This is a genomic window from Streptomyces sp. NPDC057694 (assembly GCF_042799415.1).
GTDB lineage: Bacteria > Actinomycetota > Actinomycetes > Streptomycetales > Streptomycetaceae > Streptomyces.
Genome location: NZ_JBHVIX010000001.1, coordinates 1,239,228 through 1,353,820, shown reverse-complemented (window position 1 = coordinate 1,353,820; position 114,593 = coordinate 1,239,228). Strand labels below are relative to the sequence as shown.

Here is a 114,593-nt window from a genome sequence, read left to right as displayed (position 1 = left end):
CAGCCCCGCGACCCGCGCCGTGAGCCCGGGCGCCGGCAGCGGAATGGGACTGATCGGAATGCGGGAACGGGTCGCGCTGCTGCGTGGGACGATCACCGCGGGCCCGGTCACCGACGGACCGGACCAGGGCGGCTGGCAGGTGGAGGCAGTGATCCCGGATGAGTGACGCGACACAGGCGACACAGGAGCAGAACCCGCAGGCGGCGCTCAAGGTCGTCGTCGCCGACGACCAGGCAGCCGTCCGCGAGCCGCTGGCCGCGGTCCTCGGACTGGCCCAGGACATCGACGTCGTCGCGGCCGCCGCCGACGGCACCGAGGTGCTCACCGCGGTCGCCGCCGGACCGGTGGACGTGGTCCTGATGGATCTGCGGATGCCCGTGATGGACGGCATCGAGACGACCCGGCGGCTGGCCGAGGAGCACCCGGAGGTGGCCGTCGTCGTGCTGACCACCTTCGCCGACGACGAATCCATCCTGGCCGCGCTGAGCGCCGGCGCCCGCGGCTACCTCACCAAGAACGCGGGGCGCCAGGACATCACCCGCGCCATCCGCGCCGCCGCCGCGGGACAGTCCGTCCTCGACCGCGAGGTCCAGGACCGGCTCCTCGCCACGGTCCGCACCAAAGCACCTGCGCCCGGGCAGCACCTGCCCGACGACATCACGCCCCGCGAGCGCGAGGTGCTCACCCTCATCGGCCAGGGCCTGCCGAACCGGGCCATCGCCGAGAAGCTCTTCATCAGCGAGGCCACGGTCAAGACCCACATCAACAACCTGTTCGCCAAGGCGGGCATCAGGGACCGCGCCGACGCCGTACGCCGCGCCATCGCGGCCGGACTCGCCTGACCCACGCGTCGCATACTGGATCACAAGGCCCGGCGGGCACCGTACGACGTCCAGGAAGCGGCATGAAGCAGCACGACCCCGATCCGCCGCCGCCCCCGCGGGACGGCATCCTCTGGGACACCGCGGGCGACGTCCGCTCGCTGCTCGCGCTGCCCGCCGCGTTCGTCCTCCAGGTCGCGCACCCCGCCGTCGGCGCGGGCGTCGACGACCACTCGGTGTTCCGCACCGACCCCTGGGGCCGCGGCACCCGCTCCCTGACCTCGGTCCTTCTCTGGGTCTACGGGGGAGAGGCCGCCGCCGAAGAGGGCCGCAGGCTGCGCCGCGTGCACCGCGACATCCGGGGCACGGACCCGCACGGGCGCCGCTACCACGCGCTGACCCCCGCGTACTACGCCTGGGTGCATGCCACCGGCTACCCCGTCGCCCGCTACGCCCGGCGCTATTTCGCCCGCCCCTTCACCGCCGAGCAGGACGCGCGCTTCTACGCGGAGTGGCTGATGGTCGGCCGGATCCTCGGGATCCATGACCGGGACATGCCGCAGACGGTCGACGAGTTCTGGCCGTACTACGAGAAGGTGCTCGCGCAGGAGATCGGGCCGAACCCGGTGGTCGCCGAGCTCACGGACGCCCGCCGCGCCATTCCGGCGCCGCCGGGGTTCCAGGGGCTGCGGTTGCTCTGGCCGTTGATCCGCCCGGTGCTCGCCCGTACGCTCCGCTTCCTGTCGATCGGGCTGCTGCCGCCCGAGGCGCGTGCCGCTGTCGGATTGCCGTGGACCGCGCGGCAGGAGCGACGGTTGCGGCGCTGGGCCGTACCGGTCCGCTGGCTCGTCCCCCGCCTCCCCGAACGCCTCCGGTACCTCCCCCTGGCCCGCCACGCGAGAACGGCTCCGCGCCTGCCGTGAACGATGCGTCGCCGAGTGCGGCTCTCGTCGTGGCTGATCGCGCAGTTCCCCGCGCCCCTAGGTATTTCGTCATCTGCGGGCCCGGTGGCCGCTTCTCGCGCAGTTCCCCGCGCCCCTGGAGATGCGCACTTCGTGCGCGACCTCCATCGGGGAGGGGCGCCACCCACCCACGGTGGAGGCGCGCCCCAGCCCCTCATCAGAGGCGCGCGGAGCGCAGCCTCAAGGAGAGGCGGCGCGAAGCGCCTGCCTCAGGGGCGCGGGGAACTGCGCGAGAAGCGGCCACCGGGCCGCAGGTCGCGATGAGAGCCTCGTGGGGCAGACGCGGGTCTTTCAGGGGCGCGGGGAACTGCGCGACCAGCCACGACGCAACCCGTGCTCACCCGGCGGCAGACGGTCAGTGCTCCCCGTGGATACCGTCGGTCGCCGCGATCGACTTCCACGAGCGCGGCTGCGCAGGCACACCGGCGGACCGAAGCGACGAGGCCACAGCGGGCCGAGTCGGCTGGTACAGCCACGTGTCGAACAACGAAGCGAGCGGCTTGCCGGAGACCTTCTCGGCGTAGGACACGAAGTCGGAGACCGTGGCGTTGCCGTACGCGTGCGCCTGCGGCCACCCCTTGAGGATCTTGAAGAACTTCTTGTCGCCGACAGCGTTCCGCAGCGCCTGAATGGCCATGGCCCCCCGGTCGTAAACGGCGGCGTCGAACTGGTTCTCGGCCCCGGGATCCCCCGGCTTCACCGTCCAGAAGGCATCGTCCGCCGGGTGCTGCGCGTACGTGTAGTCGGAGAGTTCCTGGGCCGTGCCCTCGCCCTCCTTCTCGGACCACAGCCACTGGCTGTAGCGGGCGAAGCCCTCGTTGATCCAGATGTCCTTCCAGCCGCGTACGGAGACACTGTCGCCGTACCACTGGTGCGCCAGCTCGTGCACGACGACGGACACGTTGGAGCCGTTCGCGAACTGCTTCGGGGAGTAGAACGGCCGCGTCTGCGTCTCCAGGGCGAACGACGACGGCACGTTCGGGACGTAGCCGCCCAGCGCCTCGAAGGGGTACTTCCCGTACACCGACTCCAGCCACTCGGCGACCTCGGCGGTACGCTCCACGCTCGCCTTCGCGGCGCCCTCGTTGGCGCCGAGGTCCTTGCTGTAGGCGTTGATGACGGGCAGCCCGTCGGCGGTCGTGTCGGTGGTGATGTCGAACTTGCCGATGGCCAGCGTCGACAGGTAGGTGGCCTGCGGATGACTGGAGCGCCAGTTGAAGCGGGTCCAGCCGAGCTTCGAACTCTGCGACTGAAGCGTCCCGTTGGAGATCGCCTGGGTACCGTCGGGAACGGCCACCGACACGTCGTACGTGGCCTTGTCGAGCGGGTGGTCGTTCGACGGGAACCACCACGCGGCGGCCTCCGGCTCATTGGCGCCGATGCCGCCGTCCGGGGTGCGCTGCCAGGACGTGAAGCCCCACAGCTGCACCTCGGACGGCTTGCCCGCGTACTTCACCACGACCGTGAAGGGCGTGCCCTTCGGGAGCCCGGCCGCGGGCGTCACCTCCAGCTCCTGCTCACCGGACTTGGCGAACGCCGCCTTCTTCCCGTTCACCCGGACCTCGCTCGCGGTGAGCCCGAAGTCGAGGTCGAAGCGCGACAGGTCCTGGGTGGACGAGGCGAGGATCGTCGCCGTGCCCTCCAGCAGGTCCGTCTTCGGCTGGTACTTCAGACGCAGGTCGTAGTGGGAGACGTCGTAGCCGCCGTTCCCGTACGTCGGGTAGTAGGGATCGCCGATGCCCGGGGCCCCCGGCTGGAAGTCGGCCGCCGATGCCGGGATCGCCAGCAGCAGGGCGGCCGTGAGCGCGCCGGGAGCGATGAGTCTGCGGTACACGGAAAACTCCAAGTCGTCAGGAACAGACCGGGGACCGACCGCACACGACCGGAGGGAACCGGCCCCGTGTGATCGTGTTCGCGACCCTATTCAGCACCCGGCACCCCGGTCATGTCCATGGCCCCTCCTGTCACACGATCGCCATTCGGCCGACATGTGTCTTTACGTCCCACGCGCCTGTCGTGCCTCGCTGTTGCCCTCTGTCGCACGGGAGTTGACCCGTGTACCTTCCGGCCATGCCGATACCTCCCGGACGCCTCCGACGTCTCTGGACCCTCCTCGTGGGCGCGGCCGCCGCGGCCCTGCTCGCCGTGCTCGTCGCCCCGGCCGGCGCCGAGGCCCGCACGGCCGCGCCGACCGAGTCGCGGCCCGTCTACTCGTACGAGAACGCCGTCCGCGAGTCCGTCTGGGTCGACACCCGGCTCGACGGCGACGGCGACGGCAGGACCGACCGGGTCGCCGTCGACATCGTCCGCCCCCGCGAAGCGGCGGCGCAGGGCCGCAAAGTGCCCGTGATCATGGACGCCAGCCCGTACTACTCCTGCTGCGGGCGCGGCAACGAGAGCCAGCTCAAGACGTACGACGCGAACGGCGACATCGTCCAGATGCCGCTCTACTACGACAACTACTTCGTGCCCCGCGGCTACGCGTTCGTCGGCGTCGACCTCGCCGGAACCAACCGCTCCGACGGCTGCGTCGACGTCGGCGGCCGCTCCGACATCCAGTCCGCCAAGGCCGTCGTCGACTGGCTGAACGGACGCGCCAAGGGCTACACCAGCCGCACCGGCGCCGACCGCGCGAAGGCGACCTGGACCAACGGCCGCACCGGCATGATCGGCAAGAGCTACGACGCCACCGTCGCCAACGGCGTCGCCGCGACCGGCGTCGAGGGCCTGGAGACCATCGTCCCGATCGGCGGCATCTCCTCCTGGTACGACTACTACTTCCAGCAGGGCGCCCCGCTCTACGACTCAGGACCCGACTGGCTGTCGGACTACGTGGAGAGCCCGGCCGCCCGCGCCCGCTGCGCCGCCGTCCAGCAGCGGCTGGTCGACGAGGCACCGCGCAGCGGCGACCTGACCTCCCTGTGGCAGGAGCGCGACTACGTCAAGGACGCCGCCAAGGTGAAGGCCAGCGTCTTCGTCGTGCACGGCATGCAGGACCTCAACGTCCGCGCCAAGCACTTCGGCCAGTGGTGGGACGCCCTCGCGAAGAACGGCGTCGAGCGGAAGATCTGGCTGTCGCAGACCGGGCACGTCGACCCGTTCGACTACCGCCGCGCCGACTGGGTCGACACCCTGCACCGCTGGTTCGACCACGAACTCCTGGGCCTGCGCAACGGCGTCGACCGCGAACCGATGGCCGACATCGAGCGCGCCCCCGACCACTGGACCACCGACACGGCCTGGCCGCCGCGCACCACACGGGCCACCGCCCTGCGGCCCGGCCAGGGTTCCGCGCCCGGCGTCGGCACCCTGAGTCTGAAGTCCGGCTCCGGCACCGAGCGGTTCACCGACGACCCGTCCCTCGGCGAGACCGACTGGGCCGACCAGGTCGACACCTCGACCCCCGGCAAGACCGGCTTCGTCAGCCGCCCGCTCGGCAAGGACCTGCGGCTCTCCGGCTCCTCGACGGTGACGGTCACCGCGACCCCGACGACGGCCACCGCCCACCTGTCCGCCGTCCTGGTGGACCTCGGCCCCGCCACCATCCGCGACTACGGCGCGTCCGGCGAAGGCATCACCACGCTCACCGACCGCAGCTGCTGGGGCCCGAGCGCGACCGGCGACAGCTCCTGCTACAAGAACACCAAGACCGTCACGGCCGACGTCAACTCGACCGTGTTCAGCCGGGGATGGGCCGATCTCGGCACCTACGCCGACCCCGGCCGGGGCCGCCCGCTCACCCCCGGCAAGGCCTACACCCTCACGATCTCCCTGGCCGCCAGCGACCACGTCGTCCCCGCGGGCCACCGGCTCGCCCTGATCGTCGCGGGCACCGACAAGGACCTCATCGACCCTCCGTCCACCCGGCCGAGCCTCACCCTCGACCTGTCCCGCACCGTGGCCCGCGTCCCCGTCGTCGGCGGCGCCGACGCCTTCGCGGCCGCCACCGCCCGGGGCGCGGCCGCCGCACCCCGCTCGACCGTCACCGACGACGTGCGCACGAAGCGCCCGCACCGCCCCGTCCCGGAAGGGGAGTAGCCGATGAACCCCCGCAGACGTGCCCTCGCGGTCACCGTAGCCGCCGCGGCGCTCGCCGCACCCCTGGTGACGGTGGCCCCGGCCAGAGCAACCGCCACCTTCCCCACCACCGGCTTCGAGCGGACGAACGGCGCCCGCTGGACCAGCCAGAGCGAGGAACAGAAACTACTCACCGCCGTCGACCGGGCCTCCGACCGCGTCTCCGTCTCCCGTATCGGCACCACCGTGCAGGGCCGCCCGCTCCAACTGGTCCGCGTCGGCGCGCACCGCGCCGCCACCACCGTGCTGCTCATCTGCAGCCAGCACGGCGACGAACCCTCCGGACGCGAGGCCTGCCTCACCAGGATCCGGGATCTCGCCTACGCCAAGGACCGGGCGACCGAACGCTTCCTGGCCCGCACCACCCTCCTCGTCGTCCCCACCGCCAACCCCGACGGGCGCGCCGCCGACACCCGCGGCAACTCCGACGGCATCGACATCAACCGCGACCACCTCGCCCTGAAGACGGCGGAGGCCCGCGCCATGGCGGCCGTCATCCGCGACAAGCGGCCCGACGTCATCTACGACCTGCACGAGTACGGCGCCACCCCCGAGTACTACGACAAGGACCTCTTCGACCTCTGGCCGCGCAACCTCAACACCGCGACCGCCGTGCACGACGAGGCCGAAACCCTGTCCGAGCGCTACGTCCGCCCCGCCGCCAACGGCGCCGGATACTCCACGGGCACGTACGGCATCTGGACCGATCCGGTCACCGGCGACCCGGTCAAGCAGACCGCGGGCGACGGCCAGGAACGCATCCTGCGCAACATGTCCGGCCTCAAGCACGCCCTCGGCCTGCTCATCGAGAGCCGCGTCGACCCCGGCACCCCGGCGGAGGAGGCCGACGACGCACTGAACAACCGGCGCCGCCGCGACTCCCAACTCGCTTCTCTGAAAGGTCTGTTCACCTTCACCCGGCAGCACGCCGACCGGATCGGGGCCGCCACGAAGGCCGCCCGCGCCGCGGGCCTGAGCGACACCGGCCCGGTCTACGTCGGCGGCGCCGACAACGACCCGGCGGAGCCCGCCGAGATCATCCAGGACCCGCCCTGCGGCTACCGCCTCACCGCCGCCCAATATGCCGAGTACGCGGACGAGTTGGCGCTGCACGGGATCCGCGTGCGGAAGTCGGGCGACGGGGCCTACGTTCCGCTGCGGCAGTCCGAACGCGCACTCGTGGCGCTGCTCCTCGACGCCCGCGCGCCGTACCACCTGACGGAAGGGGAGCCCGACACCAGCTGCTGAACGGGCGGCCGGGAACGTCCGGTGTGGTAGGTCCTGAAGGGTGACAAACCCTCAGCAACCACCCACCGGCGCGCCCGGCCCCGACGAGGACGCGCCGGGCGGCCGGCGCCCCGCCACCGACCGGATCGTGTTCGGTGTGACGGCCTTGCTCACCCTGGCCTTCGTGGTCTGGGGCTCGGTCGCCACCGACAACCTCGAAAGCGTCTCCACGCGCGCCCTCAACGGGCTCATCCACAACGGCGGTTGGGCGTTCATGCTCGCCGCCTCCGCCTTCGTGGTCTTCGCGCTCTGGCTCGCGATCAGCCGCTACGGGAAGATCACCCTGGGCGAGGAGGGTGAGGAGCCCGAGTTCCGTACGGTCTCCTGGGTGGCCATGATGTTCAGCGCGGGCATGGGCATCGGCCTCATGTTCTACGGAGTGAGCGAACCCCTCGCGCACTTCACGACGCCACCCCCGGGCACCGACCCGGCGGACGCCGCCGAGGCCATGACGACCGCCATGGCGACCACCCTCTTCCACTGGACGCTGCACCCCTGGGCGATCTACGCGGTGGTCGGCCTCGCCATCGCCTACTCCACCTTCCGCAGGCGCCGCCGCCAGACCATCTCCTCCGTCTTCGTCCCGCTCATCGGCGAGGAGCGCGCGCACGGCGCCTGGGGGCGGGTCATCGACATCATCGCGATCTTCGCGACGCTGTTCGGCTCGGCGGCCTCCCTCGGGCTGGGCGCGCTGCAGATCGGCTCCGGCTTCGAGGTCCTGGACTGGATGGACAAGGCGAGCACCGGCCTCCTCGTGGTGATCATCGCGGTCCTGACGGTCGCGTTCGTCGCGTCCGCCGTCTCAGGTGTCGAGAAGGGCATCCAGTGGCTGTCGAACACCAACATGGTGCTCGCGCTGATCCTCGCGGTGTTCGTCTTCGTCGCCGGCCCCACCATCATCGTCCTGGACCTCCTGCCCACCTCGCTCGGCGCCTACTTCGACGCCCTGCCCCAACTCGTGGGCCGCACCGAGGCGTCCAGCGGCAAGGGCGTCGCCGACTGGCTCGGCAGCTGGACGGTCTTCTACTGGGCCTGGTGGATCTCGTGGACGCCTTTCGTCGGCATGTTCATCGCGCGCATCAGCCGCGGCCGCACCATCCGCCAGTTCGTCGGCGGCGTGATCCTGGTCCCCTCCACGGTCAGCCTGATCTGGTTCGCGATCTTCGGCGGTACGGCGATGAAGATGCAGGAGCACGGGCAGCTGGGCGGCGCCGACACCCAGGAGGCCCAGCTCTTCGGTGTCCTGCACGAGTTCCCCGTAGCCACGGCGTCCAGCATCCTGGTGATGATCCTGGTGGGCATCTTCTTCGTGTCGGGCGCGGACGCCGCCTCGATCGTCATGGGCACGCTGTCCCAGAAGGGCGCCCTCGAACCCGGCCGGTTCGTCGTCATCTTCTGGGGCGTGGTGACCGGCGCGGTGGCGGCGGTGATGCTGCTCATCGGCGACGGCTCCGGCAACGCGCTCACCGGGCTGCAGAACCTCACGATCCTCGTCGCCGCTCCCTTCACCCTGGTCATGATCGGCATGTGCGTCGCCCTCATGCGTGATCTGCGCCAGGACCCGCTCATCGTCCGCGGCGACATGGGCATCGAGGCCGTCGAGGCGGCGGTCGTCGCCGGGCACGAGAAGTACGGCGGCGATTTCGAGATCCGGATCGGCCCCGGCGACGGCCCGGAGACCGCGGGCGACCCCATCGGGGACCACGGAAACCCATGAGGCGGCGGGCCGGTGTCGTGGTCTACTCCGGACCATGCCGCTGCTGCTTCTGGACCTCGACAACACGCTGATCGACCGGGACGCCGCCTTCCGCTCCGCGATGGCGGCGTTCCTGGCCGAACACGGTCTGCCGGCCGACGAGTTGGCGTGGATCATGGCGGTGGACGACGACGGTTACGCGCCGCGCGCGACCGTCGCGTCGGCCCTCACGCACCGCTATCGGGACCGGGTGTCACCAGCCGCCGTCCAGGACGTCCTCGACCGGGGCGCGGCGGACCGCGTCACCCTCGCCGACCCGGTCCGCACCGCACTCGTCGAGGCGACCCGGGCCGGCTGGACCCCGGTCGTCGTCACCAACGGCCGCACGGCCCAGCAGACCCGGAAGATCCGCCGCACCGGCCTGGACACCCTGGTCGACGGCTGGACGGTCTCCGAGGCCGTGGGCCACAAGAAACCGTCCCCCGAGATCTTCCACGCGGCGGCCGCGGGCCGCCCTCTGCGGCAGGCCTGGATGGTGGGGGACGCGGCCCGCACCGACATCGCGGGCGCGGCCGCCCTCGGGCTGCGGTCGGTGTGGCTGGCGCGCGGCCGCGCCTGGCAGGAGCAGGAGTACGCGCCGACCCACATCGCGGAGGGTGTCGTGGCGGCGATCGGCCATGTGGTGGGCGTCGGGTGGTGAGGGCCGCTCCGGTCCAGGGCGCACCGCCCTCAGGTCAGCCCCCGACCAGCCGCGCCGCTTCCTCCGCGCACCCCCACGCGACCGTCACCCCGGCCCCGCCGTGCCCGTAGTTGTGCACCAACAGCCGCCCCTCGGCGTCGACTTCACGCTCGATGCGCACCGCGGGCCGTGCCGGACGCAGTCCCACCCGGTGCTCGACCACCCGCGCGCCCGCGATCTCCGGGCGCAGCGCCGCGCACCGCCGCACGATCGCCTCCGCGACCGCGGGATCCGGCTCCAGGGACCAGTCGTCCTCCTGCGCGGTGCCGCCGAGCAGCAGTCGCCCGTCCGGCTGGGGGAAGAAGTACGTCGTGGTGTCCGACCCCTCGTCGGCGGAGGTGAACCAGGTGCGCACGCCCGGGTTCTCCACGACCACCAGCTGCCCGCGCACCGGCCGCACCGACGCGTCCGGCACCAGCTCCCGCGCGCCGAGCCCCGTGCAGTTCACGACCACCCCGGCCGCCCCCGTGGCCTCGTCGAGGGAGCGCACCTCGCGCCGCTCCACCTCGATCCCGGCCGCCGCCAACTCGCCCCGCAGCCAAGCCAGATGGACCGGCATGTCGATCAGCGGCAGCCGCGCCGCGAGACCCTCATCGGTGTCCCGCAGCCCCGCCACCTCACCGGCCCACGCCCCGAGACCGGCGAGCCGGACGCCCTGGTGCACGCCCTCGACCGTCCGGACGCCCGTCTCGTCCGGGCGCTCCGCCCATTCCTCGTAGGCCCGCAGCGACCGCAGCGACCACGGCCCGACCCGCGCCACCGGGTCGATCCGGTACGGCCACCACAACGCGCCGGCGACGGCCGAGGTCGTCCGCTCGGCGGGATCGCGCGACCACACCCGTACCCGCCGCCCGGCCCGCGCCAGTACCAGCGCGGTGGACATGCCTATGACCCCGCCGCCCACCACGATCACGTCATCGTTCACATCACTGTTCACGCCGGGACCGTAGCGGAATGTGTCATGCCGTGCTCAACACGGGTGCCGGGTGGGGATACTCACACCATGTCTGCCGAGTACGCGACCTTCGGCCTGGCCCCGGCGATGCGCGCCGGGGGAGTCCTGGCCAACGGTGACTACCAGGTCCACCGGGACTTCCTGGACTTCATCGTCGACGGCCGCCCGCTGCTGTTCCAGCTCTCCGACCTCGACGCGGTCTCTCCGCTGGCCGCCGACATCCCGCCCGCCATCTTCACCGACCACGTAAGAAGCCTCCTCCTGGAGGCCGACGCGCCGCTGTCCCAAGGGCGGTACATCATCTACGGCTGCCCCGAGTGCGAGGGACTGGAGTGCGGGGCCGTCACCGCCGTCATCGAGCGGGCGGGCGACGACCGCGACGACTACGTGTGGCGCGACTTCGCCTGGCAGACCGAGGACCGGGCCGACCTGGAGCTGAACGGCTACCACGGCATAGGCCCGTTCCGCTTCCGCGGCGACGCCTACCGGGCCGCGCTCGGCCAGTTGCTCGACAGCCCCGCAGGGCCCGCCACCACCCGCCGACGGGTCCTGCTCATCGGCGCCCGGGTCGCCGTCCTCGCCAAACTCGCCGCCGCCCTGCGCACCATCGGCATCGGCGCGGACATCACCGAGGACGCGACCGGCGTACCCCCGGAGGAACTGCGCGCCTACGGAGCAGTCGCCTTCGGCCGCGCCGTCGACGAGGACCGGCGCGCCGCCATCCGCGGCGAGTTCGACCGGGCCGGCGCCGACATCGCCTACGTCGACGGACTCGCCCCGATCATCCCGCTGCTCGTCGCCCAGATCGAGAGCGCCCTCGACCGCAGCCCCGCACCCCAGCGCCGCCTCACCCGGCTCGTCGCCGCCGACGGCGAAGCGGGCCTCGAAGTCACCTCCACCTGCCGTGTCCAGCTCACCGCCTACCGCCTCGACCGCCTGTACCGCACCCACGCCCACGACGTCTTCGACGAGGTGCTCGACCCCGGCCGGCACCGCATCCCGCTCGACAGGAGGGCCGTCAAGGGGGAGTCCTTCCTCGTGGCCCGCACCACCGGAAGCGTGCTGGTGGCGCCGATGGCGCGCTGACCGGCCCCGGCAGCGGCACCGGCCGCCCCCGATTAGGATCGACGCCCTGATGACTGCCACCCTCGTAGCCAAGAACCTCGCCGCGGGCCACGGCGACCGCTCCCTGTTCGCCGGACTCGACCTCGTCGTCGCGCCCGGCGACGTGATCGGCCTCGTAGGCGCCAACGGAGCAGGGAAGTCCACCCTGCTCCGGCTGCTCGCCGGGCTCGACACCCCGGAGGAGGGCGAGCTGCTGCTCTCGCCGCCGACCGCGACCGTCGGCCATCTCCCGCAGGAGCCGGAGCGCCGCCCCGGCGAGACGATCCGCGAGTTCCTCGCCCGCCGCACCGGCGTCGCCGAGGCCCAGCGCGTCATGGACGACGCCACCCAGGGCCTCGTCGACGGCACGCCCGGCGCCGACGACGCCTACGCGGTGAGCCTGGAGCGCTGGCTCGGCCTGGGCGGCGCCGACCTCGACGAGCGGGCCGAGGAGGTCGCGGGACAGCTCGGCCTGCGCGTCGGCCTCGACCAGACGATGACCTCGCTCTCCGGCGGCCAGGCCGCCCGGGCGGGCCTCGCCTCGCTCCTGCTGTCCCGCTACGACGTCTTCCTCCTGGACGAGCCGACCAACGACCTCGACCTGGACGGCCTGGAGCGGCTGGAAGGCTTCGTCCGCAGTCTGCGCGCGGGCACCGTCGTCGTCAGCCACGACCGCGAGTTCCTCACCCGCACGGTCACCAAGGTCCTCGAACTCGACCTCGCCCAGCAGCAGATCAACCTCTACGGCGGCGGCTACGACGCCTACCTGGAGGAGCGCGACGTCGCCCGGCGCCACGCGCGCGACGAGTACGACGAGTACGCCGACAAGAAGGCGGCGCTCGAAAGCCGCGCCCAGACGCAGCGCTCCTGGATGGACAAGGGCGTCAAGAACGCCCGGCGCAAGGCGACCGACAACGACAAGATCGGCCGCAAGTTCCGCAGCGAGTCCAGCGAGAAGCAGGCCGCCAAGGCCCGCCAGACGCAGCGCATGATCGAGCGCCTCGACGTGGTCGACGAGCCGCGCAAGGAGTGGGAGCTGCGGATGGAGATCGCGGCCGCGCCGAGGTCCGGCGCGGTGGTGGCCTCACTCCGGGACGCCGAACTGCGGCGCGGGGACTTCGCGTTCGGCCCGGTCACGCTCCAGATCGACTGGGCGGACCGCGTCGCGATCACCGGCGCGAACGGCTCCGGCAAGTCCACCCTGCTCGCCGCGCTCCTCGGCCGGCTCCCGCTCGACGCGGGCCATGCGACGCTCGGCTCGGGCGTCGTGGTCGGCGAGGTCGACCAGGCCCGCGCGCTGTTCCACGGCCCGGAGGCGCTGCTCGACGCGTTCGGCGCGGCCGTCCCCGACACCGAACCGGCCGAAGTGCGCACCCTGCTCGCCAAGTTCGGCCTCAAGGCGGAGCACGTGCTGCGCCCGGCGGCGACCCTCTCCCCGGGCGAACGCACCCGGGCGGCACTCGCGCTGCTCCAGGGCAGAGGCGTCAACCTCCTGGTCCTGGACGAGCCGACGAACCACCTGGACCTGCCCGCGATCGAGCAACTGGAGCAGGCGCTCGACTCCTACAAGGGCACCCTGCTCCTGGTCACTCACGACCGGCGGATGCTGAATGCAGTCCACACGACGAGGCGCTTCGAAATGAAGGCGGGGAGGGTGAGCGCCCCGTAAGGGGCGCGGGGAACTGCGCGCTCAGCCACGACGAGCCCGCAGTTCCCCACCCACATCCACCAGGACGGCGCTACGCCAGCCCGGCCTTCTTCAAGGCATCGGCCATGGCGGAATTGGCCGGAGCGGCCGCGGGCCGCCCCTTGCCCCCGCCACCGGAAGCCCTCCCGCCGCCAGAAGTCGCCCCGCCACCAGAATTGCCCCGGCCACCGGAGTTCCCACCGCCACCGGAGTTCCCCCGGCCGCCACCCTGCCGGTTCGACTGCCGCGGCGGCTTGCGGTCACCGCCGCGCCCCCCGCGCTGCTCCGGGCCGGAGGCCTTCTCGTCGTCGAGCCGCAGCGTCAGCGAGATCCGCTTGCGCGGCACGTCGACGTCCTGGACCTTCACCTTCACGATGTCGCCGGGCTTCACCACATCGCGCGGGTCCTTCACGAACGTCCGCGACAGGGCCGACACGTGCGCGAGACCGTCCTGGTGCACGCCGATGTCGATGAACGCCCCGAACGCCGCGACGTTCGTGACGACACCCTCCAGGATCATCCCCGGCTCCAGGTCGGAGATCTTCTCCACGCCTTCCTTGAAGGTGGCCGTCTTGAAGGCGGGCCGCGGGTCGCGCCCCGGCTTCTCCAGCTCCTTCAGGATGTCCGTCACGGTCGGCAGCCCGAACTTGTCGTCCACATAGTCGGCCGGCCTGAGCGAGCGCAGCGTCCCGGTGTCGCCCATCAGCGACCCGACCCCACCACCGGTCGACTTCGCCATCCGCCGCACGACGGGGTACGCCTCCGGGTGCACGGACGACGCGTCCAGCGGGTCGTCGCCGCCCTGGATGCGCAGGAAGCCCGCGCACTGCTCGTACGCCTTCGGGCCGAGCCGGGCGACGTCCTTGAGGCCCTTGCGGTTGCCGAACGGGCCGTTCGCGTCGCGGTGCGCCACGATGTTCTCCGCGAGTCCGGCGCCGATGCCGGACACGCGCGCGAGGAGCGGCGCGGAGGCGGTGTTGACGTCCACCCCCACCCCGTTCACACAGTCCTCGACCACCGCGTCCAGCGAGCGCGACAGCTTCACCTCGCTCAGGTCGTGCTGGTACTGGCCGACACCGATCGACTTCGGGTCGATCTTCACCAGCTCGGCCAGCGGGTCCTGGAGACGGCGGGCGATCGACACGGCGCCGCGCAGCGACACGTCCATGTCGGGCAGTTCCTGGGAGGCGAACGCGGAGGCCGAGTACACCGAGGCGCCCGCCTCGCTCACCATCACCTTGGTGAGATTCAACTCGGGGTGCTTGGTGATGAGTTCACCGGCGAGCTTGTCGGTCTCGCGCGATGCCGTGCCGTTGCCGATCGCGATCAGGTCGACCGCGTGCGCCGCGGAGAGCTTCGCCAGCTTGGCGATCGCCTCGTCCCAGCGGTTCGCCGGGACGTGCGGGTGGATGACGTCGGTCGCCACGACCTTGCCCGTCGCGTCGATGACCGCGACCTTCACGCCCGTACGGAAACCGGGGTCGAGGCCCAGCGTCGCGCGGGTGCCCGCGGGGGCGGCGAGCAGCAGGTCCCGCAGGTTCGCCGCGAAGACCTTGACCGACTCGTCCTCGGCGGCCGTGCGCAGCCGCATCCGCAGGTCGATGCCGAGGTGGACGAGGATGCGGGTGCGCCAGGCCCAACGGACCGTGTCCTGGAGCCACTTGTCGCCCGGGCGCCCCTGATTGCGGATCCCGAACCGGTCGGCCACGATCGGCTCGTACGAGGACGAGGGCGAGGCCGCCGTGGTGCCGGGACCCTCCTCGGCCGGCTGCTCCTCCGGCTCCAGGACGAGCTCCAGCACGTCCTCCTTCTCGCCGCGCAGCATCGCGAGGACACGGTGCGAGGGGAGCTCCTTGAACGGCTCGGCGAAGTCGAAGTAGTCGGCGAACTTGGCGCCTGCCTCCTCCTTGCCGGACTTCACCTTCGCCGCGAGCCGGCCGCGCACCCACATGCGCTCACGCAGCTCGCCGATCAGGTCCGCGTCCTCGGAGAACCGCTCCGTGAGGATCGCGCGGGCGCCGTCCAGCGCGGCCTGCGCGTCCGCCACGCCCTTGTCGGCGTCCACGAACGCGGCGGCGGCCGCCTGCGGGTCCACCGACGGGTCGCCGAGCAGGCCCTCGGCCAGCGGCTCCAGGCCCGCCTCGCGCGCGATCTGCGCCTTCGTGCGCCGCTTCGGCTTGAAGGGCAGATAGATGTCCTCCAGGCGCGCCTTGGTGTCGGCGGCGACGATCTGCGCCTCCAGCTCCTCGGTCAGCTTGCCCTGCTCGCGCACCGAGTCGAGCACAGCCGTGCGCCGCTCCTCCAGCTCGCGCAGATACCGCAGCCGCTCCTCCAGGGTGCGCAGCTGGGCATCGTCCAGCGACTCCGTCGCCTCCTTGCGGTAACGAGCGATGAAAGGCACCGTCGAACCGCCGTCAAGGAGGTCGACGGCGGCCTTCACCTGCCGCTCCCGTACGCCGATTTCCTCGGCGATCCTGCCTTCGATGGACCCAAGAGTGGGTGTCGCCACGATCCCGTACCGCCTAAGTCGAATGAGGTTGCGCGGCAATTGTGGCAGGTGACACCGACAACGGGGGATCAGGGCACCGACCGGCCGGTCCCGCGCGGCCGGTCGGCGGGCCCCGCCGGGGCGGGACTCAGGCGGCCCTGCCGATCAGGTCCGGCGGGAAGGCGCCGTTGCCGAGCGCGGTGCCGATGAAGCCGGTCGCCAGCTCCGTCAGACGGGTCACCCCGGCGCCGCCGAGGTGGTCGTAGGGCGCCCGGTCCAGCTCGTCGGTGAGCGTCTCGATCCCGGACCGCAGCCGCGCGCCCTCCTCGGTGAGCGTCAGCTCCTCGTCCCCGGTGAGCAGGCCGCGCGCCCGCAGCCGCCCGGCCGCCGCGTCGTACTCCTCGCGGGTCCAGCCGCGCGTGGCGAGCAGGAACTTGGGCGCCATGCCCTTGCCGGTGGCGACATGGCTGACGAGCGCCTCCACCGGGTCGAGACCGGCGCCGAGCAGAGCGGCGAGATGCCCGTCGCCGCGGTGCTCGCGCAGCAGCGTTGCCGCGTGCCAGTACGCCATGTGCGCCTCCTCGGGGACCGGGAGATCGGCGTGCGCGGCGTACAGCGGCCGGGCGTGGCGCGTACACGCCTCGGTCGCGCGCAGGGCGAGTTCGGCGGCCTCGGCCATCTCCTTGGAGGCGAGCGCCTCCTCGCCGAGCAGCCGGCGCAGCGTCGTGTCGACGGCACGCGCGCGTGCGGCGAGCACGACCTCGGGCGAGGCGGCCTGCCACACCGCGGGCACATGCCGCGCCACCAGGTCGTGCTTGAAGTTGTAGAAGGCGGCCGACACGGTGCCGGCGCCGACGGCCCCCATGGCCGCCGAACGCGCCGCGAAGTAGGCGGCGTTGCGGTCCGTGACACCGACGGCGGCCAGTTCCCGCGCCAGATCGGGCGAGAAGTAGTGCGTCGAGTGGAACGGATTGAGCACGTTGTGGCAGCGGCGGGCGGCGCGCAGGCGCGGGTCAGGAGTCATCCCCGTACGTTACCGACCGGTCGGTACGTCTGGGTATACGGGGGAGCCGACGAGGGCGAAAAAGGTGGGGAGAACGCCACTGCGCCGGCCCACCTGGTGGCGAGGTTCAGGAAGTCGCGGTCCAGCTGAAGCGCGGCGCCCGGCGCTCCAGGAACGCGGCGACGCCCTCCGCGGTGTCGCCGCTGCCGCGCGCCTGCTGTGCCCAGTACGCGTCCCGGTCGGTGCGGCCCGCCGTGAACTCCTTGGCCGCCGCCTGCGTCAGTTGCGAGCGGCTGACGAGGACGCGCGTGAACTCGGCCACGCGCTTGTCGAGTTCGGCCTCGGCCAGGACCTCGTCGACGAGGCCCGTGCGCAGCGCCCGCTCGGTGCCGATCAACTCGCCGGAGAACAGGAGGTACTTGGCGCTCGCCGGGCCCACCAGCGACGTGAGGCGCCGGGTCGAGGATGCCGGGTAGACGATCCCGAGCTTCGCCGGAGTCACCCCGAACAGCGCGCTCCCGGCCGCGAACCGCAGATCGCAGGCGGCCGCCAACTGGCAGCCGCCGCCCACGCAGAACCCGCGGACCGCCGCCAGGGTCGGCTTCGGGAAGGCGGCCAGCGCCTCCTCGGCGGCGACCGCCAGCCCCTGCGCGGCGCCCGCGTCGTCGACGAGCGTGGAGATGTCGGCCCCGGCGCAGAAGGTGTCACCGGCGCCGGTCAGGACCAGGACACGTACGGCAGGATCCGCGGCCAGGTCGTCGAGCAGCGGCGGCAGCGCGGCCCACATGCCGGCGGTCATGGCATTGCGCCTGGCCGGATGGTCGATGACGACGGTGGCGACGGCGTCGGTCACCGAGTGTGTGAGGGACGGTGCAGGGGACATGCCGCGGATGGTATCCAGCCCGCCCCGCCGGACGATCAAGAAGGGGTCCCTGCGGGGCCCCGGTCGTCCGGCACCTCTCGTACTTCAAACTGAAGAGCACCCGAAAGAGGAACAACCGGGACAGGATCAGTCGCACATCCGACGCCGACATGCTTCGACGATCAAATTCCGCCGATAGTCGCTGACTTCTGGTCAGTCCGGCGGTCCGGACCAGCGGATTCTCAACACTCAAAGCGTGGTGACAATCGAGCGCAAGGGCGGGGACCGGACGATGAACGACCACGGGAGCGCGCCCCCCGAGCATGCCGCGGGCGGGCCGTTGCCGTACGAGGGGGTGTGGCGGTTCACGGCGCAGGCGGTCGACGCGTCGGTACCGCAGGCCCGGCGGGCGGTGCGCGAACTGCTCGCCCGGCAGGGAGTACCCGCCCCGGACGACCTGGTGCACGGGCTGCTCGTGATCGTCTCCGAGCTGGTGACCAACGCGGTCAAGCACGCCGCGCTGCTCTCTCCGATGCTCGCCGTCGAGGTCGCCGTGGGCGCGGAGTGGGTGCGGGTCTCCGTGGAGGACGACCACCCCTACCGCCCCACGGCTCTTGAGGCCACCAGCGGTCAGACCGGTGGCCGCGGGCTGCTCCTCGTACGGGAGATCACCGCGGAGGCGGGCGGCGTCTGCGACGTCGAGCACACCGCGAGCGGGGGCAAGGTCATCTGGGCCGCCCTGCCCCTCAAGCCCGCGCAGCCCTGAGCGTCACCAGCCCGCGGAGGGACCCGTCAGCTCCTTGACCGCCGGACGCGCGGCGTCCAGCACGGTCATGAACCACGAGGAGAACGGGTCCTTGGCGTGCCGCTCTGCCAGTTCCTCGGCGGTCACGAACACCGTCTGCCCGACCTCCTCCGGATCCGGGTCGAGCGGGGACTGCACCATTCCCACGAAAAGGTGATTGAACTCCTGCTCCACCAGACCCGAATCGGGGTCCGGGTGGTTGTAGCGCACGGTGCCGGCCTCCGCCATCAGCGACGGCGAGACACCCAGCTCCTCGAACGTGCGTCGGGCGGCGGCCGCGAACGGGGCCTCGCCCGGGTACGGGTGTCCGCAGCAGGTGTTCGACCACACGCCGGGGGAGTGGTACTTGCCCAGCGCCCGCTGCTGGAGCAGCATCCGCCCCTGCTCGTCGAAGAGGAAGACCGAGAAGGCTCTGTGCAGTTGACCCGGCGCCTGGTGCGCGGCGAGCTTCTCCGCGGTGCCGATCGTCCTGCCGTCCTCGTCGACGAGTTCCAGCAAGATCGCTTCTGCGGTGCCGTTCGACGCGTTGTTCGCCGTTGTGGCAGGTGTGGTCGGCATACCCATCCTTCGCTTCGGTCTTCTGACCCCAAGTCTGCCGTACGGGACGGACAGTCACGCTCCGCTTCGCGTCCCGCATGTCCCGCGCGTCAGCCGGCCGCGCCGTCCGACGTGATCAATGACACAACTTCGCCTCGTGCTGCGCGTGACCGCCCGGCTCCAGCTGGAACGTGCAGTGCTCGACGTCGAAATGGTCGCCCAGGCATTCCTGGAGGGCGTGCAGCATCTTCTCGTTCCCGAGGGTGCCGAGCGCCTCCGAGGAGACGACCACGTGCGCGGAGAGCACCGGCATGCCCGAGGTGATGGTCCAGGCGTGCAGATCGTGGACGTCCGTCACGCCGGGCAGGGCAAGGATGTGCTCCCTGACCTCGGCCATGTCGACGCCCTTGGGTGCGGACTCCAGCAGGACGTCCAGGGTCTCCCGCAGCAGCTTCACCGTGCGCGGGACGATCATGAGGCCGATGACGAGGGACGCGATCGGGTCGGCGGCCTGCCAGCCCGTCGTGAGGATGACCGTCGCGGAGACGAGCACCGCGACGGAGCCGAGGGCGTCCGCGGCGACCTCCAGGAAAGCGCCCCGCACGTTCAGGCTCTCCTGCTGCCCCTTCACCAGCAGGGAGAGCGAGATCATGTTCGCGACCAGGCCGATCAGGGCGTAGACGATCGTCGTGCCGCCCGCCGTCTCGGCCGGCTCCATGAAGCGCTGGACGGCCTCGTACAGGACGTAGCCGCCCACGCCCAGCAACAGCAGACAGTTGGCGAGCGCGGCCAGGATCTCGGCGCGGGCGTACCCGAAAGTGCGCTGCTCGCCGGCCGGGCGGTTCGCGAAGTGGATCGCCAGCAGGGCCATCGCGAGCCCCAGCGCGTCCGTCGCCATGTGGGCGGCGTCCGCGATCAGGGCGAGCGAGTCGGCCACGAGGCCACCGACGATCTCCACCACCATCACGGTCACCGTGATGGCGAGCGCGACGCGCAGCCGCCCGCGATGGGCGGAGGCGGCCGTCCCCGTCGTCCCCGTAGCGGCCCCGCGACCGTGCCCGTGATCGTGTCCGGCACCCATGGAACCGCACCGCCCTCCGCATCGGCCCGCCGAGCCGCCCCGCACCGGGGCGGCGATCACAGTGAACTACGGGAGGGGGGTATCCGCAAACACTGCACTGAACACCGTTGTCATCTGCTGTGACCTGCGCGGATACGCGATTCAAGGGCCGCCGCCGAGCGGTGCCGGGATCAGTCGGCGCGCGCCTCGGGGTGCCGCAGGCACCAGCCGGCCCAGGCCGATGCGACCATCTCGCGCACGCCGTGCGACGCCGACCAGTCCAGCTCCTTCTCGGCCAGCGCCGACGACCCCACCGCGCGCGGCGCGTCCCCGGCCCGGCGCGGCTCGACGAGCGCGGGCCTGGGGTCACCCGTCACCTCGGCGATCACATCGACCAGTTCGCGGACGGAAACACCCTGGCCGGTGCCGATGTTCAGGGTCAGATCGCCGCTCGCGTCCGGACGGGAGAGCCGGCGCGCCGCCGACAGATGCGCCTCCGCGAGGTCCGCGACATGGATGTAGTCACGGACGCAGGTGCCGTCCGGCGTCGGGTAGTCGTCGCCGAAGATCCGCGGCGCCTCGCCCCGCGTGAGCCGGTCGAAGACCATCGGGATCACGTTGAACACACCGATGTCGGCGAGCGCGGGCTCGGCGGCGCCCGCCACGTTGAAGTAGCGCAGACAGACGGTCGCCATCCCGTGCGCGTGCCCTGCCGCCCGCACCAGCCACTCGCCCGCGAGCTTCGTCTCGCCGTACGGATTCACCGGCGCGCAAGGCGTCGACTCGGTGATCAGGTCCGAGACGGGGATGTCCGGGTTGCCGTAGACGGCGGCCGACGACGAGAACACGAACCGGCGCACGCCCGCCGCGGCGACCGCCTCCAGGAGCGTGGCGAGCCCGCCGACGTTCTCCCGGTAGTACAGCTCGGGCCGCTCGACCGATTCGCCGACCTGCTTCTGCGCGGCCAAGTGCACGACACCGGCCACCTCGTGCTCGGCGCACACCCGGGCCACAAGCTCCGCGTCCGTCGCCGAGCCGCGCACCAGCGGGATTTCCGCCGGCAACCGGTCGGGCACCCCCGACGTCACGTTGTCGAGCACGACGACACGTTCGCCCGCTGCGGCCATCGCCCGTGCGACGTGTGCCCCGATGTATCCGGCTCCGCCGGTGATCAGCCATGTCATGACGCACCACCCTAAGGGCGTGTGTCGAGAGTTCCGTCTGCCTCGCGGGGTCTGGCACGCACGCTCGCGGCGTTGCCGAAACGTCCGCACGGCTCCGCTATGAGGACGCTCCGGCGCCTTGCGATCGCACACACCAGACCCCGCGAGGCCCGCCCTCCGGGCGAACGACGGAACTCTCGACACACGCCCTGAGCCGGTCACGCCCCGCCCCGGGTTTGTGGCCCGGGGCCTTGATCGACAATGATGACCGGGCGGTCTCGGCAACGCTGACCGCGTGGGACAGAGGCCGATCGGGCCGTAAACGGGCGGTGAACGTCTGCTTCAGATCATCCGATAGCCTCTGCCGACATGCCGCCCGGCCCAGCCCTTTTCGAACAGGGGTACAGGGGTGCAGGGCGCCCCCTTCCTGCATGAGCCCGGCGCGCTCGCGTCGGCACCCGAGGAGTGAGTTCGTCTGTCGACCGCCATCGTCACCGGTCAGCCGGTTCCCGGGTCGCCCCTGGAGGGCGATCTTCGGGCCCTCGGCTTCGACGTACGGCTCGCCCCGGACGCGGCGGACGCCCGAGCGGCGCTCGCGACCGTCCCCGGCGACCAGCGGGTCGCGGTCGTCGACGCGGGCTTCGTGGGCCATGTCCACGCCCTGCGCCTCGGCCTCACCGACCCCCGCTTCGCCGCCTCGGCCGTCCCCGGCGCCGTCACCGTGCAGCCCACGGCCCGACAGGCGCTGAACCGGGCCGTCGCGGAGAACGGCGTCGCACCCGACGCCGTCGCCAAGAGCCTGGAGGCGGCCGGCACCGATGTGCACCGCCCCGTCCTCGGTGAACTCGTCGCCGCCGTGCCGCACGACCCGCAGGCCCGCAACGAGGCCCGCCAGCGCGTCGCCGCCGTCGACGACGAGGCGATCCGGCTGCGCACCGCGGTCAAGGCGCGGGACGGGTTCTTCACCACGTACTGCATCAGCCCGTACTCCCGCTACATCGCGCGCTGGTGCGCACGCCGCGGCCTGACCCCGAACCAGGTCACCACCGCGTCGCTGCTCACCGCGCTCGTCGCGGCGGGCTGCGCGGCCACCGGCACCCGCCCCGGCTTCGTCGCGGCGGGCCTGCTGCTGCTCTTCTCCTTCGTCCTGGACTGCACCGACGGGCAGCTCGCCCGCTACTCGCTGCAGTACTCGACCCTCGGCGCCTGGCTGGACGCGACCTTCGACCGCGCCAAGGAGTACGCCTACTACGCGGGCCTCGCACTCGGCGCGGCGAACGCGACCGGCGACGACGTGTGGGCCCTGGCGCTCGGCGCGATGGTCCTCCAGACCTGCCGCCACGTCGTCGACTTCTCCTTCAACGAGGCGAACCACGACGCGGACGCCAACACGAGCCCCACCGCCGCCCTCTCCGACAAGCTCGACAGCGTCGGCTGGACGGTCTGGGTGCGCCGGATGATAGTGCTGCCGATCGGCGAACGCTGGGCACTCATCGCGATCTTCACCGCGCTGACCACCCCGCGCATCACCTTCTGGGTCCTCCTCGTGGGCTGCGCGCTCGCCGCCTGCTACACCACCGCGGGCCGCGTCCTGCGCTCGCTGACCCGCAAGGCGCGGCGCACCGACCGAGCCGCCGCGGCCCTCGCCGAGCTGGCCGACTCCGGCCCGCTCGCCCAGGCGATCGCCCGGGTCGGCAAGAGCGCCGCGGCCCCCGTCGTCGCCGCGCTCGGCGGCGCGGCCGTCGTCGCGGTCAGCGCCTTCACCGACTTCGGCAGCGCCTGGCCGGTGCTCGCCGCCGCCGTGTACTGCGTCACGTCCGGACTCGCCGTCGCCCGCCCCCTCAAGGGCGCCCTCGACTGGCTCGTTCCCCCGATCTTCCGGGCCTCCGAGTATCTGACCGTCCTGGTCCTCGCGGCCCGCGCGGACGTGAACGGAGCCTTGCCCGCGGCTTTCGGACTGGTGGCCGCGGTCGCCTACCATCACTACGACACGGTGTACCGCATCCGTGGTGACGCCGGAGCGCCCCCGCACTGGCTGGTGCGGGCGATCGGCGGGCACGAGGGACGCACGCTGGTGGTCACAGCGGTGGCCGCAACTCTCACGTCCACAGATTTCACCGTCGCGCTCACGGCCCTCGCCGTGCTCGTGGCACTCGTGGTGCTCGCAGAGAGCATCCGCTTCTGGGTCTCTGCTGGAGCACCCGCCGTACACGATGAAGGAGAACCCGCATGATCGGCCTCGTCCTGGCCGCCGGCGCCGGCAGCCGGCTTCGCCCCTACACCGAGACGCTTCCCAAGGCGCTCGTGCCCGTCGCGGGCGAGGGAACCGAGAACGAGCTCTCCGTCCTCGACCTCACCCTGAAGAACTTCGCGGAGATCGGCCTCACCGAGGTCGGCATCATCGTCGGCTACCGCAAGGAGGTCGTCTACGAGCGCAAGGCGGCCCTCGAGGCGAAGTACGGCCTGAAGCTGACGCTGATCGAGAACGACGTCGCCGAGAAGTGGAACAACGCCTACTCGCTGTGGTGCGGCCGTGACGCCATCAAGCACACGGTGATCCTCGCCAACGGCGACACCGTGCACCCGGTCTCCGTCGAGAAGACGCTGCTCGCCGCCCGCGGCGACGGCAAGAAGATCATTCTCGCCCTGGACACCGTGAAGAACCTCGGCGACGAGGAGATGAAGGTCGTCGCCGACCCCGAGGCGGGCGTCCAGAAGATCACGAAGCTGATGGACCCGTCCGAGGCCACCGGCGAGTACATCGGCGTCACCCTCATCGAGGGCGAGGCCGCCGACGAGCTGGCCGACGCCCTGAAGGCCACGTACGAGCGCGACCCGCAGCTGTACTACGAGGACGGCTACCAGGAGCTCGTGAACCGCGGCTTCAAGATCGACTTCGCGCCCATCGGCGACGTCAGCTGGGTCGAGATCGACAACCACGACGACCTCGCCAAGGCACGGGAGATCGCGTGCCAGTACTGACGAGGCTGATTCCCTCGCCGGTCGTCGTCGACATCCGGCCGGGGGCCCTCAACGACCTGGCCACGGTCCTCGCCGACCAGAGGATCTCGTCGTCGCAGGGGTGCCTGGCCATCGCGATCAGCGGTGGCTCCGGCGCCGCCCTGCGGGCCCGCCTCGAACCGTCGCTGCCCACGGCCGAATGGTTCGAGGTCGGCGGCGGCACGCTCGACGACGCCGTCAAGCTCGCCGACGACATCAAGAAGGCGGGCCGTTTCGACGCCATCGTCGGCCTCGGCGGCGGCAAGATCATCGACTGCGGCAAGTTCGCCGCGGCCCGGGTCGGTCTGCCGCTGGTCGCCGTCGCGACGAACCTGTCGCACGACGGCCTGTGCTCGCCGGTCGCGACCCTCGACAACGACGCGGGCCGCGGCAGCTACGGCGTGCCGAACCCGATCGCCGTCGTCATCGACCTCGACATCATCCGTGAGGCCCCGGTCCGCTTCGTGCGCTCCGGCATCGGCGACGCCGTGTCCAACATCTCCGCGATCGCGGACTGGGAGCTCGCCGCACGCGAGCGCGGCGAGGACATCGACGGGCTCGCGGCCGCCATGGCCCGCCAGGCCGGCGAGGCCGTCCTGCGCCACCCCGGCGGCGTCGGCGACGACGACTTCCTCCAGGTGCTCGCCGAGGGCCTGGTCCTCACCGGCATCGCCATGTCGGTCTCCGGCGACTCGCGGCCCGCCTCCGGCGCCTGCCACGAGATCAACCACGCCTTCGACCTCCTCTACCCCAAGCGCGCCGCCAGCCACGGCGAGCAGTGCGGTCTCGGCGCGGCCTTCGCGATGCACCTGCGCGGTGCCCGTGAGCAGTCCGCGTACATGACCGAGGTGCTGCGCCGTCACGGACTGCCCGTGCTGCCCGAGGAGATCGGCTTCACCGTGGACGAGTTCGTGAAGGTCGTGGAGTTCGCTCCGCAGACCCGTCCGGGCCGCTACACGATCCTCGAACACCTCAATCTGTCCACCGACCAGATCAGGGACGCCTACGCCGACTATGCAAAAGCCATCGGTAGCTGAGCTCCGCCCGGTCGTTCACCCCGCGGGTGTGAAGGACCGACGGAGCGGTGAGCACTGGGGCGGGCGGCTCTACATGCGCGAGATCTCGCTGCGTGTCGACCGCCACCTCGTGAACACCAAGGTCACTCCCAACCAGCTGACCTACCTGATGACGGTCTGTGGGGCCCTCGCGGCACCCGCGCTGCTCGTCCCGGGCATCTGGGGCGCCGTCCTCGGTGTCGTGGCGGTCCAGCTGTACCTGCTGCTCGACTGCGTCGACGGCGAGATCGCGCGCTGGCGCAAGCAGTACTCGCTGGCGGGCGTCTGGATGGACCGCGTCGGCGCGTACGTCACCGACGCCGCCGTCCTGGTCGGCTTCGGCCTGCGCGCCGCCGATCTGTGGGGCTCGGGCCGGATCGACTGGCTCTGGGCCTTCCTCGGCACGCTCGCCGCGCTCGGCGCCATCATGATCAAGGCCGAGACGGACCTGGTCGCCGTGGCCCGCGCGCAGAACGGCAAGGAGCAGGTCAAGGAGTCCGCCTCCGAGATCAAAGCGTCCGGCATGGCGCTGGCCCGCAAGGCCGCGTCCGCGCTCAAGTTCCACCGTCTGATCCTCGGCATCGAGGCGTCGCTGCTCATCCTGGTCCTCGCGATCGTGGACCAGATCCGCGGCGACCTGTTCTTCACGCGACTGGGTGTGGCCGTCCTGGCGGGCATCGCGATCCTCCAGACCCTGCTCCACCTCGTGTCGATCCTCGCTTCGAGCAGGCTGAAGTGAGCACGCGGCCGCAGGCGCCCAAGGTCGGCGCGGTTGTCATCACCATGGGCAACCGTCCGGCCGAGCTGCGCGCACTCCTCGACTCGGTCGCCAAGCAGGACGGCGACCCGGTCGAGGTGGTCGTGGTCGGCAACGGCTCCCCGGTCCCGGAGGTCCCCGAGGGCGTACGGACCGTGGAGCTGCCCGAGAACCTGGGCATCCCCGGCGGCCGCAACGTCGGGATCGAGGCGTTCGGCCCCTCCGGCAGTGACGTCGACATCCTGATGTTCCTGGACGACGACGGCCTGCTGCCGCTCACCGACACGGCCGAGAAGTGCCGCGAGGCCTTCGCCGCCGACCCGAAGCTCGGCATCGTGAGCTTCCGCATCGCGGACCCCGACACCGGTGTCACCCAGCGCCGGCACGTCCCGCGGCTGCGGGCCGCGGACCCGATGCGCTCCTCACGCGTGACGACCTTCCTGGGCGGCGCCAACGCGTGCCGCACGCAGGTCATCGCCGAGGTCGGCGGGCTGCCGGGCGAGTTCTTCTACGCCCACGAGGAGACCGACCTCGCCTGGCGTGCCCTCGACGCCGGCTGGCTGATCGACTACCGCGCCGACATGGTGCTGCACCACCCGACGACGGCCCCGTCCCGGCACGCGGTCTACCACCGCATGGTGGCCCGCAACCGGGTCTGGCTCGCCCGACGCAATCTGCCCGCGCCCCTGATCCCGGTCTACCTGGGCGTCTGGCTGCTCCTCACCCTGGCCCGCCGTCCTTCGGGCCCCGCCCTCAAGGCCTGGTTCGGCGGGTTCAAGGAGGGCTGGACCAGCCCCTGCGGCCCGCGGCGCCCCATGAAGTGGCGCACCGTGTGGCGGCTGACCCGACTGGGCCGACCTCCCGTGATCTGACAAGCTCTGTTCTGAGAGCATGCGGGGCGAAACCTGTCCTCTGCTTGTGCCGATGCCCGACCAGGCTGCGCTTTTGTAGACGAAAGTTCCCTTCTGTGAGTGAGACAACGCATGACGGCGGAGTCGCGGTGAGCGCGTCCCCGTCGCCCGACGACGGGCTCTCCCCTGCCGAGCTCGCCGCCAAGTACGGCTTGTCCGTCAGCGGTGCCCGTCCCGGTCTGAGCGAGTACCTACGCCAGCTGTGGGGCCGACGGCACTTCATCATCGCCTTCTCCCAGGCGAAGCTGACCGCCCAGTACAGCCAGGCCAAACTCGGCCAGGTCTGGCAGGTGGCGACCCCGCTGCTGAACGCGGCGGTCTACTTCTTCATCTTCGGCCTGCTGCTGGGCGGAAGGAAGGGCATCCCGCACGACATCTACGTGCCCTTCCTGGTGACGGGCGTCTTCGTCTTCACGTTCACCCAGAGCTCGGTCATGGCGGGCGTACGAGCCATCTCCGGCAACCTGGGCCTCGTCAGGGCGCTGCACTTCCCGCGGGCCTCGCTGCCGATCTCGTTCGCGCTCCAGCAGCTCCAGCAGCTGCTGTTCTCGATGATCGTGCTGGTCGTCGTCACGCTCGGCTTCGGCGTCATGCCGGCGCTCTCCTGGCTCCTGGTGGTCCCCGCCCTGGTGCTCCAGTTCGGCTTCAACATGGGCCTCGCGCTGATCTTCGCCCGCGCGGGCAGCAAGACGCCCGACCTGGCGCAGCTGATGCCCTTCGTGATGCGCACCTGGATGTACGCCTCGGGCGTCATGTTCAGCATCCCCGCGATGCTCAAGGACAAGAACGCGCCGAGCTGGCTCTCCGACGTCCTCCAGTGGAACCCGGCCTCCATCTACATGGACCTGATCCGTTACGCGTTCCTGCGCAGCGACGGGTACGGCCACAAGTACCTGCCGCCGCACGTGTGGGCCTTCGCCGCGGGCTGGGCCGTCCTCTTCGCGGGCGTGGGCTTCATCTACTTCTGGAAGGCAGAGGAGCGGTACGGCCGTGGCTGATCTCGACAAGACCGCCGATGCCCGGATCCCCACGGTCATCGCCGACGAACTGCACATCGTCTACCGCGTCAACGGCGCGAAGACGGGCAAGGGCAGTGCCACCTCCGCGCTGAGCCGGATACTCAAGCGCGGCGAGGAGCGCGGAGTGCGCAAGGTGCACGCGGTGCGCGGCGTCTCCTTCACCTCCTACCGCGGCGAGGCGATCGGCCTCATCGGTTCGAACGGCTCCGGCAAGTCGACGCTGCTGCGCGCCATCGCGGGCCTGCTGCCCGCCGAGAAGGGCAAGGTCTACACCGACGGCCAGCCCTCCCTGCTCGGTGTGAACGCGGCTCTGATGAACGACCTGACCGGCGAGCGCAACGTCATCCTCGGCGGCCTCGCGATGGGCATGTCGCGCGAGGAGATCCGGTCGCGCTACCAGGACATCGTCGACTTCTCGGGCATCAACGAGAAGGGCGACTTCATCACCCTGCCGATGCGGACGTATTCGTCCGGCATGGCGGCGCGACTGCGCTTCTCCATCGCGGCGGCCAAGGACCACGACGTCCTCATGATCGACGAGGCGCTGGCCACGGGCGACCGAAAGTTCCAGAAGCGTTCCGAGGCGCGCATCCGTGAGCTGCGCAAGGAGGCCGGCACGGTCTTCCTGGTCAGCCACAACAACAAGTCCATCCGCGACACCTGCGACCGCGTCCTGTGGCTGGAGCGCGGGGAACTGCGTATGGACGGTCCGACAGCCGAGGTACTCAAGGAGTACGAGAAGTTCACGGGCAAGTAACCCGCGAACCCGCCTCCGGCGTCTTAAGGCCCCACCGGCTCATGGCGGTGGGGCCTTCCGGGTTTCCTCCCCGGATGTCTGTACTCCGCACCTAAATCCCCGATCATGGTCAAGGAGAGGTCAACTTCCTTGCCGCCAGGGAATCTTGGCGCCAATCGGTGTGTTGTTGTGATGTGCAGAACACCCCGACGTGGCGGCCGTCGTTGTACAACGTAAGCTGTACCGGTGCCGAATCGCGGCAAGTGGGGCCATAATGCACGCTCTCCCGGCTCGTCGGGGGGTGGGGTGACCGCGCGGACTGCCGGGCGGCGTGTCCGAAATGGGATGTATTGGGTCCGCAGTGTAGAACGGGAGATGTGACGGCAATGGCTACGGAAACTCTCCAGGTCCACGAGGCTTTCGCCGTCGTTCCGGAAGCGGACCGCACCCGGTGAGCGCATCCTCTCGTGTGCGCCCGGACTCCACGACGGACGCCACCCTCGACAAGGCCGCCGACGAGAACTTCCCGGTGGCCCCGGCCTTCCTGCCGCGCGCCTGGCGCGACGACCTGATGGCCGTGTACGGATACGCGCGCCTGGTCGACGACATCGGCGACGGAGACCTCGCCCCCGGCGGCGCCGACGCCCGCCGGCTCGGTGTTTCACCCGAACAGGCGGACGACCGGCTGGTGATGCTGGACGCCCTGGAAGCAGACCTGCACCGCGTCTTCGACGGCACGCCGCAGCACCCGCTGCTGGCCGCCCTGCAGCCCACCGTGCGCCGCCGCTCCCTGCCCCCCGAGCCGTTCCTCGGCCTGCTCCAGGCCAACCGTCAGGACCAGCTCGTCACGCGCTACGAGACCTACGACGACCTGCTCGCCTACTGCGAGCTGTCCGCCAACCCCGTGGGCCGGCTCGTCCTCGCCATCACCGGCACCTCGACTCCCGAGCGGATCCGCCGCTCGGACGCGGTCTGCACCGGACTGCAGATCGTCGAACACCTCCAGGACGTGGCCGAGGATCTCGGCCGCGACCGCATCTACCTGCCTGCCGAGGACATGAAAAAGTTCCACGTCCAAGAGGCGCATCTCGCCGCACCGACCGCGGGCGCATCGGTGCGCGCGCTGGTCGCGTACGAAGCGGATCGCGCCCTGCGGCTCTTGAATGAAGGCACCCCCCTCGTGGGTAGCGTCCACGGCAGGCTGAAGCTGCTGCTGGCCGGTTTCGTGGCAGGGGGGAAGGCGGCGGTCCACGCGATCACCGCCGAGAAGTACGACGTCCTACCTGGACCACCGAAGCCCACCAAGCTCCGGCTGCTGCGCGAGGTGGGAGCGACTCTGCGAGGAGAGGGGTGAGCAAGGCCGTGGAGTCTGACCAGCACGTGTCGGCACCGGTGCTCGCCGCATACAGCTACTGCGAGACCGTGACCGGCCAACAGGCGCGCAACTTCGCCTACGGCATCCGCCTGCTGCCGACCGCGAAGCGACGGGCCATGTCGGCCGTGTACGCGTTCTCGCGTCGCGTCGACGACATCGGCGACGGCACGCTGCCGCCGGACGTCAAGGCCGAGCGGCTCGACGAGACCCGGGCGCTGCTCGCCCGGGTGCAGTCGGGCAAGGTCGAGGAGGACGACACCGACCCGGTGGCCGTCGCCCTCGCGCACGCCGCCGACCGGTTCCCGATCCCGCTCGGCGGGCTCGACGAACTCATCGACGGCGTCCTGATGGACCTGCGCGGCGAGACGTACGAGACCTGGGACGACCTGAAGGTGTACTGCCGGTGCGTCGCCGGCGCCATCGGACGGGTCTCCCTCGGCGTGTTCGGCACCGAGCCAGGAGCCCGGGGCGCCGAGCGCGCGGCGGAGTACGCCGACACGCTCGGGCTCGCGCTCCAGCTGACCAACATCCTGCGCGACGTCCGCGAGGACGCCGCCGACGGGCGCACCTATCTGCCCGCCGACGACCTCGCCAAGTTCGGCTGCTCGGCCGGATTCGACTCGGCGGTGCCGCCCGCGGGCTCGGACTTCGCCGGGCTCGTGCACTTCGAGGTGCGGCGTGCCCGCGCCCTGTTCGCCGAGGGATACCAACTGCTGCCCCTGCTCGACCGGCGCTCCGGGGCCTGTGTCGCCGCCATGGCCGGCATCTACCGGCGCCTGCTCGACCGCATCGAGCGCGAGCCGGAGGCCGTGCTGCGCGGCCGCGTCTCGCTGCCCGGGCACGAGAAGGCCTACGTCGCCGTGCGCGGCCTGTCCGGGCTCGATGCCCGGACCGTCTCCCGCGCGTCGTCCCGCACCGCTCTCAGGAGGCGCGTCTGATGGGCATGCTGGGGCGCGGTGTTCTCGACGGCACGGCGATCGCGAAGCGGCGGGCAACCCTCCGAGGCGACGCGGCGTCCCTGCATGCAACGGCCGGACGTGGGTTCGTCACATCCGTCGAAACCCGCCGCACGCTGGCCGTACGCACCATCAGAAGCACCGAGGGGGAGGGCGCATGAGCAGCCACGCAGAGGCGTCGTCCGACGAACCGCGACAGCCCGTCGCGGTGGTCGTCGGCGGCGGGCTCGCGGGGATCACGGCCGCGCTCGCCCTCGCCGACGGCGGCATGGACGTCACGCTCCTGGAGGGCCGCCCCCGGCTCGGCGGGCTCGCCTTCTCCTTCAAGCGCGGCGACCTCACCGTCGACAACGGCCAGCACGTGTACCTGCGCTGCTGCACCGCCTACCGCTGGTTCCTGGACCGCATCGACGCCACGGACCTCGCACCGCTGCAGGATCGTCTCGACGTGCCCGTTCTCGACGCCGACCGCAATCAGCTCGGACGGCTGCGGCGGAACGCGCTGCCCGTACCGCTGCATCTGGCCAAGAGCCTGGCCACGTACCCGCATCTGTCGCTGACCGAGCGGGCCAACGTCGGACGGGCCGCGCTCGCCCTCAAGGGCCTCGATCTGAAGGATCCGGCGCTCGACGAGCGGGACTTCGGCTCCTGGCTCGCCGAGCACGGCCAGTCGGAGAGGGCCATCGAGGCGCTGTGGGACCTGGTCGGGGTCGCGACCCTGAACGCGGTGGCGGGCGAGTGCTCGCTCGCGCTGGCCGCCATGGTGTTCAAGACCGGGCTGCTGTCCGATCCCGGCGCCGCCGACATCGGCTGGGCCCGGGTGCCCCTCGGCGAGCTCCACGACACTTTGGCCCGCAAGGCGCTCGACTCAGCGGGCGTGACCACCGGACTCCGTACACGCGTCACCTCCATCTCCCGTACGGAGAACGGACGTTGGGCGGTGGAGGTTCCCGAGGGACCCGACACTTCCGGCCAGATCCTCACCGCCGACACCGTGGTGCTCGCCGTGCCGCAGCGCGAGACGTACGACCTGCTGCCGGACGGCGCGCTCGACGACCCGGAGCGGCTGCTCGGCATCGGCACCGCGCCGATCCTGAACCTGCACGTGGTGTACGACCGCAAGGTGCTCAAACGTCCCTTCTTCACCGCGCTCGGCTCGCCGGTGCAGTGGGTCTTCGACCGCACCGAGGCGTCCGGACTGACCGAGGGCCAGTACCTGGCCGTGTCCCAGTCCGCGGCCCAGGACGACATCGACCAGCCCGTCGCCGCACTGCGCGAGCGCTACCTGCCCGAACTGGAGAGGCTGCTGCCCGCCGCGCGGGGCGCGCGCGTCCTCGACTTCTTCGTGACCCGGGAGCGCACGGCCACCTTCGCGCCCACGCCCGGAACGGGCGCCCTGCGGCCCGCCGCGCGCACCCGTGCACCCGGCCTCTACTTGGCCGGTGCATGGACCTCCACCGGATGGCCCGCGACGATGGAAAGCGCAGTTCGCAGCGGGGTCGGCGCCGCGGACGCGGCCCTCGCCGCACAGGGTCGCCCCCGTGGCCATCTGTTCCGGGAGGCGGCGTGAGCCTTGAACTTCCTTCGGTAGAAGCGCCGGACACGGCGGGAACATCAACAACGGCTGGAACGCCGACCCCGGCTGTCACGCCAGAACAAGGAGAGACTGTGCCACCTGTGCCCTCGGCCGAAGAGGCTGCCGACGCGGTGGACGTGACCGCGCTTCTCGAGCGCGGCCGAACCCTGGCCACGCCAGTGCTGAAGAAGGCCGTGGACCGGCTCGCGCCGCCCATGGACACCGTCGCCGCCTATCACTTCGGCTGGATCGACGCCGCGGGCAACCCCGCCGACGGCGACGGCGGCAAGGCCGTGCGCCCCGCGCTCGCCGTGCTCTCCGCGCAGGCCGCGGGCGCCGCCCCCGAGGTCGGCGTCCCCGGTGCCGTCGCGGTCGAGCTGGTGCACAACTTCTCGCTGCTGCACGACGACCTGATGGACGGCGACGAGCAGCGCCGCCACCGCGACACGGTGTGGAAGGTGCACGGCCCCGCGCAGGCCATCCTGGTCGGCGACGCCCTCTTCGCCCTCGCCAACGAGGTGCTCCTGGAGATCGCCTCCGTCGACGCGGGCCGCGCCACCCGCCGCCTCACCACCGCGTCCCGCGCCCTCATCGACGGCCAGGCGCAGGACATCGCCTACGAGCACCGCGAGCGCGTCAGCGTCGAGGAGTGCCTGGAGATGGAGGGCAACAAGACCGGCGCCCTGCTCGCCTGCGCCTCCTCCATCGGCGCGGTGCTCGGCGGCGCCGACGACGTCACCGCCGACGCCCTGGAGAAGTACGGCTACCACCTGGGCCTGGCCTTCCAGGCAGTCGACGACCTGCTCGGCATCTGGGGCGACCCCGATTCGACGGGCAAGCAGACCTGGAGCGACCTGCGCCAGCGCAAGAAGTCGCTGCCGGTCGTCGCCGCGCTCGCCGCGGGCGGCCCGGCCTCCGAGCGGCTCGGCGAACTCCTCGCCGCGGACGCCAAGAACAATGACTTCGACAACTTCTCCGAGGCGGAGTTCGCCGCTCGCGCCGCCCTCATCGAAGAGGCCGGCGGGCGCGAGTGGACCGCCGACGAGGCCCGGCGCCAGCACAAGATCGCCCTCGAAGCCCTGGACACCGTCCAGATGCCAGCCACGGTGCGCGCCCAGTTCGCGGCGCTCGCCGACTTCGTCGTCGTACGAAAGAGATGATCACTATCGGCCGCATATGACTCGCAGTCGCCGGCCGGTGTCCCGCCAGGGCATCGGCCGACGGTTACCCAGCAGAGATGAGCCACTGCACGAAGGGATAGCCATGACAGCGACGACCGACGGAAGCACCGGAGCGGCAGCTCCCGCAGCATCCTCGGCCACCACTGCCCCACCGTCCGACACGACTCCCGAGGCGGCCGGGACGCTCCACGCCGCCACCCGGGCCATACAGCGCGCCACGGACTTCCTGCTCGCCCGGCAGGACGCCCAGGGGTGGTGGAAGGGTGACCTCGACACCAACGTGACGATGGACGCCGAGGACCTGCTGCTGAGGCAGTTCCTGGGCATCCGCGACCAGGCCACCACCGACGCCTCCGCCCTCTTCATCCGCGGCGAACAGCGCGACGACGGCACCTGGGCGACCTTCTACGGCGGACCCGGCGAGCTCTCCACCACCATCGAGGCGTACGTCGCACTGCGCCTCGCCGGTGACGCTCCCGACGATCCGCACATGGCGAAGGCCTCCGCGTGGGTCCGCGAGCGCGGCGGCATCGCCGCGAGCCGCGTCTTCACCCGGATCTGGCTGGCCCTGTTCGGCTGGTGGAAGTGGGACGACCTCCCCGAACTCCCGCCCGAGCTCATCTTCTTCCCGAAGTGGATGCCGCTCAACATCTACGACTTCGGGTGCTGGGCACGGCAGACCATCGTGCCCCTCACCATCGTGTCCGCGAAGCGCCCGGTGCGTCCCGCGCCCTTCGCACTGGACGAGCTGCACACCGACGCCCGCGATCCGAACCCGGCCAAGCCCCTTGCCCCGGTGGCGAGTTGGGACGGCGCGTTCCAGCGGCTCGACAAGATCATGCACGGCTACCAGAAGGTGGCCTGGAAGCGGCTGCGCAAGGCCGCCGTCAACTCGGCCGGGCGCTGGATCATCGAACGGCAGGAGAACGACGGCTGCTGGGGCGGCATCCAGCCGCCCGCGGTCTACTCCGTCATCGCGCTGCACCTGCTGGGCTACGACCTCGACCACCCCGTCCTGAAGGCCGGTCTCGCCTCCCTCGACCGGTTCGCGGTGTGGCGCGAGGACGGCGCCCGGATGATCGAGGCCTGCCAGTCGCCCGTGTGGGACACCTGTCTGGCCACCATCGCGCTCGCCGACGCCGGTCTGCCCGGCGACCATCCGGCGCTCGTCCGGGCCGCCACCTGGATGCTCGACGAAGAGATCGACCGGCCCGGCGACTGGTCGGTGCGCAAGCCCGCGCTGGATCCAGGCGGCTGGGCGTTCGAGTTCCACAACGACAACTACCCCGACATCGACGACACCGCGGAGGTCGTCCTCGCGCTGCGCCGCGTCCGGCACCCCGACACGGCGCGCATCGAGCAGGCCATCGAGCGCGGAGTGCGCTGGAACCTCGGAATGCAGTCGAAGAACGGGGCGTGGGGCGCCTTCGACGTCGACAACACCAGCCCGTTCCCCAACCGGCTGCCGTTCTGCGACTTCGGCGAGGTCATCGACCCGCCGTCCGCCGACGTCACCGGCCATGTCGTCGAGATGCTCGCGATCGAGGGCAAGTCGCACGACCCGCGCACCCGCCGCGGCATCGAGTGGCTGCTCGCCGAACAGGAGGACAACGGCGCCTGGTTCGGCCGCTGGGGCGTCAACTACGTCTACGGCACCGGGTCGGTGGTACCCGCGCTGACCGCCGCCGGGATGCCCGCCGCGCACCCCGCGATCCGGCGCGCGGTCGGCTGGCTGGAGTCGGTCCAGAACGAGGACGGCGGCTGGGGCGAGGACCTTCGCTCGTACCGCTACGAGGACTGGAAGGGACACGGCGTCTCCACCGCCTCGCAGACCGCCTGGGCGCTGATGGCGCTCCTCTCGGCCGACGAGCGGGACTCCAAGGCCGTCGAGCGGGGGATCACCTTCCTCGCCGACACCCAGACCGAGGACGGCACCTGGGAGGAGCCGTACTTCACCGGGACCGGCTTCCCCTGGGACTTCTCGATCAACTACCACCTGTACCGGCAGGTCTTCCCGCTGACCGCGCTCGGCCGGTACGTCCACGGCGAGCCGTTCAAGGACGCCTGATGGGCGACCACCCGGTGGCCGTGCGCCCACCGGACACCGCGGCGCTGCTCGTCGCCTGCGCGCTGGGCATCGAGCACGTCGCCCTGCGCACCGGCAGCCGGGCCGGGGCGAGCGCCCCCGTGACCGTGCTGCGTACGGGCATGGGCCCCAGGGCCGCCGAACGCGCCGTGGAACGCGCTCTCGGCGACGGGGCGCTGCGCGAGGCCGCGGTGATCGCCACCGGGTTCTGCGCCGGGCTCGCGCCCGGTATGCACCCCGGCGATCTCGTCGTGGCCCAGGAGACCCGCGACACGCACGGCAGCACGCCGTGCGTGAGTACGGAACTGCTGGTGAAGGAGCTGGTGAAGGCCGTGCCCGGACGGACCGTGCACACCGGGCCGCTCATCGGTTCCGATCACGTCGTACGCGGCCACGAGCGCGGTGACCTGCTCGCCACCGGCGCGATCGCCGTCGACATGGAGTCGGCGGCCACGCTGCGTACGGCTGTTTCCCTGCAAGGCGTCGACCGGGCCGGAGGCCGTCCGGTTGCGGCCGTCCGGGTGGTCGTCGACGCCCCCGAACACGAACTCGTCAGGATCGGCACGGTCCGCGGTGGACTATCTGCTTTCCGCGTCCTTCGTGCCGTCCTTCCCGCTTTTTTCGAATGGCACCGTTCTTTGCTGCTCCCTCGGAGGTGAGCCCAGATGGCCATGCCGCTGCGTCAGTCCATCAAGGTTGCGACATATCTCGCTGAACAGAAGATCCGCAAGCGGGACAAGTTCCCGCTGATTGTCGAACTGGAGCCGCTCTACGCCTGCAATCTGAAGTGCGAGGGGTGCGGCAAGATCCAGCACCCGGCCGGGGTGCTCAAGCAGCGCATGCCCGTCGCGCAGGCCGTCGGCGCCGTGCTGGAGTCCGGTGCGCCGATGGTGTCCATCGCCGGCGGCGAGCCGCTGATGCACCCTCAGATCGATGAGATCGTCCGGCAGTTGGTGGCCCGGAAGAAGTACGTCTTCCTGTGCACCAACGCACTGCTGATGCGCAAGAAGATGGACAAGTTCAAGCCGTCGCCGTTCTTCGCCTTCACGGTGCACATCGACGGGATGCGCGAGCGTCACGACGAGTCCGTCGCCAAGGAAGGCGTCTTCGACGAGGCGGTCGAGGCGATCAAGGAGGCCAAGCGGCGCGGCTTCCGGGTCACCACGAACTCGACCTTCTTCAACACGGACACCCCGCAGAACATCATCGAGGTGATGAACTACCTCAACGACGACCTCAAGGTCGACGAGATGATGATCTCGCCCGCCTACGCCTACGAGAAGGCGCCCGACCAGGAGCACTTCCTCGGCGTCACCCAGACCCGCGAGCTGTTCAAGAAGGCATTCGCGGGCGGCAACCGGCGACGCTGGCGGCTCAACCACTCGCCGCTCTTCCTGGACTTCCTGGAGGGCAAGGTCGACTTCCCGTGCACGGCGTGGGCGATCCCGAACTACTCGCTCTTCGGCTGGCAGAAGCCCTGCTACCTGATGAGCGACGGGTACGTGCCGTCGTACCGGCAGCTGATCGAGGACACCGACTGGGAGGCGTACGGGCGGGGCAAGGACCCGCGCTGCGCCAACTGCATGGCGCACTGCGGCTACGAGCCGACGGCGGTGCTCGCCACCATGGGGTCGCTGAAGGAGTCCATCCGCGCCATGTCCGAGACCGTCGCCGGGAATCGTGGGTGAGCGTGGCATGAACTCCGGAGAGCCTGTCTCACTGGGCCTCCCCGAGGTACCGGTCCGACCCATCGCCGAGCGGCGCACCAGCCGCCGGATCATGGTCGGACCGGTGGCGGTGGGAGGCGGCGCGCCGGTGTCCGTGCAGTCGATGACGACGACACGGACGTCCGACATCGGGGCCACGCTGCAGCAGATCGCGGAACTGACCGCGTCCGGCTGTCAGATCGTGCGGGTGGCGTGCCCCACGCAGGACGACGCCGACGCGCTCGCGACCATCGCGCGCAAGTCGCAGATCCCTGTCATCGCGGACATCCACTTCCAGCCCAAGTACGTGTTCGCCGCGATCGACGCCGGGTGTGCGGCGGTCCGGGTGAACCCGGGCAACATCAAGAAGTTCGACGACCAGGTCAAGCAGATCGCGCGGGCCGCGTCCGACGCGGGCACGCCGATCAGGATCGGGGTCAACGCCGGTTCGCTCGACCGGCGGCTTCTCGAGAAGTACGGGAAGGCGACCCCGGAGGCGCTCGTGGAGTCGGCGCTGTGGGAGGCGTCGCTCTTCGAGGAGCACGGGTTCCGCGACATCAAGATCTCCGTCAAGCACAACGACCCCGTGGTGATGGTCAACGCGTACCGGCAGCTCGCCGCCGCCTGCGACTATCCGCTGCACCTCGGGGTGACGGAGGCGGGCCCGGCCTTCCAGGGCACCATCAAGTCCGCCGTCGCCTTCGGCGCGCTGCTCGCCGAGGGCATCGGCGACACCATCCGGGTCTCGCTGTCCGCGCCGCCCGCCGAGGAGTGCAAGGTCGGCATCCAGATCCTGGAGTCGCTCGGGCTTCGGCAGCGGCGCCTGGAGATCGTCTCGTGTCCGTCCTGCGGGCGGGCGCAGGTGGACGTGTACAAGCTCGCCGACGAGGTGAGCGCCGGGCTCGACGGCATGGAGGTGCCGCTGCGGGTGGCCGTCATGGGGTGCGTCGTGAACGGGCCGGGGGAGGCCCGCGAGGCCGATCTCGGCGTCGCGTCGGGCAACGGCAAGGGGCAGATCTTCGTCAAGGGCGAGGTCGTCAAGACCGTGCCCGAGTCGAAGATCGTGGAGACGCTCATCGAGGAGGCGCTGAAGATCGCCGAACAGATGGAGAGGGACGGCGCCGGGTCGGGCCTGCCCGACGTCACCGTGAGCTGAGTGCCGGTTTGTGAGTTCGACCAGGAAGGGGGCTCGAGAGTGACGATTCTGGAAACCATCCGGGGGCCGCGCGATCTGAAGGCGCTGAGCGAGGAGGAACTCGACGAACTGGCCGTGGAGATAAGGGAGTTCCTCATCCACGCGGTCGCCAGGACCGGCGGTCACCTCGGGCCCAACCTGGGCGTGGTGGAACTCACCGTCGCGCTCCACCGGGTCTTCGAGTCGCCCGCCGACCGGCTCGTCTGGGACACCGGTCACCAGAGCTATGTGCACAAGCTTCTGACCGGCCGCCAGGACTTCAGCAAGCTGCGCAGCAAGGGCGGCCTGTCCGGCTACCCCTCGCGCGAGGAGTCCGAGCACGACATCGTCGAGAACAGCCACGCCTCCACCTCCCTCGGCTGGGCGGACGGGCTCGCCAAGGCGCGGCAGGTGCAGGGGGAGCGCGGGCACGTCGTCGCCGTCATCGGTGACGGCGCGCTGACCGGCGGCATGGCCTGGGAGGCGCTGAACAACATCGCGGCGGCCAAGGACCGCCCGCTGATCATCGTGGTCAACGACAACGAGCGGTCCTACGCGCCGACCATCGGGGGCCTGGCCAACCATCTGGCGACGCTGCGCACGACCGACGGCTACGAGAAGGTGCTGGCCTGGGGCAAGGACGTGCTGCTGCGCACACCCGTCGTGGGACACACCGTCTACGAGTCGCTGCACGGCGCGAAGAAGGGCTTCAAGGACGCGTTCGCGCCGCAGGGCATGTTCGAGGACCTGGGCCTGAAGTACGTAGGACCCATCGACGGGCACGACATCGGGGCCATGGAGTCCGCGCTGCGCCGCGCCAAACGCTTCCACGGGCCGGTCCTCGTGCACTGCCTGACCGAGAAGGGCCGCGGCTACGAGCCCGCGCTCGCCGACGAGGCCGACCGCTTCCACACCGTCGGCGTGATGGACCCCCTCACCTGCGAACCGCTGGCCCCTGCCAACGGGCCGTCATGGACCTCGGTGTTCGGCGACGAGATCGCGGCGATCGGGCGGGAGCGGGAGGACGTCGTCGCCATCACCGCGGCCATGCTGCACCCGGTGGGCCTCACGAAGTTCGCCGAGCAGTTCCCCGACCGGGTGTGGGACGTCGGCATCGCCGAACAGCACGCCGCCGTGTCCGCCGCCGGCCTCGCCACCGGCGGTCTCCACCCCGTCGTCGCCGTGTACGCGACCTTCCTCAACCGGGCCTTCGACCAGCTCCTCATGGACGTCGCCCTGCACAAGAGCGGCGTCACCTTCGTGCTCGACCGGGCGGGAGTCACCGGAGTCGACGGCGCCTCGCACAACGGCATGTGGGACATGTCCGTGCTCCAGGTGGTGCCGGGGCTGCGGATCGCCGCGCCGCGCGACGCCGACCAGCTCCGCGCGCAACTGCGCGAGGCCGTCGCCGTGGACGACGCGCCGACCGTGCTGCGCTTCCCCAAGGAGTCCGTCGGCGCGCCGGTCCCGGCCGTCGACCGGGTGGGCGGCATCGACGTGCTCCACCGCTCGGACAACCCGCGCGTGCTGCTGGTGTCGGTCGGCGTGATGGCCCCCGTATGCCTGCAGACCGCCGAGCTGCTGGAGGCGCGCGGCATCAACTGCACCGTCGTCGACCCCCGTTGGGTCAAACCCGTCGATCCGGATCTCGCCCCGCTGGCCACCGGCTACGAGCTGGTCGCCGTCGTCGAGGACAACAGCAAGGCCGCCGGAGTCGGCTCGGCGGTCGCCCTCGCGCTCGGCGAGGCCGAAGTCGACGTGCCCGTACGGCGGTTCGGCATCCCCGAGCAGTTCCTCCCGCACGCCAAGCGCGGCGAAGTGCTGGCCGACATCGGTCTGACACCGGTGGAGATCGCCGGGCGGATCAGTACCTCCCTCAGTCTGAAGTCCGGCAAGGAGAAAGACGCATGAGCAAGGAGTTCGACCTCCAGACGCTGCTCGCCGAGCGCGGCGCCGAACGGTACGAGCTGCACGCCAAGTACCTCAACCACCAGCTGCCGAAGATGCTGCACACGATCGGCTTCGACAAGGTCTACGAGCGGGCCGAGGGCGCACACTTCTGGGACGCGGACGGCAACGACTACCTGGACATGCTCGCCGGGTTCGGCGTCATGGGCCTCGGCCGGCACCACCCCGTCGTCCGCAAGGCGCTGCACGACGTCCTCGACGCCTCCCTCGCCGACCTCACCCGGTTCGACTGCCAGCCGCTGCCGGGGCTGCTCGCCGAGAAGCTGCTCACCCACAGCCCGCATCTGGACCGGGTGTTCTTCGGCAACAGCGGTACGGAGGCGGTCGAGACGGCGCTGAAGTTCGCCCGGTACGCCACCGGGAAGCCGAGGGTGCTGTACTGCGCCCACGCCTTCCACGGGCTGACCACGGGCGCGCTGTCGGTCAACGGCGAGGACGGGTTCCGCGACGGATTCGCCCCGCTGCTGCCCGACACCGCGGTCCCGCTCGGCGACCTCGACGCCCTGGCGCGGGAGCTGAAGAAGGGGGACGTCGCCGCCCTCATCGTCGAGCCCATCCAGGGCAAGGGCGTGCACGAGGCGCCGCCCGGCTATCTGCGGGCCGCGCAGCAACTCCTCCACCAGCACAAGGCGTTGCTCATCGCCGACGAGGTGCAGACCGGCCTCGGCCGCACCGGCGACTTCTACGCGTACCAGAATGAAGAGGGTGTCGAGCCGGATCTGGTGTGCGTCGCCAAGGCGCTCTCCGGCGGGTACGTGCCCGTGGGCGCCACGCTCGGCAAGGACTGGATCTTCAAGAAGGTCTACTCGTCCATGGACCGGGTCCTCGTCCACTCGGCGAGCTTCGGCGCCAACGCGCAGGCCATGGCCGCGGGCCTCGCCGTGCTCAGCGTGATGGAGGACGAGCAGACCGTCGCGAGCGCCCGGGCCATGGGGGAGCTGCTGAAGGCGCGGCTCGCCGCGCTCATCGACCGCTACGAGCTGCTCAGTGACGTCCGCGGCCGCGGCCTGATGATCGGGATCGAGTTCGGCAGGCCCAAGTCGCTGAAGCTGCGCAGCCGCTGGACCATGTTGCAGGCCGCGCGCAAGGGCCTGTTCGCGCAGATGGTCGTGGTGCCGCTGCTGCAGAAGCACCGGATCCTCACCCAGGTCTCCGGGGACCACCTCGAAGTCATCAAGCTGATCCCGCCGCTCGTCCTCGACGAGGCGGACGTCGACCGGTTCGTCGAGGCGTTCACCGCCGTCATGGACGACGCGCACGGCGGCGGCGGGCTGATGTGGGACTTCGGGAAGACTCTGGTGAAGCAGGCGGTCGCCATCCGCTGACGGGGGTTCCCGGACCAGGCGACGGGGACTCCCGGACTGTTTGCCTCTGGGGCAATAAATTTGCCTCTCGGGCAGGGCTCTGGCTGAATCGACGGTATGAGCCCTGCCGTCCCCGAGGAGCCTCCGGAGCCCCCGGAGCTGCCTGCCGTCGCGCCCCAGCTGCGCGCTCTGCGCCGCCGCGCCTCCCTCACCCTGGAGGCCGCGGCCCGCACGGCCGGCCTGTCGCCGGCCCACCTCTCCCGGCTGGAGACCGGACAGCGCCAGCCTTCGCTGCCGATGCTGCTCGCACTCGCCCGCACCTACGGTACGACGGTCTCCGAACTGCTGGGCGAGGCCCCCGCCGATCGCGACTCCGTCGTGCGCGCCGGATCCATGGAGGCGACCGAGGCGGGCGGCTGGACCTATGTCCAGGCCGGCGCCTCCGGCCGCGGGATGCAGGCGCTGCGCGTGCGGGTCCCGTACGGCGCCCAGGGCGACATCGTGCGCGTCCACCCCGGCGAGGAATGGCTCTACGTGCTCGAAGGGCGGCTGCGGCTGCGCCTGGGGGACACCGCCCACCGGCTCGGGCCGGGCGACAGCGCCCACTTCGACTCGCTCACCCCGCACCGCATCGCGGCCGCGGACAGCGGCGGGGCCGAGCTGCTCTTCGTCCACACCCTGCTGCAGAGCCCGACCACCGCACTGTGCCTGGGAGGCATGTCATGAGCGACGCACAGCGGCCCGGTGGCCGCGACATCGAGGACAAGCTGCCGCGCGGTCTCTGGGTGCGGATCGTGATCTACGTATTCGTGGGACACGCCTTCGCCGCGTTCGTCTACCTGCTGTTCACGCTGGGCGGGAACCGCTGAGGCGACCCCGCTCCGGGCTCCGGGCGGATCAGTCCACGAGCCGCTCGCGCAGCCGGTCGCGGTCGGCCTCGCTGAGCTTCAGGCCCTCCGCGAAGTAGCGGTCGGTGGTGCCCCACGTCTGCTCGATGGTGTCGAAGGCCGCGTGGAGGTACTCGGCGCGGGCGTCGAAGAGCGGTGAGAGCAGCTCCATGATCTCGGGGGAGTAGGCGTCGCCCGACCCGCTGCCCCGGCGGACCTTGTAGCGGCGGTGCTTCTCGTTCGACTTCAGGTAGTCCGCTTCGATGGCGTCCCGCTCGACGCCGACCGCGAGCAGCGTCACGGCGATCGACAGCCCCGCGCGGTCCTTGCCTGCCGCGCAGTGCATCAGGGCGGGCGTGCTGTCCTCGGCCATCGCGTGCAGCACCCGGCTGTGCTCGCCGGTGCGGTCGCCGATGATGGACCGGTACGAGGTGATCATGCGCTGCGCCCCTCGCCCGTCGGAGAGCAGGGCGCGCAGCTGGTCGAGGTCGCCGTCGCGGACCATCTTCCAGAACTCGGCGCCGTCGGCCGGGTCGGACAGTGGCAGATTCACATTGCGCACGCCGGGCAGCTCGACATCGGCGCCCTCCAGCTTCTGGTCCGCCGCGTTGCGGAAGTCGAAGACGGTGTGCAGGCCGAGGGAGGACAGGAACGTCGCGTCCTCGGCGGTGGCGTGCGCGAGGTGACCGCTGCGGAAGAGCACGCCGGGCCGCACCCGCCCGCCGTCCACGGTCGGCAGGCCGCCCACGTCGCGGAAGTTGCGCACTGCGGTCAGCTCGGGCTCGGTGGACGGGGCGTGCTGCGTCACGGGGGCTCCTCCGAATTCGGGCGCTCCGGCGCCGCTCGCCGGTGGGCCTGCACCTGACGATACGACATGGATTCCGCAGGCAACCATCCGTCTGTTATGTCCAGTTCTGGGTCAACTGTCCCTAAGTGAGCGGGGATTGTGGACGTCCGCGTGAGCGGGCTCATAGAGGTGACGGTGCGTGGTTGTTCTCGTGGCGGCCGGACGACGGAATTCCCGCAGGTATGGCGCTGGTAAAGGAGAAGAGGCGACAGAGGGTCACACAGAAATCTCTCAGATGATCAATGAAAGCCCCGGAATTCGAATTCGATGTTTGTCGCGGCCGGTTCCGCTGCCTTACGGTCACCCATCACACCGGACGGAACGCCTAATCCTGCCGCCGCCCGGAATTCCCACAACGACCCGTGACGGCAGGAGCGGGGGACCCACAGGCAGTACGCCGCCGAGGGATTTCCCGACGTGGCTCGGGGTGCAGCCGGTCTCCTTCCCGGGATCCGGCCGGACATCTCCAGTCCGAACCCGACAGCTCACCTCGCAGGCGACGGAGAGGAAAAGCGTCATGTCCGCACAGGCGAAGCACCGCCGTCCGAAGACCCGCCGCGCCACCCGCGCCGCCGCCCTCGCCACCGTCGGAGGAGCCGCGCTCGCGCTGCCCCTCATCGGCGCCACCGGAGCGCAGGCCGCCGACTCCGGCACCACCACGTACACCGTGAAGTCCGGCGACACCCTGGCGAAGATCGCCCAGAGCCAGGGCGTCGACGGCGGCTGGAAGCAGCTCTACCAGGACAACAAGAGCGTCATCGGCGCCAACGCGTCCCTGATCACGCCCGGCACCAAGCTCACCGTCGGCGGCGCGAGCGGTACGTCCACCACGGCCACCCAGGCGAGCGACACCTCGGGCAGCGGCTACGTGAAGCCGGTCGAGGGGTCCATCGGCACCCAGTACCACTCGTCCGGCGCCATGTGGTCCAGCGGCTACCACACCGGCACCGACTTCATCGTCTCCACCGGCACCTCGGTCAAGGCCGTCAGCAACGGCACCGTCGTCTCGGCGGGCGACGGCGGCGCGTACGGCAACCAGATCGTCATCAAGAACGCCGACGGCTACTACTCCCAGTACGCCCACCTGTCCTCGGTCGGCGTCTCCGCGGGCCAGACGGTCACGGCAGGTCAGCAGATCGGGCTCTCCGGCGCGACCGGCAACGTCACCGGACCGCACCTGCACTTCGAGATCCGCACGACCGCGAGCTACGGCTCGGACGTCGACCCGGTCGCCTACCTGCGCAGCCACGGCGTCACCCTCTGACCTGCGGCACATCTCACGCGACACACGCGTCACACCCGGCTCCCAGATATTCCCTGGGGGCCGGGTGTGTTTTGTCACCACTCGTCAACCCCTGGTTACGGTCGCGTAGGTCACACCTCGGGGTGAAAGATGTGTGGTCGTGGCAAACGAATCGAGAGCACTCACGGACGCAGCGGACCCGGCCGAGACGACGGACACGCACGGCGGCGGCCTGATCCGCTCGTACGCCGCGGTGGGGGACAGCTTCACCGAGGGCGTCGGGGATCCCGGCCCCGACGGGACCTTCGTCGGCTGGGCCGACCGGCTCGCCGTCCTCCTGGACGACCGGGCCCCCGAGGACACCTTCCAGTACGCGAACCTCGCCGTGCGCGGCAAGCTCCTCGACCAGGTCGTCGAGGACCAGATCCCGCGCGCCGTCGAGCTCGCCCCGGACCTGGTGACCTTCGTCGCCGGCGGCAACGACATCATCCGGCCCGGCACCGACCCGGACGACGTGGCCGAGCGCTTCGAGAAGGCCGTGGCCCGGCTCAGCGGGGCCGCGGGCACCGTCATGGTCGCCACCGGCTTCGACACCCGTGACGTCGCCGTCCTCAAGCATCTGCGCGGCAAGATCGCCACGTACAACATGCATGTGCGGGCCATTGCCGACCGGTACGGCTGCGCGATGCTCGACCTGTGGTCGCTCAAGTCCATCCAGGACCGCAGGGCCTGGGACGACGACCGGCTGCACCTGGCCGCCGAGGGGCACACCCGGGTCGCGCTGCGCGCCGCCCAGGCCCTCGGCATCGAGGTGCCCGCCGATCCCGAGCAGTCCTGGCCGCTGCTGCCGCCGCGCGGCACGTTCGAGGTCCGGCGCGACGACATCCACTGGGCGCGCGAGTTCCTGGTGCCGTGGATCGGGCGCCGGCTGCGCGGCGAGTCCTCCGGCGACCGGGTGCAGGCGAAGGGGTTCCTCGACCCGCACGAGATCAAGCTGCAGCTGGAGTCCGCTTCCTGAAGGGTCCGGCGGGCCGGGGGAGGGGCGTCAGTGCCCTGACGTCAACTGAGCGCGCTCCAGGCCGAGTTCGCGGGCCAGCGCCTCGTCCACCCACTCCTGGGTGCGGGCCCGCGACACCGCGCCCCCGTACGTCGTCATCTGCACGGCGAGGCCGTCGAGGAGCGCCGTCAGGCGCAGCGCCGTGGCCATCGGGTCCGGGCAGCTGAACTCGCCCGCCGCCACGCCCTCGGCGACAACCTCGGCGAGGGCCGCCTTCCACTGCTTGTCGAGGCCCCCGGTGACCTCGCGCAGCGCGGGTTCGCGCAGGGCGACGGCCCAGCCCTCGATCCACAGCCGCCATCCCTTGGCCTGGCCGGTCGGGGCGTACCAGCGCACCGCCGCGCGCAGCCGCTTGAGCGCCGTGGTCCGGCGGCCGAGCAGCTTGCGCAGATGGGCCAGGTCGTCCTCGGCGGCGTAGGTGAACGCGGCCGACACGAGCTTCTCCTTCGTCGAGAAGTGGTACAGCACCAGGGCGTTGCTCACCCCGAGCGCCGACGCCACGTCGGCGATGCGCACGGCGGCGACGCCGCGCACCTCGATCTGCTCGATGGCGGCCCGCAGCAGTTCCTCGCGCCGTTCGGCCACGCTCAACCGGACTCTGGTCACCGGGCAACCCTAGTTGTTGGAGGTGCCCCGGCGCTCCGGCTCCACAGAGTGGGGCCCGGGGCCGCCGCGCTCGCACGAGACGTGCGGGGCGGCCCCGGACGGGGTCAGCCCGCGGCCCGCACCGCCGTGCGGATCACCTCGGCGACCTCCTTGGGACGGGAGACGGCGATCGCGTGCGAAGCGCCGTCGACCTCGACGACGGTGGCGCCGGCGCGGGTGGCGCCGAACCGCTCGACCTCGGGGTTGATCGCCTGGTCGGCGCCCGCGATCACGGCCCACGACGGCGTGGTCCGCCAGCCCGCCGCGCTCGCCTTCTCCTCGAACGCACTCGCGGCGAGCGGGCGCTGGGCCACGGCGAGGACCGTCGTCGTCTCCGCGGGCACATCGGCGGCGAAGATCGCGGGGAACGCGTCCTCGGCGATGGTGACCTCGACGGCCGGCTCGCCGTCCGCGACCGGGTACGTCCACTGCTTCAGATTGCTGACCAGCGGCGACGCCGGGAAGCGGCCCTGGAGTTCGCCCAGGCTCTCCCCCTCTTCGAGGACGTACGCGGCTACGTAGACCAGGCCGACGACGTTCTCGGCGGCGCCGGCGACCGTGATCAGGGCGCCGCCGTAGGAGTGGCCGGCCAGGACGACGGGACCGTCGATCTGGGCGACCACCGAGGCGATGTACGCGGCGTCGGCGGCCAGGCCGCGCAGCGGGTTCGGCGGGGCGATCACCGGGATGCCGTCGCGCTGGAGCTCGGCGATGACTCCGGACCAGCTCGCGGCGTCGGCGAAGGCGCCGTGGACCAGGACCACGGTCGGGGTGGGGTTCGTCATGAGGTGTCCTTCAGGGAGGCTGTGGGCGTCAGGCGGTGTGCAGGGCGGAGCGCAGGGTGCTGATCGCCAGCGCGATCGCGGCGTCGGCGGCGTGCGTCTCGCGCAGCGCGTTGAGCATCACGAAGTCGTGGATGATGCCCTGGAAGCGGACGGCGGTGACCGGGACACCGGCCTCGCGCAGCTTGTTCGCGTACGCCTCGCCCTCGTCGCGCAGCACGTCGGCCTCGCCCGTGATGACCAGGGCCTTCGGGAGCCCGGTCAACTGCTCGGTGGTGGCGCGCAGCGGGGACGCCGTGATCTGGGCGCGCTCGGCCTCGTCGGTCGTGTACTGGTCCCAGAACCACTGCATGCCGTCGCGGCGCAGGAAGTAGCCGGTGGCGAACTGCTCGTAGGAGCCGGTGTCGAAGGCGGCGTCGGTCACCGGGTAGAAGAGGACCTGCTGGAGCAGCGGGACGCCGCCGCGCTGCTTGGCCATGAGGGTGAGGGCGGCCGTCATGTTGCCGCCCACCGAGTCACCGGCGACGGCGAGCCGGTCGCCGTCGAGGTCCTTGGTCGCGCCCTGGTCCACGATCCAGCGGGCGACGGCGAAGTTCTGCTCGATGGCGACCGGGTAGCGGGCCTCGGGCGAGAGGTCGTACTCGGGGAAGACGACGGCCGCGCCCGTACCGACGGCGAGTTCGCGCACCAGGCGGTCGTGGGTGTGGGCGTTGCCGAAGACCCAGCCGGCGCCGTGGATGTACAGGACGACCGGAAGGACGCCCTCGGCGCCCGCGGGACGGACGATGCGGGCGCGGACGCTGCCCGTGGGGCCGCCCTCGACGGTGATCCACTCCTCGTCGACCTCGGGCAGCTCGACCGGGCCCGACTGCACGTCGTCGACGGCCTTGCGGCCCTCCTCGGGGTGCAGCTGGAAGAGGTAGGGCGGGTTGGCGGTGGCCTCGGCGAAGGCGGTCGCGGCGGGTTCGAGTACCGGGTCGACGGACATGGGTGTGCTCCTGCGGTTCACGGGGGGTGGCGAAGGCCGGTCCCGGACGGACCGTGCCCCAGGACGGTAGGCGCGTCCGGGGGACGGCAGTTGACCGCGAGCGCACCGGCCCTGTCCCGACCGTGCACGTCCGGATCGGCCTGACCGGATTGGCATGATGGCGACTGTTAACACTGCCGATGCCCGCAAGTGCGCCGCACCTCCTAGAATCAAACCTTGATCATGGGTGCGTGGGGGTAGTGGTGTCAGAGGATCGAACGTCGTTCGGGGCGTTGTTGCGGGATCTGCGGGTGGCCAGGTCGCTGACCATCGAGGGGCTCGCCGAGGCGTCGGGCATGAGTGTGCGCGGTATCGGTGACCTGGAGCGGGGGCGCCGTGCGGCTCCGCAGCGGCGCACCGTGGCCGCGCTCGCGGACGGCCTGGGCCTGGCCGAGGCCGAGCGGGAGAGCCTGCTCGCGGCGGCCAGGACCGGCCGGACGACCGGCTACAGCCCGGCCGGGGTGCAGGCGTTTCCGCGCGGGGCCGAGGACTTCGTGGGGCGGGAGCCGGAGCTGCGCCGTCTCGCCGACCTGGCCGCGGCGGACCGCACGGCCGGCGGACAGGCCGTCGTCGTCGCGGTGTCCGGCGCCCCCGGAGCCGGTAAGACGACCCTCGCGCTGCACGCCTCGCGGCAGCTCGCCGGGGACTTCCCGCACGGCCAGCTGATGATCGACCTCTGCGGTACGGACGAGGAGCCGCCACCGGCGGCCGAGCTGATGGTCGCCGTGCTCAAGGCGCTCGGCACCCCGGACCGGGACCTCGCCAAGGCGGGCGCCGCCGGCCGCCCCGAGCTGTACCGGCGCGTCCTCGCCGACCGGCGCTGCCTGCTGGTGCTGGACAACGCGCGCGACGAGGCGCAGGTGCGGCCGCTGCTGCCGGGTTCGGGTCCGGCCATGGTGATCGTCACGAGCCGGCGCATGCTGACCGGTCTCGACGCGGTGCACCGGATACCGCTCGGCGAACTGAGCCCCGGCGAGGCCGCCGAGTTCCTCACCCTGCTGATCGGCAAGGAGCGCGCGGCGGCGGAACCGGACGCCCTCGCCGACGTCGCCCGGCGCTGCGGCCACCTGGCGCTCGCCCTGCGCATCGCGGGCAACTGGCTGGCCACCCGCACCGGTTGGACCGTGCGCAGGCTCGCCGACAGACTCGGGCACGCGGAGCGCAGGCTCGACGCGCTGACCGCGGGGGACGTACGGGTGAGCGGCGCCTTCGACCTGTCCTACCGGCAGCTGACGGCGACGGCCGCCCGGATGTTCCGGCGCCTGGCACTGGTACCGGGCCCGGACGCGAGCGCCGCACTCGCCGCGCGGCTCACCGGACAGGAGCTGTTCGACGCCGAGGACACCCTGGAGGAACTGGTCGAGGCCGGACTGCTCGGCTCGCGCGAGGACCGCTACCGGCTGCACGACCTGCTGCGCCTGTACGCGCAGGCCCGTCTCACCGCCGAGGAGTTCGGGCCCGCCGCCGACGCGTCCCGGCAGGCGCTGCACCGCTGGCTCCTGGAGACCGCGGTGGTCGCGGGCCGCTGGTACGAACCCGATCACGGGGCGCCGCCCGCCTCCTGGCGGGGCACGGTCGACCTGTCCAGCGCCGAGCGGGCCCGGCACTGGCTGCAGGCCGAGGGCGCCAACTGGCTCGGCGCCCTGCGCGCCGCCGCCCGCGACGGCGACCACGCCACTGTCGTCGAGGTGGCGGAGGCACTGCACTGGTTCTCCGACCAGTGGCTCTTCTGGGGGCACTGGCCGGAGGTCTTCGGCACCGCGGCGCGCAGCGCGCAGGCCCTCGGCGACCCGCTCGTCGAGGCGACCCAGCTCAACTACCACGCGTGGGCGGTCACGTTGTGCGAGGGCAGGCCCCGTGACAGCCTGCCGCTGTCCGCCGCGGCACTGGAGGCGGCGCAGCGCGCGGGCGATCCCGTGCAGCAGGCGTGGGCGCACCACTACGCGTCCTGGGCGCACCGCCTCCTGCACCAGCCCGAGGAGGCGTTCGAGGCGGCGGACCGGGCGGCGGAGATGTTCCGCGAGGCCGATGACGAACTCGGTCTGCTGCAGGTCCTGCACGGCCGGGCGCTGATCCTGGAGGCCGAGAAGCGCGACGACGAGGCGCTGACGGCCTTCCAGGACGTCGTCGCGTTCCTGGACGAGGCGGGCGACAAGGTCGAGCCGCACAGCGCCACCATCACCCGGCTCGGCCTGCTCTCCGGGATCGGCCAGTGCTCGGGGCGCCTCGGCCGCTGGACCGAGGCCGTCGACCACCTGGAGGCGGCCGTCGCCCTGTGCCGGTCGTCGGGGAACATCGGCCTCGAAGGGCGCACTCTGCTGCTGCTGGTCGACGCGCTGCTCGCCGCCGGCCGGCCGGAGCAGGCACGGCAGGCCCTCGCGCACTGTGCCGGACTCGGCCCCGACGCGAACCCGGAGATCGTCGCCCGCGCGCGCGAAAGGCTCGCCGGGTGGGAGGGCTAGGGCGTGTGTCGAGAGACCCGGCGGGCCGCACTGTCTCTCGCGGTCCGTGTTCGTGCCTCCCGTTTCTGCCTCCTTTGTGCCTGGAGTCCGGCCCCAGGCGCCGCTTGACTGGTGGGACGGGGTGACCACGCGTGTAGAGGAGAGCCTGGTTGAGCCTGTTTCTGACCACTGACGCGACGCCCGCCGAGGAGCGGCTCGCCCACTGGCACGACATCATCGGCCGCGCCCTGATGCCGATGCGGGTGACCCCGTACGCGCCGGACGGGGCCGTCTCGGGGCGGATCGTCGCCGACCGGCTCGGACCGCTGCGGCTGTCCACGATCGAGGCCGACGCCCAGCGGCTGACCCGCACCCGGGCGGACATCGCACGCTCGCCGCGGCCGTTCGTCGCGGCGCACGTACAGATATCCGGCCGGGCCGAACTCCGGCAGGACGGCCGCACCGCCACCGTGGCACCGGGCGGACTCCTGGTCCACGACACGGCACGGCCGTACACGCTGGACTTCCCGGAACCGTTCGCATGCCGGATCGTCCTGCTGCCGCGGCACGCCCTCGATCTCCCGGACGACGACCTGCGCCGCATCACCGGCACCGCCGTCGGCACCGACACCGGCGTCGGCGCGATCCTCATGCCGTTCCTCGCGACCCTGGTGGCGTCGGCGCCGTCCTGCCCGCCTGCGATCGCCGACCGGCTCGCCGCGGGCGCCCTGGACCTGTTCGGCACGCTGGTCGCCGAGCGGACGCGACCGGGGGACGGCGCGCGCGACGACCTCGTGCGGCGCATCCGGGACCACATCGACCGGCATCTGGCCGACCCCGGGCTCTCCCCGGAGACGGTCGCCGCCGCCCACCACATCTCCGTGCGCTATCTGCACCGCCTCTTCGAGAAGGAGGGCATCACGGTCGGCCGGCTCATCCAGCGGCGCCGACTGGCGCGGTGCGCACGGGAACTGCTGCGCGGCGGCGCCGCGGGGCCCGGCGTGGCGGCGGTGGCGCACCGGTGGGGGTTCGTCAGCTCCGCGCATTTCAGCCGGTCGTTCCGCGGGGTGTACGGCCATTCGCCCCGCGAGTGGCGGGCCTTGAGGACGGCGGCCGTCAGCGGCGCGGTGGACGAGGCCGTGGGCCTCGGGCACTGACGCGGACGGTGACCCGGACGCTGAGGGTCACGCACGCGTGCGCCGACGGACAACACGCTGTTCGGGCACGCGCCTAACGTCACTGTTCCAGTACAGCGGCACGGTTCGTACGGTCCGCACGGCTCCGGAGGCACACCATGACGACCACACCCACCGTCACCACACCCACCACCACGACGGGCGACGGCGCGGACACCCGGCAGGAGCCGGTGATCCAGCACTTCGGGACGGTCAAGGGATTCCCGCTCGGCCTGACCGACGAGGCGCGTACGTACGGCTGTGAGCGCCTCAACAGGATCCTGGCGGACACGCAGATCCTGTACGGCCTCTACAAGAAGCACCACTGGATCATGCGCGGCCCGACCTTCTTCCAGCTCCACCTCCTGCTGGACAAGCACGCGCAGGCGCAGCTGGAGATCGTCGACGCCCTCGCCGAACGCGTCCAGACGCTGGGCGGCGTGGCCGTCGGCGACCCCCGGCACGTCGCGGAGCTGACCGCGGTGCCGCGCCCGCCGGACGGCGTGGAGCCCGTCCCCGCGATGCTGTCCCGGCTGCTCGACGCCCACCGGACGATCCTCGTGGAGAGCCGGGAGAGCGCCGCGAAGGCCGCCGCCCTGGGCGACGACGGCACCAACGACCTGCTGGTCTCCCAGGTGGTGCGCACCGGTGAACTGCAGGCGTGGTTCCTGGCGGAGCATCTGGTCGACACCCCGCTGGTCGGCGACTGACCGCTCTCGTCACCGCCCGTGCGGCCGCGACGCCGGGCCGGGCGCCGTCACCGGTACTCAGCCGGTCACAGGCATGAGCGAGCCACCGGTACCGGACAGTCACCGGTACCGGACAGTCACCGGTACCAGCCGAACCGTTCGGCGAGGACGGGCAGCCGGTCGGCGACGATCGCGTGCGCGGCCGCCCGCGGCGTCGTCCCGTCGGCCTCGGCGCGGGCCAGCATCAGGTCGATGAGCGCGCGCATGCGACGCCGTGTGTGGGCGAACGCCTCGTCCGCGTCGGCCTCGATGTCGCCGAAGAGAGTCCACCACCACCAGGCGTTCGTCCCGGAGTTGACGACCACGTCGGGCAGCACCGTGATGCCACGCCCGGCGAGCAGTTCCTCCGCGTCCGGGAGGACCGGCATGTTGGCGGCCTCGACGATCCAGCGAGCGGTGATCCGCCGCTGGTTCACGGTGTCGATCGCGTACGAGACCGCCGCCGGGACCAGGACTTCCGCGTCGGCCGACAGCCAGGCGTCGCCCGGCAGTTCACGGTCCCCGGGGCGCAGCGTCGAGCGGTCCACGGCGCCGTACGCGTCGCGGGCCGCGAGCAGCGCCTCCACATCGAGGCCGCCCGGGTTCGCGACGGTGCCCCTGTGGTCGGCGACCGCGACCACCGTCAGGCCCGCGCGCGCGAGGAACCGGGCCGTGGCGCCGCCCATGGTGCCGAGACCTTGCAGCGCGACACGGGTGCCCTCGTACGGGACGTGCGCGCGGTCGAGCGCCGCCAGCACCGATTCGGCGACACCGCAGCCGCCCACGAGTTCGTCGAGCCCGATGCCGTCCACGTCGACCGCGAAGGCGGCGGCGAGGCGCTCACGCGCGGCCGCCTCGTCGTCGAGCAGCGGGTACACCGCCTGGACGGACGAGACGAGGCCCGCCTCGGCCGCCGCCCTGTCGACCAGGTCCTGGGTGAGGCCGAGGTCCTCGCCCGTCGTCCAGCAGGACTCTATGTAGGGCCGCATCGCCTTCAGGTAGCGCACCAGGACGCCGTACGCCTCCGGGTCCCGCGGATCGCAGTCGATGCCGCCCTTGGCGCCTCCGAGCGGGATGTAGCGGCCCCGCGGGTCGTAGTGCAGCGCCTCTTTCATCGTCATGCCGCGCGCGAGTCCGGCCACCTCCGCCAGGGTGCAGCCCGGGCGCATCCGCAGGCCGCCGCTGGACACACCGCGGACCAGCCGGTCGACCACCAGGTAGCCCTTGCGGCCGCTGACATGGTCGGTCCAGGTCAGCTCGACCAGCGGGGCGGTGGGGGATTCGGGGGTGGTCATGCGGTCTCCTCGGGGACGGTGATCAGAGCTACCTACTGATTAGTCGGTCAGTATCAAGAGGCGCCGAGAACCCTGTCAACGCATACCGGGCGCCGGCCGGCTACTGACTGGTTGATCAGTTCGGGCGATCGGTTCGGGTCGTGGGCGCGGGGCGGGGACAAACCGGGGGCGCCGTGCGTTGTCGGTGGGGCCGCACATAATGGGAACCCTGATCGATCAACGGGAGGCGCCGTGTCACGTTCTCTGAGTTCCGGGCTGCGCTCACTGCAACCCGCCGCTTTCGGCGCCGAGCCCACCGGCGCGCGCCTGGAGCGCATCCGAAAGTCGCCGAACTTCGCGGACGGCTCCTTCCAGAACCCCGAGGGCACGCGCGTCCGCCCCGACGGTTCCATGATCGAGTTCGCGAAGGTCTACTTCCGCAAGGAGGAGCGCGCCCTGCGCGCCCCCACCGGCACCGTGCCCGTGCACGCCACGACCCTCGCCGACCTGTCGAAGCCGTCGGCGAGCGGCCTGCGCATCACTTGGATGGGCCACTCCAGCGTGCTGGCCGAGATCGACGGGGCGCGGGTGCTCTTCGACCCCGTCTGGGGCGACCGCTGCTCCCCGTTCGCCTTCGCGGGCCCCAAGCGGCTGCACCCCGCGCCCCTGCCGCTCGCCGCACTCGGCCCGGTCGACGTGGTGGTGATCTCGCACGACCACTACGACCACCTGGACATGCCCACGATCAAGGCGCTGGTCGACACCGACACCGTCTTCGCGGTGCCGCTCGGTGTGGGCGCCCACCTCGAGCACTGGGGCGTGCCCGCCGACCGGCTGCGCGAGCTGGACTGGCACGAGGAGACCAAGGTCGCCGGGGTGACGCTCACGGCGACGCCCGCCCGCCACTTCTGCGGCCGCGGCGTGCGCAACGCACAGCACACGCTGTGGGCGTCGTGGGTGGTCGCGGGACCCGACCACCGCGTTTACCACAGCGGCGACACCGGCTATTTCCAGGGCTTCGAGGAGATCGGCGCGGAGCACGGCCCGTTCGACGTGACCATGATCCAGATCGGGGCGTACTCCGAGTACTGGCCTGACATCCACATGACACCCGAGGAGGGCATGCGCGCCCACCTCGACCTCCAGGGCGGCCCGGTGAGCGGGCCGATGCTGCCGATCCACTGGGCGACGTTCAATCTGGCCCCGCACCCGTGGACCGAGCCCGGCGAGCTCTCCGCCGACGCGGCCCGCCGCGCCGCGGCCCGGATCGCCCTCCCTCGCCCGGGCGAGCCCTTCGAGCCGTCGGCCGAGTCACTCCCCACCGACCAGTGGTGGCGGCCGGCCGCGGCGGTGCCGGCGGGGGGCTGGCCGGTGGCGAGTGCGGGGGAGCCGGAGGTGGTGGTGGCGGGATAGGCGGCCGGGCGCTCCTGCTCGCCGACGACGCGTGACCGAGGGCATTCAGACAGGGGTACCGTCCCCGCGGGCGGTACCGATCCGGAGCCGACCCGGTACCCGCCGTCGCCCCCGCCACGGGGGCGACCGACCGCCGGGCCGCTGAGCGCGGTGCCGGGCGTCGGCCGCCCCTCCCGGAGGGGCTCTCAGCCCTTGCCCAGCTTCCTTTCGAGAAGCGGCAGCAGCCGCTCCCAGTGCCGCTGCGCCCCTTCGGTGTGGAACGCCGACGTGTCCGACATCGTGAAGCCGTGGACCGTGCCCGGATAGATCTCCGTCGACGCGGTGCGGCCCGCCGTGGTCAGGGCCCGGTCGAGCGTGGCCAGGGACTCGGGTGTCATGTCGCCCTCGGCCAGGCCGAGATGGATCTCTCCCGTGATCGCGGAGAATCCGTGGTGCGGGCTGTCCGGGGCGTCCGTGACCAGCGCCGCGGGATGGAACCCGGCGACGGCCGCGACCCGGTCCGGATGCGCCGCGGCGGTGCGCAGCGCCAGGGCTGCGCCCATGCAGTAACCGACCGCGGCGACCGGCCCGCCGCCCACCTCGGCCTGCCCGGCGAGGAACGCCAGATAGGCATCGGCGTCCCGCAGCGCGCGCTCCGCGGTGTGCGCCTGGATCATCGGCCACAGCCGCTCGAACAGCGCGGGCCGGGCCGCGTCGTCGATGTACTCGGGGAGCTCGACCACCGGGCTCGGCGTCTCCCGGTAGAAGACGTTCGGCACCAGCACGTAGTAGCCGTGGGAAGCCAGCTCGCGGGCCTTCTGCTCCAGCTCGGGACGCAGGCCGAAGGCGTCCATGTACAGCAGCACCCCGGGGTGCGGCCCACCGTGGTCGGGAAAGGCGGCGAAGGCGTCGGCCGTGCCGTCAGGAGTGGGGATCAACAGGGTCTTGGTGAACAAGTTCTTCCTCTCCGCTATCGAAACCCCAGGCTAGCCCCGGCGCCCGCACCGCCGACGGGGCTTCACGGCTTCACCCCGCGGAGCGCGAACCCGCCGCCACACAGAACTCGTTGCCCTCCGGATCCGCCATCACGACGTGATGCCCGTCGAAGGTCCGCAGGATCGTGCCGCCCGCCCGCGCCAACCGCTCCGCCTCCGCCACGACGCGGTCCCAGCGCTGCTCCGGTGAGCCGTGGCCCGGTACCCGTACGTCGATGTGCAGCCGGTTCTTCGCCGTCTTCGGCTCGCGCACCTTCAGGATCGACAGCCGCGGCCCGACCCCGTCCGGATCGCACAGCCACGCGCCGTCGTCCTCCTCCTCGTCCTCGGGCGGGCCGAACGAAGCCGCCCACTCCTCGCGCGTCGCGAACGGCGCGGGCGGGGGCTCGTCCACGTAACCGAGCGCCGTCTTCCAGAAGTCGGCGAGCACGGTCGCGTCCGCGCAGTCGAGCGTGAGGTCGAATCTCGTGGTCATGAGAGCCGACCGTACGTCCCGCCACTGACATCGCGGTCCGCGGACCGCAACCCCACGCGATATCGCTCTGCAGTGCGAGGACTCATACCAGAGCGGGACCTGGACCGTCCGAGTTTGGCAACTGCCCACCGCACTTACGACGTTGACGACTACCGTGAGTGGCCGCCGAGCGACGCCCGGTCGTCGCGACGTGCCCTCACCAGCCCAGACCCGAGAGCCCCCCACACCTGAGAGCCCGAGGACGCCGCATGTCTCAGCTTCGCCAGCCGGTCGCACGCGCAGACCGCCGTGAAGGCGGTCGGCACGGCAAGCCGGCCGGGCGGGCCGCCGCACCGCGACCGGCGGAGACCCACATACGGCCACAACTGCTGCGCATCGCCGTACTCCCCCCGCTCGCGGTGGCGCTCAGTGCCTGCGCCGCCGTCATCTTCCTCGTACGGTCCACCGGCGTACGCCCCAGCACCGAGCTGTGGGCGGTGCTCACCGGAGCCTGCGTCGTCACGTCGGCGGCCATCCTGATCGCCGCGGTGACCGCCGACCGCACAGCATCCGCCGTCCACTACCGGGTCGTCGGCCTGCGCCGCGCCAGCGCCCGGGGCCAGGCCGAACTGCGCGGCCTGGTCGATCAGTTGCGCAAGGGAGAGGGACCGCCACCGCGCCGCACTCCCCAAGCCCCGCCGCCGGGCGCCGACGACTTCGACAAGCTCTCCGCCGACCTGGCCCGAGCCCAGGACGTCGCGGTCACCGCCGTCGTGCAGGCCACCCAGCTCTCCAGCCAGGCGGGCAGCCAGCAGAAGGTCGACGTCTTCGTCAATCTCGCCCGGCGCCTGCAGTCCCTGGTGCACCGCGAGATCTCGATCCTCGACGAGCTGGAGAACGACGTCGAGGACCCGGACCTGCTCAAGGGCCTGTTCCACGTGGACCACCTGGCGACACGCATCCGCCGGCACGCGGAGAACCTCGCCGTCCTCGGCGGCGCCGTCTCACGGCGCCAGTGGAGCCATCCGGTGTCCATGACCGAGGTGATGCGCTCCGCCATCGCCGAGGTCGAGCAGTACTCCCGGGTCAAACTGGTCCCGCCGATCGACGGAACCCTGCGCGGGCACGCCGTCGCCGACTGCATCCACCTGCTCGCCGAACTCGTCGAGAACGCCACGGTGTTCTCCGCCCCGCACACCCAGGTCCTGCTCCGCGCCAATCTGGTGACCTCCGGGCTCGCCGTCGAGGTCGAGGACCGCGGCCTCGGCATGCCGGTCACCGAGCAGAACAAGATGAACGCCCTGCTCGCCGACCCCGACCAGGTCAACGTCGCCAGCCTGCTCCAGGACGGCCGTATCGGTCTGTTCGTCGTGTCCCAGCTGGCGCGACGGCACGGCATCACCGTCCGGCTGCAGACCAACATCTACGGGGGAGTGCAGGCCGTTCTCGTCCTGCCGCAGGAACTGCTGGGCTCCGAGGACGGCGAGCGGGCCCCCAGGGTGCGCAAGGCCACCGCCGCCGCGACCGCCGACAGTGTGCTGGAACCGCAGACCGCCGCTGCCGCGCCCCCGCCGCCCGTACGGGAAGTGCCTCCCACGCTGCACCCCGTACGCGAAGTGCCTCCCACGCCGCATCCCGTACAAGAAGTCCCACCCACATCGCCGCCGTCCGTCGCCGTGCCGCGCCGGCCGCGGCCGGAGACGCCCCCCGCCACGCCCGGCGCCCCCACACCTCTGCCCCAGCGCGTCGCGGGCAGCACCCGCGCCACCCCGGCCGAGGCGGTGCCCGGCATCCGTGCCGAGGACCGCGAGGCCGCCGCGCAGAGCCTGGAGGCTCCGCCCGCACCCGTGGCCGGACCGGTGCCCGGCACCATGGGCCGGCCCCAACTGCCCCGGCGCAGAGCCCAGGAGCACCTCGCGCCGCAACTGCGGGGCGGCCCGGCCCCACGCCAGGACGACGAGTCGCCCGTCGGGCACGATCCCGGCCTCATGGCGGCGTTCCAGCGCGGCATCACCCTGGCCGAGGCGGCCGATCCGCGTGAGATCCCCCTCCGCGGCCTGGGGGACGAGGGCGGTAGCGGCGGATGACACCCCTCCACGCGCGCGTGCGACGCCAGGAGATACCCGTCCACGCGCGCGTGCGGCGCCAAGAGATGCCCGGCGGGCCGCCGCACGCCGACTCTCCGGAGTCCCCCTCTCCCGTTCCCCCTGCCACCAGTTGTCCCGTGTTCCCGATCACCAGCACCACACCGAGCAGTCCACCAAGGAGTCGATCCCCCATGGCGAGCGATGTGCCGACGGGTCATGTGTCCGATCTCGACTGGCTGATGAGCGGCCTCGTCCAGCGCGTACCCCACACCAACAGCGCCGTGCTCCTCTCCTCCGACGGCCTCGTCAAGTCCGTGCACGGCCTGGACGTCGACAGCGCCGACCACATGGCGGCCCTCGCCTCCGGCCTCTACTCGCTGGGCCGCAGCGCCGGAGTCCGGTTCGGCGACGGCGGCGACGTACGACAGGTCGTCGTGGAACTGGACTCCGCACTGCTGTTCGTGTCGACCGCGGGATCCGGAACCTGTCTCGCGGTGCTCGCCGGACGCGAGGCCGACGCCGCCGTGCTCGGCTACGAGATGGCCATGCTCGTCAAGAGCGTGCGGCCCTACCTGGTGACAGCGCCCCGGCAGACCTCGGCCGAACCCACGGCGATGAGGAATTGAGGGTGGCGGCCCCGCAGGACGGGCCGTGGCTCGACGGCGCGGCAGGCCGCCTCGTACGCCCGTACACCGTCAGCAACGGGCGCACCCGGCCCAGCACGTCGCTCGATCTGCTCACCCTCGTCATGGCCACCGGGGCGACCCCCCTCGGCTATCTGGGGCCCGAGCACGGCCAGGCGCTCGACCTGTGCGCCCGGCCCACGTCGGTCGCGGAGATCGCCGGACATCTGAAACTCCCCGCAGTCGTCACCAAGGTGATCCTGTCCGACCTCGTCGACTGCGGGGCGATCACCGCCAAGCCCCCCACGTTCCACGAAAACCCCACTGACCGGTCGCTACTGGAGGCAGTGCTCGATGGACTACGACGACAGCTCTGACCTGTTCCCCACCGCACTGAAGATCTTGGTCGCGGGCGGGTTCGGGGTCGGCAAGACGACCTTTGTCGGAGCGGTCAGCGAGATCGCTCCGCTCAGCACGGAAGAGCTGCTCACCACGGTCAGCGCCGACACCGACCATCTCGACGGCATCGAGAACAAGGTCGAGACGACGGTCGCGATGGACTTCGGCCGGATCACCCTGGACCCCGAACATGTGCTCTATCTTTTCGGCACCCCTGGCCAGGAGCGCTTCTGGTTCATGTGGGACGAGCTGTCCGAAGGCGCCCTGGGAGCAGTGATCCTCGCCGACACCCGGCGCCTGGAGGACTGCTTCGCCGCCGTCGACTTCTTCGAGGAGCGCGGCATGGGATTCATCGTGGCGGTCAACGAGTTCGACGGGTCCTACCGCTACGAACCCGAGGAGGTGCGCGCCGCCATCGACCTGGACCCCAGGGTGCCGGTGGTGCGCTGCGACGCACGTATCTCCAGCTCCGGCATCCAGACCCTGCTCACCCTCGTCCGGCATCTGCTGGCCCACGCGGCGCCCGCGGCCAGCGGCTACGGAGCCCACACGTGAGGTACGGCGCGGCCGGACGTCTGCTGCTGACACCGGTCGACAAAGAAGGGCCCCAGCGGGCCGGGCGGCTGCTCCGGCTCGGCCTGGGCCGACGGCCCGAGGCGGCCTTCGACCTGTTCGCGGACCGGCTCGCCGACGTGACCGGGGCGCCCTGCGCCATGGTCAACTTCATCGACGAGCACCGGCAGTTCTTCGCCGGACTGCACACACCGGCCGGCGGCCACCGGGGCGGCCACCGCCGGACCCGGCCGAGAGCGGCGGCCGACGCCGTCGCCGACAGCGCGATCGGCCGCTCCATGGCGCGCGATCACGGCTACTGCCCGCACGTCGTGGCGCGACGCAGAGCACTCGTCCTCGACGACGTGCGCGACTACCCGCGGTTCGCGGGCAACCCGGTCGTCGACGAGATCGGGATCCGCTCCTACCTGGGCGCCCCGCTGCTCGACGACCGTACGGGGCTCGCACTCGGCACCGTGTGCGTGGTGGACACCGCACCGCGCGCCTGGGGCCGATCAGGACTCGCGACCATCAAGGAGATGGCCGGCGAACTGATGGACCTCGTGCGCGGACGCGAGGGCCCGGGCGGGTGAGCGGAACCCGAAGGCGGGCCCTGGGGAGGGGCGGCAGCCCCACACACCCCGAGCGTGCGGTCACACGGTCACGGTCTCACCGTCCGGGAACGTGATGTGTGCCGTCCCGTCGTCCGTCACCTCGCATCCGATCGACGCGCGCAGGGCTTCCGGGTGCACCGTGTCGCGGGTCAGCGCCACCAGCGTGACGTGCACACTCGCGCCGCCCGGATGGTCTGCGGCGCGTACGTACGGGGTCGCGGAGTGCGGGCCGTAGGCGTTGGCCTCCACCTCGTGCGCGGCGCCGGTTTCCGTGTCCCAGCCGTGCAGTGCCACCACCGCGCTGGTCAGGCCCTGTTCCGTGCGGACGAGGGCCCAGCCCGGGCCCTGCTCGGTGTGCGGGCGCACGGTGTCGGCGACCGCGTGGCCGCCCTCCCGGACGGTCACCCCCGCGGGAGCCTGCACCCGGTGCACGCGCAACTCCCACGGACCGTGCAGCACACTGGTCGACTCGATCGGGAACACCTCGGCACGGTCGTCTCCGGGGAGTTCGGCGTCGTGGCGGGACGAGGCGCGGCGTCCCTCGCAGCCGAGGGGATGGATGCGGCGGCGGCGCGACGGGGTGCCGTCGGGGGTGAGCAGCGCGATGTGGTTGTCGACGGTGCGGGCCCAGGCGTGCGGGGCGGATTCGGGCGCCGTGGCCGTGGAGTAGGCGAGCTTGGCGTAGTGCGGGTCGTCGGTGGCCGGACCGTCGGGCGGATTGTGGTCGCTGCCGTGGTTGATCAGGCGGACGATGCCGTCGTGCGGCGTGCCGTGCAGCAGCCAGCCGGGCGCCGGCAGCGCCGTGTACTGCTCCGACTGTTCGACGGGCAGGGGCAGTTCGCGCTCGGTCCACACCGGATGGTCCGCGGGGAGCAGCAGACCGAGGAAGCCCTTGCTCGCCCAGTACGGGGAGGCCGGCCCGGAATACGGCTGGGTCGCTGGCAGGAACGTGTCGTACCAGCCCAGCGGCAGCAGCCCGCGCTCGTCCGGCACCCCGCGCTCCACGAAGTGCCGGGCGGTGCCGGACGCCAGGCGCCGGGTCAGACCGGGCGCGAGCGGGGTGCAGTCGGTGAGCGCCCCCAGCCACACGGGTGCCGTCGCCGCGAACCGGTACGTCAGCGACCGGCCCTGGTGCACGGGCGCGCCGTCCCCGCCGAAGAACTGCGGGTAGGGGGCCAGGAACTGCGCCAGCCGTTCGCGGTACACCTCGGCGCGCCCGCCGTCGCCGCCCTCGCCCGCCATCCGCGCCCACAGCAGCGGGTACAGATGCATGGCCCAGCCGATGTAGTAGTCGAAGTTGCGGCCGTCGCCGTCGCTGTACCAGCCGTCGCCGATGTACCAGTCCTCGATCCGGTCCAGGCCGCCGTCGATGTCGCTCTGGCTGTACGGGGCGCCGACCGAGGCCAGGAACTGTTCGGACACCACCTGGAAGAGCCGCCAGTTGTTGTCCCAGGTCCGCTTGGCGACGAACCCCGAGAACCAGTCGACGACCCGCTCCTGGACCCGGCTGTCCAGGCGGTCCCAGATCCAGGGGCGGGTCTCGTGCAGGCCGATCGCGATCGACGCGGCCTCCACCATCTGCTGGGAGCAGTCGGTGAGTTCGGGCCAGGCCTCCGTGCTGTCACGGTCCGTGCCCGTTGTCAGACCCTGCGTATACCTTTCGATCAGGTGGGAGATCTTGGACGGCGACGGTTCGTCCGGTCCGTCGGTCCCTCCCGCGCCCGCTATCCGGAAGGAGGCCAGCAGAAATGTCCGAGCGAACCCTTCGAGCCCGTCCGAGACGATCCCGGACCAGCTGGCCCGTCCCGGCAGCCGGTACTGGGCGAAGCCCGGAGTCGCGTACGGCAGCAGGGCGTCGAGCTGCCGGTCGGCCAGGGTCTCCCAGTGCGCCCGCGTCCAGCCGGTCAGCGGGGAGCGGACACGGTCGGTGGGCGGCAGGGCGAAGTACGGGGCGGGCATGGTGGTTCGCTGGCTCCTCGGTCGGGTGGGACGGGCGGTGTGGGGGTTACCTGAGTTCGGCCGTGTGGGTGTGCCCGCGCGAGCCGCCCACCTGGACGGTGAGCACGGGGCGGCGGCCCGGCGTGACGGTGACCGTGTCGTCGGCGCGGACCACCCGACGGACGGGGAAGGGCAGCTCGACGGTGAGCGCCGTCGCCGTCCGGCCGGGGTCGGCGACGGCGACCGTGACGCCCCCCTCGTGGCGGCGGACCAGGACGGTGCCGGGGCCGTCCGCCCGGAGCCCTTCGACGCTGCCCGCCGCCCAGAAGTGCGCGGCGAGCAGCCCGAGCCGGGGCGACTCCACGGCCTGGACAGTGGCGTCGTTGGCGAGGGTCCGGACCGGCCTGGAGCGTGACCAGGCGCCCGTCGTGGTGGCGCTCGCACCCGGCAGTAGCACGTAGGCGTAGGAGGCGGCAGTGGGGGAGGGACCGTGATCGAACCAGAGGGTGGCGTACCGGCGGGTGACCGGTGTGGTGCTGCCGGCGGTGTCCGCACCGGTGTTGAGGGCCCGCCAGGTCCCGGTGCGCTCCTCGCGCAGCGCCTTGAGCGGGCCGCCGGCGGGGAAGACGTAGCCGCCGGTGCCTTCGAGGTGGGCCCACCGGGCGCCCGGCAGCGCGGCGGACCAGCCCGCTTCCGTGGGCCGGCGACGACCGTCGACGGTGAGGACGGGGGCGCCCTCGACGTGCAGGTTCCGGTTCTCCACGACGGTCTCGATCGTGCGGCCGTCGCTCGCCGTGATGCCGGAGCCGAGCGCCACGACCGCGTCGTCCACGAAGAACCAGGCCTTCTTGGCGCGCAGCGTCGACCCGTCGGCGATCAGCTCCATCGCCGCCGCGCCGTACCTGCCGTCGAGCACGGCACCGCCCGCCACGGCGTTCTTCGGGCGGACCGTGCCGGTGCCGCCGTCGGTGCCGAGATCCGCCCGCGCGCGGGTGTCCACCGTCGTGCCGGGCAGGCGGTACGGATCCACGGTCGGCCAGAAGCCGTCCCCGAAGGCGTCGAGGTCGTCGCCGTCGTACAGGTAGGTCATGCCGTCGCCGGTGTACCAGCCGTGCAGATTCTCGCCGTTGCCCGCCTCGTACGCGGCGATGCGCTTCGAGGACAGGGAGAGCGCACACGCCCAGCCGGGCCGCCGGTGCACGACACGGTCCATGTCGGCGAGGGCGAAGTGACCGGTGACCCGCTCCGCCGGGCGCACCGCGGAGTCGTCGAGGACGGCCTTGGCGCGGGCCAGGGCGGGAATGCCGACGAGCGTGGCGAAGGGCGTCTCCTGGTTGCGCATGATCCATCCCTTGGCGGCCGCACGCCAGCGGTCCGCGTACGCCTGCGGCGCCCCGTCGGCGAGTTGGAGGATGGACGAGACGGCGGCCGCGCCGTCGGTGTGGTCGGGGGCGCGTTCGCGGGAGACCGCCCGTCCGCGCACCGCGTCCATCATCACTCCGTCGAACAGGACGGGTGCGAAGCTCCGGTCGACGGCCTCGTACAGCACGGAGACCGCGGGGTCCGTCACCGCCCACGTGGTGCCGGCGAGCAGAGCGACGAGCTGGCCGACACTGCCGAGCAGGACACTGCCGTACGTGCCCGTGTAGGCGACGTAGGAGTGCTGCACGAAGGAGCCGTCCGCGTAGAACCCGTCCCCCGAAGTCACGTACTGGAACAGGCTGTTCCGGCCGTTGTCCCGGGTGTCCGACAGACCGTCGCGGGCCAGCGCGACGACGTCGGGATCGCGGGCGAGCAGGCCGCGCAGGGCGACGATGACGGCCTTGTCGGCGCGGTTGGCACCGGTCTCGGCGAGGCTCGGCGAGTTGGTCCGCCGGTCCGGGTCCGGGACGAACCTGGCGACGGTCGCCAGGTGGGCGGCGAGATCGTCGGCGGGCAGATGCGCGCGCAGCAGCACGCAGGTGTCCATCAGGGCGCGGGGCGCGCCGATCTCCCAGAACCACCAGTTGCCGCTCTCCGGGCGCGTGGCGTTGTAGCCGGTGGTGTGCAGGAACCGCAGGGCGTCGAGGAGGCCGTCGCGCACCGCCGCGTCGGCGCTGAGGGAGGTGCCGGCCGTGGCCCACGCGGTGGCCACGGTGCGCAGCCGCGTATAGCTCTGGCCGAACATGCCGGGATCGGAGGCCGGCGACAGGTCCGGCCACAGGGCCGTGCGGCCGGCCGAGGTGTCGAGCGTCCGCCACCACGCCGCGGCCTGTTCGTCCAGGGCGGCGACCGCGGCGGCGACATCGGGGTCGGACGGGTCGAAGTCGCCTCCGGTGAGCTGCTGCGCGGCGCGCGCGAGCAGCGTCTCGTACGGATCGTCGGCCGCGGCGGCGCGCGGCGCGAAGGGCGTCGTGAGCGCGGCGGCACCGGCTCCCGCGGCGGCGAGCGCGAGGGTCTGGCGTCGGGTGAGGTCCATCGTGGTCGGTCGCCCTCCGGGTCAGTCGGTCAGCGTGGCCGGGTCGACGGGCGGCTTGGGCAGGCCGAGCGCGGCGAGTTCGGTCCGGCCCTCCGCGTCGATGGGAAAGGCCCAGGTGGTGAGGAAGAAATCGGTGAGGTCGTACCCCGACACCCGGCTGGCGAAGGTCGCGAGCGCGCGGTAGCGCTTGGCGGTCTCGGTGGAGTCCGACGCGGGGTTCTCCTCGCGGACCAGCCGGTGCGTCCGGGGCCAGAAGTCGTCGCCGAAGGCCAGCTCCAGCTGGCGCAGCGGCACGAGCTTCTCGTACGCGCCGAAGGACTTCTCGTACGTGAGGCCCGCCGTGCCGAACTTGGCCTGCGCGGACTGGAAGTAGGTCAGTCCGGTGGTGGAGTCCACCGTGAGGAGGTTGGACGGCTGGCCGAGGGCGCGCTGCACGGCCAGCGAGTAGATGTTCACCGTGACCTCGGTCAGCCCGCCGGGCTTGTACGCGAACTGCTGATGCAGGTGGCCGAGTTCGTGGTAGAGACCCCAGCCGCGCGTGCGCAGGCCGGAGACGGTGGTGGCCCGGTCGAGATAGGCGCGCGGGAAGCCGTTGTAGCCGTGTGTGGCGTACGCGCCGACGCCCGAGGGCACCACCGACACCTCGGTGAAGTGATAGCCGCCCGCCTTGGGCCGGTGCACGGGCTTGGAACCGTCGAGCCCGCTGATGTCCGACTCCGCGTCGATGATCTCCTCCAGGAGCGTCAGCAGCGCGGCGTGGTCCTCGGTGCGGTACAGCAGTGCCCCGTCCCGGGTCAGCGTCATGAGCGAGTGCGGGCCGTACAGCTCGACGACCGGGACATCGGCCGACGCGTCCAACTGCGCCTGGAAATCGGCCTCTGCGGTCTGGCCGAGGCGGAAGACGGGCATGGCCACGGACCCTGACCCGGACCGGAAGGTGACGTCGGCGCGCTCTCCGTCGCCTTCGAGAGAGAAGTAGAGGGGCCCGCCGTGGGGGTCGGTGATCGTGTTCGCGCCGGCTTCGAGGGCGTATCTGCGGGGCTCCGTCACCGTGCCGTAGTAGTCCCATTGCCCGATCCACAGGGTCGGCAGGACCTCGTCGTGGGGCAGCACCGTGATCGTCAGCGCGGTGTCCGCCGGCACATAGCGGCCGCTGGGCTGGAACTCGCTGGCCCGCAGCGCCTGCGCGAGGCGGAGCCGCTCGGTCTCGGCGGAGGGGCGGGCCGTGAGCCGCACGGTGCACCCGGCAGCGGCAGCGGCAGCGGCGGCATGGGCACGGCCCGCGCCGGCACCGACGGCGAGCGCGGCGCCGGCTCCGGTCAGCGCGGCGAGCACCGTGCGGCGCCCGGGGGCGGCAGGGACGGCGAGAGGCAGGTGGGCAGGGCGCATCCGGGACTCCCAAGGGACGAACGACGTCGGAGTGAGGGGCGGGACGAGCGTGCGGGTCGGGCGAAAGCATGTAAGCGGTTGCTATCCAGCCGCAAGAGGGTCGGCGAAGTTTCTGTTCGTTACTACGCCGACCGGCGCCGATTCGAGCAGGAACGCTCACGCCGGGCGGTGCGTACGCCCGCGGCCGACCCGGTCGCGGGCGGCACGGCGGACCTGCGGGTCACCCCCGGCGCCGCCTGCCGGAGACCGGGCGCGGCGCCCCCACCGAGTCCCGCACCACGACCTGAGTCCCGAGCCGCACCGCGCCCGTGGTCGGGGCCCGCCAGTCGTCCTCGTCGCCGCCGTGCAGTGCGAGGCGCACCGCCTGGCGGCCCATCTCCTCCAGCGGGATGCGCACGGTCGTCAGGCGCGGGCGAAGCTCCTGGGCGACCGGAATGTCGTCGTAGCCGACCAGCGACATGTCCTGCGGGATGCGCAGACCCGCCTCCTCCAGGGCCTGGGCCGCGCCCGCCGCCACGATGTCGTTCGCGGCGAACACGGCGGTGAATTCCGGTCCTTGTTCCAGGAGTTCGGACATGCGGCGGCGGCCGAAGGAGCGGCTGAAGGCGCCGGTCTGCTCCAGGTCGGGGTCCCGCTCGATGCCGCGCAGTTCGAGGGCGCGCCGGTAGCCCGCCAGCCGGTCGCGGTTCGTGGAGAGTCCGGGCGGCCCGCCGAGGTAGAGGATCCGCTCGTGGCCCTGCGTGATCAGGTGGTCGGTGAGGGCGAGAGCGCCGCCCTCGTTGTCGTACTCGACGCCGACGGTCGGCGCCCCGTCGCCGAGCGAGGGCCGGCCGCACAGCACCAGCTTCGAGCCGCCCGCGTCCAGATCCGTTGCCCTGCGCGCCAGTTCGGCCTTGTAGGCGCGGTCGTCGACGCTGCCGCCCACCAGGACCACGGCGTCCGCCCGCCGCTCGTGCATCAGCTCGATGAAGGCCAGCTCGCGCTGCGGCTCGCCCTGCGTGCAGCAGACGAGACAGAGCCGGCCGCCGTCGGTGGCCTCGCGTTCGACGCCGCGCGCGATGTACGCGTAGAACGGGTCGATCAGTTCGTTGACGATGATGCCGACCGTGCGGCCGGAGACACCGGCCAGCGCACGGGCGTGGGCGTTGACCACGTAGCCCAGTTCGCGCATGGCCGACTCGACGCGCTCGCGCGTGGCGGCCGCGACCGGGTAGTTGCGGTTCATCACGCGGGAGACGGTCGCCGTGGACACCCCGGCGAGCCGGGCCACGTCCACGACGGTGGCGCGGCGCCGGCCGCCCTGGTCGTGCGTTGCGTCCTGGCCGCCGTGCCCGGGCGCCGCGGAATTGTGCCGTGGCATCCGGCCCACCCCCTGAAGGTCGTGCTGTTCGTCGTCGTGTCCACCCGGCCCAGAGCCTATGACGTGCGGTGCGGACCCGGTCACGCGATCCGCTCCAGGTCCTTGAGCAGCACCGGATGGTTGAGCGGCACACCGCGTGCGTAGCGGTCCAGTTCGTCGACGGCGAGGGCGCCGAGCCGGCCCACCTCGTTGCCCTGGGCGCCCGCCATGTGCGGGGTGATGAAGACGTTTGGCAGGTCCCACAGTGGATGGTCGGCGGGCAGCGGTTCCGGCTGCGTGACGTCGAGGACGGCGTCGATCCGGCCGCCGACCAGGTGCTCGGTGAGGGCGACGGTGTCCACGAGCGGGCCGCGCGCGGTGTTCACCAGCAGCGCGCCGGGCCGCATCAGCGCGATCCGCCGCGCGTCCAGCAGGTGCCGGGTCTCCGCGGTGTCCGGCGCGTGCAGTGTCACCACGTCGCTGGTGGCGACGAGGGTGTCGAGGTCGGTGCGGGTCGCGCCGAGCAGTTCGGCCTCGGCGTCGCTCACGTACGGGTCGTACAGGAGCACCTCGGCGTCCAGGGAGCGCAGCAGTTGGAGGACTCTGCGGCCGATCCGGGAGGCGCCGACCACGCCGACGGTGATGCCGTGCGTGCCGAGCCACTGGTGCCGGTCCAGGTCCGCGGCGGTGCGGTGGGTGCGCCGGGTGCGGAACAGATGGGCGAGCGGGAAGGCCCGCTTGGCACCGAGGATGATCGCGGCGAGGGTGAACTCGGCGACGGGCACCGCGTTGGCCGCGGCCGCCGATGAGACGGAGATGCCCCGGGTGTAGGCCTCCCGGCTCAGGAACGTCTTCACGGTGCCGGCCGAGTGGATCACCGCGCGCAGCCGCGGCGCGCGGTCGAGGACCGTGGTGTCGATGGCCGGGCAGCCCCAGCCGGTCAGCAGGACCTCGCACTCGGCGAGCGCGGAGCGCGCCGAGTGGCTGCCGAACTCCCTTATGACGTGCGGCGGTTGAATATCCGCGATCTCCTCGAGGCGGGCCCGTACGGACGGCGGGAAGACGTCGTCGACGACCGAGGACTGCATCGCGAGAACCGTACGGGGCCGCCGCGGGGGCGGTGGCGGTGTGGCGTCGGCGGCCATGGCCTGGACCGGCGCCTCGTCAGTGGTACGCACCCTGCCTCCGGACAGTAAACGTGTTCTATGGCGTTACCGAAAACTAGGGATCGGGTGGCGTCAGCGTCAAGGTCAAGAGCCGCATGGCTGTGGTGGGTTGTCCGGTTAGCAGGGCAAATGCCAGGTGAGGATAGCTACTTGGAAGGATCACGTAACGCCGCTGTCGCTCGAATCTCTTGACGATGAGGTTAAACGCTTACTAACTTGCCGCCGCAGATACGTCGTTCCTGAGACACGTTCTTCCTGAGACACGTCGTTCCTGAGCCACTCGGCCGAACAGGACCAGCTTCATGACTGCTCCCGCCCCACTGCCCCTCGCCGTTCCCCGCAAGACCCTCTGGCAGCGCGTCAAGCGCGACAAGGTGATGCTGCTGCTGTGCCTGCCGGGATTCCTGTACTTCGTGGTGTTCCACTACATCCCGCTGCTCGGCTACATGGTGGCGTTCCAGGACTACCAGCCCTACCTGGGCTACATGCACAGCGCCTGGACCGGCCTCGCCAACTTCTCGGCGGCGTTCGCGGACCCCGACTTCTGGTCCGCGACCGGCAACACACTCACGATCGCCCTCGTCCAGCTGGTCCTGTTCTTCCCGGTCCCGATCGGCCTCGCACTGCTGCTCAACAGCATCGTCAGCGACAAGCTGCGCCGGTTCGTGCAGAGCGTCGTCTATCTGCCGCACTTCATCGGCTGGGTCATCATCGTCTCGATCTTCCAGCAGATCCTGGGCGGCGCGGGCGTCGTCCCCGACCTGCTCGAAGCGGTCGGCCTGCCGCGCTACGACATGATGACCGACCCGAACGCCTTCCCCTGGCTGCTCGCCCTCCAGGTCATGTGGAAGGACGCGGGCTGGGGCACCATCATCGTCCTCGCCGCGCTGCTCTCCATCGACCGCGGCCTGTACGAGGCCGCGGCCATGGACGGCGCGGCCCGGTGGCGCCGTTTCTGGCACGTCACCCTGCCCGGCCTGTCCCCGGTCCTGGTCCTGCTGCTGATCCTGAACCTCGGCAACATCCTCACCGTCGGTTTCGAGCAGATCCTGCTGCAGCGCGACGCGGTCGGCGCCGGCGCCGGTGAGGTCCTCGACACGTACGTCTACTTCCACGGCATCAAGGACAACCAGTGGGGCACGGCGGCCGCGGTCGGCCTGGTGAAGGCCGTGATCGGGACCGTCCTGGTCATCGGCGCCAACAAGTTCGCCCACCGGCTCGGACATGAAGGGGTGTACCGCGGTGCTGACCGTTGAGACGTCACCGGTGAAGTCGACTGCCCACCGGGGGAGTTCCGCGCCCGCGGAGAGTGAACTGCGGCCCTCCGGTGCCCGTCCGCCCTGGATGGAGCGGCCCACGCGGCTCGGCCTGTTCGCCAAGGGGCTCGCCCTCGTCATCGTCGTCGGCCTCGTCGCGTACCCGCTGCTCGGCGTGATCGGCACGAGCTTCGCCTCGCAGTCCGACATCATCCGCTCCAGCGGGCTCGTCCTGTGGCCCGACCATCCCAACCTCGACGCCTACCGCACCGCGTTCACCGGCGGCCGTGTCACCCGTGCCCTGTTCGTGAGCGTCGGCGTCACCGTCGCGGGCACGGTGTGCAGCCTCCTCGCCACCATCGGCATGGCGTACGGACTGTCGCGGCGCGGCATCGTCGGCGGCCGCTTCATCCTCATGACCGCCCTGTTCACAATGCTGTTCAACGCGGGAGTCATCCCCAACTTCCTTCTGGTGAAGGAGCTGGGTCTCTACAACACCTTCGCCGCGCTCGTCCTGCCCACCATGGTCAGCGCGTTCAACCTCGTCGTGATGCGCGCCTTCTTCATGAACCTGCCCGAGGAGCTGTACGACGCCGCGAAGGTCGACGGCGCGGGCGACTTCCGCACCCTCGTCAGCGTCGTCCTGCCGCTGTCCAAGGCGGTCATCGCCGTCGTCGGACTGTTCTACGCCGTCGCGTACTGGAACGCGTACTTCAACGCCCTGCTCTACCTCGGCGACAACGACAAATGGCCGCTGCCGATGGTGTTGCGCACCTTCATCCTCCAGGGCCAGAGCCTCGACAGCGGCGCGGCCGGTGAGGCCGTGGCCCCGCAGCAGGCCGTGCAGATGGCGGTGCTCGTGATCGCGGTCGTGCCGATCCTGCTCGTCTACCCCTTCCTCCAGCGGTTCTTCACCAAGGGCGTGCTCACCGGCGCCGTCAAGGGCTGACACCCCTTCAAGCCTCCCGACTTCTTCCGTTTCCCCTCCTGTTGAGGAGTTCTGCGATGCCCGGCAGCATGCCCGTCACATCCCCCTCGAACATGAACCGCCGCACCCTGTTCCGCCTGGGCGCGGGCCTCGGCCTCGGCGTCGCCGCGGCCCCGCTGCTCGCCGCGTGCGGCGACGGCGGCACCGCGGCCAAGGCGGAGGCCATCGGCGGCAAGGTGCTGCCGACCACCGCCGTCCGCAACATCGGCATCAAGGCCGACCTGCCCGGGACCGCCGCCGGCGTGCCGAGCGCCTTCCAGAAGTACCCGGCGGACCTGGTCCGCGCCACCAAGGGCACCCCGCTCAAGGGAGCCAAGAAGATCACCGCGGTGACCGAGACCTACGCCCCGCTGCCGCCCGACCGCGGGAAGAACGCCGCCTGGCGGGCCATCGAGAAGCTGCTCGGCACCGAGATCGACTTCACCGCCGTGCCCGCCGACGACTACCCCGCCAAGTTCTCCACCATGGTCGCGGGCGATCAACTGCCCGACATCTTCATGTACCCGGAGACCGGCGGCGTCGACAACCTGTCCTCGTTCCTCGCGGCCAAGTGCGTCGACCTCGGCCCCCACCTGTCCGGCGACAAGGTCAAGGACTACCCGAACCTCGCGGCCGTACCGGAGTACGCCTGGCGCGGCGCGGTCAAGGGCGGCAAGCTCTACGGCATCCCGATCGCCCGCAACGGCAGCGGCGGCGCCGGCTTCTACCGCGCCGACCTGTTCGAGCGGGCCGGAGTCACCGGCCTGGACCAGATCGACTCCATCGACCGGCTCGTCGAACTCGCCCAGGACATCACCGACGCCAAGAAGAAGCAGTACTTCTTCACCGGCGGCTCCGTGAACCTGCTCGCCATGTCGGCAGGCGCCCAGCATTTCTGGAAGCACGACACCAGGACCGGCAAGTGGACGTACCAGCTGGAGGACGAGAAGTACCGGTACGCCCTGGAGACCGCCGCCAAGCTCTACAAGGCGGGCTGCTTCTATCCCGGCACGGTCCAGATGGCGGGCGCGCAGAAGGCCGAGTACACGAACCTCTTCAAGAACGGCAAGGCGGCCTACGTCTACGACGGCATGCCCGGCTATCTGACCACGGGGTCCGGGTACGTCGACGCGATGGCCGTCATCGACAGGTCCTTCGACGTGCGGCCGATGACGCCCGTCGGCCGGGACGCGGTCGCCTGGACCGACAACCCGTCGCTGCAGAACTGCTTCGTCACCAAGGCCGGTGAGGACCGCGTCAAGGAGATCCTCCGCCTCGCCGACTTCGCGGCCTCGCCGTTCGGCTCGGTCGAGTACACGCTCATGAACTACGGCGTCGAGGGCACCGACCACCGGCGCGACAGCAAGGGCACACCCGTCCTCACCAAGCAGGGCACCCAGGACGTCACGGTGCCCTGGAGCAAGCTGGCCTCCGCCACGCCCGCGTTCTTCAGCGCGACGCACGCGGACGCCGCCACGTACGTGCACGAGGCGTACACCCGGCTCATCCCGATGATGATCGAGGACCCGACGCTCAGCTACTCGTCACCCACCTGGGACTCCAAGGGCCTCGGCAGCCTCTACACCATCCACCTCGACGGGATGAAGGACCTGGTGACCGGCCGCAAGCCGATGTCGTCCTACGACGCACTGGTCAAGAAGTGGCGCAAGGCCGGCGGCGACACCTGTCGCGCCGAGTTCGAGCAGGCCTCCCAGAAGGGCAAGAAGTGACCACCACCAGACGCACCCTCCTGAAGGGCGCGGGCGTCGCCGCCGCGCTCACCGTCCCGGTCTTCGCCACGCCCGCCCAGGCAAGGGGATTCGACCCGCGGCCAGGGTCCGACGGCGTCGGCGACCCGCTCTTCCCGACCCTCGGCAACGGCGGCTACCAGGTCGTCCACTACGACCTCACCTTCGACTTCACCCCGGTCACCTACGACTTCACGGCCGCGGTGACGCTGCACGCGCGGGCGACGCAGGACCTGTCGTCGTTCAACCTCGACACCGACGGCCACACCATCGACACCCTTACGGTGAACGGCCGGGCCGCTCAATTCGAGCTTTCCGTGGGCCAGTCGGGGCAGGAACTCACCGTCACCCCGGCCGCCCCGCTCCACAAGGGCGCCCCCTTCACCGTCGCCGTGACCTACCACGGCAACGGCAAGGCGCCCCGGGCCGGCCTCACCGGCTGGCGGTTCGGCACCGACGGCGGCTTCGCGTCCGCCGTGCAGTCCTCGCGCGCCGACACGTTCCTGCCGTGCAACGACACTCCCTCGGACAAGGCCACCTGGACCTTCCACATCTCCGCACCGGACGGCTATGTAGCCACCGCCAACGGCGAGTTGACCGGCAAGGACCGGCGCGCCGACGGCTCGGCCGTCTGGCACTTCGCGCTGCGCGAGCGGATGCCCACCGAACTGCTCGGCATCGCCGTCGTCAAGGGCACGTATCTGTACGGGACATCGCACACCGGTCTGCCCCTGCGGCACATCGTCCCGCAGGGCCACGAGGACACGTACGGGCCGATCGTCGCTCGCACCCCGGACCATCTCGCCTGGCTGGAGGCGAAGTTCGGCAGGTACCCGTTCTCCGTCTACGGCGTCCACATCTACGACGGCTACACCGACGCCCTGGAGAACTCGACGCTCACCCTCATGGGCACCAACTGGTTCAAGCCGAACGCCGACGGCAACCCCACCTACGAGAACACGATGGTGCACGAGCTCACCCACCAGTGGTTCGGCGACAGCGTCACCCCGAACGACTGGCAGCAGGCCTGGCTCAACGAAGGCCCCGCCGTGTACTACGCCGCCCTCTACAGCGAAGAGCGCGGCTGGTCCCTCATGGTCGACAAGATGAAGGCCACGTACGGAAAGCTGAACGCGATCCGCGCCAGTGACGGACCGCCCGGACTGCCCAAGGCGCTCGGCGGCACCAACATCTACGACGGCGGCGCACTGGTCCTGTACGCACTCCAACTCCAGGCCGGTCAGAAGAAGTTCGACCGGATCATGAGCCTGTGGCCGCGCCGCTTCAAGGACCGCACCGTCACGAGCGAGGACTTCATCGGCCATGCGGTCGAGGTGACGGGGGACCGGTCCCTCGACCCGTTCCTGCGGGACTGGCTGTTCGGAGCGGTGAACCCGCCGATGCCCGGCCACCCCGACTGGACGGTGACGGCCTGATGAGGAGCGACCGCATGTCCACCGACCGGCCCGCAGGTGCCCGGACCTCTCTGGTACGCCTCCTTCTCGCGGGAGCCGTCGCCGGAGCCGCGGCCCTCGGGCTCGCCCCGGTCTCCGCCGCCCAAGGGGGACCCGCGCCCAAGGTGCTGCACGCCGCCCCGCACGGCTCCGGCGACCACTGCACCACCGGACGTCCCTGCTCGGTGACGGGCGCCCGGGACGCCGCCCGCACCCTCGGCGGCCGCCCGGTCCGCGTCGAACTCGCCGACGGAACCTACCGGTTGACCCAGCCGCTGCGGCTCGGCGCCGAGGACTCCGGCGTCACATGGGCCGCCGCACCCGGCGCCCACCCGGATCTCTCCGGCGCCCGCACCCTCACCGGCTGGTCGAAGAACACCGACGGCACCTGGACCGCCGACGTGCCCGAAGGGCTCACCCCGCGCCAGCTCTTCGTCGACGGCGTACGCGCCGTACGGGCCCGCGGCGACTCGTGCGCCGCCGCCGTCTGCGACGCCACCAAAACCGGCATGACCGGCGCGGAGAAGACCGGCATCGCCAGGTGGGCGCGACCCACCGACGCCGAAGCCGTCATCCGTGTCCGCTGGCGCAATTACCACTGCCGGATCGCCGGCGTCAGCGGCGACACCATGACGTTCGCCCAGCCCTGCTGGACCAACGCGGCCTCCGGCACCGACCGGACCGGCCCCGCCTGGGACACGACCACCGTCGACTCGTCCCGCTACTCGAAGGTGTCCTACTTCGAGAACGCCCGCGAACTCCTCGACACACCCGGGGAGTTCGTCTGGGACTCGGCGGCCCGCACGGTCACGTACCTGCCGCGCAAGGGCGACGACATGCGCCACGCCGAGGCCGTCACCCCGGCCACCGAGGGCCTGCTCACCCTCGACGGCGCGCACGACGTCACGATCACCGGCCTCGGCCTCGCCTACGCCGCGTACGCACAGCCGTCCACCGACGAGGGCTACGCGGGCACCCAGGCCGGTCTCACCCTGACCGGCGCCACCGGCCCCGTCGACCACGCGGGCCGCTTCTACACGAAACCGGCCGCCGCCCTCACCGTGCGCGGCGGACGCCACGTGACCGTCACCGGCGCACGCTTCGAACACCTCGGCGGCGCCGGAGTGATCTTCGAGAAGGGCACCCAGGACTCCACCCTCACCCGCAGCGCCTTCACCGACCTGTCCTCCGGGGCCGCCTACATCGGCGACACCGACCCCCGGCCGGCCGCCGGTCTCGCGGGGGAGCGCAACACCGTCTCGTACAACACGATCCGTCGCATCGGCGTCGAATACTCCGACGCCGTCGGCATCTGGGCGGGCTACGAGGCAGGGCTGACCGTCGACCACAACACCATCGAGGACACCCCCTACTCCGGCATCTCCGTCGGCTGGGGCTGGAACCAGCCCGAGGCACAGCAGTCGGTGCTGCGCGACAACCGCATCACGGACAACCGGATCACCGATGTCATGCGCGTCGCCCACGACCAGCACGACGGCGGCGCCATCTACACCCAGGGCGCCCAGCCCGGCACCGTGATCTCCGGCAACTACCTCAACCGCAGCGCCTACCAGAACACCGAGCGCGACGGCAACGGCATCTACCTCGACGAGCAGTCCTCGCACATCACCGTCGAGCACAACGTCATCACCCGCGTCGGGTACAAGTGGGTCTCCAACTGGGCGGACTACGGCATCCAGAACACGGCCACCCACAACTGGACCGACACCGCCGCGCCCGCCCTCGCAGGCACAGGCTCGACGATGACCGACAACTGGACCGGCCTGGACGCACTGCCGGCGGAGGCCGTGAAGTACGCCCGTTCCGCGGGAGCCCGTCCCGGACCGGTCGAGCAGCTCCGCCCGAACCTGGCGGCGGCCGGAACCGCCACCCAGTCCTCCACCTCCGGCACCGCCGGCGCGGCCCTCGCGCTCGACGGCGACACCACCACCGCCGCCAAGACCGCCGCCGAACCGGGCGCCTGGTGGCAGGTCGACCTGGGGTCCGTCCGGCACATCGGACAGATCGAGCTCTGGAACGCGGCGGGCATGCCGACCGCGGACGTCGACGTCCGGATCGCGGCGAGCGCGGACTTCGCGGACGCCACCACCGTCCACGTCACCGGCAACGTGCTCAGCCCCTCGCTGCTCGCCACCGACACCGAGGGCCGTTACGTACGCGTCGTGCGCACCGGCACCGGTGCCGGGCAGACCGGCCTGGCCGAGGTCCGCGTCCACCCGTAACAGCCGCCTCCCGATCCTGAGTTGGCGGCGGGTGTGCCCGCGCCGTCGGGGCCTGTAGGAAAGCTGCGGCGGCGCTTAAGAAAACCTCGATGGACCCGGAGAGCCCTGGTGAGGAAGAGTCGGGGGTGGCGGCGGAGGACGGCCGCCATCCCCCTCTGCTTGCTACACGGGTGGCCGCGTGCTGCCCGCGTGCGCGACGACAGGAGCCCAACCGTTGAAGGCGCTGGTCAAGGAGATAGCCGAACCGGGACTGTGGCTGACGGACGTGCCCGAGCCGTCCATCGGCCCCGGCGACGTACTGATCAAGGTGCTGCGGACCGGGATCTGCGGCACCGATCTGCACATCCGTGCCTGGGACGGCTGGGCGCAGTCGACCATCAGCGCCCCGCTCGTCGTCGGCCACGAGTTCGTCGGCGAGGTCGTCGGGACCGGCCGTGACGTCTCCGACATCGCGGTCGGCGACACGGTCAGCGGCGAGGGCCACCTCGTCTGCGGCAAGTGCCGCAACTGTCTCGCCGGACGCCGCCACCTGTGCCGCGCCACGGTCGGCTTGGGCGTGGGCCGCGACGGCGCGTTCGCCGAGTACGTGGCACTGCCCGCCTCCAACGTCTGGGTGCACCGCGTCCCCGTGGACCTCGACGTGGCGGCGATCTTCGACCCGTTCGGCAACGCCGTGCACACCGCCCTGTCCTTCCCGCTGGTCGGCGAGGACGTCCTGATCACCGGCGCCGGGCCCATCGGCCTCATGGCGGCGGCGGTCGCCAAGCACGCGGGAGCCCGCAACGTCGTGATCACCGACGTCAGCGAGGAGCGCCTCGAACTGGCCCGCAAGGTCGGCGTCAGCCTCGCCCTGAACGTGGGGGAGTCCACCATCGCCGAAGGCCAGCGCACGCTCGGCCTGCGCGAGGGCTTCGACGTCGGCCTGGAGATGTCCGGCAACCCGACCGCGATGCGCGACATGCTCGCCAACATGACCCACGGCGGCAAGATCGCCATGCTCGGCCTGCCGTCGCAGGAGTTCGCCGTCGACTGGGCCCGGATCGTCACCTCGATGATCACCATCAAGGGCATTTACGGTCGCGAGATGTTCGAGACCTGGTACGCGATGTCGGTCCTCCTGGAAGGCGGCCTCGACCTCGCCCCGGTGATCACCGGCCGCTACGCGTACACCGACTTCGACGCCGCCTTCGACGACGCGGCGAGCGGTCGCGGCGGCAAGGTCATCCTCGACTGGACCTCCTGAACTCTCCCCGGCGCACAAGGATTTAAGGACTCACGGCATGTTCGACAACGTACGCGAAGACATCCAGGCCACCCTCGACGAGATCGTCGCCGCCGGCCTGCACAAGCCCGAGCGGGTCATCGGCACCCCGCAGTCGGCCACCGTCGGCGTCACGGCGGGCGGCCGCCCCGGCGAGGTGCTGAACTTCTGCGCCAACAACTACCTCGGCCTCGCCGACCACCCCGAGGTCATCGCCGCCGGCCACGCGGCCCTCGACCGCTGGGGCTACGGCATGGCGTCCGTCCGCTTCATCTGCGGCACCCAGGAGGTCCACAAGGAGCTGGAGGCGCGCCTGTCCTCCTTCCTCGGCCAGGAGGACACGATCCTCTACTCCTCCTGCTTCGACGCCAACGGCGGCGTCTTCGAGACCCTCCTCGGCCCCGAGGACGCGGTGATCTCCGACGCCCTCAACCACGCCTCGATCATCGACGGCATCCGGCTCAGCAAGGCCAAGCGCTTCCGCTACGCGAACCGCGACATGGCCGACCTCGAAGCCCAGCTCAAGGCGGCGGACGAAGCGGGCGCCCGCCGCAAGCTGATCGTCACCGACGGCGTCTTCTCCATGGACGGCTACGTCGCGCCGCTCGGCGACATCTGCGACCTCGCCGAGGCTTACGACGCCATGGTCATGGTCGACGACTCGCACGCCGTCGGCTTCGTCGGCCCCGGCGGCCGCGGCACCCCCGAGCTGCACGGCGTCATGGACCGCGTCGACATCATCACCGGCACCCTCGGCAAGGCCCTCGGCGGCGCCTCCGGCGGCTATGTCGCCGCCCGCGCCGAGATCGTCGCCCTGCTGCGCCAGCGCTCGCGCCCCTACCTGTTCTCCAACAGCCTCGCCCCGGTCATCGCGGCGGCCTCCCTGAAGGTCATCGACCTCCTCGAATCCGCCGGTGACCTGCGCGAACAGCTCGCCGCCAACACCAAGCTGTTCCGTACGCGGATGACGGAGGAAGGCTTCGACATCCTTCCCGGCGACCACGCCATCGCGCCCGTCATGATCGGCGACGCGGCCGTGGCCGGGCGGATGGCGGAGCTGCTCCTGGAGCGCGGCGTGTACGTGATCGGCTTCTCGTACCCGGTGGTCCCGCAGGGCAAGGCACGGATCCGTGTCCAGCTGTCCGCCGCGCACTCCACCGAGGACGTGAACCGGGCCGTGGACGCCTTCGTCGACGCCCGCGCGCAGCTCGGCTGACCGGTGGGAGAAAACCTCTGACCGGTTTGGGAGAATAAGGGCATGATCGAAGCGCGGCGGTTGCACATCCTCCGTGCGGTGGCCGACCACCGCACCGTGACGGCGGCTGCCGCCGCGCTCTATCTGACCCCCTCCGCGGTCTCCCAGCAGCTCACGGCCCTGGAGCAGGAGACCGGCCACAAACTGGTCGAGCGCGGCGCCCGCGGCGTACGGCTCACCCCCGCAGGGGAGATCCTGCTGAAGCACGCCAATGCCGTCCTGGCCCAGCTGGAGACGGCAGAGGCGGAGCTCGCCGCGTACAGCACCGGCGAGGCGGGCACGGTCACGATCGCCTCGTTCGCCACCGGCATCGGGCTGGTCGTGGGCCCCGCCCTGGCCCATCTGGCCAGGACCGCACCCGGTATCCGCGTCCGCGTCCAGGACGCCGAGGGCGACGCCAGCCTGCCCATGCTGCTCGACCGCCGGATCGACGTCGCCGTCGCCGTCGAGTACCGGGGCGGGCCCGGCGCCGACGACGACCGGATCACGCGTGTGCCGCTGTACGCCGAGCCGTTCGACGCGGTGCTGCCCGTCCACCACCGGCTCGCGGACGCCGACTGGGTGCCGGTGGCGGACCTGGCCAAGGACACCTGGATCGGCCCGTACCCCGGCAACCCGTGCCACGACGTGGTGGTCCTCGCCTGCGAGCACGCCGGATTCTCCCCGCAGTTCGAGCACCTCTCCGACGACTTCCGCGCGGTCGTCTCGCTCGCCTCCGCGGGCGGCGGCGTCGCCCTCGTGCCGCGCTCGGCGCTGCGCGGCATGGACCTCGCCGAGGTCGTCGTCCGGCCCATCGACGGCGTGGTGCCCACCCGCAAGGTCTTCGCCGCCGTCCGGCACGGCGCCGAGGCCCATCCGCTGATCCGTCCGGTGCTCGACGCACTGGGGGAGGCCGCGGCGGCCTGAGCCGCGACACACGCCCTAGGGCCTGTCTTCAAACTCCCCTCTGCCCCGCGACGCCTGGCACGCGCCCCCACCCTCGAACCGGCTTCGCACGGCTCGGGCGGGAGGTACCCCCTTCGCCGCACCGGGCACAAGGCCAAGTACGTCCAGTACGAGGCCGTGCGCCCGGCACGCCGAGAGCACGCACCAGACGCCGCGGGGCCGCCCTCCGGGCGACGAGGGGAGTTTGAAGACAGGCCCTAGAGCACCCCGCCCGCCGCGTCGTGGAACACCTCCGGCCAGTACACGTACTCGTCCAGGTCGTCCGACTCCCGGCAGGCATCCGGATCGACCGTGGCCAGTGCCGCGAGCATGATCTCGGCGAGATGGACGTAGAAGTCGTCGGTACTGCCCTTGAGGTCGTAGCGCTCCACGACCTCCTGCTCCACTCCGTGCATCCACAGGGCGAAGGACAGCGTGGAGACGTCGGCGTTCATCGGAGTCAGCCGGTCATAGGTGTACGGCGCGTGATGGACCGCGCCGGTGCGGCCGTCGAGCACCACGTCCACGTCCTGCGGCGTATTGCCGAGGTACAGCCACTGGTCGGCGTCGGCCACGGGCGGGCGGTCGTCGATGTCCTCGTACAGGTGCCGCAGCTCCGGGTCCCGGGCGGACTCCGCGTGATCCTCGGCCAGGGTGCGCAGCGGCGTGTCCGGTGCCCCGGCGGCGGAGAACGACGGTGCCTCCTTCGGCAGCCCGACCTCGGTGAGGAACCGCCGCGTCGGCTCGTGCACGAGTGCGGACGGCAGCTCGCCGGGCGCGAAACGGCGCAGCCCGTCCGGCCCGAACACATCGGCCAGCACCCGCGCCGGCAGATCGAGCAGCAGCCCCCGTCCCGGTGCCGCGATCAGCGCCAGCGGCTTGACGACCGCCATGATCCGCCAGAGGTTCGGCAGCCCGAGCGGCCACTGGTCCGGCCCTCCCGCGGCGCCCCAGTCCTGCGCGCCCCACGGCTCACCGCCCAGCACGGAGACCAGCCGCTCGCGCGCCTCCCGCACGGCTCCCGGCCCCGCACGTCCCGCCAGGTCGGCGAACCGTCCGCACCGTCCGTCGAAGTCCGCGACCGCGCTCACCAGACGGTGCAGCGACGGTATCGAGGGGGCCAGCGGATGCACCTCGGCGTAGCGGGGGTCGTACATGTCGAGGAGGTACACGCGCCCCGACGCGGCGTCCGCGACCACCTCCTGCTCCAGCGGAAGGAACTGCCCGACCACTTCGAGCCCCGCGATGTACGGATCGAGTCCGGCGGGATCGAACTTGTCCGGGACGAACTCCACCGCCCGCCGCGCGGGCACCCCCGCCGCACATAACGACACCAGTGCCGATCCCTGCCCCATGAACACCCTCACCCCGTTGTGGACCATGAACGGCGTCCACCGTAGTGGCGGCCTCTGACAACGCCCCCGACGCCAGGTGAACGCCGTCGCCGACCCACGTAACCTGGCTGTTTCATATCTGGGATAACGTGCCGAATATGAGACGCGAAAGTGAGCCGACCGCGAGCGGCCCCGACGGGGAAGCGGACCCCGTCGACACCAGACTCGGCGCCCGCCTGTCCGAGCTGCGGGCCGAACACGGCTGGTCGCTCGGCGAGTTGGCGGACCGCAGCGGAGTGAGCCGGTCCACCCTGTCCCGCGCGGAGCGCGCCGAGATCAGCCCGACCGCAGCGCTCCTCAACCGGCTGTGCGCCGTGTACGGGCGGACCATGTCGCAGCTCCTCAGCGAGGTCGAGTCGGCCCCGGCCCAGGTGGTGCGCGCCGCCGACCAGTCCGTCTGGCGCGACGACACCAGCGGCTTCCAGCGGTGCTCCGTCTCCCCGCCGCTCGCCGGACTGCGTGCCGAGATCATCGAGGGCACCCTCGAGCCCTACGCCGACATCGCCTACGACCGCCCGCCCGTCCCCGGGCTCGAACAGCACATCTGGGTCCTCGGCGGCCTCCTCGACCTCACGGTGCAGAGCGTCACCCACCGCCTCACCGCCGGCGACTGCCTCCGCTTCCGCTTGTGGGGCCCCACGCACTTCCACTGCCCCGGCCCCGAACCCGTCCGATACGCGCTCGTGGTGGTGCTCCCGTGATGTCACCGGTCCTGCTGACGCCCCAACAGTTCCCCGCCTGCACAACCCCCTTGGCCGACCTCCTGATGGATGTCGTCGCGGGCGGCGGCTCCCTCGGTTTCCTCGACGGCCTCACCCGCGACGAGGCCATCGCCTGGTGGCGCGAGCGCACTCCCGCCGTCACCAGCGGCGACATCGAGGTATGGGCCGTCCGGGACACCGACGGCCGCTGCCTCGGCACGATCACCCTCGGCTTCAGCGGCATGCCCAACGGCGCGCACCGCGCCGAGGTGCGCAAACTGATGGTGCACAGCGCCGCCCGTGGCCAGGGCCTCGGCCGCGTCCTGCTGGCGACCGCCGAGCGCGCCGCCGCCGAGCGCGGCATCACCCTGCTGGTCCTCGACACGGAGACCGACAGCCCCGCCGAGCGCTTCTACCGCGCCGCGGGCTGGCAGCGGGTCGGCACGATCCCGGACTACGCGGCCGATCCCGCCGGGGTCCTGCGCCCCACGACGCTCTACTACAAGAGGCCCGGCGAACGGGCCGGATCCGCGGCCTGACAGCGGCCCCCGCCCCGCCGCGCGGTACTCCTTCCCGTGCCTCTGTTCGGGTGCGGCATGAATGGCGCACCCCGGGACGGGGGAGGTGCAGGCCACCACACCGCCGGCCGCGCACCCTGTCCGCCGGACCGTCCGAGAAGGAGCCGCCCATGCCCGCCGCAGAACCGACCTACACCACCAGCGCGCTCAGCACCGGCGACGGCGCCGCCGTGGCCACGTACACCTGGATGCCCGAGGGCGGCAGGCCGCGCGCCTTCGTACAGATCGCGCACGGAGCCGCCGAGCACGGTCTGCGCTACGACCGCTTCGCCCGCCACCTCACCGCCCACGGCTACGGCGTCATCGCCTCCGACCACCGCGGCCACGGCGCCACCGCCGCGACCACCGGCGGCTACGGCGTCACCGACGACGCCGAGCCCGGCACCGTCGACGCCTGGGTGTCGATCGTCGAGGACCTCAAAGCCATCGGCGACCAGGTCAGGGCCCTGCACCCGGACGTCCCCTTCGTCCTCCTCGGCCACAGCCTCGGCTCGCTCCTCGCCCGCGACTACGCGCAGCGGTACGCGGACGACCTGGTGGGCCTGATCCTCTCCGGAACCTTCCGCTCCCTGCCCGGAGCCGACAACGAGGGCTCGATCGCGGACCTGGAGAGCCAGATCGCCCGCGACGGCCGTGCGGCCCTGTCCTCCTACGTGCCCGACCTCTTCACCGCCTTCAACGACCCCTATGAGCACCGCACCGGTTTCGAGTGGCTCACGCGGGACGAGGAGGAGGTCGACAAGTACGTCGCCGACGAGCGCTGCGGCTTCCCGTTCTCGACCGGCCTGTCCCTGGACTTCGTCCGCGCGGTGCGCCGCATCAACGATCCCGCGAACCTCGCCCGCATCCCCTCCGACCTGCCGGTCCACATCGCCGCCGGCACCGAGGACCCCTGCAACCAGCGCATGACCCTCGTCCACGAACTTCTCGAGGACCTCCGCTACGTGGGCGTGGAGGACCTGACCTGGAAGGGCTACGAGGGGGCCCGCCACGAGATCCTCAACGAGACCAACCGCGACGAGGTCCAGGAGGACCTGACCGTCTGGCTGGACAAACGCGTGCCCTGACCAGCCGTCGACACAGCCACCGCCACAACCTCCGACGGGCCGTTGTCAGTGGCCTTGGCTACGGTTCCTTCCATGCCCGACGCCGAAGACGTACGCACCATCGCCCTGTCCCTGCCGGACACGACGGAGAAGACCGCCTGGAGCATGCCCACGTTCCGGGTGGCGGGCAAGATGTTCGCCACGATGCCCGAGGAGGAGACGTCGATCGCCGTGCGCTGCCCCAAGGTGGAGCGCGACGAGCTGGTGCGTGCGGAGCCGGAGAAGTTCTGGGTCGCCGACCACGAGGCGTTCTCCGCGTGGGTGCGCGTCCGGCTCGCCGCGCTCGACGACACGGACGAGCTGCGCGACATCCTCGCCGACTCCTGGCGCCAGGCCGCACCGACCCGACTCCTCGAATCCCACCCTGAATTGGGTGTGGCCGCCGCGGACTGAAATCGGCTGGGGCGGGCGGGGGCGCGCGTGACATCATCCGCCCGTCGGGGAGGATCACGCGGCGCCGCAGCGGACGCCGCACGGGGCGGGAGGAGTCGGGGCGGGGATGAGGGGCACAAAAGCGCGGGGCCGAAGTAGCGGCCACGGCATCTGGTCACGGGACTTCGGACTCTTCTTCACCGCGCGGGCCGTCGCCAAGCTCGGCGACACCATGCTGCCCGTGGCGCTCGCGGCCGGCCTGCTCCAGTACGGGTACGGGGCGGGCGCCGTCGGCCTCGCGATGGCGGCGTCCGTCGCCTGCTTCGCCGGCCTCGTGATCTTCGGCGGAGTGATCGCGGACCGCTTCGACACGCGTCTCCTCATGATCGGCGCCGACGCCACCCGCCTGGTCACACAGTCCCTGGCCGCCGTCATGTTCTTCACGGGCCATGTCGTGCTCTGGGAGATCTGCGTCATCGGCGCGGTCAACGGCACGGCGTCCGCGCTGTTCCAGCCCGGCGTCGCCAGCACCGTGCCCCGCCTCGCCGACGACGTACAGGCGGCGAACGGCGCGATACGCGTGGCCGAGTCGGGCTCCCAGCTCGCGGGCCCCGCCGTGGCGGGCATGCTGGTCGCGTTCGTCTCCCCGGGCCTGGTCTTCGCCGCCCACGCGGGCACGTACGCCCTGAGCGCGCTGTGCCTCCTGGTCCTCAGACTCCCTCCGGCGCCCCCGGACGACGGCCCGGCCGCGAAGGCCACCACCTTCCGCACCGAACTGATCGAGGGCTGGCGGGAGTTCCGCTCCCGCACCTGGCTCTGGGGTGTCATCGCCGTCTGGTGCGTGCTCATGATCGGCTCCTTCGGACCGGCCGTCCCGCTCGTCGCCACCCAGGTCACACAGGAACACGGCCCACGCGCCTACGGCCTCATCAACTCCGCGCTCGGCGCGGGCACGGTCGTCGGCGGCCTGATCGCGCTGCGCCTGCGCCCCCGCCGCATGCTGCGGGCCGGTTCCCTCGCCCTGTTCTCCTTCGCCCTGTTCCCCGCAGTGGTCGGCGCGGGCCTGAGCGTCCCCGGGATGATGGCGGGCTGCGTGGTGGCCGGCGCGGGCATGTCCTTCTGGGGCGTGATGTGGGCGACCAGCGTCCAGACCCAGGTCCCGCGCGACGTCCTCAACCGCATCCACGCCTACGACGTCGCGGGCTCCCTCGCCATGCAGCCCGTCGGCCAGGCACTCGCGGGCCCGGCGGCCGGCGTCTTCGGCACGCACCACGTCCTGCTGACGGGCGGCGCGGTCACCCTCGGCTGCGCGGTCGTCCTGCTCCTGATCCCGGCCGTCCGCGGCCTCGTACGCGCCGACGCGACCCCCGTACGCTCCCTGCCCGCCCCCGCCACAGCCCTGCCGGCCCTGCCGGACATCCCGCCGCCCGGCACGCAGGCTCAGCCACCGGCCGAGACCAGACCGGCACCCTAGGCCGCAGTCCCCGGGACCCCCGCGCCGAGAAAGCCGCTGATGCGCTCCCGCAGCGTCGCCGCGTCGAGCCCGTGCGCGGTGACGTGCTCGGCCACCGACCCGTAACGCCGCAGCTCACGCCGCCCCACCCCGAGCCCGAGCACGCGATGCGGCACATCGGCGAGCGCGTCGTTCACGACCCCCGTGGAGGTGCCGGCCAGGTAGGGCTCGACGAGCACGACCTCGGCGGCGCCCGCCCCCACGGCCCGCCGCAGCCCGGCGGCGTCGAAGGGCCGCACGGTCGTCGCGTACAGCACGCTCACATCGAGGCCCTCGGTGGCGGCGAGCACCTCGTCGAGCAGCGGTCCGACGGCGACGACGACGCCCCGCCGCCCTTCCCGCACGGTCAGGAGATGCTGCCCGTCGACAGGCAGGGCCTCCCGGTTGGCCTGCACGGAGAGCCGTACGTACACCCGCTCGTCGCCCGCTCCGATCGCCTGCCGCAGCAGCACCTCGGCCTCGTCGGGATGCCCCGGCACCTGCACGCTCCACCCGTCCAAGGTGTCGAGCAGCGCCACATCGCCGGGCGCCATGTGGGTGAAGCCCCCGCCGGACACGTCGTACGACGCGCCGGCGCTCACCAGCACCCCGCCCAGCCCCTGGTGCCCGAAGTCCAGCTTCACCTGCTCGAACGGCCGCTCCACGAGGAAGCTCGCGAAGGTGTGCAGGACGGGCCGCATCCCGGCGAGCGCGAGCCCCGCACCGGCTCCGACGAGCAACTGCTCCCTGATGCCCACATTGATCACGCGGTCCGGATGACGACGCTGGGCCTCCAGGAACGGCACGAGGCCGATCTCGGCGAGCACGACGGCGACGCGGGGATCGTCGTCGAGGATCCGGGAGACGACAGGGGCGAAACGATCACGCATGGTGTCCACGGAAGGACGTCCTTTCGAGAGGGTTGTGCGGTGACTCAGAACTTCGGCTCGACCCGCGCGACGACGACGCGGGGCCGTCCGGGATGCGCGGCGGTGAACGCCTCGTACAGGGCGGCGTGATCCCGCCCGTCGACGGTCGCGGTGGACCAGCCGGCCACCTCGAACCGGGCGGCGATGCCCCCGGCCGTGCCGTACGTGGCGGAACCGTTGTCGATCACGACCGTCCGCAACCGTTCGAGGCCCACGGCGCCCGCGAAGGCGATGGCCTCGTGATTGCTGCCCTCGTCGAGCTCGGCGTCCCCCACGAGCGTCCACACCACGGGCTCCGCGAGCCCCTGGGCCCGCAGCCCGAGCGCCGCCCCCACGGCGATCGGCAGCCCGTGCCCCAGCGACCCGCTGCCGATCTCCGCGCCGGGCACCAGCATCCGGTCCGGGTGCTGCCCGAGCCGCGACCCGAACTCCCCGAACCCGCTCAGCCACTCCACCGGCACGAACCCCTTCGCGGCGAGCACGGCGTAGTACGCCATCGGCCCGTGCCCCTTGGAGAGCAGAAACCGGTCGCGCCCCGGATCGTCGAAGGTCTCAGGGGTGACCCGCAGGACCCTGTCGTACAGCACCCACAGCACATCGAGGGTGGACGTGGCGGAGGGTCCGTGCTTCTCGTCCCCGGTCATCAGCCGCATGAGCCGGGGGAGGTCGGTGTACTGGTACGCGGTGCGTTCTGTCATCGCCGTCATACCGAGCAGCCTGCAACCTCAACCAACCTTGAGGTCAACCCCCGACTCGTCCCCACCCGCCGGAAAGGCATGCGCGACCACGTCCCCGAGTGCGGTATGGTTTCCGTGCACGTTCGGCCCGGGGAAACCCCAGGTCAGCGAGTATCGGGACGTGGCGCAGCTTGGTAGCGCACTTGACTGGGGGTCAAGGGGTCGCAGGTTCAAATCCTGTCGTCCCGACTGGTTCGAGCAATCGAACGTCGCAGGTGAAGGACCGTTTTCGAACGGTCCTTTTTCTGTTGCTCCCATCGCTCCCGGTGGGAGCGGAGGAGTGGGAGCGCGCTCCCGGTGGCCCCTCGGCTGTTTGCTTCCGCTCGGGGAGATGCACGCATATTCGATTTCTTGCCCGGTTGTTCACATTCGTGCCCGGTCTGTGACCTGTGGCTCATCGAGGCGAAGACCCCGGAGGCCGGGCACCACAAGGGTAAGAAGTTCAAGATGTGTGAGAACTGCTCGACATGGGTTCCCGACTTCAGAGGAGAGGTCCTGACGGGATGACGGACGCCAGGCAGCGCCCTGCGCTCCAGAAACTGCGGGACGAGCTGGCAGAGGTGGCGACGTTCGAGTTCCATGAGCTGGACATCGAGAGCGCTTGTCGTCAGCACACCGAGGATGGTTACGAGGTCACGCCTCAACTCCGGGAATTCCTCGAACACTACGGTGAGATCACGCTGACCTGGATTTGGCGGCAGCGGGAGCAGCGCCTCACCACCTCCGTCGAGACGACCCTGGAATCCACCCACGCCACTCCCAGGAACGTGCGGGCTTTCGAAAAGAGCCTCGGCGCACCCGTCTTGCTGGTCGGCACCGTGTTCTCCACCGAGGAGTGTGTCCTGCTGACGGAGGGCGGCGACATTCTGTTCTTCGGGGACGCAGGGTTCCAGCGCGTGGGCAATGGCTTTGAGAACGCGGTCCGCGCGCTCGTCGCGGGCGACTGGGACAAGACGTTCTTCTGAGCGGAGTCAGGCTGGGGCGCGAATCCGATGCGATGACCTCCGTCGGCCACCGTCCGAGCCGCGGCCGAAACGTCCTCGCCGTCGTCGACCCCACCAGGCTGCAGATGCTGATGCTGTACACGTTCGGCCGCCGACAGTTGCTCGACGGCCTCACGGCAGGGTTCGGCAGGTAACCGGCCGGCGGTGACCCGGAAGGCCTATTCCTCGACCTGCGCCGGATCGATCGGAATCTCGCGTGCCTTGTTCTCGGCGCGCTCCTCGGCGCCCAGTTGCCGCGCCACGGTCCCGCAGCAGCGGTTGAACTGGTTCTGCCAGTCCGTCAGGAACATGTCGTAGCTGGACTGTCCGACCAGCTTCAGGTCCGACTCGTCGTTGTGCCAGATGCCGTTGCTCGTCCAGTTGGAGGAGCCGACGAAGACAACTCTGGAGTTGGACGCACCCGCGTAACCGCCGCTGACCATCATGTACTTGTCGTGCGTGTAGTGCAGAGCGTTGCCGTTCGCGTCGGTGCCGCGGGTGGTGTCGTGCACGGTGATGTTCGGCCGGTCCTTCAGGTAGTTCTGCACGCTGCCGTCGACCTGGCCGGCGGTGAAGAGTATCTGTATCTTCACGCCGGTCTTTGCCAGGCTCACCAGCTTCTTCGGCAGCTCCAGATAGTTCCGGTCGCCCGGGTCGCCGTGAGAGGTCCACTGGAACATGGCGATGTTGATCGTGGCCGGCGCCTTGACGTTGTTCAGGAAGTCGACCCAGGTGTCGCTTCGGGAGCGTGCCTTGGGCCACTGGTAGGAGGGCGGGGACAGTGTCCTGGCGGCCGCACCGCTGGTGGAGTTGTAGTAGTCGGGCACCAACGGGCCCGGGCCGTTGAGCGCCCCCTTGGCCATGGCCGTGAAGTAGCGGAGGTAGGAGTTGTACAGGTCGACGTTGCCCTTGACGGTGGCGGCACTGTTCCACGCGGTTCTGGCCTGGGCGGAGGTGGGGTTGGCGCTGCTGACGGTCACCGTCCTGTTCGCGTCGCTCCCGCCGCTGAGCATGTAGTACTTCGCGTGCAGGGCGGAGCCGGAGTAGTGGGTCAGGCAGCCACCCGGGCACAGCGCGGCGAAGCTGGAGGCTTTCGGGTCGTTGCCCAACTCGGTGACCATCGACTGCCAGACCGCATTGTCACTGTGGGAGTCCATCAGCGCCTTGACGATGACGCCACGTTGGTGTGCGGCGATCAGGGCGTTGGCGAAGTCCGGGCCTGGGTGCGTGCTGCCGATCGAGTACATGGCGACGCGTATGGTCTGCCCGCAACTGGCGCTGTCGATCGATTCGATGATCGGGCCCATGATGTTCATCTGGGCATCGGCGTTCTCGGGGTCGCTGAAGCTCGGACCCGGTCTTGAAGTGAACGTCCGAGACTCGCAACTGAGGGGAGTCTTGGCCTTCTTGACCGCCGCGTGCGCCGTTGTAGGCGCCAGCGCGGTGACGGCCAGCGCGGTGATCAACGTGAGCGTACGCTTCATGGACGGTCCTTTCGCGGGTTGTTGACGATGACGAGTCGGGGTGTTGCTGCGCTGATCGACCCATGAGTGGTCGGCGAGGTGGGCCTGGTGGCCGACGTCGCAGTACGGGCCTGTCCGGCAGTTCGGTGTGACGGGATCGCCCGCCATCCGGTCGGATGAACTACTCATGGCTGCGGATCAGTTGGCGGCGTTCGCCCCGGACCTGATGGTGGTGCGTTCGGCCGACGTGATGCTGTTCGCCGATTCGTGCGGGGCGACGAAGTCCCCGACGTTCGTCTGCCCGGACACAGTGGCGTTGCCGTCGGAGAACACGACGTCGCAGTAACCCGCCCCGTTGAAATCCGCCTTGTGGTGCGTGACGGAGCCGGCCGCACCGGCCGTGCCCGCCGACGCTGCGAGGAGGCCACCGGTCAGGGGCGCCGCCGAGGCGTTCGCTGTGGCGACGCGGATGCGCGTCGGAGGCGGGGTGGTAGGGCGTATGTGCTTGGCCATGCGTTGAGCTCCTGCAGGGGACAGAGACGTCCGGCGGACATGCCGCTTCGATGAGGTGTCGGCCCGTTGGCTTTTGCCCGAATTTGTTCCGGGCGTGACCCACCGTTCGGCAAACAGGAGACTCGCAAAGGCGTCCGATGGTTGCACGAGAAAGCTGGGAAGCGGCCGCGACGCTGCGCAAGTTGAGCCGGAGGGCGAGCCAGTCGCCCGGGAGTTCGGTGGGCTGCTGGTGGGCGCTGTCAGTCCGAGAGGCCGATGCTCTCCTGGCCAGGGTCAGGGGCGAGGAGGTCATGCTCCGGAGGCAAGGCCTTCACGCGCGCGTCGGCGCCAGACTGAGTCGCGGGATGATGCCCGTCGTGGCCGCCGATCAGCGAGCCGGTTTCCTCCCGTACCGCCACTCGAAGCCGAATCCGTAGGCGGTGTCGATCTGTTGCTGATGTGTGCGGAACAGGTGGGGAGTGAACCACGCGACCTCCCGCCGCAGATCCAAGGATCTGTCTCCCGGGGTGAGCAGGGCGATGGCACATGCGGTGGCGCCCTTCGGGGAATCGTCGAGGTGTATGCGCCACTCGCCGTCCGGAGCCGTGACCGTGACCACCCCACGTAGGTGACGAAAGTCGACCGCTCCCTCGTAGACGTACACGTAGACGAGCAGCTTGGAGAACTTGTTCCGGTGCTCCAGGCTGATCCGCAGGGTCTCGCCGTCGGATGATGCCCCACTGCGGTCGTCCTGGTCGAGGCTGACATGGGGCCACTCGGAGAGCGATCCGAAGGCCTCGCCCAGGGGTTGTACAGCCGTGCCCAGGCCGTCACGGGTCCGCACCAGGCAGCCGAGATCGAGATCCGCGTCGGAAGCCGCCGACCAGTTGAGGTTGACCTGCAGTATTCCCCGGCTCGTGATCCGGGCTCCCGGGGTGGACCTGGTCAGCTCGACCGGGTGGCGTGTCGCGGCGCCTTCGTTCCTGGGCTTCTCCACTGTGCGCGGCGTTTCACGCGACCGCGCCCCCGCCGGTCCTGTTCCCAGCCGGATGACCCCGCGTTGCCGTCCGTCTCCGCTCATGCTCCGCCCCCGCCCGAACTCACAATTGTGCACACCACGTTGACTGATGGAAATGTGGTCTATTATTGCGCACTCGGTGAAGGAGTTGTGAACTTCGCTGATCGTGGATACAACGGGCCGGCGCTCTGCCGGACCAGGGCGGGGAATGTCCGTGGGGGGACCTCTCGACAAGAAGGTGACGGCTCGTCACCTCGAAGATTTCGCGCAGGAGGGGGTGTTGGCGCCGTGCGCCGACAGCCTGCGTGAGTTGGCCGACGCACTCGACTCCGATGCGGAGGGCGCACTCGATGCCTGGGCCGAACTGGACCTGATGCGGCACTTCGCCAGGGCCGAGTGTGTGGCAGTGCCAGAGCCGGACCGGCGGGTACGGCATGTCGCCCAGCTCGACTGGGTCCTCGGGGGGCTGGTCTTTCTGCCGCTGCTGTTCACGTGGACAGGCCTGGCGAAGGCGTCCCACGCCTACGAGGTGCTGACCGACGTGGACCCCAAGGCAGCCGGGCGTCCCTTCCTTCAGTTGTGGCAGACAGGCTTCCAGGGAAATCTGAACGGGTTCTTTCGCTTCGGGCATGTGGCGGTCGCCGGTTCCGTCGCGCTCGGAGCGCTGCTCGGGCTCGTCCTCGTGCACGGGTGGCTGCGCCGGACCGTCGAGCGCCGTGAGGAGGAGGCGGAGGAGCGTACCCGTGTGACTCTCGCCCGCCTCGTTCCCACCCTCACCCGCGCCCAACTCCTCCTCAACGCGCACCGGTTCGCATCGCCGCAACGCTTTGCCGCCGAGCTCAACTCGGCGGCCGGCCGCCTCCAGCGCATGCACACGAAGGCCATCGCTAGCCAAGAACTCCTGGCGCGCGCGGCCGAGTTGGTGAGTGAGACCGTGGACAGAGCTGATCGGCGCCTGGAGCAGGCCGACGTAGTCGTAAAGCCACTGAAGGAACTGCTTGCGGACATTGAGGCTTCGGTCACGAACAGTGGCACGACGATCAAGGCCGCGGTACGCGAGCTCGACGCACCGCTCACAGAAGCCGGGCGCCAGCTCACCGACGCGATCGGGGGGCAACGGAAGGCCCTGGACGAGTCCTTCGATGATCTCCGTACGGCCGGCAACGACATGCGCGATGCCTTGGTCCGGACGACATCCCAGCTGGAGCTTGCGATCACCGGCAGTGGGGACGGTCTGCGCTCCACGCTCACCGAGGCGGCCCAGCGGATCGAGGACTCGGTGACCGCACTGGCTGCGACGCAGAGAGATTTCACCACCGGTCTCGAGGTCGTCTCCGATGTCAACGGCCGACTCGTCAACGGACTTGGGGAAGCGGCACGGCGGACCGGCGACGCCGCGGACGCCTCACGCGAAGCCGTCAGCGGCGTCGCGGCGCACCACCAGGCACTGCACGACACAGCCGACCGATTCACCACGGTGGCCGAGTCCCTGGAGCGTGCCGTCCTGACGGCAGCGGCCATTCGGGCGGGTTCCGAGCAAGTCGGGACGTTCACGGCGGAGACGGCGCATCAGGACGAGGACGTGACGCGGGTTGCGATCGGCCCGGGCCAATGAGCCGCGCTTCCCGTAGGGGATTCCGGTTCAATCCGGTGCACCTCGCCGGCTGGCTCTTTGCGGACATGCTCCTGGTGCTGGCGTTGGTGTCCATGGGTGACCGGGGCGACCCGCTGGCCGCGACGGCGACGCGGCCGACGCCCGGTGCGACGTCCCTCTCCTCGCCTGAGCCGACTCCGACGCCGACCGGCCCACGGTCCGTCGAACGCAGACCGGTGAAGATCGATGTCAGGGCCGCTGACGGAGCCGGTGACGCCATGGTGACTCAGCTCAGGAAGAAGACCGAGCGGTACGAGGGGCGGACAGCGGCCTTCGTCATCACCTTCGGCCACGCCCCGGAGACCACGGCCGGCCAGGCCTATGCAGAAAGGGTCAACACGGCGCTGAAGGTCGCTCAGCCCGACATGTTCCGAGGCGCGACGACCCGCAATTTCTGGAGCGGCGGCCCGGCAGGCTCCGCCGACCTGGAGATCTACTTCTTCACCCGCTGAAGGCCCGACCGGCCTGCTCATTCACCTGGAGTGTCATGCAAATCCTGCCCTTCTACCTGGTGTGCGACGAGTCCGCGTCGATGTCCGGCGAGGCCGTGGACACCATCAACAAGGCGCTGCCCGAACTGCACCAAGAGATCAGCGAGAACCCGACCGTCGCGGACAAGACCCGGTTCGCGCTGATCGGTTTCTCGGACAAGGCGGCGGTACTGCAGCCGCTCGCCGACCTGAGCGAGCTGACCTCGCTGCCGTCGCTCTCCGCGGGCGGGATGACCTCTTTCGACTCCGCTTTCCGGGTGCTGCGGGACTCCATCGAAAAGGACGTCACCGGTCTGAAGGCAGAAGGGCACGAGGTGTACCGGCCGGTGGTGTTCTTCCTCTCCGACGGTCTGCCCACCGACTCCGATTGGGAGTCCGCCCTCGACGCGTTGAAGGACCAGTCGAAGTTCCGTTACGCCCCGAAGATCATCGCGTTCGGTATCAGCGACGCCGACCCGGCGATCATCGCCCGTGTCGCCAACTTCCGGGCCTTCATGCAGAACAAGGATTCCGTCTCTCCTGCCTCCGCTCTGCGCGAGTTCGCCAAGAGCCTGACCCGGTCCATCGTGACCTCGGCGACCAGCATGGCTGCACAGGGTGACAGCGGATTCGACCTCCAAGTGGAGGACAAGATCACGGACTTCACCACTCTCTCCCTCGACAAGCTGTGAGCGAGCCGATGCACGACACCGAGACAACCGGGCTCAATCACCACGTGAGTTCGACGCCGACGCCGACGCCGACGCCGACGCCGACGCCTCCGGAGCCGGAGCCGGAGCCGGCGCCGGAGGAGGAGGATATGGGGGCGGTGGAGCCCACGCCCGAGACGGAGCCTCTCCCGGAAGCCGATTCCTCCGGGCCCGGCCGCGCAGTTTCCGGCCTTGGTGCTCCCCTGCACACCGGGAGGCGTCCCCCGCGCTACCCGCCCCGTCCGCTGCGGACGCCGTCTCTGCACGACGGTGACGAGTTTGCGGCGTTCACTCCCCACGTTCTCCTGGACGGCTGCGAGGAGAGACACCTCGTGGTGCGAGCCGCCTCCATACGCGGCGACTCGCACAACTGGGAGGGCACCTGCCGGCAGGACGCCATGCTGGTGTCCCGGATCGGTCCGCCGGACGCGGAGATGCTGCTGCTCGCTGTGGCGGACGGGGTCGGATCGGCGGCGTACTCGCACGTCGGCTCCTACCAGGTGCCCCGGGCGGCGGCCGTTCATCTGGATCGTGACGCGACGAGTCTTTTCAGCGCACTCTGCGCGGGGGACTCGGCGGAGCTCGGAGCCCTCGCCAACAAGGCCATCGCCGGTGCGGTCGCCGAACTGCGGTCGAACTGGGAGAAGTCGGCGGCCCGTGCTCACCGAGACTATTCCGACGCCGACTACGCCACCACCCTGCATGTGCTGCTCGTCCCCACCGACGCCGCCGTTCGGGAACGAGTCGTGTTCGGGGTGGGTGATGGCGGTCTGTTCCTGCATCACGCCGGACAGTGGCTGCTGGGTGACACCCCCGAAACCTCGGCCGACGGAATCCTCGACACCAAAACCGAGGCCCTGCCCCACGCCTATCGCAGTGTCAGGACCCGTCTGATCCGGACCGTTCCGAGCGATGTCCTGCTCGTCGGCACGGACGGAATCACCAACCCCCTGACACAGAAGGACCCTGAGTTCGCGCGGATTCTCAGCGATGCCTGGTGCTCCGGCGAGATCCCCTCGATGTCCGACTTCCTGTGGCAGGCGCAGACACGCGCGGTGTCCTACGACGACGACCGAACCGTGATCTGTCTGTGGGAGGAGACGGCGTGACGGCCGTGGACGGCAGGGACGTCGAGCGTTCCTCGCTCGTACTCGGCGACCGGCTGGGCAGTGGCGGACAGGGAGACGTATTCCCGGTCGGTGACGGTGCGCTTCTGTTCAAGGAGTACAAGACCCCCTCCGAAGTCGACGGGTCCGCACTCGCCGGCCTGGTCGACTTCCGGCAGGCGCTCGCCGCCACCGACTGGGACCGGCTCGACGAACTGGCAGCCTGGCCGCTGTGCCGGGTCGTGCGCGGCGGGCGACCGGTGGGATTCTTGATGCAGTGTGCCCCGACCCGCATGACCTGGGTGAACTCCGCGGGAAACAGTCGGCTGCTCGAGATGCAGTTCCTGCTCAGAGAGGCGAGACCGGGCTGGAAGCAAGTCCACCAGCCCTTGCCACAGCAGCGCCGGGATCTCGCTCTGGCATGTGCCGAGGCCATCGCCTGGTTTCACTCCGCCGGCCTTGTGGTGGGGGACATCTCGCATGCGAACACCCTCTGGTCGCTCCTCCCCGCCCCTGCGGTCTACTTCCTGGATTGCGACGGTTTCCGGCAGGCCGGTCGCAACCCGGTCCTGCCTCAGGCGGCGACCCCTGACTGGAACGATCCGCTCACCACGTCCACTGAGGCGACGGTGGACACCGACGCCTACAAAGCTGCGCTGATGGTGGTGCGGATCCTCGCCCGGGACGCCTACGTCCTGCCCACACAGACGCCTTCGTTCGTCACGGACTGTCTGGACGAGCGACGCGAGACGGCCGTGCGTGCCCTCTTCACCCAAGCGAAGGGTGCACAGGGAACGCGTCCCAAACCCGCTGAGTGGCGAACGGCCCTGAGCGACCGCGGCGTGATCAAGTTGGCCGCCGTTACGCCCCGGAAGCGCCCTGTGATCGACCACTCCATGTTTGACGTCGTACGAGACAGAAAACCTATCCACCTGCCCCGGCCCGGCGGATAGATGGGAGAGTCTGGGAAATCCGCACTTCGGAGTGGCGCGCGGAGTGGAAGGACGAGGAACTCGGTCCGGACAACTACCTAGATTTTGAGGGCGGCCTGCGGTTCGTCTTGGCTGCCGCCTGGATGTTCTGCCCTGAGACGATCGAGTATCGCGGCTGCATATTCCTCAAGGACCGGTTTCATCGGAACACCGTTGACGACTGGTTCTCGAAGCTCCGTTACCTGGGGGGTAATGGCATCGGAGCGTGGGCGTCGGTGAGGATGCTGATCCCGCCGCGTCATGAGGACGCGGATGTCGGATCGGAGTGATGGGCCATGTCCGTAGCCGTACCCGCGACCACCCGCGCTGTCGTGGAGGAGCTGTTGCGCCGGATCGGCGAGGGCGATCCCGAGCACATCGCTGAGATGTATGCCGAGCGGGGTGACTGGAAGCTGGGCTGGCCGGAGGCCGAGTACGGTCGGATCGACACGCCATGGATCCGCCACCGGTCCACCCGCGCCGATGCCGCAGCTCACTACCGTGAACTCGCCGACCACCATGTGCCTGGACAGGCAGCGACCGAGATCGAGCGCATCCTCGTCGACAGCCGCGATGCGGTCGTGCTCGGCGAGATCCGTCAGACGGCCCGCTCTACCGGACGGGCCTACCGTGCCCGGTTCGCTCTGCACCTCACCGTCGAAGACGGCCTTGTCACCCGACACCATGTCTACGAGGACAGCCTTGCCGTCGCCCAGGCGTTCGGCACGAATTCGGCATGAAGGAAGAAGCGGAGCAGAGTTCCGCCCCCGTAACCAAGCCCGAAGGTCCGGTACAGACGCACGTCCGGCGCCGACACCCTCCCGCCGTCACCCGGGCTCACCATGTGAGACCCGCGCTGAACACTCAATCCAGAACTGTTACGTTTCGCGACATCCGAAGTGCGTCGTCGGCCCTTCGACAGGCGTGTCGAGGCACGGCAGCGGGGGAGTGGGATGAGCGACGAGACGTTCGGCCGGCTTTTGCGTGAGGCACGGCAGCGGGCGGTGCTCACGCTGGAGGGCCTCGCGGAGGATTCGGGGGTGAGCGTCCGAGCCATCAGCGACATGGAGCGGGGCCGGAGCCTTCCGCGCCCGTCGACTCTGAGTGAGTTGATGGACGCTCTCGCACTGGACGAGACCGAGCGACGGCGGCTTGTGCAGGCGTCCAAGGCGCGCACCCACCAGGTTCCCAGGCAACTGCCTCCCGATCTCGCGACGTTCCGCGGACGTGAGGAGACGCTGAGGGCCGTACGAGGGCTTACGGAGCAGGCCGACGGGCGGGCCAACCATGTCGTGATCGCCGCAGTGGGCGGAATGGCCGGCGTGGGCAAGTCCGCTCTGGCGGTCCACGTGGCCCACCAGGTGGCGGAACGGTTTCCGGACGGCCAGCTGTACGTCAACCTGCGTGGGTTCGAGGAGTCCGCGCGTCCTCTGGAGCCGGGGGAGGCCCTGGGAGGGTTCCTGCGGGCACTCGGCGTACCGAGCAGCGACATACCTCCCGGTACCCGGGAACGCAGCGCCCTGTTCCGCGAGCGGACCGGGTCCCGGCGACTGATCGTCGTCCTGGACAACGCGCACGACGCCGAACAGGTCACCCCGCTGCTGCCCGCTGCCGGCTGTCTGTCCCTCATCACCTCGCGCAACCAACTGTTCGCCCTGGCCGCGAGGGAGGGCGCCGCGCTGGTCAGCCTTGACGTGTGGACGCAGGAGGAGGCTCTCGTCGCGCTCGCGGCCCGGACGGGCGACGACCGGTGCCGGGCCGAGCCGGACGCGGCGGCCGAACTGGTCGAACTGTGCGGGTACCTGCCGCTGGCCGTCGCCGTCGCCGGCGCGCAGCTGAGCGGAAGCCCGCAGGTGTCACTGTCCTCCGCCGTCCGTGAGCTCCGGCAGGACAGGCCCAGGCTGGATGCCCTCGCAGCCGATGACGGGCAGGCCGATCTCAGGGCCGTCTTCTCCTGGTCCTACCGGGTGCTCGGTCCGGAGACGGCACGGTTCTTCCGGTATTTGGCGGCTCATCCCGGGCCGGCGGTGTCCGCCGAGGCCGCCGCGTCCCTCGCGGGTGTGGAGATGCCGGTCGCGAGGCAGCGTCTGCGCGAGTTGACCACGGCGAGCCTGCTCTCGCGGGACGCCGAAGGCCGTTACGTGATGCACGACCTGATCAGGGTCTACGCCGCCGAACTCATGGAGCAGGAGGAGGACGACCGGGCCGGCGCGGAGATCCGGCTGCTGGACTATCTGCGCCACAACGCCTACTCCGCGGGCCGGTTCGTCTCGCGGTTCCCCTCGGAAGCGGTGGACACACCGGCCCCAGGTGTGATGCATGTTGCCATCGACGATCGCGAAGAGGGACTGGACTGGTTCCGCCGCGAGGAACCGGCCGTCGCGACCGTCCTGCGGGCCGTACGGGATCCGCGTCTGCTCCGGCACCGGGTGAACCTGACGTTGGAGTGGGTGGGCTACAACGCGGTGGCGGGGCGCTGGGCCGAGGAGGTCTCCGCTTCGCGCATCGGCCTCGAAGCGGCCCTCGCCCTCGACGACCCGATCGCCGTCGCACGGACCGGCGCGCACCTGGCGCGCGCCTTGGTGGAGACGGGACAGCTGAACGAGGTCGACGAGCCGATCGGTGTGATGCTCGGCCAACTGGAGCGGCTGCCCACGGAGCACCAGGTCCGGGTGGAGCGGAACGTCGGCTTCCTGCGTGGCCGTCAGCAGCGCCACGAGGAGGCGCTGGAGCACACGCGAAGAAGTCTGGCGATCGCCCGTCGGCTGTCACGGAGCGACGAGGTCGCGCGCACGCTCATCGGTGTGGGCTTCTGCCTCGCCATGCTCGGCAAGCACCAGGAGGCCATCGCCACGTGCGAGGAGGCCGTGCCCATGCTGCGGGAGATGAAGGATCGCAGCGGCGAGGCATCCGTCTGGGACGCCATCGGTCTCGCTCAGCAGCGACTGGGCCGTCTTCATGACGCCGTCACCAGCTACGAGAAGTCGCTGCGACTCATCGACGAAGTCCACGACGATTACTTGCGGGCCGAGACCCTGGACCATCTCGGGTCCGCTCTGCTGGAACTCGGGGACCATGCACAGGCGCGGGCCCACTGGATGCGAGCGGCCGAGCTGCTCACCGGTCTGCGTGTGCCTCGTGCCGCGGCGCTGCGGGCCAAGGCGGAGGCCGCCCGGCCGGAGTCCGTTCCCGCCGCTGTGCGAGCCCCTGCGTCCTGACGGGCGGCTGGGCCGCACGCTGCTCAGAGAGTGCCGGAGCCTCGTACCGACGCCGACGCCGACGCCGACGCCGACGCCGTCGCGCACCGCCCTCGGCCGCGTACACGACCGTGCGCGGTGCGCCCGGCCATGGGGCCGGTCACACCGCGCACGTCCGAGGGATCAGGCCCGCGCCGGAGCCGGGTCGGCGTCGGTCGGCTGCGCTTCGGCGGTCCCGTCGCCGTCGGGCTTGCGCAGGGCGGGGATGAGGGTCGCGACGGCGGCGGAGACGAGGGCCACGCCGCAGCCGATCGCCAGGCCGGTGCGGAAGCCGTTCTCGGAGGCGAAGGTGAAGCCGCCCATGCTGATGGTCATCTGGGCCAGGACGACGCCGATCACGGCGGAGCCGATCGTGGTGCCGAGCGAGCGCATCAGGGTGTTGAAACCATTGGCGGCGGCCGTCTCGGAGAGTGGCACCGAGCTCATGATGAGGGCGGGCATGGAGCCGTACGCGAGAGCGACACCGCTGTTGATCACGATGCCGGCCAGCATGATGCCCCAGGCCGTGCCCATGAGCGGGAGGGCGACGCCGTATCCGAGGGCGATCACGAGGGCGCCGCAGATGAGGGCCGTCTTCGGGCCGCGCGCGTTGATCAGCTTTCCGCCGAGCGGCGAGATCAGCATCATCATGATGCCACCGGGCGCGATCCACAGACCGGCCGCGAGCATCGACTGACCGAGGCCGTAGCCGGTGGCCTTCGGGAACTGCAGCAACTGGGGCGCGATCAGCATGAAGGAGTACATGCCGACGCCGATGAGAATCGAAGCGGCGTTGGTGAACAGCACCCGGGGGCGGGCCGTGGTCCGCAGATCGACGAGCGGGTCGCGGGTGCGCAACTCGTAGAAGCCCCAGGTGAACAGGGCGACGACGGCGACGGCGAACAGGCCGAGCGTGGTGCCCGAGGTCCAGCCCCAGTCGGCACCCTTGGAGATGGCCAGCAACAGCGACACCAGGCCGATGGCGAGGCCGACGGCTCCCGGTGCGTCGAACCGCTGCCCCTTCGCACCCGCCGGGACGTCCGGGACGATGGCGAAGATCAACGCGCCGACGATCAGGGCCAGCACGGCGGAGCCCCAGAACAGCACGCGCCAGTTCGCGTACTGGGCGACCGCCGCCGCGATCGGCAGCCCGATGGCGCCGCCGATGCCCATGGAGGCACTGACCAGGGCGATGGAACCGCTGAGCTTCTCGGTCGGCACGACATCACGCAGCAGCGCGATACCGAGCGGCACCATGCCCATGCCCATGCCCTGCAGACCGCGACCGACGATCATCGGCACGAGCGACGAGGAGAGCGCGCACACCACGGATCCCACGATCAGTGGCACGGCACAGATGAGCATCATGCGGCGCTTGCCTATGAGATCTCCAAGGCGACCGGAGACCGGTACACACACGCCCGACACGAGCAGTGTCACCGTGATGACCCAAGCCGCGTTCGAGGACGACGTGTCCAGGATCTGCGGCAGCTCGGCAATGAGCGGCGTCACCAGCGTCTGCATGATCGCGGCCGTGGTTCCGGCGAGCGCGAGGGTGGCGACGACAGCGCCTGACCTGCTGCTCGCCTCGGGGACGTCCATACGGGCTCCTTCATCTCTGCACCACGTGAATCCGTTCACCACGCGCACCGGTGTGCAGAATACACGCACCATGTATCGTGCATATCGCGTGCAGAGGGCACATGCGTGTCGGGGGCGCGGCTTCGGGCGGAGGAACCTGGCCGTAGCACCCTGCGATACCGTCGGACCTGGGAGGACGCACGTACATGGACAAGCCCTCGCAGCTGGTCGAGTTCGAGCACATGGTGCTGGGCCGACATCAGCTCGGCAGTGACAAGCGCCGTCGGCAGGCGGACCGTCTTGATCGCAGCGCGTACATCATGCTCAGCCGGATCCGGATGCAGGGTCCGATGTCGATCGGTCAGCTCAGCGAGGCGTTCGCGCTCGACGCCTCCACCGTCAACCGGCAGACGGCGCAAGCGATGCGGGAAGGGCTGCTGGAGCGGATTCCCGACCCCGACGGGGGCATGGCCCGCAAGTTCCGGTTGACCGATGAGGGCCTACGGCGGCTCGACGCGGAGCACAAAGTGCACGTAGAGGAACTGGACAGGGTCTTCGAGGACTGGCCGGCCGACGACGTGCTGGCCTTCGCGCGGAATCTCCAGCGCTTCAATACGAGCATCGAGAGGCTCAGCGGCCAGCCCTGGCCCCGATCCTGACCGCTGCCCCGCGGTGACACCCGGGCCGAGCCTCCTACGCCGGGGACGGACCGTCCTCCCGCGCATGCGCGGCCAGCAGTCCGAGCGCCGCCGCGCGCGTCCCGGCCACATGGGTCCGCGCCAGGGCCCGGGCCGCCTCCTCGTCCCCCGCGCCGATCGCCTCGTACAGCCGCTCGTGCTCGCCGCACATCGGGCCGGCGTCGTCCGGTGCCGACGTCAGGTGGAAAAGGCGGCGGAGGCGTGAGTCCAGTGGTGCCATCAGGTCGATGAGGACCGGGTTTCCCGATGCCTCGGCGACGGCCTGGTGGAAGTCCGCGTTGAGGTTCACCACGTCGCGCAGCCGGCCCGCGTCGGAGGCCTTGCGGGTGCGCTTGAGCAGCTGTGCCAAGGTGCGCAGGCCCGCCGGGTCACGGCGGCGTGCGGCCAGCCCGGCGGCCAGCTCCTCCAGGTTCTCCCGTACGTCGAACAGGTGCTCCGCGTCGTCGGGGCCGAAGCCGGTGACCACGGCCCCGCGCCGCGCCTGCACCGTGAGGAACCGCTCCGCCTCCAGGCGCTGCATCGCCTCGCGCACGGGGACGCGGGAGACCCCCAGCTCCTCGGCGAGTTCGCGTTCGACCAGGCGCAGGCCCGCCGGGTACCGGCCCTCGATGATCCGCTCGCGCAACTCCACGTAGACCCGGTCGCGCAGGGACAGCTGCGTGTCTCCGATGGCGGAGGTGCGGGGCCCGGTGGGGCGCGAGGTCGGCACGGTCGGCACAGGGGGCTCCGGTCGGGGTCGAGGTGCGGGCATTGCGGAGGAGACGGTGTCGCAGTCGGCATCCTCGCAGACTCGGGGCCACGGTTCGAAAAATCTTCCCCGAGACCATTGCCTGGTATTTGGTATACCAGTTAGCTTGGCGCGGCGCCCCGCTGAACAGGGCACTTTCCGGCACTGCCCGATTCCGGGAGCGCGGCACCGACGCACGAAGGAGCACCATGCGCACACCCACCGCCCCTCAGACCCCGGCCGTCCTCGTCGACGCCACGCTGCCCGACGGCAGGCGCGCCGATGTCGAACTGCGGGACGGCCGCGTCCACGCGATCCGGGACCGCCGGGACGGTGCCCCGCGCACCCCGCTCCCGGCCGACGCCGTGGATCTGGGCGGCGCGCTCCTGCTGCCCGCCCTCGTCGACGGCCACGCCCACCTCGACAAGACCCTCCTCGGCGGCCCGTGGCAGCCCCACCGGGCCACGGCCGACCTGCGCGAGCAGATCGCGAGCGAACGCGCCGCCCGCCGCGAGCCCGCCGTCCCGGTCGCCGAACGGGCCGCGGCCCTCGCCCGCCGCATGGTCGCGCTCGGCACCGGACACGTCCGCTCCCACGTCGACATCGACCCCGACGTCAAGCTCGACGGACTGCACCAACTCCTCGCCCTGCGTGAGCAGTTCGCGGACCGGCTCGGCATCCAGCTGGTGGCCTTCCCGCAGAGCGGCGTGGTCACCGCGCCCGGCGTCGCCGACCTGCTGGACGCGGCCCTCGCCGAGGGCGCCGACCTGATCGGCGGCCTCGACCCGGCCGGCTTCGACGGCGACGTCGACGGCCAGCTCGACGTCGTCTTCCGCCTCGCCGAACGCCACGACGCCGGCATCGACATCCACCTCCACGACGGCGGCACCGTCGGCACGGCGCAGTTGCGCGCGATCGCCGACCGCACCGCCGCCCTCGGCCTGTCCGGCCAGGTCGCCGTCAGCCACGCGTACTGTCTCGGCGATGTCGACGACGGCGAACTCGACCGCACCGCAAGCGTGTTGACCGCCGCGGGCGTCGCCATCATGACGAACGGCCCGCGTCACTCGATCCCGCCCGTGCTCCGACTGCGCGAGCACGGCGTACGGGTCTTCGCGGGCTCCGACAACATCCGCGACACCTGGTGGCCGTTCGGCACCGCCGACATGCTGGAGCGCGCCACCATCATCGCCCTGCAGAGCGGTTTCGCCACCGACGGGGAACTGCACGCCGCCGCCTCCCTGGTCACCGACGAGGCCGCCGCGGCGCTCGGCCTGGCCGACTACGGATTGCGCGAAGGCGCTCGCGCGGACCTGGTCGCCGTCGCGGCGGGCGGCGTCCCCGAAGCCGTCGCCGCCCATCCCCGTCGCGTCATCGTCCTGCACGGGGGCCGGGTCGTGGGCCCCTCGGACGTGGACGCGGCCTACCCGTCCTTCACCGCGGAGACGCCTCCCCGGCACTGAGGCGCCACCGCCCGGTACGGCCGGGGGAGCGGGCCGGGCGTGACAGCCGCCCGGCCCCGGTCGGCCCTGCCCGCACGCGGCCACCGCGCCCGCATCCCCTCGGTACCGCTTCACCGTTCCCCGCTCGCCAGATCCGCCCGTCAGCCCTGCCCAACGGAGTGCATCCCATGACGTCCACCGACTCCAGAACTCCTCATAGCAGCCGGGGAGTTACACCTTCCGAACCGCGCTCCGACAGCGGCGGACGGCTCGCCGCAGGCCGCATCGGCACGTCCGACCTGGTCTTCTTCGTCGTCGCGGCCGCCGCGCCGCTGACCGTGCTCGCCGGTGTCGCCCCGTTCGCGATCGGCATCGGCGGCGCGGGCGCCCCGCTCGCCTACCTCGTCTCCGGCGTCCTGCTCGTCCTGTTCGCCGCCGGGTTCACCGCGATGAGCCAGTACGTGCGCAACGCGGGCGCCTTCTACGCGTACGTGGCCCACGGCCTCGGCCGGGTCCTCGGCGTCGGTACCGCCTACGTCGCCGTCGTCTCGTACAACCTGATCACGCCCGGAGTCGCCGCCGCCTTCGGCTACTTCGCGGCCGACTCGGTGCACGACGCCACCGGCACCGACATACCGTGGTGGGTGCTGTCCGGGGTGTGCGTGGCCGCCGTCGGCGTCCTCGGCTGGCTGAAGGTCACGCTCAGCGCGAAGGTGCTCGGCGTCGCCCTGGTCCTCGAAGTGATCTCCCTTCTCGTCATGGACGCGGGCATCCTCGGCGACCGCGGCACCGCCGCCCTCGACCCGGCCTCCTTCGACCCGTCCACCCTCGCCACCGGCGGCGTCGCCGGCATGTTCGTCCTCGTCATCGGCGCGTTCACCGGGTTCGAGGCCACGGCCATCTACGCGGAGGAGGCACGCGACCCGCGCCGCACGGTCTCCCGGGCCACGTTCATCGCCATCGGATTCCTCGCCGTGTTCTACGCGGCGGGCTGCTGGCTGATCATGGGCGCCTTCGGCACCGAGCGTGCCGTCGACCTCGCGGGAGCCGCGGCCGGACCCGACCTGACCTTCAGCGCCGCCGAACTCCACGTCGGGGCCTGGCTCGCCGACACCATGCACGGCCTGATCATCGTCAGCGCGTTCGCCGCGACCCTCGCCTTCCACAACGCCGCCGCCCGTTACCTCTACGCACTCGGCCGCGAGGGCCTGCTGCCGCGCCGCCTCGGCACCGTCAGCGGACGGCACGGTTCGCCCGGCGGCGCCGTCGTCGCCCAGAGCGCCTTCAACCTGCTGCTCATCGCCGTCGGCGCGCTGCTCGCCGCCGACCCGTACAGCGAGGTCTTCCTGTGGACCAACAGCATCGGCGTCCTCGGCATCATGGCCATGCAGGCCCTCGCCGCGCTCGCCGTGTGGGCGTACTTCCGCCGCGACCGGCGCGGCATGAGCGCCGCCCGCGTCGTCTGGTCACCGCTGCTCGCGTGCGCGGGGCTCGCCGTCCTCACCGTCCTCGCCGTCGTCCACTTCGACCTGCTGACCGGACGCACCGGCGCCGTGAACGCCGTACTCCTGGTGCCCCTGCCGCTCGTACTGATCGCCGGGTTCGCGGTGGCCCTGCGGATCCGGCACCGCGAACCCGAGCGGTACGCGTCACTGACCACGGTCGACGTGGAACGCGACGTGTGAGTTCCTGAGGGGTCTCCGGTGCCTGTCGCGGCGGAGTAATCAACTGCGAGTACCGCGGCCGGCATGCTGGAATGGATCACCGTGAAGCCCATGGATGTCCCGCCGGTCAATGAGTCCGACCTCGCGCTCGCGATGGAGCGGAATCTCGCCGAGCACGCCTGCCACCTGCACCGGAACCTGAACAGCGCGTCCGTCATCGAGACCGGCGACCTGCTGATCGCCGACAGCGGGCTCGCCGACGACACCTTCAACATCGTCGCGGCCGCCCGCTTCGCCCCGGACGCCGCCCCGACCCGCGTCGCGGAGACGGTCCGGACCGTGGCCGCCACCGGCCGCCCCTTCTCCTGGTGGGTGGGTCCCGCCTCCGCGCCGGGCGACCTCGCCGAGCACCTCGCGGCCGCCGGCCTGGAGGCGTCGGAGACCGAGACGGGCATGTGGAAGGATCTGCGCGGCCCTCTCCCCGAGGCGCACGTCGACGGCCTGGAGATCCGCCGGGTGACCGCTCGGGAGCAACTCGCCGACTACGCCACGGTCCTCGCCGCGAACTGGAACCCGCCCGCCGCCACGGTGCGCCGATTCTTCGCCGACGCCGCCGACCTGGCGCTCACCGCCGACCGCCCCGCCCGCTACCTGGTCGGATACGTCGACGGCCGTCCCGTCTGCTCGGCCGAGGTCTTCTTCAACGCGGGGGTCGCCGGGATCTACAACATCGCCACGCTCGCCACCGACCGCCGCCGTGGTTATGGCGGCGCCATCACCCTGGCCACCCTGCACACCGCACGCGACGCGGGCTACGAGACGGCGGTGCTGCAGGCTTCCGCCGACGGAGAACCGGTGTACCGCCGCCTCGGGTTCAGCGTCTGTGGCCACTTCACCGAGTACGCCCTCACGCCCTGACCGTCCGGTGACCTTCCCGCGGGGTCCGGGCTCTTGCCTCGCCTCGGAACAGAGCTCTATCTTACTCAAAAGTAAGTTTACTTAGGGGTAGGGAGCTTGCTGTGGTCGCCTATCGCACTGTCATGGTCGGAACGGACGGCTCCGAGTCGTCCTACGCGGCGGTCGAGGGAGCGGCCAGGCTGGCCGCCGTCTGCACGGCGGAACTCCTCGTCGTCTGCGCGTACTTGCCGATGCAGGGAACCGAACTCGCTCGCGCACAGGACCAGTTGGGTGCTGAGGGGTACCAAGTGGTCGGCTCGGCGCCCGCCGAGGACACCTTGCGCACCGCGCGGGACCGGGCCCGTGCGCAGGGCGTGGCGGACGTGCGGACCCTCGCCGTGGAGGGGGAACCCGTCCCCGTCCTCGTACAGACCGCCCAGAAGAACGCCGTCGACCTCTTGGTGGTCGGCAACCGGGGCCTGCGCTCGCTCGCCGGGCGGCTTCTCGGCTCCGTACCCGCGGACATCGCCCGCAAGGCGGGCCTGGACGTGCTGATCGTGCACACCACATGACCGCGGACCGGCCCGCTGCCGAGGAACCGGTCTCGCCGAGCGACGCCGAGGCGCTGCGGCGGACGATCGAGGAGGTGCTGCTCGGCGGCGGCCGCCACTGGACGCGGCAGGACATCGTGGAGCGGACCGGGGTGGGTCCGGAACGCACCGCGCAGATCTGGCGGGCGCTCGGCTTCCCGCTGGTCGAGGACGACGTACGGGTGTTCACGGACGGCGACGTCGACGCGCTGCGCGCCGGAGAGCGGCTGATCGCGGCCGGGATCATCACCGAGGAGAGCGAGGCGATGATGGCCCGCGCCCTCGGACACCACCTCTCCCGGCTCGCCGAATGGCAGGTCCACACGCTGTGGGCGTGGCTGAACCGGGACCGTGAGACTCCGCTGACGCAGACGGAACTGGCGAGCAGGGCCACGGTCCTGCTCGCCGAGATGGAACTGCTCCAACGGCACGTCTGGAGGCGGCACTTCGCGGCCTACACCGGGCAGGTGATCGCCACCGCACAGGACGCCGCGTCGCTGAAGGAGACCCCAGGAGCCGGCCCCGCGCCCGACGAGACGGTCCCGCCGGGAGAAGGTCTGCACGTACAGGATCTCGCCGTCGGATTCACCGACATGGTCGGCTACACGCGGATGACGCGCGGCCTCGACAGCACCGAACTCGTCAAGGTCCTCGACCGGTTCGAGAGCCTGACCGGGGACGTGGTCGCCGAGGGCCGGGGGCGGGTGGTGAAGACCATCGGCGACGAGGTTCTCTTCGTGTGCGAGTCGGCGTCCACGGCGGCGGACATCGCCCTGGAACTCACCGCCCGGGTCGAAGGGGAGAAACGCCTCCCGCACGTACGCACCGGCTTGGCCCACGGCCCCGTCCTCAGCCGTTTCGGCGACGTCTACGGAGCCGCGGTCAACATAGCGGCCCGCCTGACCGCGGTGGCCCGCCCCGACACGGTGCTCGTGAACACCGCACTGGCCGGGGAACTCTCCGGCCAGGACGCATACGAACTGAAAGTCCTCCGCCCGGTGTCGGTACGCGGCTACCACCGCCTCCGCCCGGTACTGCTCCGCCCGGCCGCCGCTCCGTCCCGCTGGGGCCGCTGACGGGTGCCCGGCATTCAGGTGCGCGTGATGCACTCGGTGGAGACCACGTCATCCCTTCGCTTCCGGGCCGATGGGCCGCGTCAGATAGTGCTCCCGCACCCGGTCCGTGGTGACCTGCCGCAGCGTCGGCTGAAGAACTGGGCACGTCGGGACGGCGTCCCATTTCATGTACGGGTGCCATCGGCTGTGCGCGGCGATCAGCATGGCTTCGCCGCGCTCGACGTCCCCCTCAACCGCGTACCAGCCTGCCATCCAGCAGCAGTCGGCGTACTGGGCAGGGGCATGCCCGCCCTGCGCGACGAGGTCGTGTGCGCGCGGGAAGTCGTTTGCGGTCCTGAGCGACTGCCACACGACGCGCCGTTCGCGATCGGTGAGCGAGTCGAAATCGCGGTCCACGAGGGGGGAACGGTGCTGGACGCCTGCCGGCGGAGCCGCCGCGCCCCATGGCGCGTACCCGGGCAGCAGTTCCTCCAGCGGGCGCTGCGTGAGCTGCTCGGAAAGCCAGTGCAGTCTTTTCTGCAGGACGCGACCGGCCGGTACGGTCGCCGCCACCGCGGCGAAGCGGTCCGCAAGCGCCTCCTGCGAGTCTTCCGGTGCGGCCAGGAGTGCTTCGTCGAAGGGCATGTCCTGGTCGCACAGTTCGCCACCGGCCGGAGCGTCCGTCCGGATCAGGGCCTCGGCCAGATCCGCCGCTTCGCCGGGACGGTCCAGCCACATGAGGATCTGGATCGACGCGGCGGCCGCCTCCCAGACGGGCCCTCGCGCGCCTCCGGGCCGACGAGCGATCTCGAGCAGGTGCGGCAGCGTCTCCCGGAAGCGCCCCTCGCGGGCGTGTGAGATCAGCTTCTCGGCAGAGTTCATGAAGGCGTGCTCTTCCTTGGCTCGTGATTCGGTGACGCGGCCGGCTTCTGTTCTGGGACATAGGCTTCCTGCGATGAACACACGGTGGAGAGCCCTCGGGGGCGCGGTGGTGACCGTCGCGGCCGGTCTCACCGTACGGGCTTCGGCCGACGGGGACTTCGCGAAGTACGCCGGGGACGCTCTTTACACCGTGCTGGTGTGTTGCGTCGTGGTCCTGCTGGCGCCGCGGCTGCGCACCGGTGTCGCCGCCGGTATCGCGCTCGCGTTCAGCTGGGCGGTGGAGTTCTGGCAGATCGCCGGGATCCCCGCCTTCCTGCAACCGGTCCTCGGATCGACGTTCAACCCGCCCGATCTGCTGTGGTACTTCGTCGGAGCGGGCCTGTACTGGTGCCTCGTGGCCTGCTCGGGCGCCTGTCGGTCCTCACCCCGGAGACGTCAGCACTCGACCTCGAAATCGAGTTCGGCGTAGCGGCGCTCCGTGCGTCCACCTGAGCCCGGCCCGGACCGCCACGCCCGAGGTTACCGCCCCGACCCCACGCGCTCTTGGCCATGCACGCGACAGACGGTAATGTCGTGCCGTTATCGACGACGGTCGACGGAAGCCGGTGAGAATCCGGCACGGTCGCGCCACTGTGATACGGGATGCCGACGGCATTCTGTGAGTCAGACCCGTGACGGTCGTCCATGTGCACCACCAAGACGGGACGCGAACTCCCGAAGGAGGCCCTGCCATGGCGCAGCATGTCGCCCAGCCGACCGCCACCACCCCTGCCATACCGGCCAAGCTGCCGTTGAAGGCGATCGCCCCCTGGGCGGCGTTCTTCGGCGTCCTGATGCTGGTCCTGCTCTACTTCGTCGGCGCCGAACAGGGCGCCACCTCCGTGTTCAGCGGAGCCGAAGTCCACGAATGGGTGCACGACGCCCGCCACCTGCTCGGCTTCCCCTGCCACTGAGAAGGCAGAGGAACGTCGCGCTCTCATGAACTCAACCACCGTACGCAACCTGCTCGTTCGCGGCATGCTCGCCGGTCTCGGGGCCGGCGTGCTCGCCCTCGTCATCGCCTACTGGCTCGGTGAGCCGTTGGTCGACAAGGCGATCGGCTTCGAGGAGTCCCACGCCGGTCACTCGCACGGCGACGAGGTCGAACTCGTCTCGCGCAGCCTTCAGTCGACGGCCGGACTCGCCACCGGCGTCCTCATCTACGGCGTCGCCTTCGGCGGCATCGCCGCACTCGCCTACTGCTTCGCTCTCGGCCGGGTGGGCCGCTTCGGTCCGCGCGCGACCGCCCTGCTGCTGTCGGGCTGTGCGCTGATGGCCGTCTACGTCGTACCGTTCCTGAAGTACCCGGCCAATCCGCCCGCCGTCGGCAACGGCGACACCATCGGCAAGCGGACCACCCTGTACTTCCTGATGATGGTGCTCAGCGTCCTCCTCGCGGTCGCGGCGACCATCCTCGGCAAGCGGCTCGCGCCACGCCTCGGGAACTGGTGGGCCACCGTGTCCGCCGTCCTCGCCTTCGCCGTGGTCGTCGGTCTGGCCTTCCAGTTCCTGCCCGTGATCAACGAGGTGCCGGAGCACTTCCCGGCCGCCGTGCTCTGGCGCTTCCGGCTCTCCGCCCTCGCCCTCCAGATCACCATGTGGACCGGATTCGGGCTGCTCTTCGGCGAGTTGGCCGAGCGGCTGCTCAACCCCAAGCCCGCCGCGGCCCGCCAGGCGGTACCGACAGCGAACTGAACCGGCCGGTCGAGCAACGGGACCGAGCCGGACGAGAGGGCCCGCGGACGATTCGTCCGCGGGCCCTCTCGCGTTGCCCCGGGCGCCCGTGCCGCAACCGCTACCGGGACGGCGTCTCCTGAGGAGCCTCACCCGAGGCGGCGGAGGAGGCGGGCGGGACGAGAGGCCGGCCGCAGCGCACGTTCCAACGGCCACCGCGGCCACTCAGCTCGGTGACGGTCAGCGGTGCCACGTCGCAGCGCCAGAACGCCGACAACGGCGCGCCCAGGGCGTGCACCACAGCGGCGCGCACCAGCTCGGGCTCCACTACGCCGATCACGAGCCCACCTCGCGATACCGGCGCCTCCTCGTCGGATACATCGGATACGTCAGATGTGCCGGATGCATCGGGTGCGTCGAGCGTGTCCAGCCATCGCGACACCCGCGCGCACAGGTCGGCCACCGACTCGCCACCCCCGGCGCGGAACTCGGGATCTCCCAGCCACCGGCCCACGTCCTGCGGCGACGTCTCGCTCACCTCGGCCAGGGTCCGGCCGCGCCAGCCTCCCGTGTCCGGTGCGGCCAGCGCGTCCGGTGCGACGGCTGGGCCGAGCCCCAGCAGCTCGGCGGTCTCCCGGCAGCGCCGGCTCCCGGACACGACGGCGAGGTCGGGCGTCGGCAGCGACCGGGCCGCGGCGCGGGCTGCCGTACGGCCGGCGGCATCCAGCGGGGCCCCGTCGTCGAACCGGGCCTGCCGCAGCGAGGCGTTCAGGGCCGGCGAGACGAACCAGACACGGCGGGTCACGACGCGTTCCTTCCAGGGGTGTGGCTTTCACGGCGGTGGGGTGTGGCGGAATCTAGCATTCGCCCTCTTCGCGGAGGGGCCCGCACCGGGCCGCCCACCACGAACTGCGAGACTGTCGTCATGGGCACGCAGAACACGCAGAGCACGGTACAGAGCGCGGAACAGCGCACGATCCTCGTCATCGGGATCGGTGCCGGGGACCCCGACCACCTCACCCTTCAGGCCGTGAAGGCCATCCGGCGCGCCGACGTCTTCTTCGTCGTGGGCAAGGGGGCCGACAAGTCCGCGCTCACCGATCTGCGGCACCAGATGCTGGAGGAGCACGCCGAGGCCCCGTACCGCGTGGTGGAGGTCGAGGACCCGAGCCGGAACCGCCGTCCCATGGACCGCTCCGCCTACACCTCCACCATCGAGGACTGGCGGGTCAGGCGCGGAGACCTCTTCGAGCGGCTGATGCTGGACGAGCTGGCGCCGGGGCAGACCGGCGCGTTCCTCGTGTGGGGCGACCCGTCACTCTACGACAGCACCCTCGGGATCCTCTCCGACATCGAGACCCGCGGCCGGGTGTCCGCGGCCATCGAGGTGGTCCCCGGCATCACCAGCGTGTCCACGCTCGCGGCGCGTCACCGGATCCCGCTGAACCAGGTCGGCCGCCCCGTGCACATCACCCCGGCCCGCCGCCTTCCCGAGGTCGGCCGGCACGACGACGGGGACATCGTCGTCATGCTCGACGGGGGCGAGTCGTTCACCCAGGTCGAGGACAGCGAGGGGCTGTGGATCTACTGGGGCGCGTACCTGGGCACCCCGGACGAACTGCTGATCGCCGGGCCCCTGAACGAGGTACGCGACCGCATCCGGCACGTGCGGTCCGAAGCGCGTGCGCGGCACGGCTGGATCATGGACACCTATCTGCTGCGGAACGTGGACGGGTCGCCGGACCGGTCGCCCGCGGCCGACAACGCCTGATCGCACCGCCCGGACGCCCGACAGCCCGACCGACTGCCCGTGCGAAGGACGGCGCCGGAATGCTCCCGGCGCCGGCCTCCGTCAAATCGCTGACGTCCGTGGATCCGTGGTTCTGTGGTTCCGTAGATCTTTGGAGTACGTCGATCAGTCCACTGCCTGGCCGCACTTGGCCCGCAGTTCGGCGATGGCGTTCTCGAAGTCCGTGAGGGACTCGAAGGCGCGGTAGACGGACGCGAAGCGCATGTAGGCCACCGGGTCCAGCTCGCTGAGCGGTTCCAGGACCGCCAGGCCCACGTCATGGGTGCTCAGTTGGGCGCTTCCGGCGGCCCGCAGGTTCTCCTCGACCTGCTGGCCGAGCCGATCGAGCATGTCCTCCGAAATGGGACGGCCCTGGCACGCCTTGCGGACGCTGCTGACGATCTTTGTGCGGCTGAACGGCTCGGTCACACCGCTGCGCTTGACCACGAGCAGTGAGTACGTCTCCACCGTGGTGAAACGTCGCTGGCAGTGGGCGCACTGACGGCGTCGGCGGATCGATGTGCCGTCGTCGGTCGACCGACTGTCGATGACGCGGCTGTCGGGGAGCCTGCAGAAGGGGCAGTACACCGTTCATGTCCTTTCGGATTGCCTCGGACGGTTGGGTGTTTGTCCGGTGTCCGGCCGACCGTGGAGCGACGCTCATCGTAACGTAACTGACCTGCAGGTTTTCCCGAACTCGCCCGAGTCCGACCCCACTCGGGGCACATGTGGCGGATTCTGGTGGATCTGCGTCGGCACGCTCGAGAAGTCCAGCGTCATGAAATGCGGTCCCGGTGCGTCCTCGGCGATGAGCCGTCGGCGCAATTCGGTGGTGTGCTCAATTCGCGTAGCGCGCACCACGATTCGGGTCGCCCTCCGCCGTGGGCGCGCGAACGGCCGGAACCCCGGGAGGGGTGGTGGTGGAAGGGCGGGGGAACCGCCACGGCGGACGCGGCGCCATGACCGGCAGATCTCGGAAATGGCGGGCGTGTCCCGTCCCGCGGCGACGACAAGGCCACGGAAACGCGCGAACTCCCTGGTGGGCGCCACAGGTCCCGGAGACGGGAGGAGGCCGCAGGGTTTCCATTACTCGGATGGCTTTCCGGGGATCGGCGAAAGCCTGTCCCGCCGGTGAACTCCGCATAAAGGCAGCCCACTTGCCGTGGTGAGTCGCACCGACGCGGCTCCGGATTTCCCGAACCGCGCTGTCCAACGTAAATGGCGGCCTGTCGTGATTCCCCCCTGAGTGTGTATGGCGCGCCTTCTTCGTGAGCTCTGCACGGAGACTGACGCGGCGTCAAGGCAAGGGCCCGGCCGCACCAGCGCGAGGGGGGGGGGGGGGGGTGGGGAGGAGGGAAGTGGAGCGGGGGGGGGGGAGGGAGGGGCGAAGGGAATGGCACGGCAGTCGGGGACCTGGATGCGCTGATCGCTTCCGGCGGTACCGTCCACGACACCGTCGTGCTGGAGTGCCCC

General features: G+C 71.0%; 102 protein-coding genes, 1 tRNA gene, 1 pseudogene and 2 riboswitches (1 of these 106 only partly in view). Of the genes and pseudogenes, 73 read left to right on the top strand and 31 right to left on the bottom strand.

The window, feature by feature from the left end; translation table 11 throughout:
• The 3 genes from ACFVDP_RS06175 to ACFVDP_RS06165 form a co-directional block, all read left to right on the top strand.
• Positions 1-166: the final stretch of a sensor histidine kinase gene (locus ACFVDP_RS06175; RefSeq protein ID WP_383484389.1), read on the top strand. It extends 944 nt beyond the left edge of the window; only the last 166 of its 1,110 coding nucleotides appear in the window; the start codon falls outside the window, past its left edge; the stop codon is at positions 164-166.
• A complete protein-coding gene (locus ACFVDP_RS06170) occupies positions 159-842 on the top strand; it encodes a response regulator (RefSeq protein ID WP_383483961.1) in 684 nt (227 codons plus the stop codon). The genes ACFVDP_RS06175 and ACFVDP_RS06170 overlap by 8 nt, the downstream gene beginning before the upstream one ends.
• Before the next feature lie 62 nt (positions 843-904).
• Positions 905-1,744: an oxygenase MpaB family protein gene (locus ACFVDP_RS06165; protein WP_383483958.1), complete on the top strand. Its 840-nt coding sequence runs from the start codon at positions 905-907 to the stop codon at positions 1,742-1,744.
• A gap of 394 nt (positions 1,745-2,138) precedes the next feature.
• Here the strand turns inward: ACFVDP_RS06165 and ACFVDP_RS06160 are convergent, their stop codons facing one another.
• Positions 2,139-3,617, bottom strand: a complete 1,479-nt coding sequence (locus ACFVDP_RS06160) for a M1 family metallopeptidase (protein ID WP_383483955.1) — start codon at positions 3,615-3,617, stop codon at positions 2,139-2,141.
• Positions 3,618-3,853: 236 nt separating this feature from the next.
• On the opposite strand from ACFVDP_RS06160, the gene ACFVDP_RS06155 reads away from it, so the two are divergent.
• From ACFVDP_RS06155 to ACFVDP_RS06140, 4 genes are read left to right on the top strand one after another with little or no spacing between them, the layout of a single operon-like run.
• Positions 3,854-5,821: a Xaa-Pro dipeptidyl-peptidase gene (locus ACFVDP_RS06155; protein WP_383483952.1), complete on the top strand. Its 1,968-nt coding sequence runs from the start codon at positions 3,854-3,856 to the stop codon at positions 5,819-5,821.
• A gap of 3 nt (positions 5,822-5,824) precedes the next feature.
• Positions 5,825-7,108 (top strand): M14 family metallocarboxypeptidase, encoded by a 1,284-nt coding sequence (locus tag ACFVDP_RS06150; protein ID WP_383483949.1) that lies wholly within the window; start codon positions 5,825-5,827, stop codon positions 7,106-7,108.
• A 40-nt stretch (positions 7,109-7,148) separates the two neighbouring features.
• The gene (locus ACFVDP_RS06145) at positions 7,149-8,864 is read left to right on the top strand and encodes a BCCT family transporter (protein WP_383483947.1); all 1,716 of its coding nucleotides are present in this window, start codon (positions 7,149-7,151) and stop codon (positions 8,862-8,864) included.
• A 34-nt stretch (positions 8,865-8,898) separates the two neighbouring features.
• Positions 8,899-9,543, top strand: coding sequence for an HAD family hydrolase (locus tag ACFVDP_RS06140; RefSeq protein WP_383483944.1), 645 nt, complete (start codon positions 8,899-8,901; stop codon positions 9,541-9,543).
• Between the two features lie 34 nt (positions 9,544-9,577).
• On the opposite strand, the gene ACFVDP_RS06135 is transcribed toward ACFVDP_RS06140, so the two are convergent.
• Positions 9,578-10,465, bottom strand: coding sequence for an FAD-dependent oxidoreductase (locus tag ACFVDP_RS06135; protein ID WP_383484386.1), 888 nt, complete (start codon positions 10,463-10,465; stop codon positions 9,578-9,580).
• A gap of 120 nt (positions 10,466-10,585) precedes the next feature.
• On the opposite strand from ACFVDP_RS06135, the gene ACFVDP_RS06130 reads away from it, so the two are divergent.
• Positions 10,586-11,623 carry an oxidoreductase gene (locus tag ACFVDP_RS06130; RefSeq protein ID WP_383483942.1) on the top strand — a complete coding sequence of 346 codons (1,038 nt, stop codon included), beginning with the start codon at positions 10,586-10,588 and terminating at the stop codon, positions 11,621-11,623.
• 49 nt (positions 11,624-11,672) lie between these two features.
• Positions 11,673-13,310 carry an ABC-F family ATP-binding cassette domain-containing protein gene (locus ACFVDP_RS06125; protein WP_383483939.1) on the top strand — a complete coding sequence of 546 codons (1,638 nt, stop codon included), beginning with the start codon at positions 11,673-11,675 and terminating at the stop codon, positions 13,308-13,310.
• A gap of 70 nt (positions 13,311-13,380) precedes the next feature.
• Here the strand turns inward: ACFVDP_RS06125 and ACFVDP_RS06120 are convergent, their stop codons facing one another.
• From ACFVDP_RS06120 to ACFVDP_RS06110, 3 genes are all read right to left on the bottom strand, one after another.
• The gene (locus tag ACFVDP_RS06120; RefSeq protein ID WP_383483936.1) at positions 13,381-15,837 is read right to left on the bottom strand and encodes a Tex family protein; all 2,457 of its coding nucleotides are present in this window, start codon (positions 15,835-15,837) and stop codon (positions 13,381-13,383) included.
• A 127-nt stretch (positions 15,838-15,964) separates the two neighbouring features.
• Complete coding sequence (locus tag ACFVDP_RS06115) at positions 15,965-16,840, bottom strand: hypothetical protein (protein WP_383483934.1); 876 nt, start codon at positions 16,838-16,840, stop codon at positions 15,965-15,967.
• Between the two features lie 106 nt (positions 16,841-16,946).
• Positions 16,947-17,702, bottom strand: a complete 756-nt coding sequence (locus ACFVDP_RS06110; protein ID WP_383483931.1) for an enoyl-CoA hydratase/isomerase family protein — start codon at positions 17,700-17,702, stop codon at positions 16,947-16,949.
• A gap of 271 nt (positions 17,703-17,973) precedes the next feature.
• Here ACFVDP_RS06110 and ACFVDP_RS06105 point away from each other — a divergent pair, with 271 nt between their 5' ends.
• The gene (locus ACFVDP_RS06105) at positions 17,974-18,447 is read left to right on the top strand and encodes an ATP-binding protein (protein WP_383484383.1); all 474 of its coding nucleotides are present in this window, start codon (positions 17,974-17,976) and stop codon (positions 18,445-18,447) included.
• A 3-nt stretch (positions 18,448-18,450) separates the two neighbouring features.
• Here ACFVDP_RS06105 and idi read toward each other — a convergent pair whose 3' ends face one another.
• The 3 genes from idi to galE all read right to left on the bottom strand — a co-directional run bounded on the left by idi (position 18,451) and on the right by galE (position 21,267).
• A complete protein-coding gene (gene idi, locus ACFVDP_RS06100; protein WP_383483928.1) occupies positions 18,451-19,044 on the bottom strand; it encodes an isopentenyl-diphosphate Delta-isomerase in 594 nt (197 codons plus the stop codon).
• 115 nt (positions 19,045-19,159) lie between these two features.
• Positions 19,160-20,104 (bottom strand): cation diffusion facilitator family transporter, encoded by a 945-nt coding sequence (locus ACFVDP_RS06095; RefSeq protein WP_383483925.1) that lies wholly within the window; start codon positions 20,102-20,104, stop codon positions 19,160-19,162.
• A gap of 170 nt (positions 20,105-20,274) precedes the next feature.
• Positions 20,275-21,267, bottom strand: a complete 993-nt coding sequence (gene galE / locus ACFVDP_RS06090; RefSeq protein ID WP_383483921.1) for a UDP-glucose 4-epimerase GalE — start codon at positions 21,265-21,267, stop codon at positions 20,275-20,277.
• Between the two features lie 454 nt (positions 21,268-21,721).
• Here galE and ACFVDP_RS06085 point away from each other — a divergent pair, with 454 nt between their 5' ends.
• From ACFVDP_RS06085 to ACFVDP_RS05995, 19 genes are all read left to right on the top strand, one after another.
• A complete protein-coding gene (locus tag ACFVDP_RS06085) occupies positions 21,722-23,479 on the top strand; it encodes a DUF5941 domain-containing protein (protein ID WP_383484380.1) in 1,758 nt (585 codons plus the stop codon).
• Positions 23,476-24,228, top strand: coding sequence for a sugar phosphate nucleotidyltransferase (locus ACFVDP_RS06080; RefSeq protein ID WP_383483918.1), 753 nt, complete (start codon positions 23,476-23,478; stop codon positions 24,226-24,228). The genes ACFVDP_RS06085 and ACFVDP_RS06080 overlap by 4 nt, the downstream gene beginning before the upstream one ends.
• Positions 24,216-25,283 carry an iron-containing alcohol dehydrogenase family protein gene (locus tag ACFVDP_RS06075; RefSeq protein WP_383483915.1) on the top strand — a complete coding sequence of 356 codons (1,068 nt, stop codon included), beginning with the start codon at positions 24,216-24,218 and terminating at the stop codon, positions 25,281-25,283. The genes ACFVDP_RS06080 and ACFVDP_RS06075 overlap by 13 nt, the downstream gene beginning before the upstream one ends.
• On the top strand, positions 25,261-26,040 hold the full coding sequence (locus ACFVDP_RS06070; RefSeq protein ID WP_383483912.1) for a CDP-alcohol phosphatidyltransferase family protein: 780 nt from the start codon (positions 25,261-25,263) through the stop codon (positions 26,038-26,040). Before ACFVDP_RS06075 ends, ACFVDP_RS06070 begins: the two co-directional genes overlap by 23 nt.
• Before the next feature lie 44 nt (positions 26,041-26,084).
• Positions 26,085-26,930, top strand: coding sequence for a glycosyltransferase family 2 protein (locus ACFVDP_RS06065; RefSeq protein ID WP_383484377.1), 846 nt, complete (start codon positions 26,085-26,087; stop codon positions 26,928-26,930).
• A 95-nt stretch (positions 26,931-27,025) separates the two neighbouring features.
• Positions 27,026-27,967 carry an ABC transporter permease gene (locus ACFVDP_RS06060; RefSeq protein WP_383483910.1) on the top strand — a complete coding sequence of 314 codons (942 nt, stop codon included), beginning with the start codon at positions 27,026-27,028 and terminating at the stop codon, positions 27,965-27,967.
• Positions 27,960-28,745: an ABC transporter ATP-binding protein gene (locus ACFVDP_RS06055; protein ID WP_383483906.1), complete on the top strand. Its 786-nt coding sequence runs from the start codon at positions 27,960-27,962 to the stop codon at positions 28,743-28,745. Before ACFVDP_RS06060 ends, ACFVDP_RS06055 begins: the two co-directional genes overlap by 8 nt.
• Before the next feature lie 430 nt (positions 28,746-29,175).
• Positions 29,176-30,078 carry a squalene synthase HpnC gene (hpnC, locus tag ACFVDP_RS06050; protein ID WP_383483903.1) on the top strand — a complete coding sequence of 301 codons (903 nt, stop codon included), beginning with the start codon at positions 29,176-29,178 and terminating at the stop codon, positions 30,076-30,078.
• Complete coding sequence (hpnD, locus tag ACFVDP_RS06045; RefSeq protein WP_383483900.1) at positions 30,075-31,037, top strand: presqualene diphosphate synthase HpnD; 963 nt, start codon at positions 30,075-30,077, stop codon at positions 31,035-31,037. Before hpnC ends, hpnD begins: the two co-directional genes overlap by 4 nt.
• A gap of 175 nt (positions 31,038-31,212) precedes the next feature.
• Positions 31,213-32,625, top strand: a complete 1,413-nt coding sequence (hpnE, locus tag ACFVDP_RS06040) for a hydroxysqualene dehydroxylase HpnE (RefSeq protein ID WP_383483897.1) — start codon at positions 31,213-31,215, stop codon at positions 32,623-32,625.
• A 98-nt stretch (positions 32,626-32,723) separates the two neighbouring features.
• Entirely contained in the window at positions 32,724-33,791 is a 1,068-nt protein-coding gene (locus ACFVDP_RS06035; RefSeq protein ID WP_383483894.1) for a polyprenyl synthetase family protein, read from the top strand.
• A gap of 103 nt (positions 33,792-33,894) precedes the next feature.
• On the top strand, positions 33,895-35,880 hold the full coding sequence (gene shc, locus ACFVDP_RS06030; protein WP_383483891.1) for a squalene--hopene cyclase: 1,986 nt from the start codon (positions 33,895-33,897) through the stop codon (positions 35,878-35,880).
• Positions 35,880-36,557, top strand: coding sequence for a 1-hydroxy-2-methyl-2-butenyl 4-diphosphate reductase (locus ACFVDP_RS06025; protein WP_383483888.1), 678 nt, complete (start codon positions 35,880-35,882; stop codon positions 36,555-36,557). The genes shc and ACFVDP_RS06025 overlap by 1 nt, the downstream gene beginning before the upstream one ends.
• Positions 36,558-36,563: 6 nt before the next feature.
• On the top strand, positions 36,564-37,586 hold the full coding sequence (gene hpnH / locus ACFVDP_RS06020; RefSeq protein ID WP_353945970.1) for an adenosyl-hopene transferase HpnH: 1,023 nt from the start codon (positions 36,564-36,566) through the stop codon (positions 37,584-37,586).
• 7 nt (positions 37,587-37,593) lie between these two features.
• On the top strand, positions 37,594-38,760 hold the full coding sequence (ispG, locus tag ACFVDP_RS06015; RefSeq protein WP_383483884.1) for a flavodoxin-dependent (E)-4-hydroxy-3-methylbut-2-enyl-diphosphate synthase: 1,167 nt from the start codon (positions 37,594-37,596) through the stop codon (positions 38,758-38,760).
• Positions 38,761-38,799: 39 nt separating this feature from the next.
• Complete coding sequence (dxs, locus tag ACFVDP_RS06010) at positions 38,800-40,689, top strand: 1-deoxy-D-xylulose-5-phosphate synthase (RefSeq protein WP_383483881.1); 1,890 nt, start codon at positions 38,800-38,802, stop codon at positions 40,687-40,689.
• Complete coding sequence (locus tag ACFVDP_RS06005) at positions 40,686-42,071, top strand: aspartate aminotransferase family protein (protein ID WP_383483878.1); 1,386 nt, start codon at positions 40,686-40,688, stop codon at positions 42,069-42,071. Before dxs ends, ACFVDP_RS06005 begins: the two co-directional genes overlap by 4 nt.
• 96 nt (positions 42,072-42,167) lie before the next feature.
• Positions 42,168-42,776, top strand: coding sequence for a helix-turn-helix domain-containing protein (locus ACFVDP_RS06000; protein ID WP_383483875.1), 609 nt, complete (start codon positions 42,168-42,170; stop codon positions 42,774-42,776).
• On the top strand, positions 42,773-42,919 hold the full coding sequence (locus ACFVDP_RS05995) for a DUF6126 family protein (RefSeq protein WP_383483873.1): 147 nt from the start codon (positions 42,773-42,775) through the stop codon (positions 42,917-42,919). Before ACFVDP_RS06000 ends, ACFVDP_RS05995 begins: the two co-directional genes overlap by 4 nt.
• A 28-nt stretch (positions 42,920-42,947) precedes the next feature.
• Here the strand turns inward: ACFVDP_RS05995 and ACFVDP_RS05990 are convergent, their stop codons facing one another.
• The gene (locus tag ACFVDP_RS05990) at positions 42,948-43,745 is read right to left on the bottom strand and encodes a tyrosine-protein phosphatase (protein ID WP_383483870.1); all 798 of its coding nucleotides are present in this window, start codon (positions 43,743-43,745) and stop codon (positions 42,948-42,950) included.
• A 351-nt stretch (positions 43,746-44,096) separates the two neighbouring features.
• Positions 44,097-44,296, top strand: a riboswitch (cyclic di-AMP (ydaO/yuaA leader).
• Positions 44,297-44,301: 5 nt separating this feature from the next.
• On the opposite strand from ACFVDP_RS05990, the gene ACFVDP_RS05985 reads away from it, so the two are divergent.
• Positions 44,302-45,048, top strand: coding sequence for a peptidoglycan DD-metalloendopeptidase family protein (locus ACFVDP_RS05985; RefSeq protein WP_383483867.1), 747 nt, complete (start codon positions 44,302-44,304; stop codon positions 45,046-45,048).
• A 211-nt stretch (positions 45,049-45,259) separates the two neighbouring features.
• Entirely contained in the window at positions 45,260-46,045 is a 786-nt protein-coding gene (locus tag ACFVDP_RS05980) for an SGNH/GDSL hydrolase family protein (protein WP_383484374.1), read from the top strand.
• Between the two features lie 27 nt (positions 46,046-46,072).
• Here the strand turns inward: ACFVDP_RS05980 and ACFVDP_RS05975 are convergent, their stop codons facing one another.
• The 3 genes from ACFVDP_RS05975 to ACFVDP_RS05965 all read right to left on the bottom strand — a co-directional run bounded on the left by ACFVDP_RS05975 (position 46,073) and on the right by ACFVDP_RS05965 (position 48,499).
• Positions 46,073-46,690, bottom strand: coding sequence for a TetR/AcrR family transcriptional regulator (locus ACFVDP_RS05975; protein ID WP_383483865.1), 618 nt, complete (start codon positions 46,688-46,690; stop codon positions 46,073-46,075).
• Positions 46,691-46,794: 104 nt separating this feature from the next.
• Complete coding sequence (locus ACFVDP_RS05970) at positions 46,795-47,514, bottom strand: alpha/beta fold hydrolase (protein ID WP_383483862.1); 720 nt, start codon at positions 47,512-47,514, stop codon at positions 46,795-46,797.
• 28 nt (positions 47,515-47,542) lie between these two features.
• Positions 47,543-48,499, bottom strand: a complete 957-nt coding sequence (locus ACFVDP_RS05965) for an alpha/beta hydrolase (protein ID WP_383483859.1) — start codon at positions 48,497-48,499, stop codon at positions 47,543-47,545.
• A 242-nt stretch (positions 48,500-48,741) separates the two neighbouring features.
• On the opposite strand from ACFVDP_RS05965, the gene ACFVDP_RS05960 reads away from it, so the two are divergent.
• The 3 genes from ACFVDP_RS05960 to ACFVDP_RS05950 all read left to right on the top strand — a co-directional run bounded on the left by ACFVDP_RS05960 (position 48,742) and on the right by ACFVDP_RS05950 (position 52,864).
• A complete protein-coding gene (locus ACFVDP_RS05960) occupies positions 48,742-51,000 on the top strand; it encodes an ATP-binding protein (protein WP_383483856.1) in 2,259 nt (752 codons plus the stop codon).
• A gap of 149 nt (positions 51,001-51,149) precedes the next feature.
• Positions 51,150-52,136, top strand: a complete 987-nt coding sequence (locus ACFVDP_RS05955) for a helix-turn-helix domain-containing protein (protein ID WP_383483853.1) — start codon at positions 51,150-51,152, stop codon at positions 52,134-52,136.
• Between the two features lie 137 nt (positions 52,137-52,273).
• Positions 52,274-52,864, top strand: coding sequence for a Dps family protein (locus ACFVDP_RS05950; protein WP_383483850.1), 591 nt, complete (start codon positions 52,274-52,276; stop codon positions 52,862-52,864).
• A gap of 116 nt (positions 52,865-52,980) precedes the next feature.
• Here ACFVDP_RS05950 and ACFVDP_RS05945 read toward each other — a convergent pair whose 3' ends face one another.
• Positions 52,981-54,177, bottom strand: a complete 1,197-nt coding sequence (locus ACFVDP_RS05945) for a Glu/Leu/Phe/Val dehydrogenase dimerization domain-containing protein (protein ID WP_383483847.1) — start codon at positions 54,175-54,177, stop codon at positions 52,981-52,983.
• Between the two features lie 231 nt (positions 54,178-54,408).
• On the opposite strand from ACFVDP_RS05945, the gene ACFVDP_RS05940 reads away from it, so the two are divergent.
• The gene (locus ACFVDP_RS05940; protein WP_383483844.1) at positions 54,409-55,569 is read left to right on the top strand and encodes an MBL fold metallo-hydrolase; all 1,161 of its coding nucleotides are present in this window, start codon (positions 54,409-54,411) and stop codon (positions 55,567-55,569) included.
• Positions 55,570-55,754: 185 nt separating this feature from the next.
• Here ACFVDP_RS05940 and ACFVDP_RS05935 read toward each other — a convergent pair whose 3' ends face one another.
• Both ACFVDP_RS05935 and ACFVDP_RS05930 read right to left on the bottom strand, forming a co-directional pair.
• Positions 55,755-56,504, bottom strand: coding sequence for a dienelactone hydrolase family protein (locus ACFVDP_RS05935; protein WP_383483842.1), 750 nt, complete (start codon positions 56,502-56,504; stop codon positions 55,755-55,757).
• Positions 56,505-56,574: 70 nt separating this feature from the next.
• Positions 56,575-57,018 (bottom strand): VOC family protein, encoded by a 444-nt coding sequence (locus ACFVDP_RS05930; RefSeq protein WP_383483839.1) that lies wholly within the window; start codon positions 57,016-57,018, stop codon positions 56,575-56,577.
• 248 nt (positions 57,019-57,266) lie between these two features.
• Between ACFVDP_RS05930 and ACFVDP_RS05925 the strand changes: the two genes are divergently transcribed.
• The 5 genes from ACFVDP_RS05925 to ACFVDP_RS05905 all read left to right on the top strand — a co-directional run bounded on the left by ACFVDP_RS05925 (position 57,267) and on the right by ACFVDP_RS05905 (position 61,251).
• The gene (locus tag ACFVDP_RS05925) at positions 57,267-59,084 is read left to right on the top strand and encodes a sensor histidine kinase (RefSeq protein WP_383483836.1); all 1,818 of its coding nucleotides are present in this window, start codon (positions 57,267-57,269) and stop codon (positions 59,082-59,084) included.
• 191 nt (positions 59,085-59,275) lie between these two features.
• Positions 59,276-59,710, top strand: a complete 435-nt coding sequence (locus ACFVDP_RS05920; protein ID WP_383483833.1) for a roadblock/LC7 domain-containing protein — start codon at positions 59,276-59,278, stop codon at positions 59,708-59,710.
• Between the two features lie 2 nt (positions 59,711-59,712).
• Positions 59,713-60,084, top strand: coding sequence for a DUF742 domain-containing protein (locus ACFVDP_RS05915; protein WP_383483830.1), 372 nt, complete (start codon positions 59,713-59,715; stop codon positions 60,082-60,084).
• Positions 60,062-60,661, top strand: coding sequence for an ATP/GTP-binding protein (locus ACFVDP_RS05910; RefSeq protein WP_383483821.1), 600 nt, complete (start codon positions 60,062-60,064; stop codon positions 60,659-60,661). Before ACFVDP_RS05915 ends, ACFVDP_RS05910 begins: the two co-directional genes overlap by 23 nt.
• Positions 60,658-61,251 (top strand): GAF domain-containing protein, encoded by a 594-nt coding sequence (locus ACFVDP_RS05905; protein ID WP_383483818.1) that lies wholly within the window; start codon positions 60,658-60,660, stop codon positions 61,249-61,251. Before ACFVDP_RS05910 ends, ACFVDP_RS05905 begins: the two co-directional genes overlap by 4 nt.
• A 60-nt stretch (positions 61,252-61,311) precedes the next feature.
• Here ACFVDP_RS05905 and ACFVDP_RS05900 read toward each other — a convergent pair whose 3' ends face one another.
• The 5 genes from ACFVDP_RS05900 to ACFVDP_RS05880 all read right to left on the bottom strand — a co-directional run bounded on the left by ACFVDP_RS05900 (position 61,312) and on the right by ACFVDP_RS05880 (position 69,574).
• The gene (locus ACFVDP_RS05900) at positions 61,312-63,231 is read right to left on the bottom strand and encodes a DUF2264 domain-containing protein (protein ID WP_383483815.1); all 1,920 of its coding nucleotides are present in this window, start codon (positions 63,229-63,231) and stop codon (positions 61,312-61,314) included.
• 46 nt (positions 63,232-63,277) lie between these two features.
• The gene (locus ACFVDP_RS05895) at positions 63,278-65,668 is read right to left on the bottom strand and encodes a polysaccharide lyase 8 family protein (RefSeq protein ID WP_383483812.1); all 2,391 of its coding nucleotides are present in this window, start codon (positions 65,666-65,668) and stop codon (positions 63,278-63,280) included.
• Positions 65,669-65,689: 21 nt separating this feature from the next.
• The gene (locus tag ACFVDP_RS05890) at positions 65,690-67,057 is read right to left on the bottom strand and encodes a M60 family metallopeptidase (protein WP_383483809.1); all 1,368 of its coding nucleotides are present in this window, start codon (positions 67,055-67,057) and stop codon (positions 65,690-65,692) included.
• Positions 67,058-67,277: 220 nt separating this feature from the next.
• Positions 67,278-68,426 carry a LacI family DNA-binding transcriptional regulator gene (locus tag ACFVDP_RS05885; RefSeq protein ID WP_383484371.1) on the bottom strand — a complete coding sequence of 383 codons (1,149 nt, stop codon included), beginning with the start codon at positions 68,424-68,426 and terminating at the stop codon, positions 67,278-67,280.
• A 71-nt stretch (positions 68,427-68,497) separates the two neighbouring features.
• Positions 68,498-69,574 (bottom strand): hydroxyacid dehydrogenase, encoded by a 1,077-nt coding sequence (locus ACFVDP_RS05880; RefSeq protein WP_383483806.1) that lies wholly within the window; start codon positions 69,572-69,574, stop codon positions 68,498-68,500.
• 290 nt (positions 69,575-69,864) lie between these two features.
• Here ACFVDP_RS05880 and ACFVDP_RS05875 point away from each other — a divergent pair, with 290 nt between their 5' ends.
• From ACFVDP_RS05875 to ACFVDP_RS05840, 8 genes are all read left to right on the top strand, one after another.
• On the top strand, positions 69,865-70,818 hold the full coding sequence (locus ACFVDP_RS05875; protein WP_383483802.1) for an ABC transporter permease: 954 nt from the start codon (positions 69,865-69,867) through the stop codon (positions 70,816-70,818).
• Positions 70,819-70,906: 88 nt separating this feature from the next.
• A complete protein-coding gene (locus tag ACFVDP_RS05870; protein WP_383484368.1) occupies positions 70,907-71,767 on the top strand; it encodes a carbohydrate ABC transporter permease in 861 nt (286 codons plus the stop codon).
• 56 nt (positions 71,768-71,823) lie between these two features.
• Entirely contained in the window at positions 71,824-73,515 is a 1,692-nt protein-coding gene (locus tag ACFVDP_RS05865) for a hypothetical protein (RefSeq protein ID WP_383483799.1), read from the top strand.
• Positions 73,512-74,969 (top strand): M1 family metallopeptidase, encoded by a 1,458-nt coding sequence (locus tag ACFVDP_RS05860; RefSeq protein WP_383483796.1) that lies wholly within the window; start codon positions 73,512-73,514, stop codon positions 74,967-74,969. Before ACFVDP_RS05865 ends, ACFVDP_RS05860 begins: the two co-directional genes overlap by 4 nt.
• 14 nt (positions 74,970-74,983) lie before the next feature.
• The gene (locus ACFVDP_RS05855; RefSeq protein ID WP_383483794.1) at positions 74,984-77,230 is read left to right on the top strand and encodes a right-handed parallel beta-helix repeat-containing protein; all 2,247 of its coding nucleotides are present in this window, start codon (positions 74,984-74,986) and stop codon (positions 77,228-77,230) included.
• Positions 77,231-77,444: 214 nt separating this feature from the next.
• A complete protein-coding gene (gene tdh / locus ACFVDP_RS05850) occupies positions 77,445-78,473 on the top strand; it encodes an L-threonine 3-dehydrogenase (RefSeq protein ID WP_383483792.1) in 1,029 nt (342 codons plus the stop codon).
• Positions 78,474-78,510: 37 nt separating this feature from the next.
• Positions 78,511-79,707, top strand: coding sequence for a glycine C-acetyltransferase (locus ACFVDP_RS05845; protein WP_383483789.1), 1,197 nt, complete (start codon positions 78,511-78,513; stop codon positions 79,705-79,707).
• 42 nt (positions 79,708-79,749) lie between these two features.
• A complete protein-coding gene (locus ACFVDP_RS05840) occupies positions 79,750-80,652 on the top strand; it encodes a LysR substrate-binding domain-containing protein (RefSeq protein ID WP_383483786.1) in 903 nt (300 codons plus the stop codon).
• Between the two features lie 236 nt (positions 80,653-80,888).
• Here the strand turns inward: ACFVDP_RS05840 and ACFVDP_RS05835 are convergent, their stop codons facing one another.
• Positions 80,889-82,025 (bottom strand): SUKH-4 family immunity protein, encoded by a 1,137-nt coding sequence (locus ACFVDP_RS05835; protein ID WP_383483783.1) that lies wholly within the window; start codon positions 82,023-82,025, stop codon positions 80,889-80,891.
• A gap of 137 nt (positions 82,026-82,162) precedes the next feature.
• On the opposite strand from ACFVDP_RS05835, the gene ACFVDP_RS05830 reads away from it, so the two are divergent.
• From ACFVDP_RS05830 to ACFVDP_RS05810, 5 genes are all read left to right on the top strand, one after another.
• Positions 82,163-82,765 (top strand): helix-turn-helix domain-containing protein, encoded by a 603-nt coding sequence (locus tag ACFVDP_RS05830; RefSeq protein WP_383483780.1) that lies wholly within the window; start codon positions 82,163-82,165, stop codon positions 82,763-82,765.
• Complete coding sequence (locus tag ACFVDP_RS05825; protein WP_383484365.1) at positions 82,765-83,304, top strand: GNAT family N-acetyltransferase; 540 nt, start codon at positions 82,765-82,767, stop codon at positions 83,302-83,304. The genes ACFVDP_RS05830 and ACFVDP_RS05825 overlap by 1 nt, the downstream gene beginning before the upstream one ends.
• A 149-nt stretch (positions 83,305-83,453) precedes the next feature.
• The gene (locus ACFVDP_RS05820) at positions 83,454-84,410 is read left to right on the top strand and encodes an alpha/beta fold hydrolase (protein ID WP_383483777.1); all 957 of its coding nucleotides are present in this window, start codon (positions 83,454-83,456) and stop codon (positions 84,408-84,410) included.
• A gap of 72 nt (positions 84,411-84,482) precedes the next feature.
• The gene (locus ACFVDP_RS05815; RefSeq protein WP_383483774.1) at positions 84,483-84,842 is read left to right on the top strand and encodes an MmcQ/YjbR family DNA-binding protein; all 360 of its coding nucleotides are present in this window, start codon (positions 84,483-84,485) and stop codon (positions 84,840-84,842) included.
• A gap of 106 nt (positions 84,843-84,948) precedes the next feature.
• Complete coding sequence (locus tag ACFVDP_RS05810) at positions 84,949-86,295, top strand: MFS transporter (RefSeq protein ID WP_383483771.1); 1,347 nt, start codon at positions 84,949-84,951, stop codon at positions 86,293-86,295.
• Here ACFVDP_RS05810 and ACFVDP_RS05805 read toward each other — a convergent pair.
• Positions 86,292-87,212 carry a transketolase family protein gene (locus tag ACFVDP_RS05805; RefSeq protein WP_383483768.1) on the bottom strand — a complete coding sequence of 307 codons (921 nt, stop codon included), beginning with the start codon at positions 87,210-87,212 and terminating at the stop codon, positions 86,292-86,294. The genes ACFVDP_RS05810 and ACFVDP_RS05805 overlap by 4 nt on opposite strands.
• Positions 87,213-87,247: 35 nt before the next feature.
• Positions 87,248-87,949, bottom strand: a complete 702-nt coding sequence (locus ACFVDP_RS05800; protein WP_383483765.1) for a transketolase — start codon at positions 87,947-87,949, stop codon at positions 87,248-87,250.
• 145 nt (positions 87,950-88,094) lie between these two features.
• On the opposite strand from ACFVDP_RS05800, the gene ACFVDP_RS05795 reads away from it, so the two are divergent.
• From ACFVDP_RS05795 to ACFVDP_RS05785, 3 genes and pseudogenes are all read left to right on the top strand, one after another.
• Positions 88,095-88,168, top strand: a tRNA-Pro gene (locus ACFVDP_RS05795).
• A 314-nt stretch (positions 88,169-88,482) separates the two neighbouring features.
• Positions 88,483-88,944: an SUKH-3 domain-containing protein gene (locus ACFVDP_RS05790; RefSeq protein WP_383483762.1), complete on the top strand. Its 462-nt coding sequence runs from the start codon at positions 88,483-88,485 to the stop codon at positions 88,942-88,944.
• A 71-nt stretch (positions 88,945-89,015) separates the two neighbouring features.
• Positions 89,016-89,117: pseudogene (locus ACFVDP_RS05785) on the top strand (carbohydrate ABC transporter permease); the annotation flags it as partial.
• A 24-nt stretch (positions 89,118-89,141) separates the two neighbouring features.
• Here ACFVDP_RS05785 and ACFVDP_RS05780 read toward each other — a convergent pair.
• From ACFVDP_RS05780 to ACFVDP_RS05770, 3 genes are all read right to left on the bottom strand, one after another.
• A complete protein-coding gene (locus tag ACFVDP_RS05780) occupies positions 89,142-90,446 on the bottom strand; it encodes a phosphatidylserine/phosphatidylglycerophosphate/cardiolipin synthase family protein (RefSeq protein ID WP_383483759.1) in 1,305 nt (434 codons plus the stop codon).
• 177 nt (positions 90,447-90,623) lie between these two features.
• Positions 90,624-90,938, bottom strand: a complete 315-nt coding sequence (locus ACFVDP_RS05775) for a hypothetical protein (protein WP_383483756.1) — start codon at positions 90,936-90,938, stop codon at positions 90,624-90,626.
• 367 nt (positions 90,939-91,305) lie between these two features.
• The gene (locus ACFVDP_RS05770; RefSeq protein ID WP_383483753.1) at positions 91,306-91,914 is read right to left on the bottom strand and encodes a tellurium resistance protein; all 609 of its coding nucleotides are present in this window, start codon (positions 91,912-91,914) and stop codon (positions 91,306-91,308) included.
• Between the two features lie 235 nt (positions 91,915-92,149).
• Here ACFVDP_RS05770 and ACFVDP_RS05765 point away from each other — a divergent pair, with 235 nt between their 5' ends.
• The 7 genes from ACFVDP_RS05765 to ACFVDP_RS05735 all read left to right on the top strand — a co-directional run bounded on the left by ACFVDP_RS05765 (position 92,150) and on the right by ACFVDP_RS05735 (position 100,064).
• The gene (locus ACFVDP_RS05765) at positions 92,150-93,550 is read left to right on the top strand and encodes a hypothetical protein (protein ID WP_383483750.1); all 1,401 of its coding nucleotides are present in this window, start codon (positions 92,150-92,152) and stop codon (positions 93,548-93,550) included.
• Positions 93,547-94,041: a hypothetical protein gene (locus ACFVDP_RS05760; RefSeq protein WP_383483747.1), complete on the top strand. Its 495-nt coding sequence runs from the start codon at positions 93,547-93,549 to the stop codon at positions 94,039-94,041. Before ACFVDP_RS05765 ends, ACFVDP_RS05760 begins: the two co-directional genes overlap by 4 nt.
• Before the next feature lie 35 nt (positions 94,042-94,076).
• On the top strand, positions 94,077-94,751 hold the full coding sequence (locus ACFVDP_RS05755; RefSeq protein ID WP_383483744.1) for a VWA domain-containing protein: 675 nt from the start codon (positions 94,077-94,079) through the stop codon (positions 94,749-94,751).
• Between the two features lie 350 nt (positions 94,752-95,101).
• Positions 95,102-95,878, top strand: coding sequence for a protein phosphatase 2C domain-containing protein (locus ACFVDP_RS05750; protein WP_383483741.1), 777 nt, complete (start codon positions 95,102-95,104; stop codon positions 95,876-95,878).
• Positions 95,875-96,828 carry a hypothetical protein gene (locus ACFVDP_RS05745; RefSeq protein WP_383483738.1) on the top strand — a complete coding sequence of 318 codons (954 nt, stop codon included), beginning with the start codon at positions 95,875-95,877 and terminating at the stop codon, positions 96,826-96,828. Before ACFVDP_RS05750 ends, ACFVDP_RS05745 begins: the two co-directional genes overlap by 4 nt.
• A gap of 314 nt (positions 96,829-97,142) precedes the next feature.
• Positions 97,143-97,586, top strand: coding sequence for a nuclear transport factor 2 family protein (locus ACFVDP_RS05740; protein ID WP_383483735.1), 444 nt, complete (start codon positions 97,143-97,145; stop codon positions 97,584-97,586).
• 213 nt (positions 97,587-97,799) lie between these two features.
• Positions 97,800-100,064 (top strand): ATP-binding protein, encoded by a 2,265-nt coding sequence (locus ACFVDP_RS05735; protein WP_383483732.1) that lies wholly within the window; start codon positions 97,800-97,802, stop codon positions 100,062-100,064.
• Between the two features lie 162 nt (positions 100,065-100,226).
• Here ACFVDP_RS05735 and ACFVDP_RS05730 read toward each other — a convergent pair whose 3' ends face one another.
• Positions 100,227-101,684 (bottom strand): MFS transporter, encoded by a 1,458-nt coding sequence (locus tag ACFVDP_RS05730; RefSeq protein WP_383483729.1) that lies wholly within the window; start codon positions 101,682-101,684, stop codon positions 100,227-100,229.
• Between the two features lie 185 nt (positions 101,685-101,869).
• On the opposite strand from ACFVDP_RS05730, the gene ACFVDP_RS05725 reads away from it, so the two are divergent.
• A complete protein-coding gene (locus ACFVDP_RS05725) occupies positions 101,870-102,322 on the top strand; it encodes a MarR family winged helix-turn-helix transcriptional regulator (protein WP_383483726.1) in 453 nt (150 codons plus the stop codon).
• Positions 102,323-102,356: 34 nt separating this feature from the next.
• Here the strand turns inward: ACFVDP_RS05725 and ACFVDP_RS05720 are convergent, their stop codons facing one another.
• On the bottom strand, positions 102,357-103,079 hold the full coding sequence (locus tag ACFVDP_RS05720) for a GntR family transcriptional regulator (RefSeq protein ID WP_383483723.1): 723 nt from the start codon (positions 103,077-103,079) through the stop codon (positions 102,357-102,359).
• A 218-nt stretch (positions 103,080-103,297) separates the two neighbouring features.
• On the opposite strand from ACFVDP_RS05720, the gene ACFVDP_RS05715 reads away from it, so the two are divergent.
• The 5 genes from ACFVDP_RS05715 to ACFVDP_RS05695 all read left to right on the top strand — a co-directional run bounded on the left by ACFVDP_RS05715 (position 103,298) and on the right by ACFVDP_RS05695 (position 108,757).
• Positions 103,298-104,551 carry an amidohydrolase gene (locus ACFVDP_RS05715; RefSeq protein ID WP_383483720.1) on the top strand — a complete coding sequence of 418 codons (1,254 nt, stop codon included), beginning with the start codon at positions 103,298-103,300 and terminating at the stop codon, positions 104,549-104,551.
• Between the two features lie 167 nt (positions 104,552-104,718).
• Positions 104,719-106,215 (top strand): APC family permease, encoded by a 1,497-nt coding sequence (locus ACFVDP_RS05710; RefSeq protein WP_383483717.1) that lies wholly within the window; start codon positions 104,719-104,721, stop codon positions 106,213-106,215.
• Positions 106,216-106,347: 132 nt separating this feature from the next.
• Positions 106,348-107,112, top strand: coding sequence for a GNAT family N-acetyltransferase (locus ACFVDP_RS05705; RefSeq protein WP_383484362.1), 765 nt, complete (start codon positions 106,348-106,350; stop codon positions 107,110-107,112).
• A 101-nt stretch (positions 107,113-107,213) separates the two neighbouring features.
• Complete coding sequence (locus ACFVDP_RS05700; RefSeq protein WP_383483714.1) at positions 107,214-107,663, top strand: universal stress protein; 450 nt, start codon at positions 107,214-107,216, stop codon at positions 107,661-107,663.
• Positions 107,660-108,757, top strand: coding sequence for an adenylate/guanylate cyclase domain-containing protein (locus tag ACFVDP_RS05695; RefSeq protein ID WP_383483711.1), 1,098 nt, complete (start codon positions 107,660-107,662; stop codon positions 108,755-108,757). Before ACFVDP_RS05700 ends, ACFVDP_RS05695 begins: the two co-directional genes overlap by 4 nt.
• Before the next feature lie 48 nt (positions 108,758-108,805).
• Here ACFVDP_RS05695 and ACFVDP_RS05690 read toward each other — a convergent pair whose 3' ends face one another.
• The gene (locus tag ACFVDP_RS05690; protein WP_383483708.1) at positions 108,806-109,699 is read right to left on the bottom strand and encodes a hypothetical protein; all 894 of its coding nucleotides are present in this window, start codon (positions 109,697-109,699) and stop codon (positions 108,806-108,808) included.
• Here ACFVDP_RS05690 and ACFVDP_RS05685 point away from each other — a divergent pair.
• The 3 genes from ACFVDP_RS05685 to ACFVDP_RS05675 all read left to right on the top strand — a co-directional run bounded on the left by ACFVDP_RS05685 (position 109,692) and on the right by ACFVDP_RS05675 (position 111,352).
• On the top strand, positions 109,692-110,087 hold the full coding sequence (locus ACFVDP_RS05685; RefSeq protein ID WP_383483705.1) for a DUF2809 domain-containing protein: 396 nt from the start codon (positions 109,692-109,694) through the stop codon (positions 110,085-110,087). The two genes, ACFVDP_RS05690 and ACFVDP_RS05685, sit on opposite strands and share 8 nt — an antisense overlap.
• Before the next feature lie 85 nt (positions 110,088-110,172).
• Positions 110,173-110,310, top strand: a riboswitch (cobalamin riboswitch).
• Between the two features lie 39 nt (positions 110,311-110,349).
• Positions 110,350-110,571, top strand: coding sequence for a CbtB-domain containing protein (locus ACFVDP_RS05680; protein ID WP_383483702.1), 222 nt, complete (start codon positions 110,350-110,352; stop codon positions 110,569-110,571).
• Positions 110,572-110,596: 25 nt separating this feature from the next.
• Positions 110,597-111,352, top strand: a complete 756-nt coding sequence (locus ACFVDP_RS05675) for a CbtA family protein (protein WP_383483699.1) — start codon at positions 110,597-110,599, stop codon at positions 111,350-111,352.
• Between the two features lie 100 nt (positions 111,353-111,452).
• On the opposite strand, the gene ACFVDP_RS05670 is transcribed toward ACFVDP_RS05675, so the two are convergent.
• Positions 111,453-112,136 carry a histidine phosphatase family protein gene (locus ACFVDP_RS05670; RefSeq protein ID WP_383483696.1) on the bottom strand — a complete coding sequence of 228 codons (684 nt, stop codon included), beginning with the start codon at positions 112,134-112,136 and terminating at the stop codon, positions 111,453-111,455.
• A 120-nt stretch (positions 112,137-112,256) separates the two neighbouring features.
• Between ACFVDP_RS05670 and cobF the strand changes: the two genes are divergently transcribed.
• On the top strand, positions 112,257-113,102 hold the full coding sequence (gene cobF / locus ACFVDP_RS05665) for a precorrin-6A synthase (deacetylating) (protein WP_383483693.1): 846 nt from the start codon (positions 112,257-112,259) through the stop codon (positions 113,100-113,102).
• 144 nt (positions 113,103-113,246) lie between these two features.
• On the opposite strand, the gene nrdR is transcribed toward cobF, so the two are convergent.
• Positions 113,247-113,708: a transcriptional regulator NrdR gene (gene nrdR, locus ACFVDP_RS05660; RefSeq protein ID WP_383483690.1), complete on the bottom strand. Its 462-nt coding sequence runs from the start codon at positions 113,706-113,708 to the stop codon at positions 113,247-113,249.
• Positions 113,709-114,593 lie beyond the last annotated feature (885 nt).

Excerpts from the sequence above, each read along its gene's own strand:
- ACFVDP_RS05705 (WP_383484362.1), top strand. The coding sequence starts at position 106,348 with ATGGAGCGGAATCTCGCCGAGCACGCCTGCCACCTGCACCGGAACCTG.
- ACFVDP_RS05995 (WP_383483873.1), top strand. The coding sequence starts at position 42,773 with ATGAGCGACGCACAGCGGCCCGGTGGCCGCGACATCGAGGACAAGCTG.
- ACFVDP_RS06025 (WP_383483888.1), top strand. The coding sequence starts at position 35,880 with ATGGGCGACCACCCGGTGGCCGTGCGCCCACCGGACACCGCGGCGCTG.
- ACFVDP_RS06065 (WP_383484377.1), top strand. The coding sequence starts at position 26,085 with ATGGGCAACCGTCCGGCCGAGCTGCGCGCACTCCTCGACTCGGTCGCC.
- cobF (WP_383483693.1), top strand. The coding sequence starts at position 112,257 with ATGGGCACGCAGAACACGCAGAGCACGGTACAGAGCGCGGAACAGCGC.
- ACFVDP_RS05735 (WP_383483732.1), top strand. The coding sequence starts at position 97,800 with ATGAGCGACGAGACGTTCGGCCGGCTTTTGCGTGAGGCACGGCAGCGG.
- ACFVDP_RS05890 (WP_383483809.1), bottom strand. The coding sequence starts at position 67,057 with ATGCGCCCTGCCCACCTGCCTCTCGCCGTCCCTGCCGCCCCCGGGCGC.
- ACFVDP_RS06070 (WP_383483912.1), top strand. The coding sequence starts at position 25,261 with ATGCAAAAGCCATCGGTAGCTGAGCTCCGCCCGGTCGTTCACCCCGCG.
- galE (WP_383483921.1), bottom strand. The coding sequence starts at position 21,267 with ATGACATGGCTGATCACCGGCGGAGCCGGATACATCGGGGCACACGTC.
- ACFVDP_RS05840 (WP_383483786.1), top strand. The coding sequence starts at position 79,750 with ATGATCGAAGCGCGGCGGTTGCACATCCTCCGTGCGGTGGCCGACCAC.
- ACFVDP_RS05755 (WP_383483744.1), top strand. The coding sequence starts at position 94,077 with ATGCAAATCCTGCCCTTCTACCTGGTGTGCGACGAGTCCGCGTCGATG.
- ACFVDP_RS05685 (WP_383483705.1), top strand. The coding sequence starts at position 109,692 with ATGAACACACGGTGGAGAGCCCTCGGGGGCGCGGTGGTGACCGTCGCG.
- ACFVDP_RS06135 (WP_383484386.1), bottom strand. The coding sequence starts at position 10,465 with ATGTCCACCGCGCTGGTACTGGCGCGGGCCGGGCGGCGGGTACGGGTG.
- hpnE (WP_383483897.1), top strand. The coding sequence starts at position 31,213 with ATGAGCAGCCACGCAGAGGCGTCGTCCGACGAACCGCGACAGCCCGTC.
- ACFVDP_RS06115 (WP_383483934.1), bottom strand. The coding sequence starts at position 16,840 with ATGACTCCTGACCCGCGCCTGCGCGCCGCCCGCCGCTGCCACAACGTG.
- ACFVDP_RS05920 (WP_383483833.1), top strand. The coding sequence starts at position 59,276 with ATGGCGAGCGATGTGCCGACGGGTCATGTGTCCGATCTCGACTGGCTG.
- ACFVDP_RS05835 (WP_383483783.1), bottom strand. The coding sequence starts at position 82,025 with ATGGGGCAGGGATCGGCACTGGTGTCGTTATGTGCGGCGGGGGTGCCC.
- ACFVDP_RS06165 (WP_383483958.1), top strand. The coding sequence starts at position 905 with ATGAAGCAGCACGACCCCGATCCGCCGCCGCCCCCGCGGGACGGCATC.
- ACFVDP_RS05870 (WP_383484368.1), top strand. The coding sequence starts at position 70,907 with ATGGAGCGGCCCACGCGGCTCGGCCTGTTCGCCAAGGGGCTCGCCCTC.
- ACFVDP_RS05820 (WP_383483777.1), top strand. The coding sequence starts at position 83,454 with ATGCCCGCCGCAGAACCGACCTACACCACCAGCGCGCTCAGCACCGGC.
- ACFVDP_RS05895 (WP_383483812.1), bottom strand. The coding sequence starts at position 65,668 with ATGGACCTCACCCGACGCCAGACCCTCGCGCTCGCCGCCGCGGGAGCC.
- ACFVDP_RS05760 (WP_383483747.1), top strand. The coding sequence starts at position 93,547 with ATGAGCCGCGCTTCCCGTAGGGGATTCCGGTTCAATCCGGTGCACCTC.
- ACFVDP_RS06150 (WP_383483949.1), top strand. The coding sequence starts at position 5,825 with ATGAACCCCCGCAGACGTGCCCTCGCGGTCACCGTAGCCGCCGCGGCG.
- ACFVDP_RS05965 (WP_383483859.1), bottom strand. The coding sequence starts at position 48,499 with ATGTCCGTCGACCCGGTACTCGAACCCGCCGCGACCGCCTTCGCCGAG.
- ACFVDP_RS05900 (WP_383483815.1), bottom strand. The coding sequence starts at position 63,231 with ATGCCCGCCCCGTACTTCGCCCTGCCGCCCACCGACCGTGTCCGCTCC.
- ACFVDP_RS05730 (WP_383483729.1), bottom strand. The coding sequence starts at position 101,684 with ATGGACGTCCCCGAGGCGAGCAGCAGGTCAGGCGCTGTCGTCGCCACC.
- ACFVDP_RS05845 (WP_383483789.1), top strand. The coding sequence starts at position 78,511 with ATGTTCGACAACGTACGCGAAGACATCCAGGCCACCCTCGACGAGATC.
- ACFVDP_RS05950 (WP_383483850.1), top strand. The coding sequence starts at position 52,274 with ATGACGACCACACCCACCGTCACCACACCCACCACCACGACGGGCGAC.
- ACFVDP_RS05985 (WP_383483867.1), top strand. The coding sequence starts at position 44,302 with ATGTCCGCACAGGCGAAGCACCGCCGTCCGAAGACCCGCCGCGCCACC.
- ACFVDP_RS05970 (WP_383483862.1), bottom strand. The coding sequence starts at position 47,514 with ATGACGAACCCCACCCCGACCGTGGTCCTGGTCCACGGCGCCTTCGCC.
- ACFVDP_RS06130 (WP_383483942.1), top strand. The coding sequence starts at position 10,586 with ATGTCTGCCGAGTACGCGACCTTCGGCCTGGCCCCGGCGATGCGCGCC.
- ispG (WP_383483884.1), top strand. The coding sequence starts at position 37,594 with ATGAACTCCGGAGAGCCTGTCTCACTGGGCCTCCCCGAGGTACCGGTC.
- ACFVDP_RS05865 (WP_383483799.1), top strand. The coding sequence starts at position 71,824 with ATGCCCGGCAGCATGCCCGTCACATCCCCCTCGAACATGAACCGCCGC.
- ACFVDP_RS05800 (WP_383483765.1), bottom strand. The coding sequence starts at position 87,949 with ATGACGGCGATGACAGAACGCACCGCGTACCAGTACACCGACCTCCCC.
- ACFVDP_RS06095 (WP_383483925.1), bottom strand. The coding sequence starts at position 20,104 with ATGGGTGCCGGACACGATCACGGGCACGGTCGCGGGGCCGCTACGGGG.
- ACFVDP_RS06155 (WP_383483952.1), top strand. The coding sequence starts at position 3,854 with ATGCCGATACCTCCCGGACGCCTCCGACGTCTCTGGACCCTCCTCGTG.
- ACFVDP_RS06105 (WP_383484383.1), top strand. The coding sequence starts at position 17,974 with ATGAACGACCACGGGAGCGCGCCCCCCGAGCATGCCGCGGGCGGGCCG.
- ACFVDP_RS05680 (WP_383483702.1), top strand. The coding sequence starts at position 110,350 with ATGGCGCAGCATGTCGCCCAGCCGACCGCCACCACCCCTGCCATACCG.
- ACFVDP_RS06125 (WP_383483939.1), top strand. The coding sequence starts at position 11,673 with ATGACTGCCACCCTCGTAGCCAAGAACCTCGCCGCGGGCCACGGCGAC.
- ACFVDP_RS06140 (WP_383483944.1), top strand. The coding sequence starts at position 8,899 with ATGCCGCTGCTGCTTCTGGACCTCGACAACACGCTGATCGACCGGGAC.
- ACFVDP_RS05875 (WP_383483802.1), top strand. The coding sequence starts at position 69,865 with ATGACTGCTCCCGCCCCACTGCCCCTCGCCGTTCCCCGCAAGACCCTC.
- ACFVDP_RS06000 (WP_383483875.1), top strand. The coding sequence starts at position 42,168 with ATGAGCCCTGCCGTCCCCGAGGAGCCTCCGGAGCCCCCGGAGCTGCCT.
- ACFVDP_RS05715 (WP_383483720.1), top strand. The coding sequence starts at position 103,298 with ATGCGCACACCCACCGCCCCTCAGACCCCGGCCGTCCTCGTCGACGCC.
- ACFVDP_RS05775 (WP_383483756.1), bottom strand. The coding sequence starts at position 90,938 with ATGGCCAAGCACATACGCCCTACCACCCCGCCTCCGACGCGCATCCGC.
- ACFVDP_RS05830 (WP_383483780.1), top strand. The coding sequence starts at position 82,163 with ATGAGACGCGAAAGTGAGCCGACCGCGAGCGGCCCCGACGGGGAAGCG.
- ACFVDP_RS05740 (WP_383483735.1), top strand. The coding sequence starts at position 97,143 with ATGTCCGTAGCCGTACCCGCGACCACCCGCGCTGTCGTGGAGGAGCTG.
- ACFVDP_RS05675 (WP_383483699.1), top strand. The coding sequence starts at position 110,597 with ATGAACTCAACCACCGTACGCAACCTGCTCGTTCGCGGCATGCTCGCC.
- ACFVDP_RS05815 (WP_383483774.1), top strand. The coding sequence starts at position 84,483 with ATGCCCGACGCCGAAGACGTACGCACCATCGCCCTGTCCCTGCCGGAC.
- ACFVDP_RS05710 (WP_383483717.1), top strand. The coding sequence starts at position 104,719 with ATGACGTCCACCGACTCCAGAACTCCTCATAGCAGCCGGGGAGTTACA.
- ACFVDP_RS05825 (WP_383484365.1), top strand. The coding sequence starts at position 82,765 with ATGTCACCGGTCCTGCTGACGCCCCAACAGTTCCCCGCCTGCACAACC.
- ACFVDP_RS06005 (WP_383483878.1), top strand. The coding sequence starts at position 40,686 with ATGAGCAAGGAGTTCGACCTCCAGACGCTGCTCGCCGAGCGCGGCGCC.
- ACFVDP_RS05925 (WP_383483836.1), top strand. The coding sequence starts at position 57,267 with ATGTCTCAGCTTCGCCAGCCGGTCGCACGCGCAGACCGCCGTGAAGGC.
- ACFVDP_RS06110 (WP_383483931.1), bottom strand. The coding sequence starts at position 17,702 with ATGTCCCCTGCACCGTCCCTCACACACTCGGTGACCGACGCCGTCGCC.
- ACFVDP_RS06080 (WP_383483918.1), top strand. The coding sequence starts at position 23,476 with ATGATCGGCCTCGTCCTGGCCGCCGGCGCCGGCAGCCGGCTTCGCCCC.
- ACFVDP_RS05910 (WP_383483821.1), top strand. The coding sequence starts at position 60,062 with ATGGACTACGACGACAGCTCTGACCTGTTCCCCACCGCACTGAAGATC.
- ACFVDP_RS05695 (WP_383483711.1), top strand. The coding sequence starts at position 107,660 with ATGACCGCGGACCGGCCCGCTGCCGAGGAACCGGTCTCGCCGAGCGAC.
- ACFVDP_RS05810 (WP_383483771.1), top strand. The coding sequence starts at position 84,949 with ATGAGGGGCACAAAAGCGCGGGGCCGAAGTAGCGGCCACGGCATCTGG.
- ACFVDP_RS05930 (WP_383483839.1), bottom strand. The coding sequence starts at position 57,018 with ATGACCACGAGATTCGACCTCACGCTCGACTGCGCGGACGCGACCGTG.
- ACFVDP_RS05780 (WP_383483759.1), bottom strand. The coding sequence starts at position 90,446 with ATGAAGCGTACGCTCACGTTGATCACCGCGCTGGCCGTCACCGCGCTG.
- shc (WP_383483891.1), top strand. The coding sequence starts at position 33,895 with ATGACAGCGACGACCGACGGAAGCACCGGAGCGGCAGCTCCCGCAGCA.
- hpnH (WP_353945970.1), top strand. The coding sequence starts at position 36,564 with ATGGCCATGCCGCTGCGTCAGTCCATCAAGGTTGCGACATATCTCGCT.
- ACFVDP_RS05725 (WP_383483726.1), top strand. The coding sequence starts at position 101,870 with ATGGACAAGCCCTCGCAGCTGGTCGAGTTCGAGCACATGGTGCTGGGC.
- ACFVDP_RS06170 (WP_383483961.1), top strand. The coding sequence starts at position 159 with ATGAGTGACGCGACACAGGCGACACAGGAGCAGAACCCGCAGGCGGCG.
- idi (WP_383483928.1), bottom strand. The coding sequence starts at position 19,044 with ATGCCGACCACACCTGCCACAACGGCGAACAACGCGTCGAACGGCACC.
- ACFVDP_RS05945 (WP_383483847.1), bottom strand. The coding sequence starts at position 54,177 with ATGACCACCCCCGAATCCCCCACCGCCCCGCTGGTCGAGCTGACCTGG.
- ACFVDP_RS05855 (WP_383483794.1), top strand. The coding sequence starts at position 74,984 with ATGTCCACCGACCGGCCCGCAGGTGCCCGGACCTCTCTGGTACGCCTC.
- ACFVDP_RS05790 (WP_383483762.1), top strand. The coding sequence starts at position 88,483 with ATGACGGACGCCAGGCAGCGCCCTGCGCTCCAGAAACTGCGGGACGAG.